118 protein-coding genes, 2 pseudogenes and 1 riboswitch (1 of these 121 only partly in view) are annotated in these 113,421 nt (G+C 50.6%); of the genes and pseudogenes, 62 read left to right on the forward strand and 58 right to left on the reverse strand.

What is annotated here, in order from left to right:
- Positions 1 to 400: pseudogene (locus tag WG68_RS19805) on the forward strand (hypothetical protein); the annotation flags it as partial.
- Between the two features lie 200 nt (positions 401 to 600).
- Here WG68_RS19805 and WG68_RS05370 read toward each other — a convergent pair.
- The 3 genes from WG68_RS05370 to WG68_RS19330 form a co-directional block, all read right to left on the reverse strand.
- Positions 601 to 1,023, reverse strand: a complete 423-nt coding sequence (locus tag WG68_RS05370; RefSeq protein ID WP_046556648.1) for a pilin — start codon at positions 1,021 to 1,023, stop codon at positions 601 to 603.
- A 449-nt stretch (positions 1,024 to 1,472) separates the two neighbouring features.
- The gene (locus WG68_RS05375; protein ID WP_046556649.1) at positions 1,473 to 1,751 is read right to left on the reverse strand and encodes a BrnA antitoxin family protein; all 279 of its coding nucleotides are present in this window, start codon (positions 1,749 to 1,751) and stop codon (positions 1,473 to 1,475) included.
- Positions 1,711 to 1,983, reverse strand: a complete 273-nt coding sequence (locus WG68_RS19330; RefSeq protein WP_083981804.1) for a BrnT family toxin — start codon at positions 1,981 to 1,983, stop codon at positions 1,711 to 1,713. The genes WG68_RS05375 and WG68_RS19330 overlap by 41 nt, the downstream gene beginning before the upstream one ends.
- A gap of 270 nt (positions 1,984 to 2,253) precedes the next feature.
- Between WG68_RS19330 and WG68_RS05380 the strand changes: the two genes are divergently transcribed.
- Together WG68_RS05380 and WG68_RS05385 are read left to right on the forward strand one after the other, a co-directional pair.
- Complete coding sequence (locus WG68_RS05380) at positions 2,254 to 2,664, forward strand: putative toxin-antitoxin system toxin component, PIN family (RefSeq protein WP_235357680.1); 411 nt, start codon at positions 2,254 to 2,256, stop codon at positions 2,662 to 2,664.
- A complete protein-coding gene (locus WG68_RS05385) occupies positions 2,661 to 2,900 on the forward strand; it encodes a YlcI/YnfO family protein (protein ID WP_046556651.1) in 240 nt (79 codons plus the stop codon). The genes WG68_RS05380 and WG68_RS05385 overlap by 4 nt, the downstream gene beginning before the upstream one ends.
- A 118-nt stretch (positions 2,901 to 3,018) precedes the next feature.
- Here the strand turns inward: WG68_RS05385 and WG68_RS05390 are convergent, their stop codons facing one another.
- Both WG68_RS05390 and WG68_RS05395 read right to left on the reverse strand, forming a co-directional pair.
- On the reverse strand, positions 3,019 to 3,294 hold the full coding sequence (locus WG68_RS05390) for a type II toxin-antitoxin system RelE/ParE family toxin (protein ID WP_046556652.1): 276 nt from the start codon (positions 3,292 to 3,294) through the stop codon (positions 3,019 to 3,021).
- A complete protein-coding gene (locus tag WG68_RS05395; protein WP_046556653.1) occupies positions 3,281 to 3,574 on the reverse strand; it encodes a type II toxin-antitoxin system RelB/DinJ family antitoxin in 294 nt (97 codons plus the stop codon). The genes WG68_RS05390 and WG68_RS05395 overlap by 14 nt, the downstream gene beginning before the upstream one ends.
- A 416-nt stretch (positions 3,575 to 3,990) precedes the next feature.
- Between WG68_RS05395 and WG68_RS20010 the strand changes: the two genes are divergently transcribed.
- Positions 3,991 to 4,326, forward strand: a complete 336-nt coding sequence (locus WG68_RS20010) for a Tse2 family ADP-ribosyltransferase toxin (RefSeq protein ID WP_161796353.1) — start codon at positions 3,991 to 3,993, stop codon at positions 4,324 to 4,326.
- Positions 4,323 to 4,550 (forward strand): hypothetical protein, encoded by a 228-nt coding sequence (locus WG68_RS05400; RefSeq protein WP_052748979.1) that lies wholly within the window; start codon positions 4,323 to 4,325, stop codon positions 4,548 to 4,550. The genes WG68_RS20010 and WG68_RS05400 overlap by 4 nt, the downstream gene beginning before the upstream one ends.
- Positions 4,551 to 4,721: 171 nt before the next feature.
- Here WG68_RS05400 and WG68_RS05405 read toward each other — a convergent pair whose 3' ends face one another.
- The 5 genes from WG68_RS05405 to WG68_RS05425 all read right to left on the reverse strand — a co-directional run bounded on the left by WG68_RS05405 (position 4,722) and on the right by WG68_RS05425 (position 8,967).
- On the reverse strand, positions 4,722 to 5,579 hold the full coding sequence (locus WG68_RS05405; protein ID WP_046556654.1) for an aminotransferase class IV: 858 nt from the start codon (positions 5,577 to 5,579) through the stop codon (positions 4,722 to 4,724).
- A 152-nt stretch (positions 5,580 to 5,731) separates the two neighbouring features.
- Entirely contained in the window at positions 5,732 to 6,583 is an 852-nt protein-coding gene (locus WG68_RS05410) for a glutamate cyclase domain-containing protein (protein ID WP_152663037.1), read from the reverse strand.
- Positions 6,570 to 7,544, reverse strand: a complete 975-nt coding sequence (locus WG68_RS05415) for a 5-oxoprolinase subunit C family protein (protein ID WP_046556656.1) — start codon at positions 7,542 to 7,544, stop codon at positions 6,570 to 6,572. Before WG68_RS05415 ends, WG68_RS05410 begins: the two co-directional genes overlap by 14 nt.
- Positions 7,541 to 8,233, reverse strand: coding sequence for a 5-oxoprolinase subunit PxpB (gene pxpB, locus WG68_RS05420; RefSeq protein WP_046556657.1), 693 nt, complete (start codon positions 8,231 to 8,233; stop codon positions 7,541 to 7,543). The genes WG68_RS05415 and pxpB overlap by 4 nt, the downstream gene beginning before the upstream one ends.
- The gene (locus WG68_RS05425; protein ID WP_046556658.1) at positions 8,230 to 8,967 is read right to left on the reverse strand and encodes a 5-oxoprolinase subunit PxpA; all 738 of its coding nucleotides are present in this window, start codon (positions 8,965 to 8,967) and stop codon (positions 8,230 to 8,232) included. The genes pxpB and WG68_RS05425 overlap by 4 nt, the downstream gene beginning before the upstream one ends.
- A gap of 159 nt (positions 8,968 to 9,126) precedes the next feature.
- Between WG68_RS05425 and WG68_RS05430 the strand changes: the two genes are divergently transcribed.
- Together WG68_RS05430 and WG68_RS05435 are read left to right on the forward strand one after the other, a co-directional pair.
- Positions 9,127 to 9,825: a transposase gene (locus tag WG68_RS05430; protein WP_046556659.1), complete on the forward strand. Its 699-nt coding sequence runs from the start codon at positions 9,127 to 9,129 to the stop codon at positions 9,823 to 9,825.
- Positions 9,826 to 9,934: 109 nt separating this feature from the next.
- Positions 9,935 to 10,126 (forward strand): hypothetical protein, encoded by a 192-nt coding sequence (locus tag WG68_RS05435; protein WP_152663038.1) that lies wholly within the window; start codon positions 9,935 to 9,937, stop codon positions 10,124 to 10,126.
- 57 nt (positions 10,127 to 10,183) lie between these two features.
- On the opposite strand, the gene WG68_RS05440 is transcribed toward WG68_RS05435, so the two are convergent.
- From WG68_RS05440 to WG68_RS05485, 10 genes are all read right to left on the reverse strand, one after another.
- Positions 10,184 to 10,678: a GNAT family N-acetyltransferase gene (locus WG68_RS05440; RefSeq protein ID WP_152663039.1), complete on the reverse strand. Its 495-nt coding sequence runs from the start codon at positions 10,676 to 10,678 to the stop codon at positions 10,184 to 10,186.
- Positions 10,679 to 10,680: 2 nt separating this feature from the next.
- Entirely contained in the window at positions 10,681 to 10,950 is a 270-nt protein-coding gene (locus WG68_RS05445; RefSeq protein ID WP_046556662.1) for a type II toxin-antitoxin system TacA family antitoxin, read from the reverse strand.
- 97 nt (positions 10,951 to 11,047) lie between these two features.
- A complete protein-coding gene (locus WG68_RS05450) occupies positions 11,048 to 11,842 on the reverse strand; it encodes a putative hydro-lyase (protein WP_235357681.1) in 795 nt (264 codons plus the stop codon).
- An 11-nt stretch (positions 11,843 to 11,853) separates the two neighbouring features.
- Entirely contained in the window at positions 11,854 to 13,935 is a 2,082-nt protein-coding gene (recG, locus tag WG68_RS05455) for an ATP-dependent DNA helicase RecG (RefSeq protein WP_046556663.1), read from the reverse strand.
- A 72-nt stretch (positions 13,936 to 14,007) separates the two neighbouring features.
- Positions 14,008 to 14,838, reverse strand: a complete 831-nt coding sequence (locus WG68_RS05460) for a substrate-binding periplasmic protein (RefSeq protein WP_046556664.1) — start codon at positions 14,836 to 14,838, stop codon at positions 14,008 to 14,010.
- Positions 14,838 to 15,230, reverse strand: coding sequence for a RidA family protein (locus WG68_RS05465; protein WP_046556665.1), 393 nt, complete (start codon positions 15,228 to 15,230; stop codon positions 14,838 to 14,840). The genes WG68_RS05460 and WG68_RS05465 overlap by 1 nt, the downstream gene beginning before the upstream one ends.
- A gap of 4 nt (positions 15,231 to 15,234) precedes the next feature.
- A complete protein-coding gene (gene spoT / locus WG68_RS05470; protein ID WP_046556666.1) occupies positions 15,235 to 17,355 on the reverse strand; it encodes a bifunctional GTP diphosphokinase/guanosine-3',5'-bis pyrophosphate 3'-pyrophosphohydrolase in 2,121 nt (706 codons plus the stop codon).
- A gap of 115 nt (positions 17,356 to 17,470) precedes the next feature.
- Entirely contained in the window at positions 17,471 to 17,746 is a 276-nt protein-coding gene (gene rpoZ / locus WG68_RS05475; protein WP_046556667.1) for a DNA-directed RNA polymerase subunit omega, read from the reverse strand.
- A 48-nt stretch (positions 17,747 to 17,794) separates the two neighbouring features.
- Positions 17,795 to 18,427, reverse strand: coding sequence for a guanylate kinase (gmk, locus tag WG68_RS05480; protein ID WP_046556668.1), 633 nt, complete (start codon positions 18,425 to 18,427; stop codon positions 17,795 to 17,797).
- A gap of 78 nt (positions 18,428 to 18,505) precedes the next feature.
- Positions 18,506 to 18,982, reverse strand: a complete 477-nt coding sequence (locus WG68_RS05485; protein WP_046556669.1) for a PaaI family thioesterase — start codon at positions 18,980 to 18,982, stop codon at positions 18,506 to 18,508.
- Positions 18,983 to 19,162: 180 nt separating this feature from the next.
- Between WG68_RS05485 and WG68_RS05490 the strand changes: the two genes are divergently transcribed.
- Positions 19,163 to 22,171 carry a ligand-binding sensor domain-containing diguanylate cyclase gene (locus WG68_RS05490; RefSeq protein WP_046556670.1) on the forward strand — a complete coding sequence of 1,003 codons (3,009 nt, stop codon included), beginning with the start codon at positions 19,163 to 19,165 and terminating at the stop codon, positions 22,169 to 22,171.
- A gap of 141 nt (positions 22,172 to 22,312) precedes the next feature.
- On the forward strand, positions 22,313 to 23,449 hold the full coding sequence (locus WG68_RS05495) for a Fic family protein (RefSeq protein WP_046556671.1): 1,137 nt from the start codon (positions 22,313 to 22,315) through the stop codon (positions 23,447 to 23,449).
- A gap of 46 nt (positions 23,450 to 23,495) precedes the next feature.
- Here the strand turns inward: WG68_RS05495 and WG68_RS05500 are convergent, their stop codons facing one another.
- Entirely contained in the window at positions 23,496 to 24,356 is an 861-nt protein-coding gene (locus WG68_RS05500; protein ID WP_046556672.1) for a YicC/YloC family endoribonuclease, read from the reverse strand.
- A gap of 126 nt (positions 24,357 to 24,482) precedes the next feature.
- Between WG68_RS05500 and rph the strand changes: the two genes are divergently transcribed.
- Together rph and pyrE are read left to right on the forward strand one after the other, a co-directional pair.
- On the forward strand, positions 24,483 to 25,196 hold the full coding sequence (gene rph, locus WG68_RS05505) for a ribonuclease PH (protein ID WP_046556673.1): 714 nt from the start codon (positions 24,483 to 24,485) through the stop codon (positions 25,194 to 25,196).
- A gap of 17 nt (positions 25,197 to 25,213) precedes the next feature.
- On the forward strand, positions 25,214 to 25,861 hold the full coding sequence (gene pyrE / locus WG68_RS05510; RefSeq protein WP_046556674.1) for an orotate phosphoribosyltransferase: 648 nt from the start codon (positions 25,214 to 25,216) through the stop codon (positions 25,859 to 25,861).
- A gap of 200 nt (positions 25,862 to 26,061) precedes the next feature.
- Here pyrE and slmA read toward each other — a convergent pair whose 3' ends face one another.
- From slmA to coaBC, 3 genes are read right to left on the reverse strand one after another with little or no spacing between them, the layout of a single operon-like run.
- Positions 26,062 to 26,652, reverse strand: coding sequence for a nucleoid occlusion factor SlmA (gene slmA / locus WG68_RS05515; RefSeq protein WP_046556675.1), 591 nt, complete (start codon positions 26,650 to 26,652; stop codon positions 26,062 to 26,064).
- 19 nt (positions 26,653 to 26,671) lie between these two features.
- Positions 26,672 to 27,130, reverse strand: a complete 459-nt coding sequence (gene dut / locus WG68_RS05520; RefSeq protein WP_046556676.1) for a dUTP diphosphatase — start codon at positions 27,128 to 27,130, stop codon at positions 26,672 to 26,674.
- On the reverse strand, positions 27,127 to 28,362 hold the full coding sequence (gene coaBC, locus WG68_RS05525; protein WP_046556677.1) for a bifunctional phosphopantothenoylcysteine decarboxylase/phosphopantothenate--cysteine ligase CoaBC: 1,236 nt from the start codon (positions 28,360 to 28,362) through the stop codon (positions 27,127 to 27,129). The genes dut and coaBC overlap by 4 nt, the downstream gene beginning before the upstream one ends.
- Positions 28,363 to 28,444: 82 nt before the next feature.
- On the opposite strand from coaBC, the gene radC reads away from it, so the two are divergent.
- From radC to mutM, 5 genes are all read left to right on the forward strand, one after another.
- The gene (radC, locus tag WG68_RS05530) at positions 28,445 to 29,119 is read left to right on the forward strand and encodes a RadC family protein (RefSeq protein ID WP_046556678.1); all 675 of its coding nucleotides are present in this window, start codon (positions 28,445 to 28,447) and stop codon (positions 29,117 to 29,119) included.
- 179 nt (positions 29,120 to 29,298) lie between these two features.
- Positions 29,299 to 29,535, forward strand: a complete 237-nt coding sequence (gene rpmB, locus WG68_RS05535) for a 50S ribosomal protein L28 (RefSeq protein ID WP_026349251.1) — start codon at positions 29,299 to 29,301, stop codon at positions 29,533 to 29,535.
- An 11-nt stretch (positions 29,536 to 29,546) separates the two neighbouring features.
- The gene (rpmG, locus tag WG68_RS05540) at positions 29,547 to 29,702 is read left to right on the forward strand and encodes a 50S ribosomal protein L33 (RefSeq protein WP_008219722.1); all 156 of its coding nucleotides are present in this window, start codon (positions 29,547 to 29,549) and stop codon (positions 29,700 to 29,702) included.
- A gap of 90 nt (positions 29,703 to 29,792) precedes the next feature.
- Positions 29,793 to 30,275 (forward strand): hypothetical protein, encoded by a 483-nt coding sequence (locus WG68_RS05545; protein WP_046556679.1) that lies wholly within the window; start codon positions 29,793 to 29,795, stop codon positions 30,273 to 30,275.
- Positions 30,276 to 30,296: 21 nt separating this feature from the next.
- Positions 30,297 to 31,106, forward strand: coding sequence for a bifunctional DNA-formamidopyrimidine glycosylase/DNA-(apurinic or apyrimidinic site) lyase (gene mutM / locus WG68_RS05550; protein WP_046556680.1), 810 nt, complete (start codon positions 30,297 to 30,299; stop codon positions 31,104 to 31,106).
- A gap of 8 nt (positions 31,107 to 31,114) precedes the next feature.
- Here the strand turns inward: mutM and WG68_RS05555 are convergent, their stop codons facing one another.
- From WG68_RS05555 to WG68_RS05565, 3 genes are read right to left on the reverse strand one after another with little or no spacing between them, the layout of a single operon-like run.
- A complete protein-coding gene (locus WG68_RS05555) occupies positions 31,115 to 32,755 on the reverse strand; it encodes a BamA/TamA family outer membrane protein (protein ID WP_052748980.1) in 1,641 nt (546 codons plus the stop codon).
- Positions 32,752 to 33,612, reverse strand: a complete 861-nt coding sequence (locus WG68_RS05560) for a mechanosensitive ion channel family protein (RefSeq protein WP_162836464.1) — start codon at positions 33,610 to 33,612, stop codon at positions 32,752 to 32,754. The genes WG68_RS05555 and WG68_RS05560 overlap by 4 nt, the downstream gene beginning before the upstream one ends.
- A gap of 15 nt (positions 33,613 to 33,627) precedes the next feature.
- Positions 33,628 to 34,443, reverse strand: a complete 816-nt coding sequence (locus WG68_RS05565; RefSeq protein ID WP_052748981.1) for a DUF432 domain-containing protein — start codon at positions 34,441 to 34,443, stop codon at positions 33,628 to 33,630.
- 320 nt (positions 34,444 to 34,763) lie between these two features.
- On the opposite strand from WG68_RS05565, the gene mgtE reads away from it, so the two are divergent.
- The 8 genes from mgtE (at position 34,764) to WG68_RS05605 (ending at position 44,289) form a co-directional block, all read left to right on the forward strand.
- Positions 34,764 to 36,107, forward strand: coding sequence for a magnesium transporter (gene mgtE, locus WG68_RS05570; protein ID WP_046556682.1), 1,344 nt, complete (start codon positions 34,764 to 34,766; stop codon positions 36,105 to 36,107).
- A gap of 116 nt (positions 36,108 to 36,223) precedes the next feature.
- Positions 36,224 to 36,646: a hypothetical protein gene (locus WG68_RS05575; protein WP_046556683.1), complete on the forward strand. Its 423-nt coding sequence runs from the start codon at positions 36,224 to 36,226 to the stop codon at positions 36,644 to 36,646.
- Complete coding sequence (locus WG68_RS05580) at positions 36,636 to 37,823, forward strand: hypothetical protein (protein ID WP_046556684.1); 1,188 nt, start codon at positions 36,636 to 36,638, stop codon at positions 37,821 to 37,823. Before WG68_RS05575 ends, WG68_RS05580 begins: the two co-directional genes overlap by 11 nt.
- Positions 37,793 to 40,222, forward strand: coding sequence for a putative bifunctional diguanylate cyclase/phosphodiesterase (locus tag WG68_RS05585; RefSeq protein ID WP_200897546.1), 2,430 nt, complete (start codon positions 37,793 to 37,795; stop codon positions 40,220 to 40,222). The genes WG68_RS05580 and WG68_RS05585 overlap by 31 nt, the downstream gene beginning before the upstream one ends.
- Before the next feature lie 60 nt (positions 40,223 to 40,282).
- Positions 40,283 to 40,395, forward strand: a riboswitch (TPP riboswitch).
- Entirely contained in the window at positions 40,378 to 42,540 is a 2,163-nt protein-coding gene (locus WG68_RS05590; RefSeq protein WP_235357682.1) for a TonB-dependent receptor, read from the forward strand. Its footprint overlaps the riboswitch before it by 18 nt.
- 20 nt (positions 42,541 to 42,560) lie before the next feature.
- Positions 42,561 to 42,809, forward strand: a complete 249-nt coding sequence (locus WG68_RS05595) for a YkoF family thiamine/hydroxymethylpyrimidine-binding protein (protein WP_046556687.1) — start codon at positions 42,561 to 42,563, stop codon at positions 42,807 to 42,809.
- Positions 42,806 to 43,435, forward strand: coding sequence for a nicotinamide riboside transporter PnuC (gene pnuC / locus WG68_RS05600; RefSeq protein ID WP_046556688.1), 630 nt, complete (start codon positions 42,806 to 42,808; stop codon positions 43,433 to 43,435). Before WG68_RS05595 ends, pnuC begins: the two co-directional genes overlap by 4 nt.
- Positions 43,384 to 44,289, forward strand: coding sequence for a phosphotransferase family protein (locus WG68_RS05605; protein ID WP_046556689.1), 906 nt, complete (start codon positions 43,384 to 43,386; stop codon positions 44,287 to 44,289). Before pnuC ends, WG68_RS05605 begins: the two co-directional genes overlap by 52 nt.
- On the opposite strand, the gene WG68_RS05610 is transcribed toward WG68_RS05605, so the two are convergent.
- Positions 44,263 to 44,445, reverse strand: coding sequence for a MerR family transcriptional regulator (locus WG68_RS05610; protein ID WP_046556690.1), 183 nt, complete (start codon positions 44,443 to 44,445; stop codon positions 44,263 to 44,265). The genes WG68_RS05605 and WG68_RS05610 overlap by 27 nt on opposite strands.
- A 346-nt stretch (positions 44,446 to 44,791) precedes the next feature.
- On the opposite strand from WG68_RS05610, the gene WG68_RS05615 reads away from it, so the two are divergent.
- From WG68_RS05615 to WG68_RS05640, 6 genes are read left to right on the forward strand one after another with little or no spacing between them, the layout of a single operon-like run.
- Entirely contained in the window at positions 44,792 to 47,587 is a 2,796-nt protein-coding gene (locus tag WG68_RS05615; protein WP_046556691.1) for a monovalent cation/H+ antiporter subunit A, read from the forward strand.
- A complete protein-coding gene (locus tag WG68_RS05620; RefSeq protein WP_046556692.1) occupies positions 47,587 to 47,943 on the forward strand; it encodes a Na+/H+ antiporter subunit C in 357 nt (118 codons plus the stop codon). Before WG68_RS05615 ends, WG68_RS05620 begins: the two co-directional genes overlap by 1 nt.
- Positions 47,940 to 49,454, forward strand: coding sequence for a monovalent cation/H+ antiporter subunit D (locus WG68_RS05625; RefSeq protein ID WP_046556693.1), 1,515 nt, complete (start codon positions 47,940 to 47,942; stop codon positions 49,452 to 49,454). The genes WG68_RS05620 and WG68_RS05625 overlap by 4 nt, the downstream gene beginning before the upstream one ends.
- Complete coding sequence (locus WG68_RS05630) at positions 49,451 to 49,987, forward strand: Na+/H+ antiporter subunit E (RefSeq protein ID WP_046556694.1); 537 nt, start codon at positions 49,451 to 49,453, stop codon at positions 49,985 to 49,987. Before WG68_RS05625 ends, WG68_RS05630 begins: the two co-directional genes overlap by 4 nt.
- Entirely contained in the window at positions 49,981 to 50,250 is a 270-nt protein-coding gene (locus tag WG68_RS05635; protein WP_046556695.1) for a K+/H+ antiporter subunit F, read from the forward strand. Before WG68_RS05630 ends, WG68_RS05635 begins: the two co-directional genes overlap by 7 nt.
- A gap of 9 nt (positions 50,251 to 50,259) precedes the next feature.
- The gene (locus tag WG68_RS05640; protein ID WP_046556696.1) at positions 50,260 to 50,646 is read left to right on the forward strand and encodes a Na+/H+ antiporter subunit G; all 387 of its coding nucleotides are present in this window, start codon (positions 50,260 to 50,262) and stop codon (positions 50,644 to 50,646) included.
- Here WG68_RS05640 and mnhG read toward each other — a convergent pair.
- The 18 genes and pseudogenes from mnhG to WG68_RS05730 form a co-directional block, all read right to left on the reverse strand.
- A complete protein-coding gene (gene mnhG / locus WG68_RS05645; protein ID WP_200897548.1) occupies positions 50,643 to 51,023 on the reverse strand; it encodes a monovalent cation/H(+) antiporter subunit G in 381 nt (126 codons plus the stop codon). The genes WG68_RS05640 and mnhG overlap by 4 nt on opposite strands.
- The gene (locus WG68_RS05650; RefSeq protein ID WP_046556698.1) at positions 51,016 to 51,300 is read right to left on the reverse strand and encodes a monovalent cation/H+ antiporter complex subunit F; all 285 of its coding nucleotides are present in this window, start codon (positions 51,298 to 51,300) and stop codon (positions 51,016 to 51,018) included. The genes mnhG and WG68_RS05650 overlap by 8 nt, the downstream gene beginning before the upstream one ends.
- On the reverse strand, positions 51,297 to 51,770 hold the full coding sequence (locus WG68_RS05655; protein ID WP_046556699.1) for a Na+/H+ antiporter subunit E: 474 nt from the start codon (positions 51,768 to 51,770) through the stop codon (positions 51,297 to 51,299). The genes WG68_RS05650 and WG68_RS05655 overlap by 4 nt, the downstream gene beginning before the upstream one ends.
- Positions 51,767 to 53,269: a Na+/H+ antiporter subunit D gene (locus WG68_RS05660; RefSeq protein ID WP_046556700.1), complete on the reverse strand. Its 1,503-nt coding sequence runs from the start codon at positions 53,267 to 53,269 to the stop codon at positions 51,767 to 51,769. Before WG68_RS05660 ends, WG68_RS05655 begins: the two co-directional genes overlap by 4 nt.
- Complete coding sequence (locus WG68_RS05665; protein ID WP_046556701.1) at positions 53,269 to 53,613, reverse strand: Na+/H+ antiporter subunit C; 345 nt, start codon at positions 53,611 to 53,613, stop codon at positions 53,269 to 53,271. The genes WG68_RS05660 and WG68_RS05665 overlap by 1 nt, the downstream gene beginning before the upstream one ends.
- Positions 53,610 to 54,050: a Na+/H+ antiporter subunit B gene (locus WG68_RS05670; RefSeq protein WP_046556702.1), complete on the reverse strand. Its 441-nt coding sequence runs from the start codon at positions 54,048 to 54,050 to the stop codon at positions 53,610 to 53,612. Before WG68_RS05670 ends, WG68_RS05665 begins: the two co-directional genes overlap by 4 nt.
- 86 nt (positions 54,051 to 54,136) lie before the next feature.
- Positions 54,137 to 56,416, reverse strand: a pseudogene (locus tag WG68_RS05675) (putative monovalent cation/H+ antiporter subunit A); the annotation flags it as partial.
- Positions 56,417 to 56,649: 233 nt separating this feature from the next.
- The gene (locus WG68_RS05680; protein WP_046556704.1) at positions 56,650 to 56,925 is read right to left on the reverse strand and encodes an HPr family phosphocarrier protein; all 276 of its coding nucleotides are present in this window, start codon (positions 56,923 to 56,925) and stop codon (positions 56,650 to 56,652) included.
- A complete protein-coding gene (rapZ, locus tag WG68_RS05685) occupies positions 56,915 to 57,772 on the reverse strand; it encodes an RNase adapter RapZ (protein ID WP_046556705.1) in 858 nt (285 codons plus the stop codon). Before rapZ ends, WG68_RS05680 begins: the two co-directional genes overlap by 11 nt.
- Positions 57,769 to 58,242 (reverse strand): PTS IIA-like nitrogen regulatory protein PtsN, encoded by a 474-nt coding sequence (gene ptsN, locus WG68_RS05690; RefSeq protein WP_046556706.1) that lies wholly within the window; start codon positions 58,240 to 58,242, stop codon positions 57,769 to 57,771. The genes rapZ and ptsN overlap by 4 nt, the downstream gene beginning before the upstream one ends.
- 7 nt (positions 58,243 to 58,249) lie before the next feature.
- The gene (gene hpf / locus WG68_RS05695) at positions 58,250 to 58,537 is read right to left on the reverse strand and encodes a ribosome hibernation promoting factor (RefSeq protein ID WP_046556707.1); all 288 of its coding nucleotides are present in this window, start codon (positions 58,535 to 58,537) and stop codon (positions 58,250 to 58,252) included.
- Positions 58,538 to 58,563: 26 nt separating this feature from the next.
- Complete coding sequence (locus WG68_RS05700; RefSeq protein ID WP_046556708.1) at positions 58,564 to 60,060, reverse strand: RNA polymerase factor sigma-54; 1,497 nt, start codon at positions 60,058 to 60,060, stop codon at positions 58,564 to 58,566.
- Between the two features lie 46 nt (positions 60,061 to 60,106).
- Entirely contained in the window at positions 60,107 to 60,829 is a 723-nt protein-coding gene (gene lptB, locus WG68_RS05705) for an LPS export ABC transporter ATP-binding protein (RefSeq protein ID WP_046556709.1), read from the reverse strand.
- A complete protein-coding gene (gene lptA / locus WG68_RS05710; RefSeq protein ID WP_046556710.1) occupies positions 60,826 to 61,320 on the reverse strand; it encodes a lipopolysaccharide transport periplasmic protein LptA in 495 nt (164 codons plus the stop codon). The genes lptB and lptA overlap by 4 nt, the downstream gene beginning before the upstream one ends.
- On the reverse strand, positions 61,307 to 61,864 hold the full coding sequence (lptC, locus tag WG68_RS05715) for an LPS export ABC transporter periplasmic protein LptC (protein WP_046556711.1): 558 nt from the start codon (positions 61,862 to 61,864) through the stop codon (positions 61,307 to 61,309). Before lptC ends, lptA begins: the two co-directional genes overlap by 14 nt.
- Positions 61,861 to 62,415 (reverse strand): 3-deoxy-manno-octulosonate-8-phosphatase KdsC, encoded by a 555-nt coding sequence (gene kdsC, locus WG68_RS05720; RefSeq protein WP_046556712.1) that lies wholly within the window; start codon positions 62,413 to 62,415, stop codon positions 61,861 to 61,863. The genes lptC and kdsC overlap by 4 nt, the downstream gene beginning before the upstream one ends.
- 1 nt (position 62,416) lies before the next feature.
- The gene (locus tag WG68_RS05725; protein ID WP_046556865.1) at positions 62,417 to 63,385 is read right to left on the reverse strand and encodes a KpsF/GutQ family sugar-phosphate isomerase; all 969 of its coding nucleotides are present in this window, start codon (positions 63,383 to 63,385) and stop codon (positions 62,417 to 62,419) included.
- A 24-nt stretch (positions 63,386 to 63,409) separates the two neighbouring features.
- Complete coding sequence (locus WG68_RS05730) at positions 63,410 to 64,387, reverse strand: calcium/sodium antiporter (RefSeq protein WP_046556713.1); 978 nt, start codon at positions 64,385 to 64,387, stop codon at positions 63,410 to 63,412.
- A gap of 286 nt (positions 64,388 to 64,673) precedes the next feature.
- Between WG68_RS05730 and mlaF the strand changes: the two genes are divergently transcribed.
- The 7 genes from mlaF to murA are packed head-to-tail and all read left to right on the forward strand — an operon-like array spanning position 64,674 to position 69,216.
- Positions 64,674 to 65,465: a phospholipid ABC transporter ATP-binding protein MlaF gene (mlaF, locus tag WG68_RS05735; protein WP_046556714.1), complete on the forward strand. Its 792-nt coding sequence runs from the start codon at positions 64,674 to 64,676 to the stop codon at positions 65,463 to 65,465.
- On the forward strand, positions 65,462 to 66,244 hold the full coding sequence (gene mlaE, locus WG68_RS05740; protein WP_046556715.1) for a lipid asymmetry maintenance ABC transporter permease subunit MlaE: 783 nt from the start codon (positions 65,462 to 65,464) through the stop codon (positions 66,242 to 66,244). The genes mlaF and mlaE overlap by 4 nt, the downstream gene beginning before the upstream one ends.
- A gap of 1 nt (position 66,245) precedes the next feature.
- Positions 66,246 to 66,710: an outer membrane lipid asymmetry maintenance protein MlaD gene (mlaD, locus tag WG68_RS05745; protein ID WP_046556716.1), complete on the forward strand. Its 465-nt coding sequence runs from the start codon at positions 66,246 to 66,248 to the stop codon at positions 66,708 to 66,710.
- A 2-nt stretch (positions 66,711 to 66,712) separates the two neighbouring features.
- Complete coding sequence (locus WG68_RS05750; RefSeq protein WP_052748982.1) at positions 66,713 to 67,384, forward strand: MlaC/ttg2D family ABC transporter substrate-binding protein; 672 nt, start codon at positions 66,713 to 66,715, stop codon at positions 67,382 to 67,384.
- 4 nt (positions 67,385 to 67,388) lie between these two features.
- The gene (locus WG68_RS05755) at positions 67,389 to 67,682 is read left to right on the forward strand and encodes an STAS domain-containing protein (protein ID WP_046556718.1); all 294 of its coding nucleotides are present in this window, start codon (positions 67,389 to 67,391) and stop codon (positions 67,680 to 67,682) included.
- Between the two features lie 8 nt (positions 67,683 to 67,690).
- Entirely contained in the window at positions 67,691 to 67,948 is a 258-nt protein-coding gene (locus tag WG68_RS05760; RefSeq protein WP_046556719.1) for a BolA family protein, read from the forward strand.
- A gap of 8 nt (positions 67,949 to 67,956) precedes the next feature.
- Positions 67,957 to 69,216 (forward strand): UDP-N-acetylglucosamine 1-carboxyvinyltransferase, encoded by a 1,260-nt coding sequence (gene murA / locus WG68_RS05765; RefSeq protein WP_046556720.1) that lies wholly within the window; start codon positions 67,957 to 67,959, stop codon positions 69,214 to 69,216.
- A gap of 7 nt (positions 69,217 to 69,223) precedes the next feature.
- Here murA and WG68_RS05770 read toward each other — a convergent pair whose 3' ends face one another.
- From WG68_RS05770 to WG68_RS05780, 3 genes are all read right to left on the reverse strand, one after another.
- Positions 69,224 to 70,309, reverse strand: a complete 1,086-nt coding sequence (locus tag WG68_RS05770; protein ID WP_046556866.1) for a trypsin-like peptidase domain-containing protein — start codon at positions 70,307 to 70,309, stop codon at positions 69,224 to 69,226.
- 92 nt (positions 70,310 to 70,401) lie between these two features.
- Positions 70,402 to 71,754 (reverse strand): Do family serine endopeptidase, encoded by a 1,353-nt coding sequence (locus WG68_RS05775; RefSeq protein WP_046556721.1) that lies wholly within the window; start codon positions 71,752 to 71,754, stop codon positions 70,402 to 70,404.
- Between the two features lie 91 nt (positions 71,755 to 71,845).
- Positions 71,846 to 72,292, reverse strand: coding sequence for a YhcB family protein (locus tag WG68_RS05780; protein ID WP_046556722.1), 447 nt, complete (start codon positions 72,290 to 72,292; stop codon positions 71,846 to 71,848).
- 123 nt (positions 72,293 to 72,415) lie between these two features.
- Here WG68_RS05780 and zapE point away from each other — a divergent pair, with 123 nt between their 5' ends.
- The 8 genes from zapE to WG68_RS05820 all read left to right on the forward strand — a co-directional run bounded on the left by zapE (position 72,416) and on the right by WG68_RS05820 (position 78,566).
- Entirely contained in the window at positions 72,416 to 73,507 is a 1,092-nt protein-coding gene (zapE, locus tag WG68_RS05785) for a cell division protein ZapE (protein ID WP_046556723.1), read from the forward strand.
- 216 nt (positions 73,508 to 73,723) lie between these two features.
- Positions 73,724 to 74,152 carry a 50S ribosomal protein L13 gene (gene rplM, locus WG68_RS05790; RefSeq protein WP_046556724.1) on the forward strand — a complete coding sequence of 143 codons (429 nt, stop codon included), beginning with the start codon at positions 73,724 to 73,726 and terminating at the stop codon, positions 74,150 to 74,152.
- A gap of 12 nt (positions 74,153 to 74,164) precedes the next feature.
- Positions 74,165 to 74,557, forward strand: coding sequence for a 30S ribosomal protein S9 (gene rpsI / locus WG68_RS05795; RefSeq protein WP_046556725.1), 393 nt, complete (start codon positions 74,165 to 74,167; stop codon positions 74,555 to 74,557).
- A 272-nt stretch (positions 74,558 to 74,829) separates the two neighbouring features.
- Positions 74,830 to 75,420: a ubiquinol-cytochrome c reductase iron-sulfur subunit gene (gene petA / locus WG68_RS05800; protein WP_046556726.1), complete on the forward strand. Its 591-nt coding sequence runs from the start codon at positions 74,830 to 74,832 to the stop codon at positions 75,418 to 75,420.
- Positions 75,420 to 76,694 carry a cytochrome b gene (locus WG68_RS05805; protein WP_046556727.1) on the forward strand — a complete coding sequence of 425 codons (1,275 nt, stop codon included), beginning with the start codon at positions 75,420 to 75,422 and terminating at the stop codon, positions 76,692 to 76,694. The genes petA and WG68_RS05805 overlap by 1 nt, the downstream gene beginning before the upstream one ends.
- On the forward strand, positions 76,694 to 77,431 hold the full coding sequence (locus WG68_RS05810; protein ID WP_083981805.1) for a cytochrome c1: 738 nt from the start codon (positions 76,694 to 76,696) through the stop codon (positions 77,429 to 77,431). Before WG68_RS05805 ends, WG68_RS05810 begins: the two co-directional genes overlap by 1 nt.
- Positions 77,432 to 77,508: 77 nt before the next feature.
- Positions 77,509 to 78,147 (forward strand): stringent starvation protein SspA, encoded by a 639-nt coding sequence (gene sspA, locus WG68_RS05815; RefSeq protein WP_046556729.1) that lies wholly within the window; start codon positions 77,509 to 77,511, stop codon positions 78,145 to 78,147.
- Positions 78,148 to 78,155: 8 nt separating this feature from the next.
- Positions 78,156 to 78,566: a ClpXP protease specificity-enhancing factor gene (locus tag WG68_RS05820; RefSeq protein ID WP_046556867.1), complete on the forward strand. Its 411-nt coding sequence runs from the start codon at positions 78,156 to 78,158 to the stop codon at positions 78,564 to 78,566.
- Positions 78,567 to 78,583: 17 nt separating this feature from the next.
- On the opposite strand, the gene ilvY is transcribed toward WG68_RS05820, so the two are convergent.
- Positions 78,584 to 79,492, reverse strand: a complete 909-nt coding sequence (gene ilvY / locus WG68_RS05825; protein WP_046556730.1) for an HTH-type transcriptional activator IlvY — start codon at positions 79,490 to 79,492, stop codon at positions 78,584 to 78,586.
- A gap of 207 nt (positions 79,493 to 79,699) precedes the next feature.
- Between ilvY and ilvC the strand changes: the two genes are divergently transcribed.
- Positions 79,700 to 81,181 (forward strand): ketol-acid reductoisomerase, encoded by a 1,482-nt coding sequence (gene ilvC / locus WG68_RS05830; protein ID WP_046556731.1) that lies wholly within the window; start codon positions 79,700 to 79,702, stop codon positions 81,179 to 81,181.
- A gap of 224 nt (positions 81,182 to 81,405) precedes the next feature.
- Here the strand turns inward: ilvC and WG68_RS05835 are convergent, their stop codons facing one another.
- Positions 81,406 to 82,122, reverse strand: coding sequence for a slipin family protein (locus WG68_RS05835; RefSeq protein WP_407637668.1), 717 nt, complete (start codon positions 82,120 to 82,122; stop codon positions 81,406 to 81,408).
- A gap of 64 nt (positions 82,123 to 82,186) precedes the next feature.
- On the reverse strand, positions 82,187 to 83,512 hold the full coding sequence (locus WG68_RS05840; protein ID WP_046556733.1) for an NfeD family protein: 1,326 nt from the start codon (positions 83,510 to 83,512) through the stop codon (positions 82,187 to 82,189).
- Between the two features lie 207 nt (positions 83,513 to 83,719).
- On the opposite strand from WG68_RS05840, the gene WG68_RS05845 reads away from it, so the two are divergent.
- From WG68_RS05845 to WG68_RS05865, 5 genes are all read left to right on the forward strand, one after another.
- Complete coding sequence (locus WG68_RS05845; protein WP_046556734.1) at positions 83,720 to 84,151, forward strand: methylglyoxal synthase; 432 nt, start codon at positions 83,720 to 83,722, stop codon at positions 84,149 to 84,151.
- Between the two features lie 105 nt (positions 84,152 to 84,256).
- A complete protein-coding gene (locus WG68_RS05850; RefSeq protein ID WP_046556735.1) occupies positions 84,257 to 85,069 on the forward strand; it encodes a TlpA family protein disulfide reductase in 813 nt (270 codons plus the stop codon).
- A gap of 97 nt (positions 85,070 to 85,166) precedes the next feature.
- Positions 85,167 to 86,186 carry a Fe(3+) ABC transporter substrate-binding protein gene (locus tag WG68_RS05855; protein ID WP_046556736.1) on the forward strand — a complete coding sequence of 340 codons (1,020 nt, stop codon included), beginning with the start codon at positions 85,167 to 85,169 and terminating at the stop codon, positions 86,184 to 86,186.
- Positions 86,187 to 86,219: 33 nt separating this feature from the next.
- Positions 86,220 to 87,854 (forward strand): ABC transporter permease, encoded by a 1,635-nt coding sequence (locus WG68_RS05860; protein WP_046556737.1) that lies wholly within the window; start codon positions 86,220 to 86,222, stop codon positions 87,852 to 87,854.
- Positions 87,855 to 87,856: 2 nt separating this feature from the next.
- Positions 87,857 to 88,894 carry an ABC transporter ATP-binding protein gene (locus WG68_RS05865; protein WP_046556738.1) on the forward strand — a complete coding sequence of 346 codons (1,038 nt, stop codon included), beginning with the start codon at positions 87,857 to 87,859 and terminating at the stop codon, positions 88,892 to 88,894.
- Positions 88,895 to 88,912: 18 nt separating this feature from the next.
- Here the strand turns inward: WG68_RS05865 and WG68_RS05870 are convergent, their stop codons facing one another.
- The 3 genes from WG68_RS05870 to WG68_RS05880 form a co-directional block, all read right to left on the reverse strand.
- A complete protein-coding gene (locus WG68_RS05870; RefSeq protein ID WP_046556739.1) occupies positions 88,913 to 89,653 on the reverse strand; it encodes a substrate-binding periplasmic protein in 741 nt (246 codons plus the stop codon).
- Between the two features lie 168 nt (positions 89,654 to 89,821).
- Complete coding sequence (locus tag WG68_RS05875; RefSeq protein ID WP_046556740.1) at positions 89,822 to 90,991, reverse strand: E22 family MetX-like putative esterase; 1,170 nt, start codon at positions 90,989 to 90,991, stop codon at positions 89,822 to 89,824.
- Positions 90,992 to 91,001: 10 nt separating this feature from the next.
- Entirely contained in the window at positions 91,002 to 92,303 is a 1,302-nt protein-coding gene (locus WG68_RS05880) for a GntP family permease (protein WP_046556868.1), read from the reverse strand.
- A 154-nt stretch (positions 92,304 to 92,457) separates the two neighbouring features.
- On the opposite strand from WG68_RS05880, the gene WG68_RS05885 reads away from it, so the two are divergent.
- From WG68_RS05885 to WG68_RS05910, 6 genes are all read left to right on the forward strand, one after another.
- The gene (locus WG68_RS05885) at positions 92,458 to 94,767 is read left to right on the forward strand and encodes a TonB-dependent receptor (protein ID WP_046556741.1); all 2,310 of its coding nucleotides are present in this window, start codon (positions 92,458 to 92,460) and stop codon (positions 94,765 to 94,767) included.
- Positions 94,768 to 94,839: 72 nt separating this feature from the next.
- Positions 94,840 to 95,481 carry a response regulator transcription factor gene (locus WG68_RS05890; RefSeq protein WP_046556742.1) on the forward strand — a complete coding sequence of 214 codons (642 nt, stop codon included), beginning with the start codon at positions 94,840 to 94,842 and terminating at the stop codon, positions 95,479 to 95,481.
- Between the two features lie 200 nt (positions 95,482 to 95,681).
- The gene (locus tag WG68_RS05895) at positions 95,682 to 96,038 is read left to right on the forward strand and encodes a hypothetical protein (protein WP_046556743.1); all 357 of its coding nucleotides are present in this window, start codon (positions 95,682 to 95,684) and stop codon (positions 96,036 to 96,038) included.
- 3 nt (positions 96,039 to 96,041) lie between these two features.
- On the forward strand, positions 96,042 to 97,127 hold the full coding sequence (locus tag WG68_RS05900) for a TolB family protein (protein WP_046556744.1): 1,086 nt from the start codon (positions 96,042 to 96,044) through the stop codon (positions 97,125 to 97,127).
- Between the two features lies 1 nt (position 97,128).
- Entirely contained in the window at positions 97,129 to 98,961 is a 1,833-nt protein-coding gene (locus WG68_RS05905) for a hypothetical protein (RefSeq protein WP_052748983.1), read from the forward strand.
- Between the two features lie 33 nt (positions 98,962 to 98,994).
- Complete coding sequence (locus WG68_RS05910) at positions 98,995 to 99,621, forward strand: hypothetical protein (RefSeq protein ID WP_046556745.1); 627 nt, start codon at positions 98,995 to 98,997, stop codon at positions 99,619 to 99,621.
- Between the two features lie 6 nt (positions 99,622 to 99,627).
- On the opposite strand, the gene WG68_RS05915 is transcribed toward WG68_RS05910, so the two are convergent.
- Positions 99,628 to 103,110, reverse strand: a complete 3,483-nt coding sequence (locus WG68_RS05915) for a PAS domain-containing hybrid sensor histidine kinase/response regulator (RefSeq protein ID WP_046556746.1) — start codon at positions 103,108 to 103,110, stop codon at positions 99,628 to 99,630.
- 43 nt (positions 103,111 to 103,153) lie between these two features.
- Positions 103,154 to 103,903: a 3-hydroxybutyrate dehydrogenase gene (locus tag WG68_RS05920; protein ID WP_046556747.1), complete on the reverse strand. Its 750-nt coding sequence runs from the start codon at positions 103,901 to 103,903 to the stop codon at positions 103,154 to 103,156.
- 367 nt (positions 103,904 to 104,270) lie between these two features.
- Between WG68_RS05920 and WG68_RS05930 the strand changes: the two genes are divergently transcribed.
- Entirely contained in the window at positions 104,271 to 105,872 is a 1,602-nt protein-coding gene (locus WG68_RS05930; RefSeq protein WP_046556749.1) for an AbgT family transporter, read from the forward strand.
- Between the two features lie 52 nt (positions 105,873 to 105,924).
- On the opposite strand, the gene WG68_RS05935 is transcribed toward WG68_RS05930, so the two are convergent.
- On the reverse strand, positions 105,925 to 106,950 hold the full coding sequence (locus WG68_RS05935) for a LacI family DNA-binding transcriptional regulator (RefSeq protein ID WP_046556750.1): 1,026 nt from the start codon (positions 106,948 to 106,950) through the stop codon (positions 105,925 to 105,927).
- A 442-nt stretch (positions 106,951 to 107,392) separates the two neighbouring features.
- On the opposite strand from WG68_RS05935, the gene WG68_RS05940 reads away from it, so the two are divergent.
- The 4 genes from WG68_RS05940 to WG68_RS05955 form a co-directional block, all read left to right on the forward strand.
- Positions 107,393 to 109,978, forward strand: a complete 2,586-nt coding sequence (locus tag WG68_RS05940) for a TonB-dependent receptor (RefSeq protein WP_046556751.1) — start codon at positions 107,393 to 107,395, stop codon at positions 109,976 to 109,978.
- Positions 109,979 to 110,064: 86 nt separating this feature from the next.
- Positions 110,065 to 110,772, forward strand: coding sequence for a SapC family protein (locus WG68_RS05945; RefSeq protein ID WP_046556752.1), 708 nt, complete (start codon positions 110,065 to 110,067; stop codon positions 110,770 to 110,772).
- Between the two features lie 27 nt (positions 110,773 to 110,799).
- Positions 110,800 to 112,353: a tryptophan halogenase family protein gene (locus WG68_RS05950; protein WP_046556753.1), complete on the forward strand. Its 1,554-nt coding sequence runs from the start codon at positions 110,800 to 110,802 to the stop codon at positions 112,351 to 112,353.
- Positions 112,354 to 112,363: 10 nt separating this feature from the next.
- Positions 112,364 to 113,421: the 5' portion of a tryptophan halogenase family protein gene (locus tag WG68_RS05955; RefSeq protein WP_046556754.1), read on the forward strand. The gene runs 460 nt beyond the window's last position; 1,058 of the gene's 1,518 nt are visible here — the first part of the coding sequence; its start codon is at positions 112,364 to 112,366; its stop codon lies off the right edge, out of view.

Here is a 113,421-nt window from a genome sequence, read left to right on the forward strand (position 1 = left end):
AAAGATACGCGCACTTAATAGTGCGCGCGAGTTTGGTTACGCTGTTGACTCCGAGAGGCTAATGGGTGACCCTAATTTTATGACCCTAATTTTACTAATTTTACAGTTTGGCTTAGGGTTCGAACAAAATTACACGACAAAGCTTAATCGACTCAGTATTTTACTGCTGTTAGCCAACTTAGCATCCCTGACACTCATATTACTCGGCGTCGGAGTAACGGTTGCCAAAAAGCATTGGCAGTTTCAGGCGAATACCGAGCGGAAAAAACGAGTGTTATCGTTTCATACACTGGGGTTACGGGCTATCGCAAAGCGTGTGAAGCTGGCGATAAAGCAATGGCGCAACACATTGAAACATTGCATGGATTTACTCGATACCACGAGTTACAGCATTATATGAGAACAAGATTTCGTGGGGATCCCTCAGGTTCTGACCCCAATTTTCCGCTATTGACTTCGAGAGGCTAATGGGTGACCCCAATTTGCCAATTTGCACTGATTACAATTGGTGCTAAACAAGAGCGTTATTTGTTGAATAAAAAAGCCAGCTTATAAAGCTGGCTTCGATATGAAATTTATGTCAAAACATAGCTAAATAAATTAACGACAAATAGCTGGTAAATATTTAGGTTGAATAGTCGTTCCTGTAGTACAACCCCAACTTAACGAGTTGCCAGCAACAGTAGGCGTGTATACTAAAGCACCAGTTGCTTTGCCATCAACATCAACAGTGTAAGTAATAACACCATTTGCTACAACGATTGCTGTGATGTAGCTAGAAGTAATATCTGCAAGTGTAGTTTCGATACCGGCAGCATCAGCGTCAGCTGGTAGGGCGTTTTGCGATTGGTAGTACTCTGTTACTGAACCTCTGTGAGCTCCAGCTTGAGTGATTACTTCAGCTAATTTAGCTCGAACAGTGTAGTCCTGGTAAGCTGGCAGTGCTACTGCAGCCAGAATACCGATAATCGCTACCACGATCATTAATTCAATTAAGGTAAAACCTTGTTGTACGCGTTTCATAATTTACTTCTCCTGAGGATTTAATTAGCCTTTCAGCTTTGTCTATTTTGGTTATTTTTCAGCGCGGCGCAAGCTAAATGTTAAATATTGGTCGAGTAAATTCTAACTAATTATATTTACTGGAAAAATAATTGCTTTGCCGGCGCAGTGCGGTGTTAAAAATATAGTACAAAGGTATTAGTTGTTTTGCGGTTTTATGCCTGATTCCCGCTTTTAAACCCAAAAAAATGTAGTTTGGTCTTAGTAAATAGCAACAGGTTGAGGTTAGAAATTAGGGTCAGGGTAAAATTAAAGAAATTAGGGTCAGGGTAAAATTAATAGATCCAATCCCCCTGTAGTCCCCCTTTGTTAAAGTAGGACGGTTTTGCCCCCCTCTTTGGCAAAGAGGGGGCTGGGCGAGATTCGGTGGTTGGATAGATTTGGTTTGTAGTAGTTGTGTCTGTAAACCGTTATTTATAATCGTGCGGCGAATGTGTTTTTAGCCAATCTTTTAAAGCCAGATTCATGCGGGTTTGCCAACCACGGCCTGTTACCTTAAATGCTGCAATAACATCACTATCATAGCGCACCGTTAATGCTTGTTTAGGACAATCTGCTTTGGGGCGGCCACGACGGATAAGTTGCGCGCCCTGAAACTCATCAGCGCGATCAAAAAAGTCATCAGTTAATTCTGGCGCATCATCTGGATCAGACCAGTCGCCTGGCGTAATGGGCTTGTTCCCGTTCATTAGCTTTCCTCATACTGATTATTCGCCGTGACTTATCGCGTAATGTCCACACCATGACAACCATTCGGCCATCCAATAAACCAACAGTGATATAGCGTTGTTCCTGATAGTCTTGTCGATCATCAGTAGCGGTAAAATGTTTACCATTAAAAATCTCTGCTGCTCGCGCAAAATCTAAGCCACGTTCCCGCAGAGTTCTTTGTTGTTTGTCTGGATCGAAAATTATCAACATATTTATTGTAGTTACATTAAATGTGGCGGTCAAGATATCAGCTAAAGAGTTATTATGGATCTTAAAATTAATTTAAGTAACAAATTAGCAAAATAATTCGGCGAAAATCCCCCTGTAGTCCCCCTTTACTAAAGTGGGACGGTTTTGCCCCCCTCTTTGGCAAAGAGGGGGCTGGGGGAGATTCGGTGGTGGTAGCTATGTATTTGCATGTTATTTGGTATCGTCTATAATACCAGTAAACGTAAAACGCCCTGAACTATGCATAAAATTGTGATTGATACCAATATTCTTGTGGCGGCACTTCGTTCAAAGCAAGGGGCCTCTTATAAACTGATATCGGAGCTAACCAAGAGCTGGTTTAAGCCCGCCGTATCAGTACCTTTGTTTTTAGAATATGAAGCCGTGTTAAAACGACCTGGTGTGATCCCGAACCTTACGGCAGTAGATATTGATAACATACTAAATTATATGCTGAGTAGGGCAAGCTTATGCCAGATTTATTATTTATGGCGCCCTTGCTTGAAAGATCCGCAAGACGATATGGTGTTGGAGCTCGCGGTACAATCGCAAAGCCGGTTTATTATTACGTTTAATATAAAAGACTTCAGAAAAAGTGAGCTGTTTGGCATTACAGCGATAACGCCGCAACAGTTTTTAGCCCTTAACAGGAGCGAAATATGAGTACGCTTAGCTTACGCTTGCCTGACTCCTTGCATCAACAGGTGAAGGCGCTGGCCAAAAAAGACGGTGTTTCTATTAATCAGTTTGTCTCTTCTGCTGTGGCAGAGAAAATGACCGCACTATTAACGGAGGAATATTTGTTAGCGCGGCAGCAGCAAGGCAGCGAGCAGGCATTTTTACAGGCTATGGATAAGGTAGCCGAGGCCGAGCCTGCAAAATATGACAGAGAAAAATAGCAAATCCCCTGTGGTTCAAATCCCCCTGTGGTGGCCCTTTGCTAAAGTGGGACGGTTTTGCTCCCCCTCTTTGGCAAAGAGGGGGCTGGGGGAGATTTGGTATATTTGCCAGCTGACTCTAAGGCCACTGTTGAGCCGCGTGCAACACTCTTAAAATTAAAACTTCAGTATCTGATGCGGTATAAACAACAATATAGTTTGGATGAACTACCATTTCCCGGGTGCCTGCAACTCTGCCGCTACGATAAAGTTCTGGATGTGTTACCAGCATAAGTGTTTTGGTTTCAATCAGGTCTTTAAGCTGCTGAGCGGCGGAAATATTGTCGTCTGCAATAAATTCCACAATAGTAAAGAAGTCTGCTTTTGCTGCCTGTTTCCAGTTAAGCTCCCGCATTACGTTTGCGATCTATCAGTGCCTGAATATCACTCATTACGTCTGCATGCGATAAGGCCGGCGCTGGGTCATCCAACGCTTCATGCACTTTTGCTTTAAACCAGGCGTCATAGGCACTGGCATCAGCAATCAGGCCAGCAGGTAAGCCGCCTTCTTTTGAGATACGGGTGAGTAAAATACGGACTGCATCGGACACCGTTAAACCCACATCTGCCAGTTTTGCTGCGGCATCCGCTTTTAGTTCATTATCTACCCGAACATGTAACATAGACGTCGCCATTGTATCCACCTGTTTATTGGCTATTAAACTACGTGCTAAGTTTGTATCTCAATTGAGACTTTGTCAAATCAGAGTATAAATTAGTAAATTAGGGTATTAGTTAGGGCCAGAACAAAATTAATTGGTCTTATGACGGTCGGTTTAGGGGTTTAGTTAGCCCCGCTATTTATAATCCTGGGACGAATGGGTTTTTAGCCAGTCACGTAGTGCATGAGTCAGAATTAATTTAGCGCGGCAAGTACTTACTTTCTTTACCAATGACTCTTACCAAAAATTGTAAACGCAGGGTGTTGTCGTTTGTCATAGCGTAATACCCTGAGCGTTATGGGTAACTATCCTGCTGCACGGAAATTGTGTTAGCCACCGCTAGTTAAACGTTGCCAGCGCGTGTTCTGGATCGCGGTCTGTAGTGCCTGGTGGAAGACGATAAGGTATTATCCAATGGCCAGTTGCGGCCAGCTGATATAAAAATATCAGAGAAAGACGGGGTGAAGTGGGTTTCGTGTCGGCCTTCGCCAAGAGGAATAAGTACTTTTGACAAGCCAAACACCTTTAAAGGAAACTCCTGGGAATATTACAAAATACCAGAAGGAACAACGTTGCCATCAGGACTTGCAATAGTGAAAGACAAGTTCAACTCCCGCATTTCGGCGACGCACTACACGATTGCGCCAGCATATGATATGCCACTGTCACTTTTTAGAAGCCTACTTAATGATCTGGCCACTAGTGTGGTAAGGGAAGCTATATGAAACTGGAAATATCTGAACAGCACCTGATGCTGTTAACATCAGCGTTAAATGATGCCATTAAATACAACGAGAAGTTTTTGCATAGTGAAACGATCCGTGACGTAGCTGATTATGAAGAACATTTGTTGTGCCTGGAAAATTGTCAGGCTTGGCTTGAAGATGAATACAAAAGAATAGCCCAAGGAAATGCACAGCTACTGCCTTACGAAAAGATAGTGAGATAACGCCGCAGCAGTTTTTAGCGGAGAATACAACGTTAAGAAATCAGGGGCGGAGCACTATTAATTTTGAGCAACTCCTCCTGCTGCCCCCCTTTACGAAAGTGGCACGGGTTAGTTCCCCCTCTTTGGCAAAGAGGGGGGGGGAGATTCGGTGGTTGGGGATTCCGTTACCGCTTACTCATCATACTTATGCCGGCTAAACAGCTTTTGCGCGGCCAGCCAGACATCACCTACTTCACCTGTGCCTACGGTATGTTCGTTAACTTTAAGTACCGGCGCAATTTCTTTGCTGGAGCTGGTTAGCCATATTTCGTCGGCGGCGAACACGTCCTGTTCGGAAATGTCACGTTCTTCTATGGTTATGCTGCTGTGCTTACGCAGAATAGTCAGTAGCAACAGCCGGGTAATGCCGGGCAGCAGTTTGTTACTGAGCGGCGGGGTGGCGATAACGCCGTTTTTTACCACAAATACGTTTACTGCCGCGCCTTCGGTAAGGTTGCCGTTGCTGTCGAACAGCAGTATTTCCTGGGCGCCGCTGGCATAGCCTTGCTGGTAGTGCAACACATTGCCCAGTAAGGAGGTAGATTTTATATGGCAGCGCTGCCAGCGTAAGTCTTGCCCGGTTACCACGTTATAGGTGGTGGCTTTGCTTTTATCAGCGACTGGCTCGGGGGCGATGGCAAAGGCGTAGGCAAACACGGTGGCTTTAATATTGGCTGGAAAGGCATGGTTGCGTTTGCTGTCGGTACCGCGGCTTACCTGAATATACACCGCCAGGTTATCGCCGGCGTTGTCGGCCAGTAACTGCTTACAAATGGCCTGCCAGTCGGCCAGATTAAGCGCCGGGTCAATCGACAGTTGCGCCAGGCCGTCTTGCAGGCGGGCGATATGCGGCGCAAAGCCAACAAAACGGCCGTTATAGCTGGGTATAACTTCGTAAATGCCGTCGCCAAATAAAAAACCGCGGTCCATAGGCGATATTTTGGCCTGTTCGGCCGGCATAAAGTCGCCATTTAAATACACTATGCTCATATTATTCTCGCTATATAAAACTGTGGTGCAAAAAGTACAAAGTGGCGCTGAAACCGAACCGACTTACCCACACCAACACGCCGTGAATACATCCCTGTAGGCTCGTTTCCGCCCGTCCAGGGCTTCAACGGTTGGCTTAGGGTAAGTCGATTCTATTTCTGGTAAGTCTTCAACAGCTCTCGCAGATCTGTAATCAGCTGCTCACCTTCGGTATAGGCCAGGCCATCTTCGGTTAAGGTATTTAAGCGGGTAACGCCATCGACACTGCCATGGCTGGACAAAAACTGCAAAATGGCCAGTGGATCGGCAGCCGTTAGTAAATTGCGGCCTTGCAACACCGACACCATGGCAATAATACCCCAGGCGGCCCAGTTAGAAACGTCGGCCACTATCAACTCGTCGCACTGCGTAACGGCCGGGGTAATATTCAGCTGGCCCAGAAAAGCCGCCATATTACCCATGCCTATTTCATTGCCGCCATCGCCAATGCCTATGGTAGGGCAGGCGGCCTGGCTTAAAAAATAGTCGAAGCTGGCGCAGCGCCCGGTAATGTCTTCACCGCGCATATTGGCGTAGCGGCCAGCGGCGGTAAAGCCTGGGCGTTCAATTGAAATAATCAGTTGCGGTTGCAGTTCGGCCAATGCCCGGGCGGCAACTGCCGGCAGGTTTTGTTGCTGGTTTACGCTAATTTGGTAGGTTCGGTACTGGCTGGCCAGCACCTGGCATAGCGGGTTGCCACTTACCAGCACCGGCCTGGCGCCCAGTTGCGTTAATAGCTGATACAGGGCAATAGCGCCTACCGGGCCATCGGTTTCAAAGGTGTCGAGTACCGGAAAACCGGTGCCAATTAACACGGTGCCACGGCATTGGTTAAGCAACCTGGCGGCGCGCAGGATGTAACCGGGCCGCAGCTGTTGCTGCAGCAGTTGCATGCCGCGTAAATTGCGCGCCACCAGCAGTTGTTCAATTTGCTGGCTAAGCTGTAGCAAGTCAGGGGTGGTCATCGGCTGCTCCTGCGGCATTGATTGTGGCTAACAGCCGCTGATAGCGGGCCTGGTGCAGCAACAGCGCATTATGGGCTTGTTGCGGATCGATTTTAACAAACTGCAGCAGGGTACCGGCCGGCGCCTGCGCCAGTTGCCAGCAGTCGAGTGATAGTACGCTGCCGATTTTCGGGTAGCCGCCCAGCGTCTGGCGATCATTGAGCAGCACTATCGGCTGGCCGTCGGGCGGAATTTGCACCGCGCCATAGCAAATGCCCTCTGATAACAGGCTGTGGCTGGCGCACTGAATAGCCGGGCCGCTAAGTTTTACTCCCATTCGATCGGCCTGCGGCGTAACGGTATAGCGGTTGAGGTAAAAGCGCTGGCGCTGCACGCTACTAAACAGTTGCTGTTGATAGCCTTCAACAATACGCAGGCTAAGGCCGTTGCTGTAATTGAAGCCGGGCTGCAAGGCGGGCGCCAGCTGCCGGCCGGGCAGCGGGGCGCTGACGGTTATGGGCAGTATATCGCCGGCCTGCAGCTTGCCGCCGTTTTGCTGCAGGCCACCAATGCCTTCGCGCATAACGGTAGCGGTGCTGCCAAAGTGTGGCGTTAGCCCAAAGCCGCCGGCTACCGCCAGATAAGCCCGCAGCCCCTGGCTTACCATGCCAAGTTCAATAATATCGCCGGCTTGCACGCTATGGCTGCGCCACATGGCGGTGGGTTTACCATTAACGGTAAGGCTAAGGCTGGCACCGGTAACACAAAAGCTGCTGGCGCCATGCGCTTTAAGTTGCAGGCCGCCAATGCTGCACTCAATAACACTGGCGTTGGCGTTATTGCCCAGCAGGGCGTTGGCCCAATTAGCTGAGCCTGCATCAAGCGGGCCACCGTTGGTCAGGCCGAGCTGGCTGTAGCCAAAGCGGCCCTGATCCTGAATAAGGCTAAGTACGCCAGGGTTTACTACGCTAAAGTGGCTCATAGCTGGCCGCCCAAAGCTAAAAACTGCTGCTTGCTGATGGCGACAAACTGCACTTCGTCGCCTACTGCCAGCGGCATGGCCGGTTCGCTGTGCGGCTGAAACATCGGCGTGGGGCAAAGGCCTATCAGATTCCAGCCACCGGGCGATACCGCCGGATACACCGCCGTTTGCCTGTCGGCAATAGCCACCGCACCGCGCGGCACTTTGGCCCTTGGCGTGGCAAGGCGCGGCATAGCCAGTTGCTCGGCTACTGCGCCAAGGTAGGCAAAACCGGGGGCAAAACCAATGGCATATACCTGATACCGCTGTTGCTGGTGCAGGGTAATCACTTCATCAATACTAAGCTGTTTGGTTTTGGCAATCAGGGCCAAATCGGGCCCGCTTTGCTCGCTGTAATAGACCGGTAGTTCGATACACCGCCCTGGCTGGTTATTGCCGGCGGTGAGGCTGCTTAATGCCTGAGTAAGCAGCTGTTGCACCTGAAAATGATCACAACTAAAGGGGTTAAATACCACCATCACCGAGGCGTAAGAGGGCAGCAGTTCCAGCAAATGCGGGCCCAGGGCCTGGCGAATAAGCGGTGCCGCCTGGCGAACCAGGCCGGCAATATCGGCAGCCATTTTCTGCTCGAAATACACCATCACCGCGCTTTCGCCGGCAATGGTTAACTGATACAGCGCCTTGTTCATACCGCGTTGCTGCTTAGCAACTGACGAATTTGCACTACCTGCGCCACTGCGCCGGGGTTGTCGCCATGCACACACAGGGTATCGGCGCGCAGTGCCAGCCGCTGGCCACTGGCCGTAGTAACGCTGCCATCGTTCAGCAGTTGGCTTACCTGTGCCAGCACGTCGTGGCCATGCAGCACAGCGCCGCTTTCGCTGCGTGCCGTTAGTTTGCCCTCGTCGGTATAGCGCCGGTCGGCAAAGGCTTCAAACAGCAGGGCCACACCCAGGGTAGCGGCCTGTTGCTGATGATTATGGCTGTTGCTGTCGGCCAGTAGCATCAGCTTTAATGGCTTATGGTAGCTGGCCATGGCCTGCAACACCGCTTGCCAGACTGCCGGTTTGCTCATCATGTCGTTATACAGGGCGCCGTGGGGTTTAACGTAACTGAGGCTTAAGCCCTGACACTGCGCCATGCCATCCAGCGCGGCAATTTGATAATGCAGCAGGTTAATAATTTCATTGTGCGAGCATTGCATGCTGCGCCGGCCAAAGCCGGTTAAGTCGGGGTAGGCCGGGTGAGCGCCAATGGCCACGCCATGCTGTTTGGCCAGTTGCAGGGTACGCTGCATGACATCGGGGTCGCCGGCATGAAAGCCGCAGGCAATATTAGCCTGGTCGATATACGGCATCACCTGGCTGTCGAGGCCCATGGTCCAGCTGCCATAGCTTTCGCCTAAATCACAATTGAGTTGCATGCTGCCTCCTGTGGCGATGGGCCATCGCGCCGTGGAATAAATTATTCATGTTGTTTGGCTAATAAGCAATAGCCAGGCATAACCTATTAATAATGGGGTCAGAGTAAAATTAAATAAACCGGCTATACTTTTACTATCCATTAACAAGGAGGTGCGGACATGGCGAGACTACCGAGAGTGCATCTGGCCGGGGTGCCGGAACATATAATTCAACGCGGCAATAACCGACAGCTATGTTTTAGTAATGATGACGATTTCGCTGCTTATACACACTGGCTAGCGCAATATGCAGACACTTATCAGGTTGCTATTCATGCCTGGGTACTGATGACTAACCATGTGCATTTGTTATGTACTGCGGCAGACAACCAAGGAATAAGTTTGATGATGCAGAGTTTAGGCAGGCAGTACGTGCGTTATTTTAACCAGCGCTATCAGCGTAGCGGTACTTTGTGGGAAGGGCGGTTTAAGTCCTGCTTGGTGCAGGAGGTGTATTATCTGCTGGCGGTGTATCGATATATTGAACTTAATCCGGTTCGGGCGGCGATGGTGCAAGCGCCGGCAGATTATCACTGGTCGAGCTATGGCAGTAATGCCTTAGGCCTGCCATCACGGCTATGTCAGCCACATCCGTGTTATCTGGCATTGGCAGACTCACTAAGTGAGCGGCACACCGTATACCAAAGTTTGTTTAGCCATGCCCTGGGCCCGGCGCTTCTAACAAGTATTCGTAGTAACGTAAACAAAGGTTTGGCTTTGGGTAATGATAAGTTCAGGCAGGAAATAGAGCAGTTAACGGGCAGGCGACAGCATGCCCGGCAAAGAGGGCGGCCAGCGGGCTGGCGGAAAAAAATTTAATTTTACTCTGACCCCATTTATGTAATTTTACTCTGACCCCATTTATGATGTTACGCGGCTGGCAATACCGCTTAGCCGTTATGCATACGGGGTGGGCGAGCAGGTAAGTTTGCTGACACTGGAAGTAACCAGCAATGGCACTATGGATAAAATCGGCGAGCTGATTGCTGAATCCAGTGGCTATGTTACTGCCTGGGATGCCCGTACTGTGCTGGTAAACGATGATATCTACTTTGTGGTAGGTGACAGGGTGTTTCATAGCAACTGGCAGTTGCCAGAGCAGCTTATTACCCAGTATTAGCAGCGAGAACAGAGCGCTGGCCGGCTGGTCAGTGCGCTTTAGCAGTAATGGGGCTTATCAGGTAAAGCTAGCGCGGATATTGGCGATAGTGATAAACAGTTTATTTGGGCTATCGGCAAAAGACGTAAAACCGTACTTTTGGTAAAACAGCCCTGCACCGTCTTTGGCGTCAACAACCACTAACGGGAAGCCTACACTATCACTGGCCTGCAACAATTTTTGCATGGCATCCACTAACAACCATTCACCCAGGCGCTGGCCCTGATAACGTTGATCTACCGCCAGTCGGGCAATCAGGCCGGCAGAAGTACTCGTTTGATGTTTTTTCTGTAATGTCGCTGGCATGGCCGCAAGATCTACCGGCGTCATGGTTAAGGTGTAAAATCCGGCAATATGGGCTGGCTGGGTTCTATCTTCCAGCACAAAGGTGCGGCTATTATCTTTTCTGGCTTGCTGGCCAGCCAGTAGCCTAAGATAGTTGTTCAACGGCGCTACGCCACAATCAAAGCGACTGAGGTTGTGTTGAACCTTATCCAATAGTACCGATTGCATCACTAATCTTGGGTGCCATAACGATTATAGGCAGCTTTTAATTTTGTGTTGGCGGTAACGGGTTTATCCAGTTCATGCATCAGCAGCATGGCATCCCGCGCCGATAGTTTTAGGGTTTGTTCACGCTCAATAATCATTTTGGCTTTTTCCACTGCAGCACTTAACACGAAAGCGTTAATACTGGGTATACCCGCTATAGCAGCCGCTTGCGACAGTAGGTCTTGAGTAGTACTGTCAACCCTGGCGGTAATTCTTGGCGATGCGCTTGTCATCGGTTAGCTCCTAAGTGCCAAATTGTCACATGGCTGCATGTTGCACGTTATTGCTGGAAATATCAAGCTGCGTGCCAAATTGGCACGCAGCCAGGCGCTACAATATTGCCAGTTTGCTATTTGGTAAGTCTAACACCAGCATATGGCCGGGGCTGTGGGTAATGCAAAAGTCTAGCTTGGCATTGGCGATGGCCACTTGCGGGGTAACGCCGCAGGCCCAGAATACCGGTACTTCGCCTGGCTTAATGCTTACGGCATCACCAAAGTCGGGTTGATCAATATGGTTAATACCGATAGCCGCCGGATCGCCGAAATGCACCGGCGCACCGTGCACTTGCGGAAAACGTGAGCATATCTGAATGGCCCGGATGGCATCGGCCGGTTTCATCGGCCGCATACTGACTACCATACCACCGTGAAATACGCCGGCCGGGGTGCAGGCGAGGTTGGTGCGATACATTGGCACATTAACTTTTTCTGTGATGTTGCGAATTTCCAGGCCATCGGCCAGCAGCGATTCTTCAAACGAAAACGAGCAGCCAATTAAAAAGGTCACCAGATCATCACGCCAGACGTGGCGCACGTCGGCTACCTCGTCGGTTAGTTGACCCTGTTGAAAAATGCGATATTTGGGTAAGTCGCTACGAATGTCCAGCTGCTGTGCCAGCGCCGGCATGTCGGTTGCGCCCGGCGTGGCCGCCATACCCAGCAATGGGCAGGGCTTGGGATTAAAATGGCAAAACTGCAGAAAATCGGCCGCATAGTGTTTAGGCAGAATGGCCATATTGGCCTGCACAAAACCTGGCGCTAAACCCGAGGTGGTGCCGCTAAACTGGCCGCTGCGGCAACGTTGCCGTAATTGCAGCGGGCTTAGGTGTTGCATATTTTGCATTGGTTGCTCCTTCAGGCGTTGCCATAAATGTCTTTGTTGGCCAGCCAGCGTCGGATCAGTTGCAGGCTGGCCGCCTGATCCTGCTGCCACAAGGTTGCCGCCAGCTGACGGGCATGCGGAATAAGCTCCGCGTCGCGGCTGATATCGGCAATTTTAAACTGCAGTAAGCCGGTCTGGCGGGTGCCGAGTAGCTCACCAGGGCCGCGAATTTCCAAATCGCGCTGGGCAATGACAAAGCCGTCGTTGGAGTCGCGCAGTACGCTAAGCCTGGCCTGAGCCGTTTTAGATAAAGGCGCATGATACAACAAGACGCAATGCGATACCGCGCTGCCACGGCCCACCCGGCCGCGTAACTGGTGTAACTGAGCCAGGCCGAGGCGCTCGGGATTTTCAATAATCATTAAACTGGCATTGGGCACATCTACCCCCACTTCTATCACCGTGGTGGCCACCAGTAAATCCAGTTCTCCCCGACTAAAGCGGGCCATAATATCTTGTTTTTCTGTGCTTTTCAGCCGGCCATGCACCAGGGCGATGTTCAGCTCTGGCAAGGCGACGGCCAGGCTGGCGGCGGTGTCTTCGGCGGCCTGACATTGCAGTACTTCGGATTCTTCAATTAAGGTGCATACCCAGTACACCTGGCGTTTATGCTGTACCACGCCATTGCGTACCCGCTCGATAACGTCGCTGCGCCGGCTGTCGGGTATGGCCACGGTAGTAACCGGGGTGCGACCGGGTGGCAGCTCGTCGATAACAGAGGTATCCAGATCCGCATAGGCTGTCATGGCCAGGGTGCGCGGAATGGGGGTGGCGGTCATTACCAGCTGGTGCGGGTATACCCCGGCCATACCGCCTTTTTCCCGCAGCGCCAAACGCTGGTGTACGCCAAAGCGGTGCTGCTCGTCAATAATAATCAGCGCCAGCCTGGCAAAGCTGACACTTTGCTGAAATAAGGCGTGGGTGCCCAGCACCATCTGGGCGCTACCATCGGCCAGTTGGCTAAGTACCTGCTCACGCGCCTTACCCTTGGTTTTGCCGCCCAGCCAGGCCACAGTGATGCCAAGGGGGCTGAACCAGTTATTGAAATTAGTGGCATGTTGTTCGGCCAACAGCTCAGTAGGGGCCATTAACGCCACCTGATACCCCTGGCTAATCGCGGTTAAGGCTGCCAGTGCCGCTACCAGCGTTTTACCCGAGCCGACATCACCCTGCACCAGCCGTAGCATGGGTAAGGGGTTGGCCAGATCAGTGCGCAGTTCGGCCACGACCCGTTGCTGGGCAGCGGTTAACTGAAACGGCAAGCTGGCTAAAAATGTCTGCTCAGGCCCGGGATTATGGGGCAGGGCAATGGCGCGTTGTTGCTGGCTTTGGCTGCGCAGCTGGTACATGCTGAGCTGCTGCGCCACCAGTTCTTCCAAAATCAGCCGTTGCTGCGCCGGGTGGCGGCCCAGCTCCAGCAGGCTGAGCTGAGCATCCGGCGGTGGCCGGTGAATATAAAGCAGTGCCTCGGCCAATGACCAGGGCGAGCTGAGTAAGGTGGCGGGTAAGTATTCTGCCGGTGCATAGCGCTGCAGGTATTCCAGGGCGGTGTCGGTAAGTTTGCGCCAGCTGGCTTGTTTTATGCCCTCGGTAGTGGGGTACACCGGGGTGAGGGTTTCGGCCACCGGCGTGAGTTGTTCATCTTGTTGCAGCCGGTATTCCGGGTGCAGCATTTCAACCCCGCGCATGCCGCGTTTTACTTCACCAAATAGCCGCAATATAACGCCCGGTGTCACTGCATTTTTTTGGGCGGCACTAAAATGAAAAAAACGGCAGGTTAAGGTGCCGCTGCCATCGGCTACTTTTATCAGCCAGCTGCGTCTTTTGCCAAACTGAATATCGCTGCTGAGCACTTGTGCCTGCACTGTGGCATGCATGGCGGGCATTAAATCGGCGATAGGATAAATGCGGGTGCGGTCTTCGTAGCGCAGCGGTAAGTGAAACAGTAAATCCTGAATACTGGCAATACCCAATTTTTCCAGACGCTGCGCCACTTTGGCGCCGACACCTTTAATCAGGTTAATGCTAAGGTTATCCAGTTTGGTTTGCGACAAAGCGAGCTCGAACCCTGTTTGATGGTGTTTTAGTGTAAACCGGTAAATAGCTCAGGCAAAGTATTAATCTGCTTACTGTTTCAGCTGGTTTACTTCAGGCCGGTTTTCAGAGGGGCGGATTAAGCGTGCTATGGTGCCGTCGGCAATCATGGCTTGCAGATGCTGGCGCAGCAATGGCTCAAGCGCGGCGTGCCGGCTATTTCTGGCCAGTGCCAGATGAATGTTGTTTGGCGTGTTAGCGCTAAAATCGAGCGGTGCAATTTTAAAACGTTGCTGGTAGCTACTGATGGCGTTTATGGCTTTAGCGGTGCTGACAGTGGGCGCCACCACGCCGTCTACCCGGTTACGCAATAGCATTTCAAGAGCGACTTCTATGCTGTCTACTTCAGCGATATGGCGGGATTGTTCGGCGATCAGGGTCATGGTGGCAGGGTTATACAGATAATGGCGTAATGTGGCCAGGGTTAAGCCCCGCAGCTGGGTGTTGCTGTCGATTAAGCGTTGATCATTGACCCGCATAAATAAACTTTCAGCGACATTAGTTCGGTACGGCAACATATACATGAATTGGTCGCGCTGTTCGCTGAATTTAAGATTACTCATCAGATCAACCTTGCCTTGTTCCATTAACTTTAAACAGCGGGCCAGCGGCGTGCGGGGGGTAAAGTTAAGGATAAAACCAGCCCGATGCGCCAGCTCTTGCATCAGCTCAACCGATGGGCCGGTTGGCGTAGCGCTGTTGTCGTATTCATGAAAATAGGGGAAATGGTCGAGACACCAGGTAAGCTGTAGTGGCTCTGCGGCAGTGCTAAGCGGCACCGGATCGGGCATACCTGCAGCCAGCGGCGCCGTCAGCCAGAGGCTGCACAGTGCGCTGATGAGTATGGCGGCAGGTTGTTTCATTACTGGGTAGACGGCACTTCCATCACGCCGTCTATCTCAATTTGCGCGCCGCGGGGCAGGGCACTAACCTGCACGGCCGCTCTGGCTGGGTAGGGTTCGGCAAAGTACTGGCTCATAATTTGGTTAACGGTAGCGAACTGGCCCAGATCAATGAGGAAAATATTCACCTTCACCATGTTATTTAAAGTGCCGCCGGCGGCGTCACATACCGCTGCCAGGTTTTTGAACACCTGATGAGTTTGTTCAGCAAAGTCTTCTGACACCATTTGCATAGTGGCAGGTACCAGTGGGATTTGGCCGGATAAGTACACGGTGGTACCAATTTTTACCGCCTGGCTGTAAGTACCAATAGCAGCAGGGGCTGCTTCAGTGCGGATAATCACTCTGGACATAGTTTTATTTCCTTCTGTAAACTTTTTGGACGTCTGGCATGACGCGGATTTTACGCATAACGTTGGCCAGATGCACCCGGTCTTGCACTGACAGGGTAATTTTAATTACGTATTCGCCGGTATCGCGATCATCGGTGACCAGATCCTGAATGTTTGAGTTCTGGCTGGCGATAAGGGTGGTGAGTTTCGCCAACACCCCCTGGCGGTTAATGATAAATACCCTGATATCACATAGAAATTGCTTGTCGCTGGTGTTGTCCCAGCGAATAGGGAAAAATTTGGCTGGATCGCGCTCCCAGCCTTTAATATTGCGACAATCGCTGCGATGCACATTTAAGCCTTTACCCGGGGTGGCATTGGCGACAATTTCATCGCCGGGGATGGGCCGGCAACATTTAGCAAAGGTGACCAGCATGCCTTCGGAGCCAACAATAAAGGCGTTGCTTTTAGGCAGCGGTGAGCTGTTTTTGCCGCTGGTGTCATCGGCTTCAAATTCGCCCAGCAGGCGGCGCGCTATGGCAACCGGTAACTGGTTACCTAAACCAATTTCACTGCACAGCGCATCAAAGGATTGCTGATGGACGTTTTTCAGCACCTGCTCTATTCGCTCAGGGGCAATATCTTCCAGTTTCACTTCACCCAGCGCCGAGGTTAACAAGCGCCTGCCCAGGCTGATGGCTTCGTTTTGCTGCTGGCGTTTTAAATAATTGCGCACACCGAGAATTGCCCGGCTGGTGACCACATAGTTCAGCCAGTTGGCATTGGGTTTGCCGCCCGGGCTGGTGACAATTTCGACCGTTTGGCCGGTTTCCAGCGGTTTGCTCAGTGAGTACGGCCGCCGGTCAACTTTAGCGCCAACACAACGGTTGCCGACATCGGTATGCACGGCATAGGCAAAGTCTACTGCGGTGGCACCGATAGGCAATTCAACAATTTTGCCTTTGGGGGTAAATACATAAAGCTCTTCCGGGTAGAGCTCTGATTTGACGTTTTCGACAAATTCGTAGCTGGTGCCGGCACTTTGCTGTAGTTCGAGCAGGCTTTGCATCCAGCGATGGGCGCGGATTTGCGCGGTAGTGTCTTTGTGCTCACCGTTAGATTTATACATCCAGTGTGCGGCAATACCTTTGTCGGCCATTTCGTCCATTTCGCGGGTGCGCATTTGAATTTCAACCGGAATGCCATGCGGGCCGATCAAAGAAGTATGCAATGACTGGTAGCCGTTTTGTTTCGGAATGGCGATATAGTCTTTAAAGCGGATTTCTATTGGCTTATACAGGTTGTGTACCAGACCCAGTACCCGGTAGCAGTTATCTACCGAATTTACCACCACCCGAAAGGCATAGATGTCCATCACGTCATTGAACATCAGCTCTTTGTTTTTCATTTTGCGGTAAATGCTGTACAGGTGCTTTTCGCGACCACTGACTTCGGCTTCAATAGTGGCGTCGCTGATGCGGCCGCGAATTTCATTCTGGACTTTTTCCAACAGCTCGCGCCGGTTGCCCCTGGCCAGTTTTACGGCACTGCCCAGCGCACGGTAGCGCATAGGATATAACGCCTGAAAGCCTAAATCTTCCAGTTCGTTTTTAATATTATGAATACCAAGCCGGTTGGCGATTGGCGCGTACAGTTCCAGGGTTTCTTTGGCAATACGCCGGCGTTTATCAGGCCGCAGGGCGCCTAAAGTGCGCATATTGTGAGTGCGGTCGGCCAGCTTGATTAAAATAACCCGGATGTCCTGGGTCATGGCCATAAACATTTTTTGCAGGTTGGTGGCTTCGAATTCCTGGTAATCTTTAAATTTTACTTTATCGAGTTTACTGACCCCTTGCACCAGCTCGGCGACGGTATCGCCAAACAGCCTTGCTAAATCTTCTTTACTGTATTCGGTGTCTTCAATGACGTCGTGCAGCAGGGCGGCCATCAGGGTTTCATGATCCAGCCGCATCTCGGCCAGAATGCTGGTAACGGCTACGGGGTGGGTAATGTAGGGCTCGCCACTGGAACGGGTTTGCGGAGCATGCGCATCACGCGCAACCACATAGGCCTGCTGCACCAGACTGACCTGCTCGGCAGGCAGGTAGGCGGAAACTTGATTTTTCAGGCCTTCAAATAAATACACAAACGCTCCCAAACTGCGACAGCTTAATTAATTATGCTGGTGAGCTAAGAATATACGTCTAAAACACGCAGTTGCCAACGGCTAAAGCACCGTTGGCAGGGTTTGGCAGGCGTTTTTACTGATCAGAACCGATTATTGCGGCAACCGCTGCCATTTCAGTGGCTTCTTGCTGCATCTGGTCGCGTTTTTCCTGTTCATTAAGAATGCTGTTGGTAATAAAACCTTGTTCAATTTCGCGTAGTGCCACCACGGTAGGTTTGTCGTTTTCACGGTCTACCATCGGCTCTTTGCCTTCAACTGCCAGTTGCCGGGCACGGCGTGCCGCAACCAGAATTAAATCGAAACGGTTACCAATTTTATCTACTGCATCTTCAACTGTTACGCGAGCCATTCGCCACTCCGGAGTGTTCAGGTATATTACAAGACCGCATAGTTTACGCTATTTTGCTGGTTTCGCCAACAGTTGTTGCATTAACGTCTGGTGCCGGCTTTGCTGTGACTGCAGGCTGTTGCGCTGGCTTAATACTATGTGTGCCAATTCACTTAATGCCTGATTAAAATCATCGTTGATGATCAGGTACTCGTATTCGTCGGCATGTTGCATTTCACTTTGCGCCTGCGCCATCCGTTTGGCAATAACTTGCTCGCTGTCCTGGCCACGTTGCAGCAGACGTTGCTCTAACGCTGCCATACTGGGTGGCAGAATAAAAATACCGAGGGTGCCAGGCGCCTGCTGACGAATTTGCCGGGCGCCTTGCCAGTCAATATCCAGAAAGACATCGATGCCCTGGCGCAGGTTATTGATAATGGCGCTGCGCGAGGTGCCGTAATAATTGCCAAATACTTCGGCCCATTCCAGAAATTCGTTGTCAGCTATCAGCTTTTTAAACTGCTCTACACTGATAAAGTGGTAGTGTACACCATCTACTTCACCAGGCCGGGGCGCACGGGTAGTGTGCGATACGCTCACTTGCATATCGGCGTGGGTTTTCAGTAAGGCATTAATAAGGGATGATTTTCCGGCGCCACTGGGCGCAGATACAATAAATAAATTACCACTGTGTTGTTGCATTGTAATGCTCTGCTAAGGCCGCAGCCAAACAAGTAAAAAGCAATTTTAGACTGTCCGCTGCGCCGGTGCAAACGCTGCTTAGCGTTTGGCTTTCGCTTTAATGGATAAGGTGAGCGCAAAGGTGGCCATCGGCTCGCTACCATGCAGGCTGGGGCAGGTGACAACTACCGTAACGGTTCTATTGATCCTCTCGCCAGTGCTGAGTGATTCATCGAGCATCTGATCGATTATCGCGCCATCGTTACTGGTAAAGTGTACTTTTGCCTCAGGCCGTTTTAAAAACTGCCCCTGCACATCTTTAAAGGCAAAGTTAGCATTAATGCCACGTGCTTTGGCTTTGGAAAATACCAGAAAGGCACCGGCCAGGTCGGCGCCGATAGCCAGTGCACCAAAATAGACACTGCCCAGATGGTTTTTAGTGCGCCAGGTATGCGGCATGGTAACTTCCAGCGTGTCGTTGCTCATGCGGACAATTTTCGGCGAGCAAAAGCCAATCAATGGAATGTAGCGCCAGGCAAAAAATTTAAGACCCCAATTCGCTTTAAACAATGACATGATAACGATGTTCCTGTTTGGATGGTGGGGCCGAGCTTAGCACTGGTAAGACCAATAGCGCAAGAATACCGCCCGTAAGCCAATACCTGCCACTCGTCAGCTTTTGCTAAAAATTCAGGCGGGCATTTTAGTAAAGTAACCACTATTATCAATGGACAGAACGAACAAGGAGCCAGCTTAGTGTTCAGGTTTATAGCTGTAACCACGCTGTGGTGGGTGTTGTACTGCCCTGGCGCCAGTGCTTTTGCGTTACCGGGTGCGCATGACAGTGCATCGCTGTTGTACCGCAGCTGGTCAGTTGAGGCCGGGCTGCCGCAAGTGTCTGTTACGGCAATGGCTCAGGATGAACAAGGTTATCTCTGGCTGGGCACTCAGGGTGGGCTGGCCCGGTTTGATGGCCATCAGTTTACGGTGTTTAACACCGCCAATACCCCGGCATTGTTATCTAATTTAATTACCGCTTTGTATATTGATAGCCAGCAACAGCTTTGGATTGGTACCGTCAATGGCTTAAGTTATTATGTTGATGGCACTTTTTATTCGGTAGATATGGCAACCGCCACCGGCAGCCTGGACAATCAGGCTACGCCTGGCGCGGTGACCAGCTTTGCGCAACTGCCGGATGGCCGGTTTTTTATTGGCGCCAGCCAGTTATTTCAGTGGCATCAGCAGCAACTGCAGCCGGTATCGTTGCATACCGGCCCGGTGTTTCAGCTGTATCAGCAAGACAACACGTTGTGGATTGGCGGCCAGCATGGTTTTGCGGTTTATGATGCTGGCGCCGGTGATAAGGCTGCTGAATACCGTTGGTACGACGCGCCGGCGGCGGCAGAGGCCCTGCATATTACGGAACTGGTTGCGCTGGGCGATACCCTTTATCTGGGAACCAATAAGGGCTTATATCGTTGGCAGCAGGAGCATTGGCGCAAGCTGGATTTACCCGGCGGGGCACCGAACAGCCGGATTGAGTTATTGTATCTTGATACGCAAAAGCAACTGTGGGTGTCTACGTTTGACGGCGTGTATCAGATAAAACCGGGGCAAATCACTCAGGTTGGACAACTGGGTAGCGGTGAGAGGCCTTTTAGCTGGATTGAGAGTATGCTGGAAGACAAGCATCAGAATCTGTGGCTGGGTAGTCGTGCTCATGGTGTGATGCGCATACGCCAGGCCGCTACTGAACGCTACAGCCACGCTGCTGGCATTCCCGATCCCTATAGCTGGGCAGTGATGCCCTGGCAGCGGCATTTGATGGTAGGCACCAGCCAGGGCATGGCGCTGCTAAAAGATGGCCAGTTTCAGCCGCTACTGGCTAATAGCCAACTTCCCAATCCTTTTGTTTACAGTTTGCTGCAGCAGCAACGCGATTTATGGGTAGGTACCCGTGCTGGTTTAAGTTTACTGGATAGTGAAACGCTGGCCTGGCGGCAAAACTTTCCGCAAACGGCGCATTTACTGATCACCACCCTGGCAGCCGAGCAGGCGCGAATTTGGGTGGGCAGCAACGGTGGTTTGTACTTTATTGAAAATGGTGTGTTGTCACAGCAGGGGATCAGCGCCCCGCTGACTGAGCTCAGTATCCGGGCGTTACAAACAGACAGCCTAGGCCGGCTGTGGGTAGGAACGGAATCTGGCTTGTATCTGCGGGGTAATGACGGCTTTGAACCGGTGTTGGATATGCCGCTGGCTGGCCGCTTTATCAGCGCCGTAGCGGAGTTTAGTGACGGTAACATTTTTGTCGGCAGTTTTGACCAGGGGTTTGTTATTGGTCAACCCGGCAACTGGCAACATTTTAGTCAGCAAAACGGCTTGCCGGGTAATGGCGTGATGCATGCGGCGCAGGTTAATGACAAATTGGTTATCAGCAATTTCCAAGGTTTTTACCGGCTGGATTATGCGGCTTTGCTGCAGGGCGATGTAAGCCGGCTGTATATGCTGGTTGACGACCGTCAGCCAGAAGCTGCCACTGATTCGCACCGCTGTTGCAATGGCGCCGGCAGCAATAAGGGCCTGGTGCATCAGGGCCGGCTGTGGTTCCCTACGCTGGACGGCATTATCGCCTTGCGCCTGGACCGGCTGAACAACTACGCACCAGCGCCTGCCGCGGTAATAGAAAGTTTAACTGTTCTTAATCAACAGCTTACTGATAGCAAGGCTCGCCTGTCACCCGTGCAGCGCGACTGGCACTTTCGTTTCAGCGCACCTTATTATTATCAGGCATCGTCGATTGAAACCCGTTACCAGCTTACTGGCTATGAGGATGGCTGGGTGCAAGCCGGTAGCCGGCGCGAAGCGTTTTATACCAATTTGCCACCGGGTTCTTATCAGTTTCATGTTCAGGTGAAAATTGCTGGCGATTATCGCTGGAGTGATGCCGCCGTGATGGAGATTGAGCTTACCCCTTACTGGCATGAAACCCTGATTGCGCGCTTGTTATTGTTAGCGACGCTGTTTTTGCTGCTGTGGATGGTTTACCGTCTGCGGCTGGCGTCACTGGCTAACGCCCGGGAAGAGTTAAAACGACAAGTTGCCGAACGTACGCAGGAGTTGTATCAGGCGAATCTGAAACTGCAGCAAATGAGCATGCAGGATGCGCTGACCGAGTTGCATAACAGGCATTATCTGGATGTGAATATTGATGCCATGCTGGCCCGTGCTCAGCGTAATAACCAGCCCTTGGCCTGGGTACTGTTGGATTTGGATTTCTTTAAACGAATTAATGATGTGCATGGCCACCAGGTGGGTGACAATGTACTAAAACATTTTGCCGGAATTTTACAGCAACATAGCCGCAGCAACGACCATCTGATCCGCTGGGGCGGTGAAGAGTTTTTGCTGGTGTTGGAGCAAAGCAGCGAAGTACAGCACTATATTGAACGCTTGCAACAGCTGATCCACAACTACCCCTGGCAGCAAAAACTGGACCTGCCAATTAATGTTACCTGTTCTATTGGTGCCATGATCCAGCCACCAGCATGGGATTGGGAGTACAGCTTATATTTAGCTGACGCCGCTCTTTATAAGGTAAAAAATGCAGGCCGGGCCGACTATATGTTATTACAGCCGGGACCTGAGGCCCCAGCTAAATTGACGGCTGCCGATATAAAATCTGAACTGGATGAGTTGCTTGCCAGGCATTGGTTAGTGGCTATCCACGGCAAGCAGCTGGCTGAGGTCTACAAGGCCTGATCTTTAAATCAAGCATGAACGCTACTGCAGTTAATCCAAATGAGGTTCTAATTTTGTTTTTGAGGTGAATAGCCTTGCTATTCACCTCATTAATTGAGTAGATTATGGGTGTATTCACCTCAAGCAGCAGGAGTTTCACCTATGTGGATCTGGCAACAACCGGACTGGCCCAGCCGTCAACTAGATGCATCGCAGGTGTTTCGTTATGATCATGCGGTATTAGCTCCATTTTTACGTGAGCTGCATTTTTTGCAGGGGGTGCTGCTGGGCAAAATGGGCGTACAGAATAACCAGCAGGCGGCACTGGATACCATGCTAGCCAACATCCTCACCTCTAGCGCCATTGAGGGTGAGCGGTTGAATCATAGTGTGGTGCGTTCATCATTAGCCCGTAAGCTGGGTATTGATGAGCCACAAAGCGTTGCAACGACAGCACAGTCTGATGGCCTCGCTGCGATGGTAACTGACGCCATTGGTAACTGGCAGCAGCCGTTAACTTTAGCGCGACTGCTGCAGTGGCATGCCTGGCTGTTTCCGACTGATAGCTCACTAATGCAGAGAGAGCAAATAGCGCAAAGGGTGCTCGGAGGGCAGCTTCGCGGTAACGAGCCAATGCAGGTTGTCTCGGGTAGAATCGACCGACCTAAAGTGCATTTTGAAGCGCCGCCGCGCGATGTTTTGGAAAGCGAGCTTGATTGCTTTATCGACTGGTTTAACCGCTCGCGGGAAGACGCCAATTTAGACCCGCTGCTACGCGCTGGTATTGCGCATTTCTGGTTTATCACTATCCATCCGCTGGAGGATGGCAATGGCCGCTTGGCGCGGCTGCTGACCGACTTGGCACTGGCGCAGGCGGAACATCAGTCAATCCGCTTTTATGCCATGTCGGTTGCTATCCTGGAGCGACGTAGCAGCTATTACGATATCCTGGAGCAAAGCCAAAAAGGCGATATTGATATTACCGGCTGGTTGCTCTGGTTTCTTGACACGCTAGCCGCTAGCCTAAAGCAGGTACTGGCCGATATCGATCAAACGCTGCAAAAAACGCGATTTTGGCAACGGGTAGACCAAACGCAACTGAGCAAAGAGCAAGTCAAAGTACTCAACCGGTTGCTGGATGGCGACTTCAGCGAAGGCATCAGCAACAGCCAATACGGCAAAGTGGCTAAGGTCAGTCCGGCAACGGCCAGCCGGCATTTGGCGCAGTTGGTAGAAATGGGGTGCTTGGTGAAAACCGCTGCGGGGGGCAGAAGTACCAGGTATGTGATATCGAAATAGCAAGTTACTGATTAAACCTGCTATTTAATTGGGTGATAGCGGAACGCTATTCGATGTTTTGAATTTGCTCGCGCATCTGCTCGATTAGCACCTTAAGCTCTACCGCAGCATTGGTAATTTCGGTGCTGATCGCCTTAGAAGATAAGGTATTCGCTTCGCGGTTAAATTCCTGCATCATAAAATCTAAGCGCCTGCCGCAGGCGCCACCTTTTTTCAGGGCGTGGCGGGTTTCTTTAATATGAGCATCGAGCCGGTCGAGCTCTTCGGCGACGTCAGATTTCGAGGCTAAAAACGCCATCTCCTGCTCTAAACGGCCTTGCTCAATATCGGCTTTAATGTCGTTTAAGCGGTTTATAATGCGGTCGCGCTGCCATTGCATAGCTTGTGGCAGATGAGTGCGCACGAAGGCCACTTGCTCGCCGATGGCGGTTAAACGCTGTTGGATCATCTGTTCGATGGCATCACCTTCGCGGCCGCGGCCTGCCAGAAAATCCTGCAACGCCGCGTCAAAGCCGGCCAGCAGTTCGCCTTGCATGGCGTCTAAGTCTTCGGTGGGGGTTTCCATTACACCCGGCCAGCGCAGAATGTCGGCAATATTAAGCTGTGCCTGCGGCGCCTTTTGCAGTAACTGCTGGGCTTTTTGCAGCAGTTGTTCGGCAAATTCTTCGTTTAATGTTAGCTCGCCGCCTGCCTGATTAGCATGATAGCGTAGATTCACTTCAATTTTACCACGTTGCAGGGCGTTACGTAGTTTGTCGCGCAGCAGACTTTCTAAACCCCGAAACTGCTCTGGCAGGCGAAAGTAGGACTCCAGGTAACGTTGATTTACCGAGCGGATCTCCCACTGGGCAGTGCCCCAGCTGGCTTTGGTTTCGTGGCGGGCGAAGGCGGTCATGCTGTGGATCATAAAAAGGCTCTCTGGCGGCAAATAAAAGCAGAGTATACCGCAGGATAATGGAATTTGGCGAATTGCTCGCCCTGCGTTGCTTAAACACCTATAATAGCCGCCATTGTTAATTTCAGGAGTGCAGCTATGCGTCCAAGTGGCAGAACAGCCAGTCAGATCCGTCCCCTTACTTTTACCCGTCAATTTACCGCCCATGCTGAAGGTTCAGTGCTGGTTGAGTTTGGTAATACCAAGGTCATTTGTACCGCCAGTGTGGTAGAAGGCGTGCCGCGTTTTATGAAAGGCCAGGGCAAAGGTTGGGTAACCGCTGAATACGGTATGCTGCCGCGCGCTACCCATACCCGCAATGACCGCGAAGCGGCACGGGGTAAGCAGGGTGGCCGCACTATGGAAATTCAGCGCCTTATTGGCCGGGCACTGCGTACAGCGGTAGATTTGAAGCTGCTGGGTGAAAATACCATTACTATCGACTGTGATGTGATTCAGGCCGATGGTGGCACCCGCACGGCGTCTATTACTGGTGCCTGTGTGGCGCTGGTTGATGCCCTGAATTTTATGCGCGCCAAAGGCACGATTAAAACCAACCCATTAAAATATATGGTGGCGGCGGTTTCCGTGGGTGTTTACAAAGGCACGCCGGTAGCGGATTTAGATTATGCGGAAGATTCTAACGCTGAAACGGATATGAATATCGTAATGACCGAAACCGGCAAAATTATTGAAGTGCAGGGCACGGCAGAAACTGAGCCATTCAGCTTTGATGAAATGCAGCAGATGATGGATTTGGGCCGCCATGCTATTCGCGAAATTGTTGAAGAGCAAAAACGGGTACTGGCTTAAGCAGAGGGCAGCAAGCAATGAAACAGTTTCAACGTGATTTTATTGAATTTGCCCTGGCCCGTCAGGTACTGAAGTTTGGCAGTTTTACACTGAAATCGGGCCGCACCAGCCCGTACTTCTTTAATGCCGGTTTGTTTAACACCGGTAGTGACCTGGCAAAACTGGGCCGCTTTTATGCCGCGGCGTTGCAGGATGCGGCGATTGAGTTCGACGTATTGTTTGGCCCGGCTTATAAAGGGATCCCTATCGCTACCACCACGGCGGTGGCGCTGGCGGATCACTATAACCGTGATGTGCCGTACTGTTTTAACCGCAAAGAGGCCAAAGCCCATGGTGAGGGCGGTAATGTCGTTGGCTCGCCGCTGCAAGGCCGGATTATGCTGGTAGATGATGTGATTACTGCCGGTACCGCAATTCGTGAGTCGATGCAGCTTATTCAGGCGCAAGGCGCAGAGCTTAGCGGTGTGCTGGTGGCACTGGACAGGCAAGAGCGCGGCCAGGGCGAGTTGTCGGCTATACAGGAAGTGGAGCGCGATTTTAATACCAGGGTTGTTGCTATTGTCAGCCTGCCGGATCTCATCAGCTATTTAGCGGATAAACCTGAAATGGCGGAGCATCTGGATGCGGTAAAAGCTTACCGGGCGCAATATGGTGTGAAAGCATAGGGACTGACAACCGGAACGCAAGGTATCAGGTAACGCTTACTCCACCGGCTTCAAGGATCACATCCCTGTGCCCCTTCAGCCTGCGCGGCATCCATGCCGCTGTTTCATAAGCATTACCTGACACCTTGCTCTGCTGTTACATTTCACTACCTTTTCTGACCTGACGTTTTATGTCAGATCGAAAGCGCGGAGTACCCTTGTTAGTTAAATAAAGCCTGCTGCAGTAACGCCCACTGGTTTTGCCAGGCAGCGGTTGGCAGGCGTTTAAAGCCGGAGCGCACAAACTGGCTTATTTTACCCTCTACTGTCGCCAGCAACAGGTTGGCCAGCTCACCTTCGTCAATACTGAAACTTTTGCCTTCACGCAGCTTGCGCTCACGCAGGGTTTGCTTAAACTGGGTTTCCAGTTTTTCAAACAGGGCTGCTACCCGCTCCAGTAACCGCTCTTGCTCGCCCTGTAAGGCATCGCCGCTAAGAATGCGGCAAAAGCCCGGGTTGCGCTCGGCAAATACCAGGATTAGCTGTAGCATCAGCTCTATGCGGCTTTGGGTATCTTTATGCTCATCTGAAATACTGTTTATTCTGGATAACAGGGTGTCTTCAATAAACTCAATTAAGCCTTCAAACATACGGGCTTTACTGGGGAAATGGCGATAAAGTGCCGCTTCTGATACGCCAACCTTGCCTGCTAAAGCGGCCGTGGTAATGCGCTGGCCATTATTGCTTTGCAGCATGGCGGCTAACGCCTGCAAAATATCTTCTTTTCTGTTGCCGCGGCGCGGTGTTGACATAGCTGTTCCTGAATTCAAACTAACTTTTACCCGAGTGGCCAAAACCACCTTCACCGCGCTCTGAGGCGTCAAAACTCTCGACCAGCTTAAACTCAGCCTGCACTACCGGCATAAACACTAGCTGAGCAATGCGGTCACCCGGTTCAATGCTGAATGTTTGTTGGCCACGGTTCCACATCGATACCATTAACGGCCCCTGATAGTCCGAATCAATTAAGCCCACCAGATTTCCCAGTACAATGCCGTGCTTATGGCCAAGACCGGAGCGCGGCAAAATGGTGGCGCATAAGTTAGCGTCGCCAATAAAAATAGCCATGCCGGTTGGAATTAATACCGTTTGCCCTGGCTCCAGGGTTAACGTCTCGTCCAGACAGGCACGTAAATCGAGGCCGGCCGAGCCCGGTGTGGCATAAGCGGGCAGCGGGAATTCGTTACCAATACGGGGGTCGAGGATCTTCAGCTCAATCGCTTTATTCATTTGTTCGCTTCACTTGTGGTCTGTTGTTGAGAGAAATGTTGATAAATCAGGGTTATCAGGCTTGCCGCCAGCGCGGCTTTAGTTTGCAGACCCAGCACCTGCTCGCCACCGTGCCAAAGTGCGGTAAGCGCATTTTGCTCGCTGTTAAAACCGGCATCCGGCTGCGATACATCGTTAGCACAAATCATGTCGAGCTTTTTATTAAGCAGTTTTTGCCTGGCATAGCTCAGCACATTCTGGGTTTCAGCGGCAAAACCTACGGTAAAGGGGCGCTGTTTTGCCAGGCCAGCGACTGCGGCGATAATATCGGGGTTCTTTACCAGGGTAAGTTGCAGCTGCTCGCTGGCACCTTTTTTCAGCTTGTTGGTTGCCACATCAGCCGCCCGGTAGTCGGCCACCGCGGCGCAGCCAATAAAAATATCGCTTTGCACTGCCACCTTTAAAGCGGCCTGGTGCATTTGTTCAGCGCTTACCACATCTATTCGCTTCACACCCGCTGGGGTAGCCAGTTGCACCGGGCCACTGATTAGCGTGACATCCGCCCCCATTGCCGCAGCAGCGGCCGCCAGGGCAAAGCCCATTTTGCCGGAGCTGTGGTTAGATAAATAGCGCACCGGGTCCAGCGCTTCGCGGGTAGGGCCTGCAGTAATTGTAAAGCGCAGGCCGGCCAGTGGAGTTGCTGGCATCAAGGTTTGTTCAATTAGCGCAACCAGTTCTAATGGTTCCAGCATGCGGCCATAGCCAACATCACCACAGGCCTGTTCACCAGCGCCCGGACCATATATGTGAAATTTATGTTTTTTTAGTGTTGCTAAGTTTTGCTGGGTAGCTATATTGTTATACATCTGCTGGTTCATGGCCGGCGCTACCGCTACCGGTGCCGCGGTTGCCAGTACGCAGGTAGTGAGTAAGTCGTTGGCCATACCATGCGCCAGTTTAGCGATAACATCGGCTGAGGCCGGGGCAACAACGATAAGGTTGGCCCATTTAGCCAGCTCAATATGGCCCATTGCGGCTTCTGCTGCAGGGTCAAGCATGCTGGTGCTAACCGGGTTGCCGGATACTGCCTGCAGGGTAAGCGGGGTAATAAATTGCTGGGCGGCGTTGGTCAGGATCACTCGTACCTCAGCGCCCCGCTCTTTTAAGCGGCGGACTAAATCGGCACTTTTGTAGGCGGCAATGCCACCACTAATGCCCAGTAAAATACGTTTTGCTGCCAGGGTCTGCTGCATAAATACCTAAAGCTGGTCCGAAAATCATCGGCATAAGATAACACGGAACGTAAAAATCGGCATCAATTCAGGGAGGATTCAGATGGCTATTTCTGACTGGCCAGTAAGCGAGCGACCACGGGAAAAACTGTTGCAGCTGGGGCCTAAGGCATTATCTGATGCAGAGCTGTTGGCGATATTTTTGCGCACTGGGGTTAGTGGCTGCGATGCCGTTACCCTGGCCCGCCAGCTGCTGAGCCATTTTGGCTCGTTGCGAAGGTTAATGGGCGCCAGCCAGCATGAATTTTGCCTGGCAAAGGGCTTAGGCGAAGCGAAATTTGTGCAGTTACAAGCAGTGCTGGAGCTAAGTAAGCGTTATATGCAGCAGCAATTACAACGCGAGACGGTGTTTACCGAGCCGGCACTGGTGAAAAAATATTTAACCCATACCATTGGCCATGAGCAACGCGAAGTGTTTCTGCTTCTTTATCTTGATAATCAGCATCGTTTAATTGCCAGCGAACCCTTGTTCATGGGCACTATTGATGCCTCGCCAGTGTATCCGCGTATTGTAGTTCAGCGCGCTTTAGCGCATAATGCCGCCGCCGTTATATTGGCTCATAATCATCCTTCCGGGGTGGCCGAGCCAAGCCGCGCCGACAGGGCGATAACGGAGCGCCTGACCCAGGCCATGGCCTTAGTAGATATCAAAATACTGGACCATTTTGTGGTGGGCGATGCAGAAGTTGTGTCTTTTGCAGAACGCGGCTGGCTGTAATAATACTGCAACGATTATGGCAGACTGGCGACAGATCTGCCTCGAGTGCCATTTAAATTCTCTTGAGTTTAATGGGGCTTTCGTGTATAAAGTGCGCCCTCATCCATTTTCGGGGCAACCTTCAAGGCCAGAAGGGTGAATGATAGCTCGAGCTGACGTAATTTTGGAGAAATATAGACATGTCTAGAGTATGCCAAGTAACTGGCAAAGGTCCGATGGTAGGTAACCGTCGTTCGCACGCCAACAACGCGACAAAGCGCCGTTTCCTGCCTAACCTGCAAACGCACCGTTTCTGGGTTGAAAGCGAAAACCGTTTTGTTACTTTACGTACTACCACCCGTGGTATGCGTATTATTGACAAGAAAGGTATCGACGCCGTTTTAGTAGACGTTCGTGCCAACGGTCACAAGGTTTAAGGAATTAACTTATGCGCGATAAAATCCGTTTAGTTTCTTCTGCTGGTACTGGTTTCTTCTACACTACTACGAAGAACAAGCGTACCATGCCAGAAAAAATGGAAATTAAAAAGTTCGATCCTAAAGTGCGTAAGCACGTGATTTTCAAAGAAGCGAAAATCAAGTAATCGACCTGAAAACCCGGCTAACGCCGGGTTTTTGCTTTTTACACCCTGCCTAAGTTACTATGCCGCTGCCCCGTGCAGAAAGGTATCGTTATGTTAAAACTCTCGCGCCGCAACTGGAACAACGTACTGATTTTTGCCGTACTGATTTTAATGTTTGTGCTGTACGGCATTCCGCAGCGTTTACAACAAAAAATGGCCCCTGAACATCGGCTGATCCCAGCAGATTCGCAGCTGCTAATGGTGGGGTTTGCCAGCGCGCGTCTGGTGAAAGCTGGCCCGCAGTGGCAGTTACAACCGGCGACCCACAATGTTGATGCCGCGCAGCTAGCCCTGGCCTGGCAATACAGCCAGCTTATTCCTGCAGATGCGGTACCTATGCAAAGCCGGGTGCCGGTAGCGCAGGCCAGTGTCCAACTGGTTGGTGAGACCAGCCCCATTATCTGGTTATTGTATCCTGGCGACGATCCGGCCAATGCTGCTGCGCAAGCCCGGTATCTGTTACAGCAGGCGGGACAAAGCCAGTTTTATCAGCTGAGTAAGCAACAGGCCGCCCAGTTATTTATGCTGGAGTAAGCTTTTTTTGGAGTAAGCGTCGTGCCAGAATTACCCGAAGTTGAAGTATCCCGTTTAGGCATTAGCCCGCATTTGGCAGGTCAGCAACTGCTGAGTGTGGTTGCCCGCCAGCGCCAGCTGCGTTGGTGGATCCCGGATGAGGTGGTTCAGCTAACCCATCAGCCAATTCTGGCGGTAAACCGCCGGGCTAAGTATTTACTGATCAGCCTGCCAGCCGGTGATATTATTTTGCATTTAGGCATGTCGGGCCATTTAAAAGTGGTGGCCAGCAGCACCCTGCCAGCTAAGCATGACCATCTGGATTTAGTATTATCGAACAATAAAGTGCTGCGCTTAAACGACACCCGCCGCTTTGGAGCCGTGCTGTGGCAGGCTAAAGGTCAGGTGCATCCGCTATTGGCTGCCTTGGGACCGGAACCGCTGACCGATGCGTTTAGCAGCCAAACCCTGATTAACGCCTGTGCTAAGCGCTCGGCAGCCATTAAGCTGGTATTGATGGATAATAAAGTGGTAGTTGGGGTAGGTAATATTTATGCCAATGAAGCGCTGTTTAAAGCGGGTATTTTGCCATCAGCGCCAGCTAATAGCGTAACCGCAGCTAAATTGACGTTGCTAAGTACTGTTGTAAAAGAAACGCTGGCAGCGGCGATAGTGCAGGGGGGCACCACCTTAAAAGATTTCAGCCAGGCTGATGGTAAGCCTGGCTACTTTAAGCAGCAGTTACTGGTATATGGCCGCGGTGCTAAACCCTGCGTGCAGTGCCAGCAGCCATTAACTGAGATAAAACTGGGCCAGCGCAGTACGGTATACTGCACTTTATGCCAGAATTGATGGCACCGTTAAAAGCGCCGCTTGGCGGTGACTCGCCACTGCCAGTTGCCCAGTTCCGGGTTGTCGCTAACCGGGCGGGTTAAGTCGATATGCACCATAGTGCCGCGACTGGAGTGGGTAGACAGCAAGCGTATCCCTACCCCTACGCCATATAAAATACTATCGTCTATTTCGTTTTCACCGCGCTGTTCGGCGCCCCAGCTGCGGCCGGCATCGGCAAAACCGGCAAAGCCAACATCGAAAATATGCAGAATGTTCCAATCGGTGTAATAACGATACTCTGCGGTGGCCACCATGCGGTTGTCACCGCGCTGATAAAATAATGGAAAGGCCCGTAAACCGGTGTCTCCGCCCAGATACAGCGCCTCATCGTCAAACAAGTCATGGCCCCGCTGTAAATCGAGAACACCGACCACGCTACTTTGCCGGTTTAACTGATACACCAGCTGCCAATGGGTACTGAGTAATTGCTGGCGTAAATCAGCCATTTTCAGGCCATGGTAATTCAGGCTGGCCAGCAGCCATAAATCACTTTGCAGCGACCAGGCCTTTTCAATAGCGGCGTCCAGTTGCCAGCCACGGGCATCGGCGCCTAACGCTGTTTGTAACTGACCTACTCTGACATAGGCTTGCCAGCCAAGATTGATATCTTCTACCCGGTTGAACTGGTTGATATTGTATAGTTTGCGGTACTGGTCTTCCAGCAGCTGATATTCCAGCCATACCCGGGATAAATTGCGCTCGGCTGGCAGCTCAAATAAGGTGTCGCTGTTTGCCGTAAAGCTGACGTCGTCCAGGGTAACGCCGCCATTAAGACGGTGAATACGTTTGCTGGTGCCCGCAAGGCGCAAGCCCAGATAGCTGGTAAACCCCTGCTGGGTGCGGTCGTACTGGTTTACGGTTTCCCCCAACACATAATCGCTGATTTGTAGCTTTTCTTTGCTGACGTCAACGCTGACTGCCCAGGGGGAGCTTAAACGATAAAATGGTCGTTGCACGTTAAACTGATAACTCTCGCCATCGGAGTTATTAGCGTAGCGGGTTAGCGCCTGCCAGTGGCTGCCCATAATATTCGGGCTGGCAAAGCTGAACATGTAACCGGTACGTTCGGCATCTTTGGCATAATCAAGTTGTAGCTGATTACCGGTACCCAACAGGTTGTCTTCGGCAATACCAATGGAATATTCGGTGGCACCGCCCTCGCTGGAAAAGTCTATTTTCGGCAGCAGCGACCAGTTATCCCAGGTTTTTACCAGCACTTCAACAGAGTTGGTGTCGGGACAATACTGGCTGACTTTAATATCTGCATCCCGAATGTAGCTGCGGTTACGCAACAAGCGTTCGGTTTCAGCCAGTTCAGCCAGGTCCAGCGGGTCTTCAGGGCTGAACAGCAGTTCGTTGGCAATGGTTTGCTGTTTAGAGATGATATGGCTGTAGTTAGCAAACCGGTGCAGCCAGAAAGTGCCTGATTCGGTTAAATCAAAGACGTTCTCTTGTTCAAAATGAACGGCGCTAATGGTAAGCCCGGCTTGCTTAATATCTGCTTCATCGAATAAGCGGGTACAACTGCGTTTATCCTCTGCTTTGGCAGTGTTAAGCAAAGTGCTGGCAAGCAGCAGCAACAAAACCGGCGCGATGCGGCTGTTCATCCTTGCGAGTCCTTCTTATCGGGTGCAACGTCCGGTGTTGCCGGATTAATACTGATTGGGGCTGAACCATTGCCAAAAATAATGGTGCGCTGTGGGAAGGGGATTTCAATGCCTGCTTTATCAAATGCCATTTTTACTTCTTCTTGCAGGCTGTTGCGTAAATCGCGGAAATTTTCCCGTTTAGTCCAGACACTAAACTGAATACTTAGCGAGGAATCGGCAAAACCGTTAAATACAAATAGTGGCGCCGGCTCATCCAGACTTAGCGGATTATTGTCAGCAACGTCCATTAATACTTTGCGCACCTGGCTGATATTTTCTTTGTAGGCAACGCCAACCTGTAAGTCGAAACGCCGGATTGGGAAACGGGTCAGATTGGTCATTTCAGTTTTAATCAGGCTTTCGTTGGGAATGCGCACGTACAAGTTATCAAAGGTACGTAGTTTTACCGACAATAAATCTATCGATAGTACTTCACCGGTGGTATTGCCCACTCTTATCACGTCGCCCAGCTGAAAGGGTTTTTCACCAATTAAGAATAAACCGCTAATCAGGTTTGATGCTGAGGTTTGGGAAGCAAAGCCAATGGCTACCGACAGCACCCCGGCGGCGCCCAGCAGCACGCCTAATGAGAACCCTAGCTGGCGTAGGGCTGAGGCAAAGAACAGTGCCAGCACCAGCCAGTATACCAGCCGCTTAAACAGCACTGCGTGGTGCTGCGAAAAATTACGGCTAACTAACTTTTGCACTGCGCGGCTGGCGAGGCTGGCCAGTAACAAACCCGCAGCCAGTAAAATGGCCGCCTGCAATATAGCGACCACCTGTTCAGATCTTAGATAGGCGATAAACTGTTCCATTATGGCCAGCTCCTGTTAATCGTTGAAGATGCCGGTAAAGGCGCGGATAAGCCCCTGTTTTTCAATATGCTGGCGTGGCTCTGCTATCCGGTCTGTCATTGCTACCCCGGCGGGTAAATGTTTACTTATTTTAAAGCGGGTGAGGGCAAGATTACCGTCGTGCTGCAGGGTTATCGGATCGGTCCACAGGCTGCCATCCGCTAAACCATACACCGCCAGGTAAGGCACCGGGATACTGAGTTTAGATAACACCAGCATGCTATCGGCATTATTTTCAATGGTAATAGCGGTAATGGCCCGGTGTGGTCTTAGCGGCAGGTCGGTGCGGCTGTGCCTGGCCTGGGTTTTATCGGCATAACATAATTCGCCGTGCAGGGTTGAGGGGCCAAACCAGGTGTCGGATAAACGCTGGCTGGTAATTTCAGCCAGCTTGCAATCGGGTTGCTGTACTGTTACCTCAACCACTACCGGTGAGCTGATATAAAACACCGCTTGTTCACCTGCTGGTATGCTGACCTGTTTACGGGTTTTGACTACCACTGAGCGATCGAGCAGCTTTGGCTTTAAACAAAAGTGGCCAGGCGATTCGCGAAATATAAAGCGCTGCACGTTTTCCAGTTCAGGCAGCTGCGATATACTGCGACTGCGCAGCAGATAACGATCGTCCTGATCATGTAAAATGGCATGGCCCAGCAGCCATTCAGAACGTAACCGCTGCAGATAAAGCGTGAGTGGGCCTAAGGTATATTGCCAGCTTTGGCCGCTGTCCACGGCGACGGGCAGCCACCAGGGACTCAGTGCCGGAGTATTATTGCTGTGTTGTGATTGCATATGCTGTCCGGTAAGTTGGCTATGGCACTGGCATATTACCAGAGCAACGGTACGAGTATCGGTAATTCTTTACGTGTGCTGGTTGTTATTCCTGCTGTCAGAACCTAAAATAATGGTTAATTTTTGCTTAATAAGCAATATGTTATTTTAATTGAACAACTGTAACTACTGATAGTACGCATGTTGCCAGCGCGCTATCATGTCACCAGCCAATTAAGGCCTTCGTACACAGTGTGCCAAAGGTTTTATGAAAATAAGCTTAATACGTTAAGCCTGTCATTGCCGGCATTTGAATGCCAGACCAGAATTAAGAGGTTGTGATGGAATTACCTGTACTGATAAACCGACTGCGTGCGGCGTTGGAAAACGATACGGTGCAGTTACTGCAGGATCAGCTTGAGGATGTGCATCCGGCCGATTACGCTGCCGCTATCACAGAGTTTTCGCTGGATCATTTGTGGATGTTGCTGGCCGCACTGCGCCGGGCAGAGCAAGCGGAAGTGTTTGGTTATTTGCCGGCAGAAGTACAGGTGGCATTAGCTGTCCGGGTAAGCCGTCGCAAGCTGGCACCGATAATCCGCCAGATGTCATCTGATGAGCGTGCTGATTTATTCAACCGCTTAACGGCCGATCAGCGGGAAACCCTGTTACCGGCGCTGGCCCAGGCCGAGCGCGAAGATTTACTGCGGTTGTCCAGTCATCAGGAAGGCACTGCCGGTGCCATTATGACCTCTGATTATGCCATTCTGGCGCCAGACATTAATGTGCGGGATGCGCTGGATGTACTGCGCCGCGAAGCGCCGGATAAAGAAACCATTTATTCCGCTTATGTGGTTAACGACGTGCGCAAGTTAATCGGCGTGGTGTCGTTAAGAGAGCTGATCCTGGCACCAGCGACCATGTTGGTGGATGAGTTGATGAATCATGACCCCATTTTCGCTACTATTGATATGGAGCAAGAGCAAGTGGCAGCCATGATTGCCCGGTATGACTTGCTCGCCTTGCCTATTATCAACCAACAGCAGCAAATGGTTGGTATTGTTACTTACGATGATGCAATGGATGTGGCGGCAGAGGAAGCGACTGAGGATTTCCATAAAACCGCTACTATCGGTAAGCTGGAAGGCAATGTTAAAGATGCCAGTATTAGTCTGCTATACCGCAAAAGGGTGTTCTGGCTGGTGGTGCTGGTGTTTGGCAATATTTTCTCGGGTGCCGGCATTGCTTATTATGAAGACACTATTGCCAGCTATCTGGCACTGCTATTTTTTCTGCCGTTACTGATCGCCAGCAGCGGTAATGCCGGAGCACAGTCGGGTACCCTGATGGTAAGGGCGCTGGCCACCGGCGACATTAAATTGCGTGACTGGGGCTCATTAATGATCAAAGAATGCCTGGTCGCAGGTCTGCTGGGGTTAACTATGTCGCTTGCTGTGGTGGGGCTGGGCTGGTGGCGTGGCGGTTATGATATTGCGATAGTAGTAGCGGTAACCATGATGCTGGTGGTGATGGTCGGCAGCCTGGTGGGGTTGTCGTTACCCTTTTTACTTAGCCGCTTAAACCTGGACCCGGCCACCGCCAGTGGCCCGTTAATCACCTCTATTGCTGACGTAGCCGGGGTAGTACTGTATTTCGCTATTGCTACCTGGTATCTGGGGTTGTAAATATTCTGCATATTTCTGCCAGAACGTGATCAACTTGCTAAATTGAAAGTTATGTTTACGCTTATAGCATTTGATAACAGCATTTTTCATGTTGCAGGCGGGGTTTACAGCCATCAATGAAATTTTTGCAAAAGCTGTGTTGGTGCCTGTTACTGCCATTGTCGATGTCATTGTCGGCGGCAGAAGTGGTGGTTCATGCAGCGGTAACAGAGCAGCAACTTAGCCGGGCGCAACTGCGGGCTATTTTTAGCATGCGGCAAAGTCGTTGGCCAGATGGCACCGTTATTCGGGTTTTTGTGCTGGCTTCGGATCACCCCACTCATATTAACTTTAGCCGGCAACAGCTGCAGATGTTCCCCTATCAGCTGGACACTATCTGGAACCGGCAGCGGTTTTCCGGTATCGGCAGTTTCCCAACCCAGCTGCTTAGCGAGGAGGAGATGCAGTTAGCCTTGCAGCAAACGCCAGGTGCCATTGGCTATCTTAGTGTTGGTACTATTCCAAATACCCTACAGGTGATAACACCCTATGAAAACTAACCCTGTAACATGGCGACGCAAAGTGGTTGCTGCAGTGATGTTGGCAATGTGCGGCCATGGCTTGCAGGCCGCAGAAATAGCCAGCTGGCATGGTTTTATTGCCCAGGGGGTGACCAGGGCAAAAGACAGTAATGCCATCAATAACGACGGCAAACTGTCGATAGCGCTAACTGAGCTGGGACTAAATGGCCAGTGGTCGTTGCAGGACAACTGGCGTGTCGCCGGACAGGTGGTATACCTCAATGGCGGCAACCGTTACCCGGAAGGGGCGCGGCTGGACTATTTGTTTGTCGATTGGACCTTACTGGATAACTTTGATCATCAGTTAAATCTGTTTATTGGTCGTTATAAAAATCAGCACTGGCTGTATTCCAGCACCCGGGATGTGCCCTTTACCCGTCCAGCTATTATTTTACCGCAATCTGTTTATTATGATGTGTTTCGCGATATTGCCGTATCCAGTGATGGTCTGGCGCTTAAGGGCTATCTTCAACTTAGCGCCGGTGAACTGGAATATAACTGGAGCCTTGGTGCCACCCCCATTTCCAGAGCGCAGGGCCGGCTATTACTTAGCCCGTTAGTCAATGGCAAAACCAGGCAGAAATATGTGCAGCAGGCGAGTGTGTTCTGGCAGGCAGCTGGCAGTCAAAGTACCTGGGGGCTGTCGCTGCTGGACTCCGATTTTAGCTATCGTGCCGCTGAGTCTGATTTTTTTGCTGATGCTGAGGTTACCGTGCAGCGGGTGATGTTGAACTGGCAATATCAGCAGGAAAAATGGCAATTAGCGGCTGAGCTGGTGCAGGAGCGGGTGCAACTGAACGGTTTTTTTGCGCCGGTGTTCAGCAGTGATCAGTTTGGCTGGGGCGGCTATATCATGGGGCGTTACCGTTTGACAGAGCAGCTAAATGTGCTGACGGTGCTCGACTACAGTACTAACAGTAAAGACGATAAGCGAGGCCGGCGGTTGCCCGCACAGGGTATTCCTGAGCATTTTGGCTATCAGCAAAGCATTATGCTCGGCGCCAGTTATGAACTGGCAACGCGCTGGCGTTTACAGGGTGAACATCACTGGGTAGATGGTACGGGCCGTTTATCACCCAGCGTTATTCCTGACCTGCTTAATAATCAGCAACGCTACTGGCAATTATGGGCGGTGCAATTGATGTATTGGTTTTAATGCGTTTTATCAGCCTGCCAAAGAAAATCCTGTTGCTGACATTGTTACTGATGTTGGTATTGCTAACCTTGCTAACCAGTATGTCATTGCAGCGGCTGAACGAGAATTTTTTCCTGCAACAGCAGCAAAAGCAGCAGCAGGTGCAGCAACACTTCAACCAGTACCAGCAGCTGTTACAGCAGCAGCAACAAGTGTGGGTAGAAGCCTTTGCTGAAGTCAGTGGCCTGCTGCGCCAGGATAGTTTTCAGCCTTTTCTGGCTGAGCTGGAGCGGCAGCTGGATGCTATCAGTATTCATTTAAACATTGAAAACCTTTGGTTTTTTGGCCCCGATGGCCAGCAACATGTGCTGCATGCTACGGTATTCCCGGCGCAGCTGGAGCCTATGGTGCAATATAGTTTTAGTCAGCAACGGCCAGGGTATCAGCTGCATTGCGGGCAAAGTTGCAGCAGTATGCTAAGTATGCCGCTGGCCAATGGCGGCGCAGAGGTGGCTGTGATAGTGATTAGCCGTACTTTGGCCGATGTGGTACTGGCAATTGGGCAGTCGATGCAGGGCGAAGTGGCTATTGTTGAACTCGGCAGTGATACTGGCGTGACCTTGTTATCCAGCAGTGGCAAGGTAGCACTACCCGTTTTGAATACGCAAAGGGCAGCGTTAACTCATGCGCTGCACAATAGTGAAGGTTTGCGCTTTACTGATAATGGTAAGCAGTACTTTGCGCATGTGCTGCCATTAGTGGTTCAACCCGGGCAGCAGTATGCATTGCTATTGCTGGAAGATATCAGTCGTTACCTGGCAGCAAACCGGCGTTTTCAATGGCAGCTGATTGGGCTGGCGCTGTTGTGTTTTATGACGTTTGGCATCCTGATTTACGCGTTAACTCAGCGGCTTAGTCAGCGTTTGCTGGGGGTGTCCAGAGCTTTGCCAATGTTAGCACAAAGCCGCTTTCAGCGGTTTCGGCAGTTGCTGCCTAAACCTTCACGCTGGCTGGCCGATGAAGTCGACAATTTGCATAACGCCAGCCTGACCCTCAGCCAGCAACTGGAACAATTACAGGACAATGTGGCGCAACAAACCCGAGAGCTGGAAAATATGGCAATGTTTGATTTGCTGACTGGTCTGGCGAATCGCAATATGCTGCAGTTTCAACTTAAGAAGCGCCTGGCTGCCCTTGCCGCAGAACGTGATTATCTGGGGTTGTTGTTTTTAGACGTGGACCAGTTCAAACGGGTGAATGATATTCGTGGCCATGAGCAGGGTGATCTGGTGCTACTTGAAGCGGCGCAACGTTTGCGCAATGGCATCAATAAAGCAGACCTGGCCTGTCGTTTTGGCGGCGATGAATTTGTGGTGGCCTGTCAGGTTAGCAATCCGGATCAGCTGGAAGCACTGGCAATCAAGCTGATTACTGCCTTTGCTGAACCTATGCGGCTGCAGGGGGATGTTTATCAATTGGGTGTCAGTATTGGTATCAGTTATACCCGTGACAACAATTTACAACCAGATGATTTGGTGCGGCAGGCAGATTTAGCCATGTATCAGGCCAAGGCCAGAGGCGGCAATTGCCTGCACTTTTACAGCCAGCAAATGTTTGACCATTTTCAGAACAGGCTGGCGTTGGAAAATGAGCTGAAACATGCATTGGCGCAGCAACAGTTTGCGATTCATTTGCAACCTAAAATCATGCTTGATACCCAGCGCTTACAGGGGTTCGAAGTGTTATTGCGCTGGCAGAGTCCGTCGCGGGGTATGGTACCTCCGGATGAATTCATCAGTATTCTGGAGTATGCCAGGTTAATGATTCCTGTGGGATATTGGGTGATTGAGCAAAGTTTTTTGGCGATGCAGCAGTTGCAGCATGCTGGCTACGCTGATATTACCATTGCCATTAATCTGTCGGCCGAGCAACTGATGGATAAGGGGCTGCCTTCATACTTAGATACGTTGCTGCAACAATATCATTTGCAGGCCAGCAACTTTGAACTGGAACTTACCGAAAGTTTACTGGCGCAAAATATTCAGGACACGATTACAACCATGCATCAGCTGAAGGCAATGGGTTTTTTGTTTGCGATTGATGATTTTGGCACGGGGTATTCTTCGCTGAGTTACCTGCGGCAAATGCCGGTTGACACCATTAAAATTGATAAGAGTTTTGTGTTCGGTATGCTGGATAATCAGGCTGATTTTGACATTATTACGTCCACTATCGCTATGGTCAAAAAACTGGGGTTAGCGGTGGTGGCGGAAGGCGTCGAAACGCAGGCGCAATGCCGCATGCTAAAAGCTCATCAGTGCGATATCGCCCAGGGCTACCTCTTTTCAAAACCTGTCGCCGCCAGCCAGTTATTGGCCCATTTACAGGCAAATCTGGATGAGCGGCGCTGCTGGCGCTGAATGAACTGTGCTGGCAAACATCAGGCATTGCTAAGCAGGTTAAAAGTATATACACTTTGCCGCGCAACCAAGGGGTGCATCTGTACAATAGTGCAGACGCTGAGATGCTTTCGGGCAAACCCTTAGAACCTGATCCGGATTATGCCGGCGGAGGGATGGTGCTAACTCCTCAAGCTGGTGTGATCTCTGTACTAATGGAGCATCATACGATAATGCGTTTTTCCCTGTCTTTAGTTACTGCTGCGGTATTTACCGCCCTTGTTACCCCTGTTGTTGCGCACGCTGAAAATGCCGCGGCAGTTACCGCTATTGAACGCATTACGGTGCAAGGCGATTTACGCCAGCAAAGCGCCGGCCAGCTGGCGGGCAGTTTGTCTGTTGCCACCGAGCAGGATTTACAGCGCCAGTCGGTACAACACCTTGATGAATTACTGAACCAGTTTGCCAACGTTAACTTTAGCGCCGGCGCGTCGCGTGGTCGCTTTATTCAGGTACGGGGTATTGGTGAGCGTAGCGAATTTGTCGATACCATTAACCCGTCGGTTGGCATGCTGATTGATGGCATTGATTATTCCGGATTGGGTATTACCGGCATTAGCGATATTGCCCAGTTTGAAGTGTTTCGCGGCCCGGAAGCAACCCGTTTTGGCGCCAATGCTCTGGCTGGCATGTTAAACCTGACGACCAAAGGGCCGACTGACACCCCTGAGGGCAAAGTGACTGTGACCCTGGCCGATTACGATAGCTATCAGCTGGCGGGTCAGTTTAGCAATGCCATTACTCCGCAGTGGGGCTACAGCCTGGCACTGGAACAGCAGGTTTCTGACGGTTTTATTAAAAATACCCACCTTAAGCGGGACGATACCAATAATATCGACGAATTTAATGCCCGGTTTAAATTGGCTTTTCAGCCAAACAGTGATCTTACATTGCAACTGATTAGCCACTTTGTCGATCAGGATAACGGTTATGATGCCTTTTCACTGGACCGCAACCGCACGACCTTGTCAGACGAGCCAGGCCAGGACAAGTTGCGCAGCAAAGCGCTGGCCTTGCAAACCGACTACCGTGGCTTACCCTTTGCCCGATTACAGGGCCAGCTGAGCTGGTTAGATGCCGCCATGGATTATGGCTTCGATGAAGACTGGAGCCACGTAGGCCTGCACCCGGATGAATACTCGACCACTGACCGCTACTTACGCAATCGTGAGCAGCTAACCCTGGATTACCGGCTTGTTTCCACCGATGCCGGTCGGCTGGGCGACAGTGACTGGGTACTGGGCATCTATGCGGCCAGTAAAGAATTTGAGTTAACGCGCCAGTTCTGGAACTGGAGTTTATGGCAGGCCGATAGCTTTGCCAGTGCCCTGACCCGCACCAACCTTGCGGTATATACCGAGCTGAGCACGCCAGTTAGCGACAAGTTGACGCTGATTTCCGGCGTACGGCTGGAACGCTACGAGGATGATTATGCCGATAGCAGCGGTAACCAGATTGGTAATACCGATACCATGTGGGGCGCCAAACTGAGCCTGAATTATCAGCCAAACCCACAGGCACTGATTTATCTGCTGGGGTCACGCGGCTATAAGGTGGGTGGGGTAAATGGTGATGCGCTGGCCAAGGCCGCGGATGACAGCCTGAGCGAGCTGATGAGCAAAGCCAGCTTTGCCCCGGAAACCTTGTATAACGCCGAGTTTGGTGTGAAAGGCACGGCGCTGGACCAAAGCCTGGTTACCCGGGTGGCAGCGTTTTATATGTGGCGTAAAGATATGCAGGTAAAAGGCTGGCTGAACCCGGACAGCGGGCCGCAGTTTGCCGGCTTTATCGACAACGCGGGTAGCGGTCGCAACTACGGTATCGAAATAGAAAACCGCCTGCAGCTGCATCCGCAACTGGCAGTGATGCTCAGTGCCAGCTGGCTGAAAACCAAACTGGGTAATTATATCACCATTGACGGTGACGATTTCAGTGGCCGGGAGCAGGCGCAGGCACCGCGGTTTGGTTACAGTGTGGCGGCAGACTGGTACTTAAGCGACGCAATGACCTTTAACATAGGCCTGCAGGGTAAAGACGCCTTTTACTATTCTGATGGCCATGAGCAACGCTCAAGCCGGTATGAGTTGTTAAATTTGCGTTTAAGCTATCAGTTACAACACTGGCAGCTGGCAGTGTGGAGTCGTAATGCGCTTGATAAAGACATCGGCGTGCGCGGTTTTTACTTTGGCAACGACCCAAGGGACGGCTATGCACCGCATCTGTATGAGCAGTTTGCAGAGCCACGCCGGGTAGGGGTAAGTGCCAGTTATCAGTTCTAGTGTAAACAGCAGGAGTTGAGATGAAGTTATCAGTAGAAATTAGTAAGTACCCGCTGGCAGAAGATTATATCGGGCCGATTAAAGGCTTTATTGAACAGCTGAACCAGTATCCGGAGCTGCGGGTGATCACCAATACCATGAGTACCCAGGTATTTGGTGATTATGATCAGGTAATGCAGGCGCTGCAAAGCTGTATTAAGGCGTCTTTTGCCCAATACGGCAAGGTGGTGTTTGTCTGTAAGTTTATTCATGGTGACTTACAGCCATGATGCCCTGGTTTAGCCAGGCGCTCGCCGACTGGCAGCTAATGCACAGCCTGGAGTTGCTGGCTACCTTGCTGGCGCTGGCTTATGTGGTGTTAGCACTGCGCCAGAGCTTGTGGTGCTGGCCCGCCGCCTTGCTAAGCACTATGTTGTTTACCCATATTATGTGGCAGTCGGCTTTACTTTCTGATGCGCTGCTGCAACTGTACTACGCGGCTATGGCGCTGTATGGCTGGTGGCGCTGGCAACAGCTGAAGCGGCAACATCACGGCGCCAATAAAGTATCTGAATGGCCTTGGCGCCGACACCTGCAGCTGATTGCCATTACCGGCTTGCTGGGTTTGCTGCTGGGTTATGTTATGGCCAATTATACCCGGGCCGATTTTGCTTATCTGGATGCGCAAACTACTGCGTTCAGCGTGATGGCGACCTGGCTGGTAGCACGGAAGTTAGTATCAAACTGGTTGTATTGGGTGGTGATTGATGCTGTGTCCATTTATGTTTATGCGCAAAAACATCTGTATTTTCTGACCTTGTTGTTTATGCTGTATACCATTATCGCAGTAGCAGGATATTTTATATGGCGGGCGACTTATCAGCAGCAACCGCAACTGGCAATGCCCGGCAGATAGCGGCATTGTGCCGCCATCTGGAATTTTTTGCTGAGCACCCACCCTTGGCTATCACGCCGTTGGCCAACGGCGAGCTGAACTTTAACTTTCTGGTGGAAACACGGCGTGGGCGCTATGTGGTGCGTCGTTACCCTGTGCAGGTGAGTGGGGTGTGCCGGCAGCAGGAGCTACGTTGTCAGCACGCTGCAGCAATAGCCGGTATCGCACCGGCGCCGCTGTGTTTAAATAATCATCAGCAAGTATTGATCAGCGAATTTATTGACGCAGGCCAGCCTTTTGTTTGCAGCGCGAACAGTATTCCACTGCTGGCCGGCACACTGGCCCAGCTGCACCGGCTATCAGCACAAACCGCTGTGTTACAGCCGCTGCGCTATTTACAACAGCAGGCCAGCATTGCCGGCGCAGAGGCCGCTGCCGGGCCTTTACTTGCACGCGTGTTAGCGGTTGCAAAGCAGTATCAGGAACTGCCGCAAGACCCGGTACTTTGTCATTTGGACTTGCATGCAGGTAATGTGCTTTGGGCCGGGCGCAAAGTATGGTTACTGGATTTTGAATTCGCGCAGCGGGCTGACAGTTACCTGGATTTGGCGGCAGTAGCGTTGTATTTTCAGCTGTCTGAAGCGGCAGAGCAACTGCTGCTCAGCGCGTACACACAACACCGCAAAGCATTTGCAGGGCCGCCACCCCAGCTAAAAGTAAAATGGCTGTTGGCAAAAATTGTATTTAGTGGCTTTTGCTGGTTATGGTATCTGAGCTTGCCCCAGCACACGCCAGACCGTTTAACACAACTTAACTGCTGGCAGGCAAAGCTGGAGCAGTTATTGGCGTTACAAGCCGCCCAGACGCTCTGCTAACACCTTATAGCGTTTAACGTCATCTTCGTTAAACATGGGCTTACCACTATCGTCCGTTTCCGCAGCAACCAGCAGGTTTTCTCTGGCTAGGCGTTCGACCCTGATATCCGGGATCCCAAGATACTCCGCAACCTGTTGTACCGACATAAGTGACATATGATAATCCTAATGAAAATTGTGCTGATAGTAATACCCTATTCAAGCACTTTTTTGAATTAATAAAAGGGCTATTTTGAAAAAAATATTGGTTTGGTTGCGGGGCCAGGCCAAACTGACTTTAATAGACATTCCGGTAACTTATCGGTATAAATATCGCTGTAATTTTCAAAACAGCCTTTTTGAACCAACCCATAATATAAGTACGACACATCTTCTATGTTGTAAGTTATCTGTTTATCGATAATAAGCTGCAGGTTGTTCGTACAAGCAAGTAGGGTGGGTTCAGGCCAGAAAAACCAGCAAATATGAATGACGGCGTTTTTGTGAAGGAAGCAGCACTACTATGATTTTGGCATGGATCCTATTACTTCCGCTGCTGGGCACCCTGGTGCCGCTATTAGCGGCTAACTGGCGGCGCAGCGCCTGCGCGTTAGCGACGGCTATCCCGCCGGCTATAGCCTTAATGTTGCTGCTGTATCACGGCAGTGCGGTGTTTGCCGGTGAAACGTTGCGATATACCCTGGGCTGGATCCCGTTACTGGGGCTGGACATCAGCATCCGGTTGGACGGCCTGGCGTTTTTGTTCAGTTTATTGATCCTGGGCATTGGCTTACTGATTATTTTGTATGCCCGCTATTATTTGTCTGAACAGGATTCGATGCCCCGTTTCTATGCTTATCTGATGCTGTTTATGACAGCCATGATGGGCATAGTGTTATCGAATAACGTGTTACAGCTGTGGATGTTCTGGGAGCTGACCAGTATCAGCTCGTTTTTACTGATCAGTTTCTGGTGGCATAAATCTGAAGCCCGGCGTGGCGCCCGCATGGCGCTGGCCATTACCGGCGCGGGCGGCTTATGTTTGCTGGCGGCCTTGTTACTATTGGGACAAATTACCGGCAGCTATGATTTAGACGTGATTTTGGCCAGTGGCGCAGTGATCCGTGAGCATGGCTGGTATCCGCTGGTGTTGGTGTTGTTTTTGCTGGGCTGTTTTACCAAATCGGCCCAGTTTCCGTTCCATTTCTGGTTGCCTAATGCCATGGCAGCACCAACCCCGGTAAGTGCTTACTTACACTCTGCGACTATGGTTAAAGCGGGTATATTTTTACTGGCGCGGTTTTATCCGGCCATGGCCGGTACCGATTTATGGTTTTTACTGGTCAGTATCACCGGCCTGACGACCTTGTTGGTTGGCGCTTATCTGGCATTGTTTAAACACGATTTAAAAGGCTTACTGGCATACTCGACTATCAGCCATTTAGGGTTAATCACCCTGCTGTTTGGTATGGGGACCGATTTAGCTGCCGTGGCAGGGGTGTTTCATATTATTAATCATGCGACGTTTAAAGCCTCGCTGTTTATGGCCGCCGGCATTATTGACCATGAGTCGGGCTCCCGTGATATGCGAAAGCTTAATGGCTTGTGGCATTTTATGCCGATTACCGCCACCCTCGCTATGGTGGCAGCGGCAGCCATGGCTGGCGTACCCTTACTCAATGGCTTTTTGTCGAAAGAAATGTTTTTCGCCGAAACCCTGCATCAGCATTTACTGGGCTCGTTATCCTGGATTATTCCGGTGCTGGCAACCATAGCAGCGATTTTTTCCGTGGCCTATTCTATGCGTTTTATTCACGACGTGTTTTTTAATGGTAAACCCAAAGGCTTAACCAAAACACCGCATGAACCACCACGCTATATGCGAATGCCGGTAGAGGTACTGGTGGTGCTATGCATTCTGGTTGGGGTCGCGCCGGGTTATGTTATCGGCGATTTGCTGCAGGCAGCATCGTTCTCGGTATTGGGTGGCACGGTACCTGAATATAGCCTGGCCATCTGGCATGGCTTTAACCTGCCCTTGCTCATGAGTGTAGTGGCGCTGGCTGCCGGCAGTTTAATTTATATTAACCGCAAGCATTTATTCGATTTTCAAAATACCTTGCCCGGGGTGGATGCATTAACGGCCTTTGAGCAGTTGATGGCGGCACTGGCCAAACGCTGCCAGCAGTTTTACAACTGGTTAGACAATGGGTCATTGCAGCGCTATATGGTGTTTGTGCTGTTAGCCATTATTGTGCTGGCGGGTGCGCCCTTGCTGGAGCTGGATACCTTATTTGGCGGCCGGCCTGAACTGCCGGTAGATGCGGTAAATGCCACAGGCGCAGCAATGCTGTTGATCAGTGCCTTCGCAACAGTGGTATTCCACCGCCAGCGGGTGGTGGCCTTGTTGATGATATCGGTAGTAGGCTTAATGGTCTCTATTGCCTTTACCCGTTTTTCCGCCCCCGATTTGGCGCTGACCCAGCTGTCGGTAGAAGTGGTGACCATTATCTTGTTAATGCTGGCGCTGTTCTTTTTACCCCATAAAACACCTAAACAGTCGAGCCCGACCCGGGTACTCAGAGATATTGGCCTGGCCAGTATGGTAGGCGTTGTCATCGGCAGTATCAGTTATGCCATTATGACCCGCCCTTTCAACACTATTTCAGATTATTTTCTGGCGAATGCCAAAACCGGTGGTGGCGGCACCAATGTGGTGAATGTGATCCTGGTTGACTTCCGCGGCTTTGATACCATGGGTGAAATCGCCGTGCTGGGAATAGCGGCTCTGGGCATATTTAAACTGTTAACCCGCATTCCGGTGTTTAAACCCAGCAGTGATGGCGAAGGGCGGCCCTGGGCCCGCGAGCGCCATCCGTTATTACTGGCGACAGTGGCGCAAAGTATTTTACCGATGGCATTGATGGTGTCGGTGTTTATTTTCTTTCGTGGCCATAACTTACCGGGTGGTGGCTTTATTGCAGGCCTGATCACTGCGGTGGCCATTATCCTGTTGTATATCTCGCAGGGGGTCGATTGGGTTAAAGCCAGAATGAATATCGAATATCAGCGGGTAGTGGCTATCGGCTTGCTGATTGCATTGCTGACCGGGCTGGCCAGCTTGCTATTTAACCGGCCGTTCCTGACATCCTGGTTTGATTATTTCAAATTACCATTGTTTGGCGAGATAGAGCTGGCCAGCGCCATTGCTTTTGATCTGGGTGTTTATATTACCGTGGTTGGCGCAACCCTGCTGATCCTGGCCAGCTTAGGTAAAATGACGACCTCGCACCGACCAACACACCAGGAGCCGACCTGATGGAAACTTTATTTGCCTGCTGTATTGGCTTTTTAACGGCCTGTGGGGTGTTTTTAATGTTGCGTGGCCGCACCTTCCCGGTGGTGGTAGGGCTAACCATGTTGTCGTATGCCGTTAACCTGTTTATCTTTGCCTCTGGCCGGCTAAACTTGCGCGGCGCTGTGGTGCTGGGAACGTCAGATAATTATGCTGATCCCTTGCCACAGGCGTTGGTACTAACGGCAATCGTTATCGGTTTTGCCATGACGGCCTTTCTGGTGATTCTGGCCATTCGGGCCCGCGCGGATTTAGGCAGTGATCATGTTGATGGCAAACTGCCGGGCCAGAAACATGCCAAGCGGGAGCCTCGTCAATGAGCCATTTAATTCTGTTGCCGATATTGCTGCCAATGTTAACGGCACTGCTGATTATGCTGCCGCCGGTTCATCACTCGCCAGACCGTCGCCGCTGGTTAAGTATGGCGTCTACCTTACTGCTACTGGTGATGTCGGTGTGGTTGCTAAGCCAGACCCTGACCGATGGCGTAACTTTCTATGCCCTGGGTAACTGGCAACCTCCCTTTGGTATTATTCTGCTGGCCGATACGGTCAGTGTACTGATGGTTTGCCTGACGTCGTTTCTGGCGCTGGGGGCAATTTGCTATGGCAGTGCCGGTGAAGATGAAAGAGGCAGCTTTTTTCATCCGTTATTCCAGTTTCAGTTAATGGGCATTAATGGTGCTTTTTTAACCGGCGATTTATTTAACCTGTTTGTGTTTTTTGAAGTACTGCTGATTGCGTCTTATGCGCTGCTGATCCATGGCGGTGGCAAAAATAAAACCAAGGCCGCCGTGCATTATGTGGTGTTAAACCTGGCCGGCTCTGCGGTGTTTTTGTTTGCGCTGGCGATTTTGTACGGCACTCTGGGGACACTGAATATTGCTGACATGGCACAGAAAATCAGTGCAGTACCGGCTGAAGATATTATGCTGGTTAAAGCCGGTGGCTTGTTGTTACTGATAGTTTTTGCTCTGAAAGCTGCTATTTTGCCGCTGCAATTCTGGTTACCTGCAACCTATGCGTCGGCGTCGCCGCCGGTAGCGGCATTGTTTGCGGTGATGACTAAAATCGGCGTTTATGCCTTATTGCGGGTGTACACCACTATTTTTGGCGAACATGCCGGGCCGTTAGCCGGGATGGCGTCGGCCTGGCTATGGCCACTGGGGCTGGCGACCATTGTACTGGGTGCTATTGGCGTGCTGGCCAGCCTGGATTTCAGAAAATTAGTCGCAAATTTAGTGCTGGTATCGGTCGGTAGTCTGGTGTGTCTGGTGGCCATTGGTAATACTGCCGCAAACTCAGCTGTATTGTTTTATACCCTGCACTCTACTTTAGTGACTGCGGCGTTGTTTTTAGTGGCAGATATGATAGCGCTGCAACGCGGTAAGGCCGCTGACCGATTAGTATCGGCGCGGCGGGTGGCACAACCGGTGTTACTGGGTAGCGTGTTTATGGTCGCGGCGGTATCGGTAGCGGGGCTGCCGCCACTATCCGGCTTTGTCGGTAAGCTGATGATCCTGCAAGCTGTTGATAGCGGGCCAGCGCAGATTGGTCTGTGGAGTGTGATTCTGGTTTCCAGCTTACTGGTGTTAATTGGCTTGTCGCGCGCGGGCAGCACCTTGTTCTGGCGGGTCAGTGGCCAGCCAGCCAATGAAGACAAAGCAAAACCGCTGCAAGTGTTTGCGGTGTGCTGGCTACTTAGCGCCAGTGTCGCCCTGGTGGCGTTTGCCGGGCCAATAACGGCACTGACTCAGCAAGGCGCGGTGCAGTTGGCAGATATCCCTGCGACCTTGTCTATTATTTTACCTGCAGCAGGAGCTACGCCATGAGAATGACACCGCGTTTTAGTTGGCTGCCAACGCCCTATCGTAGCTTATTGTTGTTTGTGATCTGGCTATTGTTGAACCAGAGCCTTGCGCCCATTCACCTGCTTTTCGGGGTAGTGCTGGCGCTGTTTATTCCGTATATCTGTTACCGCTTTCGCGATCCGCAGCCATTGGTGGAAAGGCCACTACTGGCACTACGCTATATTTTGCGGGTTTTTGCCGACATCGTTACCGCCAATGCGCAGGTAGCGGTGCTGATCCTGGGGCCGGTGCATAAACTGCATCCCGCCTTTGTCAGGGTACCGTTAGATTTACAGCATAACTTACCTATTACGATTCTGGCCGGTACCGTATCGATGACGCCGGGTACGGTCAGTGCCGATATTTACCCCTGTACCGAGCATCTTGCGCCAGACGAACCCTTACCGCAGCGCTGGTTGCTGGTGCATGTATTAAATCTGGAAGACGAAGCTGAATTAATCGCCACGATTAAACAGCGTTATGAAGCCCCGTTAAAGGAGATCTTTAAATGCTAGCCAAGGTTATATTTCTGGTATTTGGCATGATCAGCCTGGCGTTGTTGCTAAACCTGTGGTCACTGCTGCGCGGCCCCAGTTTGCCGGACCGGATCCTGGCACTGGATACCATGTACATCAATAGTATCGCCTTAATTATTTTATATGGACTACTGATGGGCTCTCCCTTGTATTTTGAGGCCGCATTACTGATAGCCATGATAGGGTTTATCAGTACTGTCGCCGTATGTAAGTTTTTCTTACGTGGCGATATCATCGAATAGGAGCTTAGTATGCAACACTGGATGGAGTGGGCAGTTGCCTTCTTTTTATTGCTGGGTGGCAGCTTTGTGCTGATTGGCTCTATTGGTTTAGTGCGGATGCCTGACTTTTTTATGCGGTTGCACGGCCCGACCAAGGCCACCACTTTAGGTATGGGCGGCATTTTGCTTGGCTCGATTTTCTATTTCAGCTTGTCGCCTGACTCGATCAGCGTGCATGAATTATTGATCACGTTGTTTCTGTTAATTACCGCGCCGGTCAGTGCCCATATGCTGATTAAAACCGCCTTACATCACCGCTTACAGGCGATAGAGCGTACCCAGGGCGAGCAGGAACTAAAGCGAGGCCAGGCCCATGCCAGTAAAGAAGGCAATCGCAGCGGCAACACCGATAATTAGCTTTTTTTATCGTCAGCCTCGGGGTCCGGGCTTTTCAGCACATGTGTTTCGGCATCGTAACGGCCTTTTAGTGCATCCTTTACGGTGTGCTTCCATAGTGGTACGCCGATAAAGTAGCCGGCACGACCAATTGCATGAGCGGCAATAGGCGAGGTCAGGGTGGTAAAAGCCATAACCGCTAAGGCTTTTAAGGTGACACTGCTTTCAGTAAAAAACAGCATTACGGCGCACATAATCAGGCCAGCACCCAGCACCCCTGACTTAGTGGTGGCATGCATCCGGGTTAATAAGTCTGGCATCCGGAACACCCCAAGCGAAGCAACCAGCATAAAGAAACAGCCTGCCAGTAAAAACATGCTAGCCAGTAGTTCAATTATCATCGCGGTAACTCCCTTTTTCCAGATAACGGGCAAAACCAATAGCGGCCAGAAACGCAGTCAGCGCCAGTACCATAGTCACATCGATATAGGCGTCTTTGCCACTGCGAATAGCATACAGCCCAATTACGCCAACGGTAATAGAGGCGATGAGTTCCAGTGCCACAACCCGGTCGGGCAGGGTTGGGCCCTTTAACAAGCGCCACAACGCCAGTAGCAGGGCCAAACTGAGGATGGCAAAACCCATTAACAAAGCGATGTTCATAATATTGTTCATCTCATCACCCGTAGTATTTTCGTTTCAAGCCGTTTTAATTCACTCAATACATCGTGCTCATTGTAAAGGTACATTACGTGTACATAGAGCACCCGGCGATCGGTTGAAACGTCAAGACTCAGCGAGCCGGGCGTTAACGAGATGGCATTCGCCAGCATGGTAATTTCCATATCGGTCTCGGCGCGCAGTGGCATGGCGATAACCCCGGGTTTCATCAGGTGCGTTGGGGTCAGTACATCGTAGGCTACTTTTAAATTTGCCATAATCAGCTCTTTGGTAAAAAATACCACAAAACTAATAAAACGTGGCACTTGCTGCCGGTATTTACGGACATCAGGATGATGTCGAAACACAAAAACCAGTACCAGATAAGACAGGATAAAGCCTGCCAGCAAGCCGCCACCACTAAAAGTATCAGTCAGGGCAGCCCAGATCATGGCCAGAACCAGGTTAGATAGCAGCAAGTTCATAATGAGTCAGCCCCCAGCACTGCATTGATATAAAGTTGTGGGTTCAGTAACTGGGCAGCGGCTTGTTGTGCCAGCTGATAGATAGGTTCAGCAAAAATACCAATGGCGATAGTCATGGCTGCCAGGCTGCCGGTTATCCAGTATAGCAGGCCGTTGCGTCCCGGCGCCGGAATGGCTGGTGCGGGCTCGGGCACGGCTTTCCAGAACGCTTCGTTCCAGATTTTTATCATGGAGTACAGCGTTAACAGGCCAACCAGCAAAGCTATCCCTACCGCCCACCAGGCGTGCACTTCCACACCGGCTTTTATCAGAATAAACTTAGCAAAAAAGCCCGATAATGGTGGCACGCCGGCCAGTGACAATGCCGGGATTAAAAATAACACAGCCAGACCAGGATGATCTTTGTATAAGCCGCCCAAGCGTTTTAATTCAAAGCTGCCTCGCAAACGGTAGATAAGGCCCGCCACCAGAAACAGGTTCGCCTTCACAATAATATGGTGCATGATATAAAACACACCGCCAATCAGCGCCAGCGGCGTATAGAGCGCCAGCCCCAACATCATGTAGCCAATCTGGCTGATAATATGGAAACTTAAGATACGCCGCACTTCAAATTGTGCTGCCGCACCCAGCACCCCGGTTAGCATGGTGAGCACGGCCATCCACAACAGGATATTGTGGGTAAATTCGACTTCAGCATTAAAGATTAACGTAAATACCCGGTACAAGGCATAAACGCCGACCTTGGTCAGCAAGCCGGCAAAAATAGCTGATACCGCTACCTGCGGTGTATGGTAAGAGGCAGGTAGCCAGAAAAACAACGGAAAAGCAGCGGCTTTAATAGAAAAAGCAATCAGGAACAACATGGCCACTACCGTAACCATTCCCTGATCTTCCACCTGAGTCAGGCGCTGGGCAATATCTGCCATATTCAGCGAACCCACCAGACCATACAACAAGCCAATGGCTGTTAAGAATAAGGCTGAAGACAGCAGGTTAAGGGTGACATATTTGATGGCCCCTTCCATTTGCGCGCGCTCACCACCCTGAATCAACAGGGCAAAGGAAGCGACCAGCAATACTTCAAACCAGACATAAAGGTTAAAGATATCACCAGTTAGAAAAGCACCATTAACCCCGGCCAGCAGCAAATGCAGTAACGGGTAGTAACCAAAACGTTCAAAGCGTTTGCGTACTGTTTTCAAACTGTACAGCGCGGTAGCAAAGCCGGTAATCGCAGCCAGCAACACCATAATAGCAGCCAGCAAATCGGCAACCAGGACAATACCAAAAGGCGCCGGCCAGGAACCGACCTCCAGCACCAGTATGCCCTGCTCGCGACATTGCCACAGCAATGCGCATGCGGCAATTAAAATACTGGCGGTGCCTATGGCTCCAAGCCAACGTTGCACATTGTGGTTATTGAGCATGACCAGAGAGACGGCGCCGAACAGTAATGGCAGGATAACGGGTAAAGCAACCAATAACGTTAAATCCATCAATCGGTTCCTTTCATTTCGTTCATGTCATCAGTTTGCACGACTTCACAGGCGCGATGAATTAACACTACGGCAAACGCCAGCACACCAAAGCCGATAACAATGGCGGTGAGAATTAAGGCTTGTGCTAGCGGATCAGCAGCGGTGCCGGCAATGACTTGCTGGCCCTCCTCGATTAATGGTGGCACACCACGCTCGAGTCCGGCGGCAGTAAAAATAAGTAAGTTAGCCGCATTGGACAGCAAGATCAGGCCAATGACCAGTTTGACGACAGAGCGACGTAGCATCATATAAATCGCTGCGGCATACAGGCAGCCGATCAGAATAGCCAGTAAAGATGTCATGAGTGTTCTGCCTCCGCCAGGGTAAAGACCACTGTTAGCACAGTGCCTATTACCCCTAAATACACGCCAATATCAAAAATAAGTGGCGTGCTAAGCTTTAAACTGCCAAAAATGGGCAGGTCCAGCGTCCACCACTGGGCGGTGAAAAAGTTCTCGCCAACCAGAATGGCCGGTAACGAGGCCCCCGCTGCCAGCACCAGACCGACTCCGACCAACTGCAACGGATGCACGCGTAAAATTGTGCGCGCTGCCCGGTAGTCTTCAGCAAATAATTTCAGAGCGATGGCTGCTGCCGCAACCAGCCCGCCAATAAAGCCCCCACCGGGTTCATCATGTCCCCGCAACAATAAAAATAGTGAAAACAAAATTAATAACGGCAGTAACAAGGTGGCCCCGGTATTAAGGATTAATGAGCGCATATTAAAACGGGGTGTCATGATTCACCTCCTGTTTTGGCTGACGATTTACGTTGCTTCTGGCCGGCATAGCGTTTATCGGCGTTAGTTACCGGTAACGCGCCGGTGCGCAGGTGCATCATGGCATAAACTCCGATAGCTACCAGGGCTAACACGAATATTTCTCCTAAGGTATCCAGGGCCCTGAAATCGACCAGAATTACATTTACCACGTTGCGGCCAAAGCCTTCACTCACACTTTTCTCCAGGAAAAAACCGGAGATCCCTTCCATTGAGCGGGCATTGGTGACTAATAAAATAAGTACGGTGATTAAGCCACCAGACAGCAGGGCAATGGTGGCATCGCGCGCCCGGTTAACCCCGGACGACAACTTCCTGAACTCCGGCAGGCGGTACAATACCAATACTAATAACAGCACTGTAATGGTTTCTACCAGCACCTGAGTAATACCGACATCCACCGCACTGAAAAACACATAAATTAACGCCACGCCAAAGCCTAAAGCACCAAGCAGGGCAACGGCAGCTAAAAACGACTTTACGGTCACCGCGGCCAGCGTGGTGACCAGTAGTAGCAGTACTACAGTAATTTCCTGCAGCCGCAGGCCACTGAAATCGACATTAAGTGCAATGGTATCTAATCGCAACACTGCCCAACCGACTAGCAATACCACGGTTGCCAGAGTCGTGATCAGGTAGTGCCGCAGATAACCATTTTGCAGGGTTTTGGTTTGCCAGGCTGAGAAGCTGACCAGGCCTTGCATTAACCGGTTGTAGCCGTTCTCAGGGCCATATGGGCTGAGCCGTTCCAGCAAAACGGTATGTTCACGCCAGCCTTGCCAGAATCGGTAGAGCAGCAGGCCAAGCGCTAAACTGCCTAAGCTGAGCATTAAGGGCAGGTTGATGCCGTGCCATAGCACCAGGCTATAACTGACTGGCTGGCCATAGACCGCACTGGCAGCCGCCTGCAACAGGTATTGATCGGGTAAAAAGGGCAACACACCACAGAGCAAACCCAGACTGGCCAGTACTACAGGGCCAGCCAGCAGTGCCGGTCCGGGATCATGAGCCGCTTTAGGGGTGGCAAGGGTTTTGCCAAACCAGGGTTTTAAAGCCAGTAATGCCGCGACCAGTACTACAAAAATATTGGCGGTGACGGTAGCGATAGTCAGGCCTACTTGCCAGCGCGAGCCACTTAATACCGCCTCCAGCAGCAATTCTTTGCCAACAAAACCGAACAACGGGATCACCCCTGCCAGCGATAATGCTGCAACCACAGCGGCGATAGTGGTTTTGGGCATTAAACGACGCAGCCCCGCCACATCCCGGAAATCTTTAACGCCCGCTTCGTGGTCCAGAATGCCGGCAATCATAAACAAGGCGCCTTTGTATAACGCATGAGCCAGTAAAAAAGTGACCGCAGCCAGCGCGGCCTTTTCGGTACCCAGGCCTAGCAGCATGGTCAGGGTACCCAGCGCCATCACAGTGGAATAGGCCAGGACTTTCTTAATGCCGGTGGCCCTGCTGGCCAGAATTATGCCTGTTAGCATGGTCAGCGCACCAATGAAAGTGAGCGTGAGCAACCAGCTGCTGCTGCCACCCAGAGTAGGATTTAACCGCGCCAGCAAGTAAATGCCGGCTTTTACCATGGTGGCAGAGTGCAGGTAGGCTGAAACCGGCGTCGGCGCTGCCATCGCATTGGGTAGCCAGAAATGAAAGGGGGTTTGTGCGGATTTGGTAAAGGCGCCTAATAAAATTAAACTGAGCATTGGCAGATACAGGCTGTGCTCTGTAAGGCTTGGCCCTGCCAGAATTTCACTGAGTTCAAAACTGCCGGCAGCCATACCTAACATAATAAAGCCTGTCATTAATGCCAGGCCTCCAAACACCGTAACCATTAACCCCTGATGCGCCTTTTTGCGTGAGTCAGCATCTTCATGGTTAAAACCGATCAGCATAAAAGAGCTGACGGTGGTCAACTCCCAGAAAACAAACAACGAAATGAGGTTATCAGACAGCACCAGACCGAGCATGGAGCCCATAAAACCAAGTAAAAACAGAAAGAACCGTCCCAATGCCGGGTGCCCTTCCAGATAACGGCCAGCATAAGCCAGGATAAAGAAGCCGATACCGCTGATTAACAACGCAAATAACAATGACAGGCCATCGACCAGAAAGCTAAATTGTATGGCCATACCAGGAAACCATTGATAAGCATGGCGAAGGGTTTCGCCGCTACTGATTTGCGGAATGAGACTGGCAAAATAGACAAATATAGTGGCAGGTAACAACGCCAGCAACCAACCGGTTTGGCGACCGATAAGTCGATGCAGCCATGGGGCGAAACCAGCAACAACAAAACATGACAGCACCGCTATCATTACCATGAGCGTCTCCTAACGATGACAAGCTAACGTTTAATGATTTAACCCACCTGCTGGCAAAGTGGTGCACTAAGGAGCATTGCAGTTCTCAGTTGTGCTGAGCAATGCAAACCTCTAATTCTCCGACAAAAAATAGTTGTGAACAGCGTGTACACTAGCAGATTATAGCTGAAAAATAAACTTAATCACGGCGGGTTGCCGGCTTATTGCGCACAGTAATACCGGGGAAGGGGGGGTTAGCTTTCATCAAAACCATTATTGATAAGGGTAGTCACTGCGGCCAGTGCAGCGGCGGCATCAGGTCCCTGAGCCGTAACTTCCAACGTTTTTCCTTTGCTGCTGGCCAGCATTAACAACGCCAGTACACTGGACGCATCAGCGGCTTTGCCCTCTTGTACCAATTCAATTTGTGCCGAAAACTGCTGGCATAGCACCGCCAGCTTAGTGGCGGCCCGGGCATGGAGTCCCAACGGGTTGACAATGGTAACGGTATTGCTGAGTTTAGTGGCCATGGTGACGCACCAGCTCGCGGTGACGAATTTGCACATCTTCCCGTTGGCTGCGATAGCTTTCAGCCAGGCTCTCGGTAATATACACCGAACGATGCTGGCCACCGGTACAACCAATAGCAATAGTAAGATAACTGCGGCTGTTGCGCTCCAGATGCGGTAACCAGCTGCTGATAAAACTGTTAATTTGCCAGATATACTTAGCAACCACAGCTTGTGAGGCCAGATAATCTTTTACCGGTTGATCGAGCCCGGTCAGGGGTTTTAACTCTGGCTCCCAGTGCGGATTAGGTAAAAAACGGGCATCAAACACAAAATCTGCATCTTTGGGTATACCATATTTAAAACCGAACGACTCAAACAGTATGACCAACCGGCCGGTCTTCTGGCCAAGGATCCGCTCGCGCAACTGCTCTGCTAACTGATGAACATTGAGCTCTGTGGTATCGATGTATAAGTCAGCGCGACTGGAAATCGGATCGAGCAGCTGTTGCTCGCGGGAAATGGCCTCATCCAGTGACATGGCCTGATGCGATAACGGGTGTAGCCGGCGGGTTTCACTAAAGCGCTTAATTAAGCTGGCATGATCGGCATCAAGGTATAAAATAGTTAAATCAAGCTTGCGTGGCAAATAGGACAAAATATCAGCCAGTTCGTCGGGGTCTTGTGGCAGGTTGCGCACATCGATGCTGACGGCGACCCTTTCATATTGGCCCATCACCGTCGTTGCCAGCGTCGGTAGCAGGTTCACCGGAATATTATCGACACAGTAATAGCCTAAATCTTCCAATACTCTCAGGGCTACTGATTTACCCGAACCGGAACGTCCACTGACCACCAGAAGTTTCATGATACGTTCGTCGCCTCACTGGCATTAATAATTAGCTCATAGAGTTGCTGATCTGACTCGGCATGGCGTATTTTGCGGGTAAGGTCTTTCTGACTAAGTAAACGTGCGATACCCGCTAGTGTGGTTAAATGCGCCTGGCACTGCTCTTCAGGGATAAGGATTGCACAAAAAATGTCTACCGCCTGATTATCGATGGCATCAAAAGCGATGGCATTTTGGGTAACCACAAACACTAAGATTGGCTGGGTAACCGTTTTCAGTTTGCCATGCGGGATGGCAATGCCGCCGCCAATGCCGGTGGAACCGAGCTTTTCCCGGGCCATCAATGCTTCCAGAATGGTATACTCACTCATTTCAGGTAAGCGCTGATGAGCCAGCTCGGCAATATATTCCAGAACGCGTTTCTTACTGTTAAAAAGAACTGCACTCTTGGTGCAGTTCTCGGCCAGCATAGTGCTTAAAGTAATCATAATTAAGTTAGTGTCGGGCTATTTTTTCTTTATGTTTAATAACTTGCCTATCGAGCTTATCAATTAACTGATCGATGGCCGCATACATATTTTCATCTTCTGACGCCGCAAATACCTCGCCACCGTTTAAATGCAGCTTGGCTTCAGCAATCTGCTTTAATTTTTCCACGTTTAGGATGACATGTACATTGTTAATATGATCAAAGTGACGCTCCAGCTTGGCGAATTTATTGTCTACGTATTCTTTTAATGCAGTGGTGATTTCTACATGACGACCAGTTAAGTTGATTTGCATAGACGTTTTCCTTCTGTTTTGCTGACCTAAACCAAGGTCTTGCGTTGATTCGATGGTGGAATGAACAAGGCCTCGCGGTATTTGGCGATGGTGCGCCGTGCAACGTTAATTCCTTGCTCTGATAAAATATCTGCCATCTTGCTGTCACTTAGTGGTTTAGCTGGGTTTTCAGCCGCCACCAGTTTTTTAATAAAGGCGCGAATCGCTGTTGATGAACATTCACCTCCACTCTCTGTACTGACATGACTGGAAAAAAAGAATTTCAGCTCAAATATGCCCCTTGGGGAATGCATAAATTTCTGGGTGGTTACCCTGGAAATGGTAGATTCGTGCATGCCTACCATTTCTGCTACGTCATTCAGTACCATTGGTTTCATCGCTTCTTCACCATGTTCAAAAAAAGCTTGTTGCTGCTGTACTATACAGTTAGCAACCTTGAGTAAGGTGTCGTTGCGGCTTTCCAGGCTTTTTAAAAACCATTTTGCCTCCTGCAGGTGTGACCGAATAAACTGAGTATCAGCGGTATTTTTAGCGGTACGGGACATGGCCGCATATTGCTGATTAATTCTTACTTTGGGCATGGCATCCGGGTTTAGTTCAACCTGCCAGCGGCCTTTTACTTTATTTACTGACACATCCGGGATGACGTACTGCTGTTCCTGTCTAATCACATCAGCACCCGGTCTGGGGTTTAAACTGAGGATCAGCCGCATCACTTCCCGCAGTTCATCCTCTTTCAGTCTAGTCACCCGCATTAAAGAACGAAAGTCCCGATTGGCTAAAAAGTCGGTATGTTCTTTAATAACATATTGCGCCTGCTGCAAAAACGGCGTTTTTGGGTCAAATTGGCGTAACTGCACTAATAAACATTCTGAGATAGTGCGGGCACCTACGCCGACCGGGTCAAATAACTGAACTCGTTTAATAACGGCTTCAACTTCATCTGCTTCCACGTCTGGCAGACCAAGTGACTCGAGGATCTCTGGCACGTCTATGGTTAACAAACCGCTTTCATCAATCGCTTCAATAATAATTTCGGCAATGGCTAAATCAGTTTCCGAAAAGGGGGTTAACTGCATTTGCCAGCGCAGATAGTCTTGCAGGGTTTCGCTGGTTTCACCCTGAAACGCCATATCTTCATCAGGTGGGGAGCCAGCGCTAACCGGTGCGGCGCTAATCAGGTCGTCCCAGTTATTATCCAGCGGCAAGTCGTCCTGCAGGTTTTGTTCGGCCATCGACTCGCTGGTGTCGCGTTCGGCGATTTCAGTCAGGTTATCCTGAGCAACGTCGTTACTCTCGTCGGTAGCAGAACGGGTATCGTTGTCATTGACGTCGCTGCTATCCGGGTCGGCAGAGAAGCTTTCAAATTCGTCTTCACTTTCTAACAGCGGGTTGGCATCCAGTGCCTCCTGAATTTCCTGCTGCAATTCAATGGTAGACAATTGCAGCAAGCGGATGGCTTGCTGCAATTGGGGTGTCATTGTAAGTTGCTGACCAAGCCGAAGTTGTAAAGAGGGTTTCATTTACGTCTTTTTCTCTCCTGAAGCAGGCGTTTATGGTTTCTGTTAACTATAGCCTGAATTGCTCGCCAAGGTATACATCCCGAACCTGCTGATTCACTAATACTTCCTGCGGTGGACCTGCAGCAATTAACTCACCATGGCTGACTATGTAAGCCATTTCACAAACATCCAGCGTTTCCCTGACATTATGGTCGGTGATCAGTACACCAATACCACGCTGGCCTAAGTGTTGAATGATCTTTTTTATATCCAGCACTGAAATGGGGTCGACCCCGGCGAACGGCTCGTCCAGCAGAATAAACGCCGGGTTAGCCGCTAACGCCCGGGCAATTTCCACCCGCCGGCGTTCACCCCCTGACAAGCTCATACCAAGGCTGTTTTTGATATGGCCAATGTGAAACTCTTCCAGCAAATCGTCTGCTAACTCTTCCCGTTTAGCGCGGCTTAGCTCTTTACGGGTCTGTAAGATGGCCAGCAGGTTGTCGTAAACGGTCAGTTTGCGGAATATGGAGCTTTCCTGTGGCAAATAGCCAATACCTGCACGGGCACGGGCGTGAATGGGATCAAAGGTAATATCCTGTTCGTTCAGGGTAATTTGACCCTTATCAGAGGGCACCAGGCCCACTATCATATAAAATGTCGTGGTTTTGCCAGCCCCGTTTGGGCCGAGCAGGCCGACTATCTGGCCGGCATTGACTTCCAGGCTGACATCTTTAACTACCTGCCGGCCTTTGTAGCTTTTGGCCAGATGCGCTACCACTAACTTCATGGGTTTTCCTTGTTCTCCGGGGTGAAAATGGTGGTTACCCGTTTTTGCTGTTCACCACTTTCAGCGCTGATTTGCTGGCTCTCGAGATTATATCTGATCACAGCGGCCTGTACCTGACTACCACTTTGGCTCAGTTGTGCATTGCCACTTAAGGTTAGGGTGCGGCTGGCCAGATCATAACGAATTTCGGCGGCATTGGCGGTTACCGGTATGTCGCCATCCAGTAGCTGGCTGTAGCGAACGGGATTACCTGTGGTGATAAATACCTCGTTGCCTTTACCTGCAGTAGCATTAATTTCTAAACGATCGGCTTTGATAGTTAAGCTGCCCTGGCGAATTTCAACATTCTGAGTGTACACCGAGATATTTTCTTTGATCGAGGTTTCATTATTGTCTGAGGTAATCGCAATAGGCTGGCTGTAATCCGGATTGCTTGCATAACTGTTTGCCGATAGCAGAGCGGTCAGTAAAAAAAATTTAATTCTGTTCATTGGCGTATACCGTCTCCAGGTGCTTGATGATGCGCAGATTCTGTTCAGTTAAATCTGCCTGCAAGCCTATACCATTAATATAAAAACCCTTACCAATTATTTGCACCGCGGCAGAGGTTTGTAGCATTTTACTTGGCAGCAACAGCTCCAGATTGTCTGTTTCAATCCTGTCTACCAGCTCATTGCCGCTGACGTTATTAATTCGAACTTGCTGCTCCAGAATAATTTTGTCATCAGGCAGCCAGATGCCAAACTGGCTGGTAACCTCCCAGGCTGGCAGGTGGTTGTCATCAAACAAGATGTATTTGGGTTGTTCGAACTGGGTGAACCCTAAACGTTCAAAAAATTCCAGCCGCATTGCCTGAATATGATCTGCTACATAGCCTTGTTCATCGTACAGGGTGCGGGTTACCTGTTCGGCAATGTAATCAGGTAACAGTTCGCGATCTGCATATTGAGTATCAGCCTGCTCTGTTGGATTAAACCACAGATACGTTGCGGTCAGCACCAAGGCTAATACCAGCAGAATGAGGGCTTTTTTCATGTGCTGCTGCCATCAAACTGCTGAAACTTCTGCTGGCTGACCAGCAGTAAATCGGCCAGTTCCCGCACGGCACCATAGCCTCCGGCTAAAGACGTCACATAGTTGGCATGTAAGCGCAGATAAGGATGCGCATCCTTCACCGCCACAGCAAAGCCACAGTGTTGCATGACCTGCCAGTCGGCTAAATCATCGCCAATATAAGCAATTTGTTCGGTACTTAATGCCAGCTGTTGTTGCAAGCTGATAAAGGCTGGCAGTTTATTTTCCTGGCCCTGATAAATGTAAGGCACAGTTAACGAGCGCATTCGCTGCTCAACAATAGTGGACGTACGGCCGGTAATTACCGCTACTTCAATACCGGCGTGGCGCAGTGCTTTGATGCCATAGCCGTCGCGGGTATGAAATGCTTTGAGTTCTTCACCATCGTTACCCAGATAAATCCGGCCATCGGAAAATACGCCGTCAATATCGCAGATCAGTAGTTTTATCTTGCTGGCCCGCGCCATAATGTCAGCGTTGACCGCCTGATAGAGGGTGTCGAAAAGTGACATGCTAAAGTACCCCTGCGCGCAGTAAATCGTGCATATTCATTGCGCCTACCGGAATATTACCGGCATCGACAATCAACAAACCATTGATTTTCTTCTGTTGCATAATTTTCAGTGCTTCGCCCGCCAGCATGTCTGCCGTGGCCGTGGTGCAGGGGGTTGTCATGACTTGTTCAATGGAAGTACTGTGAATATCCAGTCGTAAATCAAGGATGCGACGTAAATCACCGTCAGTGAAAATACCGGCAAGACTGCGATCAGGATTAACTATTGCGGTCATGCCCAGACCTTTTTCTGAGATTTCCAATAACGCCTCTTTAATGGTGGCCTGACGCTGCACCACAGGCACTTGTGCGTTTTTATGCATGACATCACTGAGGCGCAGCAACAATTTACGACCCAGACTGCCACCGGGGTGCGACAGGGCAAAATCGTTTGCCGTAAAGCCGCGGGCATCAAGCAGCGCTACCGCCAGTGCATCTCCCATGGCTAAGGTTGCAGTAGTACTGGCTGTTGGCGCCAGGCCTAATGGGCAGGCCTCTTGTTCAACCCTGACACACAAATGGACATCTGATAGCTTGGCCAGGGTAGAGTCAGGATTGCCCGTCATGCTAATCAGGGTGATACCCAGACGCTTAATGACCGGTAGAATGGTTAGAATTTCTGCGGTTTCACCCGAGTTTGAAATGGCCAGCACAATGTCGCCAGAGGTTAACATGCCCAAATCACCATGGCTGGCTTCTGCAGGATGAACAAAAAAAGCCGGTGTGCCGGTAGACGCTAAGGTCGCCGAAATTTTGTTAGCGATATGCCCTGACTTGCCCATCCCCATGACGATCACTTTACCTGTGCTGTGAAACAACAGCTGACAGGCCCGTTCAAAGTCGGCGTTGATATATTGTGCCAGCTGGCGCACAGCTTCCGCTTCAATCTGTAAAACCTCCAGTGCTCTGGAGCAAAAAGTATTAGTCATGGTAGTTATCATCGTTTGAACACATTATGCAATATAAGAGAACAGCAGGTACTGATAGCCTACAAAACTTGCCAGCAGTATAGCACCCTCTACCCGGTTAATTCGTTGCATTCGGGTAAAACGTACTGACATCAACAGCATTGCTACTGTGGCTGCTATCATTACATAGCTGTCACGACTGCCGGCATTAGCGTCAATAACCCCGGGGCCAATTACCGCGCCTAATCCCAGTACCGCCAGGATGTTAAAAATATTAGAGCCTATGATATTACCAAGGGCTAAATCGTCCTCGCCCTTTAAAATGCCAATGATACTGGCCGCCAGTTCAGGTAAGCTGGTGCCAATGGCAATGATGGTCAGGCCAATTACTAAATCACTAATGCCAGCGTAACGGGCAATGGTGACTGCACCCTGAACCAACAATTGCGAACTGGCCAGCAACAGCAATAACCCTATTACTACCCACACTATGGCCTTAACGGTAGAAATTTTTACCACGGGCATTTCTGTGTCTATTTCAGCGATCAGCGGGTCGTCCGGGCTGGCATGTTTACCCCAGTACACCAGCAATACCAGAAAACTGACAAAAGCCAGCAGCAGCAAAATGCCCTCAGTGCGGGTTAATAAGTCATCAGACAACAAGTAGTATCCAAACAAGGTGCAAATCAGCAGCAGTGGGAATTCGCGGCGCAGGGTCAGGGATGAAACCGCTATCGGCTTCAACAACGCTGCCACACCAATTACCAGCAAAATATTGGTGATATTAGAGCCAATGGCATTACCAACCGAGGTATCTAGCTTACCTTGCCAGGCCGCTGTAGCGGATACCAGCATTTCTGGTGCTGACGAACCCATTGCCACAATGGTCAGACCGATGACCATAGGTGAAATACCGCTGTTTCGGGCGATAGAAGAGGCGCCGAACACAAAACGATCTGCACTCCAGATCAGCAGCACCAGGCCAACAACAACGAAGAAAATAGCGACAAGGAGTGGTGACACGCAAGAGTCCTGTAATTGACTGATAGAGATTGAGGTATTTTCCGTGTTATTGCCGGCAATTGCAAAAAAACCTGCGGGCTCAGCGGTGTTCGATTTTATCGCACACTTTGTTACGATTTTTTGTAACGACTTTGCACGGCAATAGCTTTACAATAAACCAACGTTTAACAGGATGGTATTGGATTGCAAACATACACACTTGTATGTATATTGACAAGCCTTATACCAGCGCCGGTAATACCGCAATGGCGGTTACCTTCAGGTGGAGTCTGATTTGTCCGATATTATGGTAGATATCCAGCATTTAAGTTTTTCCCGCGGCGAGCGGCTGATCTACGACGATATGTGTATGCAGGTTCGCCGGGGTAAAGTGACCGCGATTATGGGGCCGAGCGGTATAGGTAAGACAACCTTGCTGCGCCTGATCGGTGGCCAGTTAAAACCAGACTCTGGCCAGATATTGTTTGATGGCCAGAATATACCGACCTTATCTCGCGCCGAACTGTATCAGGCACGAAAAAAAATGAGCATGTTGTTTCAAAGCGGTGCTTTATTTACTGAAATGTCGGTTTTTGACAATGTTGCTTTTCCTATTCGGGAGCATACCCGTCTGCCGGAGTCTTTAATAAAACTCATTGTGTTAATGAAGCTGGAGTCGGTAGGTTTGCGTGGCGCCCGTGATTTAATGCCCGCAGAACTGTCGGGAGGCATGGCACGCCGTGCTGCTTTGGCCAGAGCGATTGCGCTGGACCCGGAATTAATTTTGTATGACGAGCCTTTTGCAGGCCAGGACCCGATATCGATGGGGGTGATTGTTCGCTTAATTAAAGAGCTGAATAATGCGTTGGGTTTAACGTCGGTTGTGGTTTCACATGATGTGACAGAAGTGATGAGTATTGCCGATTACGTTTATCTGGTAGCAGAGAAAAAGGTTATCGGCCATGGCACGCCTGAACAGCTACGCCAGCACAAATCGGAACTGGTACAGCAATTTTTATTGGGCGAAGCAGATGGCGCTGTGCCTTTTCATTTCAAGGCTGAGCCATATGAGGATGAATTGATGGAGCCTGCCAGGTGATTACAACTAAACTGCAAAACCTGGGTCGAGCGACCATTGATACCATTGCTGGTTTTGGCCGCTCCGGTGTAATGTTATTTGGCGCTTTGGTGGGGAAACCGGATTTTCGCAAAGGCTTTCCGCTACTGATTAAGCAGCTTTATGTGATAGGGGTATTGTCGTTACTGATTATCCTGGTGTCTGGCCTGTTTATCGGCATGGTGTTGGCATTACAAGGTTATACGGTGCTGTCGAAATTTGGCGCCGAAGGGATGCTGGGGCCATTGGTCGCATTGAGTTTATTGCGGGAATTAGGCCCGGTGGTAACCGCGTTGTTATTTGCTGGCCGGGCCGGCAGTGCGTTAACGGCAGAAATTGGCCTGATGAAAGCCACCGAGCAACTGTCCGGAATGGAGATGATGGCAGTGGACCCGCTCAGACGGATTATTGCGCCACGTTTCTGGGCCGGAGTGATCAGCATGCCGTTGCTGGCATTAGTGTTTACGGCGGTGGGGATCCTTGGCGGTCATCTGATCGGCGTCGACTGGCTTGGTGTAGATAGTGGTAGTTATTGGTCAGCAATGCAGGCCAATGTCGATTTATATCAGGATGTGGTAAATGGCGTGATTAAAAGTATGGTTTTTGCTGTCATCGTTATCTGGATAGCGCTGCACAAAGGTTATGACGCTGTGCCAACCTCAGAAGGGATCAGCCGGGCAACAACTCAAACAGTGGTGACTGCGTCACTAACTGTATTGGGCTTTGACTTTATATTAACTGCATTAATGTTTGGTGGATAAAATGACCACACGGAAAATTGAAATTTTAGTAGGTGCCTTTATTGTATTGGCAATAGCCGCATTTTTGATGCTGGCGTTAAAAGTGGCGAATGCCGGGGTTACGGGTTCAGGCCAGAGTTATGTACTGTATGCTAAATTCGACAACATTGGTGGCCTTAAGGTGCGTTCGCCGATTAAAGTCGGTGGTGTGGTGATTGGTCGGGTCGCTTCAATTGATCTGGATACGGTGTATTACACGCCTGTGGTAAAAATGGAAATCAATGAAAAATACAGTAATTTTCCAGAGACCAGCTCAGTCGCTATCTTAACCTCAGGTCTGCTGGGTGAGCAGTATCTGGGTTTGCAACCTGGTTTTATTGATGAAACCGTCGAAATTCTGGCCAATGGCGATTCTATTCAGGACACCCGCTCCGCGATAGTACTGGAAGAGCTGATTGGTCAATTCTTATTTAACCGGGGGAACTAACCGTGAGAAATATATCCAGCAGCGCCTTGCTGCTAGCCATGTTAACCATAGCGGTGCCGGTTACCGCTTTAAGCAGTGAAACAGCAACCGATAGCCAGGCGGTGCAGCAATACACAGATCCATTTAAGATGATGGAAGTGGTTGCCGATAAAACGTTCCAGCGTATTGCTAACGATCAAAAGCTTATCGCCGACAATAAAGAGCACTTGCGGCTTATCGTTAACGAAGAGCTCGTGCCCTATATCGACAGTCGTTATGCCGCACTAACCGTTATTGGCCGTACCGTCAACTTACGAGATTTGCCACGGGAAGAGTTTGATAATTTTGTGGTGGCGTTTCAGGATTACATGGTGGCATCTTATGCTGGTGCGCTGACTTACTACACTGATCAGAAAGTGATTATTCAGCCAGCGCGGCCACCGGAAAATGAAAGTATTATTACTATTAAAACCCGGGTGATTGACCCCGGCAAGCCAGACATCACTATAGATTTCAAGCTGCGGCGCAACCGCGGCTCTGAACACTGGCTGGTGTTTGATATGGTCGCCGAAGGCATTTCTTTATTAGACAGTAAGCGGGCTGAACTCAGTAACCTGATCCGCCAGCAAGGGGTAGCAAGGGTGACCGAGTTATTAGTGGAAAAATCCAAAGAACCTATTAAAGTGCCGGAGTAGCGCTGTGTCGCTTGAAATAACCTGTCAGGACAACAAAATCCGGTTGAGTGGTGAGCTGAACCGGGATACGTTAATGCGCTATTCACCTTTTAAACTGTTAAATAGCCTAAGTGGTAAGGTAATCTTTGATTTCTCTGCCCTAAGCAATGTAGACTCAGCTGGACTCGCCTGGTTAATTCAGCAACTCGGCCAGGCCCGGAAACAACAGCTGCAGGTAGAATTTAGCAAAGTACCCACGCAATTGCTGGCCTTGGCCAAAGTGAGTGCAGTGACAGCTTTGTTACCTTTAACAGATTAAGGTGTAGTGTGCAGATAGAACAAATTAAACAACTGTTAAGCGACCAGCTGCAGTTGACCGAGGTTTATGTCACGGCCGAAGGGTCACATTATGCAGTCACTGCGGTTGGCAGCTGTTTTGCTGATGTGAGTCGGGTAAAGCAGCAACAGCTGGTTTATGCCCCACTAATGAATGCAATTGCCGATGGCACTATTCATGCCGTTAGCATCAAGGCCTTTACGCCGGAACAATGGCGCAGAGAAAAACTTTTAAACCCACCTATGTAAGACATAATATGCAACAATTCCGCGTTACTGCCAGTGGTCCTTTGCAAGGTGAGGTGATAATCTCAGGTGCAAAAAACGCCGCTTTACCCATTTTATTCGCCAGTATCTTGTCTGAAAAGCCCAGCACTATCACCAATGTGCCGAAATTAAAAGATATTGAAACCACATACCAACTGTTACAGCTGTTTGGCGCCAGGCTGACTACCGATACTAACAGTGTCACGGTGGATGCCAGCCAGATAACCAATCAATTTGCGCCTTATGAATTAGTGAAGACAATGCGCGCCTCTATATTAGCGCTTGGCCCTTTGTTAAGCCGCTTTGGCCAAGCCGAAGTGTCGTTGCCTGGGGGCTGTGCAATTGGAGCCCGTCCGGTCAATTTACATATCGATGGCCTGCGCAAAATGGGCGCGGAAATTCAGGTTGAAAATGGCTATATCAAAGCCCGTGCCAGCCGCCTGAAAGGTGCCCATATCATTATGGAAATGGTCAGTGTCACCGGCACCGAAAATCTGTTAATGGCAGCGGTGCTGGCCGATGGCATAACCACCATTGAAAACGCAGCCCGCGAGCCGGAAGTGGTTGATTTAGCGGCTTATCTTAATACGATGGGCGCTAAAATAAGCGGTGCTGGTACCGATACTATTCAGATTGAAGGTGTGCGTGCATTACACGGCGGCAGCCATAGGGTGTTGCCGGATCGGATAGAAACCGGCACTTTTCTGGTCGCGGCTGCCGTGACCGGTGGTGATGTCACTTGTGTCAGTGCTGATCCGTCAGAACTGGAAGTGGTGCTGGAGAAGTTACGTGAAGCCGGTGCTGAAGTGACTACCGGTAAAGACTGGATCCGTCTTAACATGACAGGTCGCAAGCTGAGTTCTGTCGATGTGAAAACGGTGCCGCATCCGGGCTTCCCCACAGATATGCAAGCACAGTTTACCGTGCTGAATGTGGTGGCCGAGGGTGTTGGTCTGGTAACCGAAACGATTTTTGAGAATCGCTTTATGCATGTGCCTGAGCTGCAACGCATGGGCGCTAAGATCCGGCTTGAAGGTAATACGGCCGTATGTCAGCACAGTCCGAAGCTGATGGCTGCGCAGGTGATGGCTACCGATTTGCGAGCCTCTGCCAGCCTGGTGATTGCCGGCTTAGTGGCTGAAGGTGAAACCCTGGTTGAACGTATTTACCATATTGATCGGGGCTATGAGAAAATTGAGCATAAGCTGCAAGGGCTGGGCGCGAAAATTGAACGGATAGATGCCGTTTAAGTGGCGGTTAGCCGCGGCGTAACTCGCGGACAATCGTTGGTACTTCAATAATCTGACCATTGCGATCAATGGTCAGCACCAACTCAGTGTCAGGCGCCGTTTCGGCAATCAGGTTAAGTGCCTGGCGCGTGTCATCAAACTGCTCGCCTGCGATCTTCAGAATAACATCGCCAACCTGTAAGTCGGCCTCATCAGCCGGGCCGCCAGGGTTAATCGCTGTCAGGGCCAGACCATACATTTTCTGCCCGGTGGACACTAATCTGTCTCCGGCAGCGTTAACCACTGCATCGCCCGACACACCCAGATGGCTGCGGGTTACCCGGCCATGTTTAATCAGCTTTTGCATAATATTCTGGGCCAGTTGGTAGGGTACGGCAAAGAAAATGCCCTGAATTTCCTGGTTTTGCAGCTGAAAGGCGGCGGCGTTAATGCCTACCAGGGTGCCATTGGTATTAACCAGCGCGCCGCCGGAATTACCTTTATTAATGGCGGCATCCATTCGCATAAAATCGATATAACCGCGCGAACTAAGGCCATTATTGCCATTGGCACTGATAATGCCCTGGGTAATGGTTTGCCCTAAATTTAATGGGTTGCCAATAGCCAGTACCACGTCACCCACCTGCGGTTCCAGCTCGGTATTCTGCGGGATCACCGGTAAATTGTCTGCCTGTACATAAAGTACTGCCAGGTCAGAGATAACATCCTGGCCAATTAATACCGCTTCCAGCCAGCGACCATCCTGCAAAGCAACTTCAATATGATCAGCGCCGGATACCACATGATGGTTGGTCAGAATGTAGCCATTGGCACTCATAATGACGCCGGAACCCAGCTCCTGCCGCTCAATAGAACGGGGGCGTAAGCCGCGCGGATCTATTACCCGGCTGCGGGTATAAACATTAACGACGGCGGGGGCGGCCTTGCGTACAGCTCTGGCATAAGACAGCGGGGCAGGTTCAGACTGCTCGGCCACATGCTGCCATGCTGGCAGACTAATGCCGGTTAGCTTAGGAAAAAACAGTAAAATCACCAGTGCCAGTGCCAGGCCATAAGCAATACTTTTAATGATAAATAGAAGAATTTTTAACACGGCAGTCAGGTAACCTGGCAATAAGTGCTGCTAGCATAGCACTTATTATGCTTAAGCAGTAGCCACTTAGCTACTGCTTAAGCGTAAAGGGATTAACGTAGCAAGATGTAAAGATCATCATTGCCGCGGCGGATATACAGCGCTGCGACACCTTGCCGATTGTCAAGAATACGTCTTAGTTCGGCCAGGTTCGCCACGCGCTGGCGGTTAACACCGGTAATGATATCACCCTGGCGTAAACCGACCTGTTCGGCTACAGAGCCGCTGGCAATCTCGCTGATTTCAACTCCTTTGCTGCTATTATTCAGCGTTGCCCCCTGTAGCATCGGATGCAACTGGTTGGCCGCAACCTGGCTACTGGCCAGCTCTTGTAGCGTTACCGTTACTTTCCGTTCTTTGCCATCCCGTAAAATACCCAGTTCAGCCTTGCGCCCGGCACCCAGGGTGGCAATTCTGGCTCTTAGCTCATTAAAACTGTGAACGCGGTTGCCATTCATGCTGATAATGACATCACCGGCTTTTAAGCCGGCTTTTGCCGCGGCAGTGTCTGGCAGTACTTCATTAATAAAAGCACCGCGGCTGACGTTTAAGTTTAATGCTTCAGTCAGTTCTGAATTAACATCATTACCACGCACGCCCAGGCTGCCACGGCGAATTTCACCATGCTCAATGATTTGATCAACCAGATTTTTCATCATGTTGGACGGGATGGAAAAGCCGATGCCGACATTGCCGCCATTAGGGCCAAGGATGGCGGTATTGATACCAATCAATTCACCGCGCAGATTGACCAGGGCACCGCCGGAGTTACCGCTGTTGATGGCGGCATCGGTTTGAATAAAGTCTTCAAAACCATCCATATTCAGGCCGCTGCGCCCAAGCGAGCTGACAATGCCTGAGGTGACAGTTTGTTCCAGGCCAAAAGGATTACCGATGGCGATAGCGTAATCGCCAACCCGCAGCTTGTCGGAGTCGGCCAGTGGAATTTGCACCAGATTTTTTGCTTCAATCTGCAGCAGGGCAATATCGCTTTGCGGATCTGCGCCCAGTTTCTTGGCACTAAAGCTGCGGCCGTCTTTCAGTTTTATCTGAATTTTATCGGCGTCCTGGATCACATGGTTGTTGGTGACGACGTAGCCTTTAGCGGCATCAATAATCACCCCGGAGCCCAGGCCGCTGAACGGCCGTTCCTGACGCAGTTCGCCCTGGCCGCGCTGGCCGAAAAAGTGGCGGAACGCATCCGGTACCCGCTGGCGCACTTCGCGGCTGCCTTCTACCGAAATATGCACTACCGCAGGCGTGGCTTTTTCCAGCATAGGTGCCAGCGTGGGCATTTCCTGGTTATCGGCAGTTAAAAAAGGTAAGGCGGCCTGCACGGAGCCGGCCGGAACTGCCAAAGTTGCTGCCAGCACAGCAGCATGTAACACAGACAATTTCATCTTCATCGCGTAATAGTCTCCTCTACAAACATGCGACTAAGAACGTTATGGCAGAGAAAAAGTTCAGCGTTTAATATAAGCGTTGTGTAACGAAGTATTACTCCGGGTTGCTGACTTTTCGCTCTTTAATCAGACCGCTTGCTTCGCCTGAGTAGTCACGTGGTTGCTCATCAACCGCTGAATATACCCGGCGTTTTTCATCAATCTGATGTAACGATTGTTTAATATGGGCTGCCGTGTCGGTTGACAAGTAATTTAAATCAGAATTTTTTGCAGTAGGAGGTTGCTCTACCAGCTGCATTTTGGATTGCTGTACATGGCGGGCAATACGCGCATAATTATCCTGCAATTGGGTCATAAGTTGATTAGTGACATCCAGATGCTGTGATACATCCTGTCGATATTGGCTTAGCTGCTGCCGGCTGGCATCCAGCTCTTGCTGCAGTTTATGGCTGTTAAACTGTTTTAAACTGTATAATCTGGCCAGAATTGCGCCCACGATTAAACCAACTGCCAGGCCCGCCAGGGCGAACGTGAGATCCATATCAACTCCTCAATAGTAAATTCTGCTACCAGTGTACCTTAACTTCTTAGCTTGAGTGGTAAGGCATGTTATTATTATTGCCTGTTTTGTCAGCTAAACCAACAAAGTTTCCAGCCAGAGCCCATGACGCCAGCAGAAAAATATCAGCAAGACCTAACCCGGACCGATTTTCACCACGATACGGCCCAGGAACATGCCGTTAATCAATTACAACGGCTTTACGACGATGTTGTGTTGCAGTTGCCTCAGCGCCAGTCGTGGTGGCAGAAACTTATCGCTGGCCCCAGGCCGGTTAAGCCGGTTACCGGCTTGTATTTTTGGGGCGGCGTAGGCCGGGGCAAAACCTATCTGGTTGATACCTTTTATGAGTGTTTGCCAACGACACGCAAACTGCGCATTCATTTTCACCGCTTTATGCACCGGGTGCATGAAGATCTGCAACAGCTGCAAGGCGTTAAAAACCCGTTGCAGCAGGTGGCGGATAATTTTAAGCAACAAACGGATATTCTGTGTTTTGATGAGTTCTTTGTGTCGGACATTACCGACGCGATGATTCTGGGCACGCTGATGCAAGAATTATTTGCCCGGGGTATTACCCTGGTCGCTACCTCGAACATTGAACCTGATGGTTTATATCGCAATGGTTTGCAGCGGGCCCGCTTTTTACCGGCGATCAGCCTGATTAAACAACATTGTCAGATTATTAATGTCGACAGCGGTATTGACTACCGTTTGCGTACCTTAGAGCAGGCTGAAATTTATCATTACCCGTTAGACCAGCAAGCTGAGCAAAATTTGCAACAGTATTTTACTGCGCTGTCGGTAGAGCCTCGGCAGGCGCAGTGTGAAATTGAAGTGGCGAATCGTAAACTAACTGCGGAGGCAGAAGCTGACGGTATTGTCTGGTTTACATTTAATACCCTTTGCGAAAGTGCCCGCAGTCAATATGACTATATGGAACTGAGCCGTTGTTACCATACGGTGCTGCTGGCTGGGGTCAAGCCGATGGGACGGCATAATGATGACGTTAGCCGGCGCTTTATTGCCTTAGTGGATGAGTTTTATGAGCGTCAGGTCAAGTTGATTATGTCAGCAGAAGTGGCTTTGGAGCAGCTGTATACCGGGGGATTGCTCGATTTTGAGTTTAAACGTTGCATTAGCCGGCTGCAGGAAATGCAGTCACGTGATTACCTGGCCTCGCCCCATTTACCCTAGCTAGTGGTGGCTAACGGCAACATTTATGATATTTTTTTACTATCAGGGCTGATCTTTGTAATTGTTTAATATATAATCCGCGCCCGGCCTACGTTACAGCCTCATACTGCCGTTAGCCCGGTAGTTTTTGTACTCGAAGGGGTACGATTACGACATTGTTAGCAACAGCCCTGCGCAATGTTAGGTGTAACTTAAGTTTATTTGGAATAGGTTTAGATGAAAACTTTTACTGCAAAGCCAGAAAGCGTAGAACGCGACTGGTACGTTGTTGATGCAAACGGTAAAACACTGGGTCGTATCGCAACACAAATCGCTGCTCGCTTACGTGGCAAGCATAAGCCAGAGTACACTCCTCATGTTGACACCGGTGATTACATCATCGTGATTAATGCTGAGAAAGTCACTGTTACTGGTAACAAAGCGAAAAATAAAATGTACTACTCGCATACTGGTTTCCCAGGCGGTATCAAGGAAATCAGCTTCGAGAAGCTGATCGCGAAAAAACCTGAAATGGTTCTGGAAACTGCCATTAAAGGTATGTTGCCAAAAGGCCCATTAGGCCGCGCTATGTTCCGTAAGTTAAAAGTTTACGCTGGTGCAGAGCATCAACATACTGCTCAGCAACCGCAAATTTTAGATATTTAATCGGAGCATAACATGGCACAGAATCAATACTACGGAACTGGTCGTCGTAAAAGCTCAACGGCCCGCGTCTTCTTAAAAGCAGGTTCAGGTAACATCGTTATCAATCAGCGCGCTCTGACCGAGTACTTCGGCCGCGAAACTGCCTGTATGATAGTGAAGCAGCCTTTAGAGCTGGTTGATATGGTTGAGAAGTTCGACCTGTACATCACTGTTAAAGGTGGTGGTATCAGCGGCCAGGCCGGCGCTATCCGTCACGGTATTACCCGTGCACTGATGGAGTTTGACGAGTCACTGCGTCCGGCACTGCGTAAAGCAGGCTTTGTAACGCGTGATGCACGTAAAGTTGAACGTAAGAAAGTGGGTCTGCGTAAAGCACGTAAACGTCCACAGTACTCAAAGCGTTAATTCGCTTCTGGTACCAAAAACCCGGCTTATATGCCGGGTTTTTTTATAACGACAGTTTTTAGAATAGCATAAGCCTGCAAGCCCTGAACTGTAACGCTTTGTTGCTGTTTAAAGGGGTTAGATCCCGATATATTAGCTATTCAGCTAACCTTAAACCTTGTGTAAAGCAGGGGTTTTCATTATGATCGGCGTTATTTTTTAAATTTATAATAATTGCTGGAATTCAGCCGCTTAAATTTGTTTTAGTTAAGCGTTAATGTGGAGATGAGTGGATGAGCAATGCGCCTGTAGATCATGGTCGCCGCCGCTTCCTTACCATTGCTACCTCAGTAGTGGGAGGCGTGGGTGCTGTTGGAGTGGCTGTGCCCTTTATTGCCTCCTGGAATCCGAGTGAGCGGGCTAAGCAAGCCGGTGCTGCAGTTACTGCGGACATAAGCAAACTCGAACCAGGGCAGTTAATCCGGGTAGAGTGGCGGGGAAAACCGGTATGGATAGTAAAACGCACCGCTGAAACCCTGCAGCAACTGGAGCTGGTGGAGCAAAATTTGCGCGATCCGGCGTCAGATGTGCCACAACAGCCGGCTTATGCCCAGAACCGGCATCGCTCTATCAAGCCTGAGATTTTTATTGCGGTGGGTATTTGTACTCACCTGGGCTGTTCGCCAACTTATCTGCCTAATGATTTCTCTGCTCAGGTAGAAGGCATCCGTGCAGGTTTCTTCTGTCCATGTCATGGTTCTAAATTCGATATGGCTGGCCGGGTATTTCAAGCCGTGCCGGCACCAACTAACCTGGTGGTGCCACCACATATGTTCATCGACGACAACACCATAATAATTGGTGAAGATGAGGGGGTTGTCTGATGTTTAAAAATCTGATGAGCTGGATTGAATACCGCTTACCCTTTATGGATAAGATGAACCTGCATGTGATGCAGTATCCGGCGCCTAAAAACTTTAACTTCTGGTACTTTTTTGGTTCGCTGGCCATGTTGGTCCTGGTAAACCAGATTGTCACTGGTATCTGGTTAACCATGAATTACGAGCCGTCTGCTGAAGGCGCTTTTGCTTCTATTGAATACATTATGCGTGACGTTGATTATGGCTGGTTGTTGCGTTATATGCACTCTACCGGCGCGTCGGCGTTCTTTGTGGTGGTGTATTTGCATATGCTGCGCGGCATGATGTACGGCTCTTACCAGAAACCACGCGAATTGCTGTGGATTTTTGGCATGTTGATCTTCCTGGTGCTGATGGCTGAAGCCTTTATGGGGTATTTATTGCCCTGGGGCCAGATGTCATTCTGGGGCGCGCAGGTTATTATCGGTATCTTCGGCACTATTCCGTTTATCGGCGAAGACTTAACCCTGTGGATCCGTGGTGACTACGTCATTTCCGGTGCCACCCTGAACCGGTTCTTTGCTTTGCATGTTATTGCCTTGCCATTAGTGCTGGTTATTCTGGTGTTCTTACACATTATGGCACTGCATGAAGTGGGCTCAAATAACCCGGACGGTATCGACATTAAAAAAGATAATGACGGCACTGTTGAGCTGACTGAAGCCGATAAGAAATTTACCTTTCACCAGTATTTCACCCGTGGTGGCAAGAAAGTGATTGTGGATGCTATTCCATTCCACCCTTATTACACCGTGAAAGACTTAGTGGGTGTGGCAGGCTTCCTGCTAATTTTTGCCTGGGTTATTTTCTTCTTCCCAGAAGGCGGTGGTTACTTCCTGGAGCCACCAAACTTTGAAGCAGCGAACCCGTTGAAAACGCCTGATCACATTGCACCGGTTTGGTACTTTACCCCGTTTTACGCGATTTTGCGGGCCATTCCACACCCGTTTATGGGGGCGGTAGCCATGTTTGCAGCTATTGTGGCGTTGGCGTTACTGCCTTGGCTAGATCGCGGCAAAGTACGTTCAGTGCGCTATCGCAGCGGCATACACAGAGTGAACCTGATTAACTTTTGTGTCAGCTTTGTGGCACTGGGTGTGTTAGGGGTGCTGCCTGCTGAAGGCCTGTACACCTTATTGGCCCAGATCTTCTCGTTTACTTACTTTGGTTTCTTCGTGCTGTTGTTTTTCTACAGTAAAAATGAAAATACCAAGCCATTACCAGTGAGGGTTACCTAATGATGAAAACGTTATTGTCTGCTGTTGCATTATTAGCTTCTTCACTGGCCATGGCAGCGGGCTCAAATATTCCATTGGATAAAGCACCGATTGACTTAACGGATAAGGCATCGTTGCAAAATGGTGCCCGGCTGTTCCAGAACTATTGTCTGGGATGTCACCAGATGCAGTATCAGCGCTATTCCCGTACTTTTGCTGATCTGGATATTCCGGAAGAGCTGGGGATGGAGCATCTGATGTTCACCGGTGAGAAAGTGGGTGACCATATTACCAATAATATGTCGGCAAAAGACGGTGAAAAATGGTTTGGTGCCACCCCTCCTGATTTAACTAACGTAGCACGGGTGCGTGGTGCGAACTGGTTGTATACCTATTTGCGCGCATTTTATGCTGACGACAGCCGGCCATTTGGTGTGAATAATGACGTATTCCCACTGGTAGGTATGCCCCACGTATTGCAAGAATTACAGGGTGTACCTTACAAGGCCTACGAAACTCGTCTGGTCGATGGTCAGCCAAAGCAGGTGTACGTTGGTTTTAAAACCGATGGCAGTGGCGAGTTAAGTGCAGAAGAATATGATCGTGCTGTGCTAGATCTGGTAAACTACATGGTATATGTGGGTGAGCCAACCAGGCTGGAAGCCCGCGCTCTGGGCTACAAGGTCATGATATTCCTGTTAATCTTCTTTGTGCTGGCTTATTTTCTGAAGAAAGAATACTGGAAAGATGTTCACTAATTAGTTGATTTAACTAGTATTGAGATACCAGGGGCCTTAGCGCCCCTTTGCTGTTTTTTATTTTACCGGAGGAATAAATGGCGATCATTGCCAATAAACGCCCTGTGATGACCCTGTTCACAGCCATTGATGATATGTACAGCCACCAGGTGCGTATTGTCCTTGCCGAAAAAGGCGTAACTGTGGATATCCTTCAGGTAGCTCAGGATAATCTGCCAGAAGACTTGTACGAAGTTAACCCGTACGGCAGCTTACCGACCTTACTTGACCGTGAACTGGCCCTATATCAGGCCGATATCATTATGGAATATCTGGATGAGCGTTTTCCGCATCCGCCCTTAATGCCGGTGTACCCGGTAGCCCGTGGCCAGGCCAGGTTAATGATGTACCGGATTAAAAACGACTGGTATAGCCTGGCGGAAAAGGTGCTTAACAATGCCGATGATGCTGACAATGCCCGGCAGGAGTTAAAAGAAGGCTTGGTATCACTGGCACCATTGTTTAATGAAACGCCGTTTTTTATGAGCGAAGAATTTGGCCTGGTTGATTGTTATATGGCGGCACTGATGTGGCGTCTACCTGCCCTGGGCATTGAATTTCAAGGCGCTGGCAGCAAGGAACTGAAAAACTATATGGCCCGTATTTTCGAACGCGATGCATTTCAGGCATCACTGACTGAAGCCGAGCGGGAAATCCGGCGCGGGATGCGCTTGTAATGGCGGCAATGTCACCAAATCGCCCGTATTTAGTGCGGGCGTTTTACGAATGGATAGTTGATAACGACTGTACACCGTATTTGGTGGTAGATGCCAGCTATCCGCAGGTAAAAGTGCCGCAGCAGTTTGTGCAAAATGGCCAGATAGTGTTGAATGTGCTGCCTTCTGCGGTGGGTAATATGCAGTTAGGTAATGACGCCATTACTTTTAGTGCGCGTTTTGGTGGGCAGCCGTTTGCATTGTACATTCCGGTGAAAGCCGTGTTAGCCATTTATGCCAAAGAAAATGGTGCAGGTACGGTGTTTACTCTGGAAGAAGAAGAGGACGATGCCGAGTTATTTGCAGAACCCTTTGACGATGACGATACGCCAGAGCCACCAAAACCGAAAAAAGGCAGCCATTTAAAGGTTGTTAAATAAACCGGTAAAGTCAGATGTTAAATAGAGCTGCCATTGGCAGCTTTATTTTTGTTTGCTGCCAACTGCCAGAAAGCTTGTAGCAACGGTTGTTCTAATTTTTTGCTCAGCATGCAAACCCCCAGCTCAAATGGCTGAAACTGATAGCTGATATCGAGAATACGTACCCTGTCGCGCACCGGACTGTGGGCAATAACCGGTTCAGGCACTACTGCCACTCCGCTGCCCAACGCTACCATTGATACCATGGCCTCGTGGCCATCTACTTTAACCGCCACCTTGGGGGTAATGTTACTATCAGCCAGCCATTGATCTGAGCGGGAGCGGGCCGGGCCATGGTCAGATTGTACCAGCGGAATGTTATGCCAGTTTATCGGCACCGAGCTCAGCAAATCGTTCACTTTACAAGGGATCACCGGCGCAATCAGCCATACTGGCAGTTGAGCAATACGTTGAAAAATCATGTTGGCGGGTAACTGTGCCGGGTAGGCTGCCAGCGCAATATCCACTTCACCGGCTTTAATTTTCTCAAAGGCCATGGCGGCATCGCCAGTGGTCAGCTTGATCTCTGCTTTTGGGCATTGCAACCGGAACTTATCCAGTATTGCTGGTAAATGGCTGTAGCTGGCGGTAACAGTACAAAACAAACGGATTTCGCCGGCTAGCTCGACGCTGGCCAATTGCAGATCAAGCTGTAGCTGATGCCATTCATCTAACCACAAGCGCACAAAGCGCTGTACCCGTTCACCGGCTTTGGTTAAGCGTACCGATCTTTTATCCCGCTCAAACAGCATAGTGCCTAATTCGTCTTCCAGCCGCTGGATCACCCGGGTCAGAGTAGAAGGGCTGACATACATTTGCTCACTGGTTTTGGCAAAATTTAAACTGGAGGCTAAATGTAAGAACAATTGTGCACTACGAATGTCCATGGCCTGCCTTGATTGCATAATATGAAATACAGAGTTGTAAATATATCACTTCACGCAATGAATTGCAGCGGCTACCATTAGCTTATTAACGCACTCTGCTGACCCGATACTGTCATTATACAGTCATCGCACCCGACTATCATGGGTAAGCTAGGGATGCGTAAGGTAAGCCAGGCTTATCCGTTAAACTGAATTTTGAGAAATAGTATGAGCAATTATTTTAATACCTTAAGTTTACGCCAGCAGTTAAAACAGCTGGGTCAGTGTCGCTTTATGAACAAAAGCGAATTCAGCGACGGCTGTAATTTTATTAAAGACTGGAACATTGTAATCGTTGGCTGCGGCGCCCAGGGTTTAAACCAGGGCCTGAATATGCGCGACTCGGGCTTAAATATCAGTTATGCCTTGCGTGAAGAAGCTATCAGTGAACAGCGGGCTTCTTACCAGAAAGCCAGCAGCAATGGTTTTACCGTTGGTACTTACCAGCAGTTAATTCCACAGGCTGATTTGGTGTTAAACCTGACCCCGGATAAACAGCATAGCAGCGTGGTTGACGCAGTAATGCCCTTGATGAAGCAAGGTGCCACCTTAGCCTATTCGCATGGTTTTAATATAGTCGAAGAAGGTAAACAGATCCGGTCGGATATCACGGTAGTGATGGTGGCACCGAAGTGCCCCGGTACCGAGGTGCGGGAAGAATATAAACGCGGCTTTGGCGTGCCAACATTAATTGCCGTGCACCCGGAAAATGACCCTAAGGGCCAGGGCTTAGCAATTGCCAAAGCTTATGCCGCGGCGACCGGCGGCGACCGGGCCGGGGTATTACAGTCGTCTTTTATTGCTGAAGTAAAATCAGATCTAATGGGCGAGCAAACCATCCTGTGCGGTATGTTGCAAACCGGCGCTATGCTGGCGTTTGACAAGCTGGTAGCTGAGGGCGCTGAAGCTGGCTATGCCGCCAAGTTAATTCAGTATGGCTGGGAAACGGTAACCGAAGCGCTGAAGCACGGTGGCATTACTAATATGATGGACCGCCTGAGTAATCCGGCCAAGCTGAAAGCCTATGATTTAGCAGAAGAATTGAAAGTGACGCTGCGGCCATTATTTGAAAAGCATATGGACGATATTATCAGTGGTGAGTTCTCGCGTACCATGATGGCCGACTGGGCTAATGATGATAAAAACCTGCTGAGCTGGCGTGAGCAAACTCGCGACAGTGGCTTTGAACAAGCGCCGGTGTCGGCTGAAAAAATTGCCGAGCAGGAATATTTCGACCGCGGCATTTTGCTGGTGGCGATGGTAAAAGCCGGGGTAGAGCTGGCGTTTGAAACCATGGTTGATGCCGGCATTATTGCCGAGTCGGCGTACTATGAGTCGTTACATGAAACACCGCTGATTGCCAATACTATCGCCCGCAAGCGCTTGTATGAGATGAACGTGGTCATTTCCGACACCGCTGAATACGGTAACTACCTTTTCGCCCATGCTGCAGTGCCGCTGCTACGCGACAAGGTTAACAGCTTAAGCAGTGAGTATATCGGTAAAGGCGTAAACCCAGGCCAGAGTAGTGTGGATAACTTAAAACTGATTGCAGTAAATGAGGCTATTCGTCAGCACCCGGTTGAAGTGGTGGGTAAAAAGTTACGTGGTTACATGACTGCAATGAAACGAATTGTTGAGGCGAACTAACGCCTTTAAAGAATGATGTGGTTTATGGTGATTAACGGTGTGCAGTGCTCCGGTTAATGCCAGACCAATAATGATGTTATACGTGGACCTTGGTTGTTTTGCCCCGCTTGTCGGGGCTTTTTTTTAGCTGATAAATGGTGAACTTGCGCCAGCATACTTTGCTCGTTCAGGAACGGATTGTTAAGTTTCGTTCCCGGGGAATCCAGCAATAGTAGTCAACAGGCTTAGCCCTCCGGTTTTGCTTTGGCTATACCAGAGCGCTCGCTCAGCCCGCTCAGCAATTCCAGCGGCAGCGGGAAAACAATGGTTGAGCTTTTCTCGCCTGCGACTTCAGTCAGGGTTTGCAGGTAACGCAGCAGTATGGCGTTAGATTCCTGGCCCAGGATTTGCGCCGCTTCCACCAGCTTGGTAGCTGCCTCCATCTCGCCCTGAGCGTGGATCACCTTGGCCCGGCGTTCACGTTCCGCCTCTGCCTGGCGGGCAATGGCGCGGATCATGCTTTCGTTGATATCTACGTGCTTGATTTCCACATTGGCCACCTTAATTCCCCAGCTGTCGGTATGGGCATCCAAAATACGCTGAATATCGGCATTGAGCATATCCCGCTGTGCCAGCATCTCGTCCAGTTCGTGCTGCCCCAGCACGGAACGCAGCGTGGTCTGAGCCAACTGGCTGGTAGCCGCGAGATAATCTTCCACATTGATAATGGCTTTCTGCGGATCGATCACCCGGAAATAAAGCACCGCATTCACTCGTACCGAGACGTTGTCCCGGCTGATCACATCCTGTGACGGCACGTCCATCACCACGGTGCGTAAATCCACTTTTACCATCTGCTGGAGCACCGGGATCACGATGATAAGGCCTGGCCCCTTTACCTTGTAGAAGCGGCCGAGCAGAAAGATCACCCCACGTTCGTACTCGCGCAAAATGCGAAACATGCTAATCAGTAAGGCGAACAGCAGCAGTAGCAGGGCGCTTAGCGACAGATTCAATTGCATTAATTCATTCATCAGTTTGTTCCTTCTCACTAGCCAATTGCAGTACCAGGCCGTCCAGCGCCGTCACCCTGGCCGTTTGCCCCGGCTGCAGCGGCATTGCGCATCTGGCTTGCCAGCATTCGCCCTGTAGCAGCACCCGGCCGGTGCCGGGAAAGCCATCCAGCACCTCGGCCTGGGCGCCAATTATTGCCTCGATGCCAGATACTGTTGCCATTTTTCGCTTGCGCCAGATATAGCCTAGCATCAGCACCAAAAAGGCGCTGGAAAACAGCGTGACAGACAGTAGTACCGGCCAGGCAATTTGAAATGCTTCCAGATCGCTGTCGAGTAAAAATATTGAGCCGAGTACAAAAGCCACCAGCCCACCGAAGCCGAGAATACCGAAGCTGGGCAGCAGGGACTCTGCCAGTAACAGGCCAATACCGAGCAACAGCAAGCCGAACCCGGCGTAGTTAACCGGCAGCAGCTGAAAAGCAAACAGCGCCAGCAGCAGGCAAATGGCTCCCACTACTCCAGCAACCCCGATACCAGGGCTGTAGAACTCCAGTAACAGGCCGTAAATGCCCAGCAGCATCAGGATATAGGCGACGTTGGGGTCGGTTATTGTGGTGATAAAACGGGTGCGCCAATCCGGGCTCTGGTCTACCAGCTGTGCATTTTCCAGTACCAGCGGTCCTTGACCAGGGGCAAAGGGCAATACATAGCCATCCAGCCGGGCTACTAAGGCATGGGGCGTATCGGCGATAAAATCGATCACTTGTTGCGCCAGTGCTTCGCTGGCAGTCAGGGTGGCGGCCTCCCGCACTGCTTGCTCTGCCCACTCGGCGTTGCGATGCCTGAGTTGTGCCAGGCTGCGGATATAGGCCACAGAATCATTTAATACCTTTTTTTCCATGGCAGCTGGCCCTTGTGGTTTGTCAGCATCGCTAGGCGCTTGCGCTGGCCCGGCTATTGGCACCGGCGTAGCGGCCCCCAGGCTGGTAGCGCTGGCCATGGCAGCGATATGGCAGGCATAGAGCAGGTAAGTGCCTGCGCTGGCTGCCCGTGCGCCCTGAGGATAAACCAGGCAGGCCACCGGAATGGGCGAGGCCAGTATCGCCTGATTAATATCCCTGACACTGGCGGCCAGGCCGCCTGGGGTATCCAGCGTGATCAGAATAAGGCTTGGTTGTGGTTGTTGGGCGTTGCTACTGTCGATCGCCCGTGTCAGGTAGTCGCTGATCCCCGGACCGATAGCGCCTTCCACCCTGAGCACGTTAACCACGGAAGACGCCGAGGCCGGAGCTGGCATCAGCATGATGAAGAGCATTATCAGGGCGAGACGCAACATTATTTTATTGCCTTAACTGTTCATAATTTAAGCATAGCTTGCCGGGCGGATTTCGCCTGTATTGAGCAAAGGCGATATTGTGCCAGAGCAGTCGATGGCAAGAATTACATCATGTCCCCCGGGTGGTAACATAAAAGGACTGGTATTCTATGCTGGCTTCAAATATCTTTTTCCAGAGAAACACACTTACAGATAAAGAGACCGATTATGAAAACGATTGCCTTGGTGGCCCACGATGGCAAAAAAGCCACCTTGTTAGAATGGATTGGCAAGCATAAACAATTTTTTGCCGACAAGAACCTCATTGCGACCGGCACCACCGGTAAACTGATTAGCGATGCCTTGCAGCAGCCGGTGCAGTGTATGGCCAGCGGCCCGCTGGGGGGCGATCAGCAAATTGGTGCCTTAATCGCCGAGCAAAAAATAGACTGGCTGATTTTTTTCTGGGACCCGCTATCATCCCAGCCGCATGACCCTGATGTTAAAGCGCTAATCCGCTTAGCCGTGGTGTGGAATATTCCGGTGGCCTGTAATCGCGCCACGGCGGACTTTATTATTCACTCCAGTTTATATCAGCAGGATTATCAGCGTGAAATTCCGGATTTTTCAGTGCACAATCAAAGACTAACAGTAGAGTAATTCGCTAAGCTACCAGTAGCTGCTGCTGTTTGCCAGCCAACTGATGTTGGCAATGACAACGGCAATCAATGCATAATGCTGGCTGGATAAAATATTGGAATTACTATGACTGCTGTAACTGTTGGCCCGCTTGCATTACCAATCACACCGTTATTACTGCTGATCAGTGTGTTAATGGGGTTGCTGGTGGCGGCCTTGGTGGGGCGTAAATACAAAGTATCGGTTACTGATCCACTGTTAAGTATATTACTGGGTAGCCTGCTGTTTGGCCGGTTGGTATTTGTGGCGCGCTTTGCCGGCAGTTATGATTCGCTCTGGCAGATGCTGGATATTCGGGATCGTGGTTTTGATCTTAGCGCCAGCCTGCTGGCGGCAGTATGCATTTTATGCTGGTTACTGTGGCGCCGCCGCCAGCAACGCCAGGCACTGCTGGCTGGAGTATTAACAGTAACCATGTTGTTTGGCGCTTTTAGTTCTGTGATTTATGTCGGCCGCCAACAAGCTATGTTGCCTGAGTTGACACTTCAGCAGCTCAATGGCGACAGTGTTAATCTGGCCGAGTTGGGCCGTGGCCAGTTAACAGTGGTAAATTTATGGGCTACCTGGTGCCCGCCTTGCCGGCGCGAAATGCCAGTATTGCAGCAAGCTGAGCAGCAATACCCTGCTGTGCGCTTTGTGTTGCTGAATCAGCGTGAACATCCGGAGCTGGTACAGCAGTATTTACAGCAAGCCGGTTTGGCGTTCCAGCATGTGTTGCTGGACAGGCAAGGCCAGCTGGCTACCCAGCTTGGCGCACATGGTTTACCGGTAACCCTGTATTTTGGCGCCGATGGTCAGTTGCTGCAAAGCCATATGGGCGAATTGTCTGCTGCCAGTCTGGCGCAAAGCCTGCAGCAACTGGGGGCAGGGGCTGAGTAATTTTTTCAAATATAGATCGCAAACGTATTGAGAATAATTCGCGTTTGTGGTTAGATAGCAGCCCTGCATGTTACCCCTGAAGCTGGAGTAGGTTCTGATGCGAATTAAACCAATCTTATTAGTGATAGCCGCCCTGAGCAGTGCCTTATTAAGCGCTGGCGCAGTGTTTGCCAGTGAAGTTAATATTTACTCTGCCCGCCAGGAAGAATTGATAAAGCCGTTGCTGGATAACTTTAGCCGTGATACCGGTATTAAAGTTAATCTGATCACCGGTAAACCCGATGAGCTGATCAGCCGCTTGGTCAGCGAAGGGCGCAACAGCCCGGCAGACTTATTAATCAGCACCGATGTTGGCCGCCTCTACCGGGCAAAAACCCAGGGCGTATTACAAAGTATTTCATCTGACGCGTTAAGCAGTGCCATTCCGGCTGCGCTGCGCGACCCTGCCGGCCACTGGTATGGTTTAACCATGCGCGCCAGGCCCATTATGTATGTGCCGGGAAAAGTGAACCCGGCTGAGTTATCCAGCTATGCTGATTTAACCAATCCCAAATGGCGTGGCCGCATTTGCGTGCGCTCGTCCGACAATATTTATAACCAGTCGATGGTGGCGGCGATGATTGCTCAGCAGGGTGTGGCGGTTACGGAGCAATGGGTGAGGGGCTTTGTGGCTAACTTTGCCAGGCCGCCACGTGGTGGCGACCGGGATCAGATTAGTGCTGCGGCGGCCGGGGTGTGTGACATTGCTATTGCTAACACCTATTACTTAGGTGGCATGCTGGCTGATCCGGCACTGCGGGCCACGGCAGAAAAAGTGAAGGTATTTTGGCCTGATCAAGCGGGTAATGGTGTACATATTAATATTTCCGGCGCCGGGGTTGCGACGCATGCGCCCAATAAAGCCAATGCCGTGCGTTTGCTGGAGTATATGGTAACAGCGCAGGCTCAGGCCTGGTACGCTGAAGCTAATCATGAATATCCGGTGCGGGCCGGTGTCGCGGCCAGTGAGTTGCTGCAGGGGTTAGGTGAGTTTAGTGCCGATAAGTTGGCTCTTGATAAACTGGGCGAGCTTAACGGTGAGGCGATCCGGCTGATGGACCGCGCGGGTTGGCGCTAGTCGACCGCCAGCTGGTATCAGCAACGAGGTAGTATGCTGTCATTAAAAGCAGATATCTGGCGTTGGTCAGTGTTAATACCGGCATTGCTGCTAGCGATGCCGGTATTGGTCGTTTTTGGCAGTGTGCTCAGCCCTGATATTGAGGTCTGGCGCCACCTGCGCCAAACCGTGTTGGCCGATTATATTACCAATTCACTATTGCTGGCCTTTGGCACCGGAGCCGGCGCTTTACTGATAGGTACCGGCACCGCCTGGCTGGTGAGCCAGTATCAGTTCATCGGCCGGCGAGTGCTGCAATGGTTGTTGTTGCTGCCGCTCGCCATGCCGGCTTACATTATTGCCTATACCTACACCGGCATGTTCGATTTTGCCGGGCCGCTGCAAAGTGCGTTGCGCAACTATTTTGGCTGGCGCTATGGTGATTACTGGTTCCCGGAAATTCGCTCGTTAACGGGCGCCATTCTGATGCTATCGCTGGTACTGTATCCCTATGTGTATATGCTGGCGCGTACCGCGTTTCGCGAACAATCCAGCAGTATGCTTGAAGCCAGCCGTACCCTGGGTTTCAGCCCACGCCAGCATTTCTGGAAAGTGGCATTGCCGCTGGCCCGGCCGGCCTTACTCACCGGGGTGGCGCTGGCGATGATGGAAGCCTTTGCCGATTATGGCACAGTGCAGTATTTTGGTATTGCCACCTTTACCACCGGCATTTTTCGTACCTGGTTTGGTATGGGTAGTCAGGGTGGCGCTGCGCAGCTGGCGGCACTGTTAAGCAGTTTTGTGTTGGTCTTACTGGTGCTGGAGCAATGGTCAAGGCGAAAAATCCGATACTTTTATCAGGGGCAACGCCAGCAAGTCAGCGCTCTGCGCAGCTTACCGGTTGCCCGTCAGTTATTAGTGGCGTTGCTATGCTTGTTACCGGTATTACTGGGTTTTGTTATTCCGGCCAGCCAACTGGCCAGCTGGGCATTGCCAAACTGGCAGCAATTATTTGCAGCCGATTTTGTCCGCTTGATCTGGAATAGCTTTAGTCTGGCTGCGATGGCGGCCATTCTGTCGGTTATGCTGGCACTTTTATTTGCGTATGCCAGTCGCTTGCGGCGTGACCCTTTTGTAAGGTTGCCGGTGAGAATGGCGGCACTGGGCTATGCCATTCCGGGCACTGTGATTGCCATTGGCGTGATGATCCCGCTGGCCTGGCTGGATAGAAATATCGATCTGTTGGCCGAGCAATGGTTTGATATCCGCACCGGCTTGCTGTTGTCGGGTACTTTGTTTGCACTGTTGCTGGCTTATAGTACGCGTTTTCTGGCGGTGTCGTTGCATAGCGTGGAAGCCGGGTTGGAACGGATTAAACCCAGTATGGATAATGCGGCGCGATCCTTAGGTGCCAGCCCGTTACAAGTATTGCGCCGGGTACATATACCACTATTGCGTGGCAGTGTATTAACCGCGCTGATGCTGGTGTTTGTTGATGTGTTAAAAGAACTGCCGGCCACGCTTATTTTGCGGCCCTTTAACTTTAATACGCTGGCGGTACGCACCTATGAGCTGGCTTCCGATGAGCGGTTGGCCGATGCCGCTTTGCCTGCGTTAGCCATTGTGTGTGTGAGTATTATTCCGGTTATTTTGTTGTCACGGACGCTGGACGCCAGCAGAGGATCTTAAGCATGTTAGTTCTGGATAAGCTGGCAGTGGCCTATGGCCCGCATGTGGTGGTGAAAGATGTCAGCCTGGCCCTGGCCGAAGGCCAGATTGGTTGCCTGGTTGGCCCATCGGGTTGTGGTAAAACCACCTTACTGCGTGCGATCGCCGGCTTTGAGCCAGCTGCCAGTGGCAGTATCAGCCTGCAACAGCAGGTAGTCAGTGATCAGCATACGCAGCTGGCCACCGAGCAGCGCCGGGTAGGTATGGTATTTCAGGATTTCGCGTTATTTCCGCATTTGTCCGTGGCCGATAATATCAGCTTTGGTTTACAGGGCCAGAGCCAGACATTTAAGCAAGACAAGGTAAAGCAATTGCTGCACCTGGTGGGGTTGCCTGATTTAGCCAGCCGCTATCCGCATCAGTTGTCCGGCGGTCAGCAACAACGGGTGGCGCTGGCCCGCGCCTTAGCGCCAGAGCCACAGGTATTATTGCTGGATGAACCTTTCTCCAGCCTGGACGCCGAATTGCGCGAGGCGTTAGCCCGCGACATTCGTCATATATTGCAGCAGCTGCGTATTACCGCCGTTATGGTGACTCATGATCAGTTTGAAGCCTTTACCATGGCCGATATGGTAGGGGTAATGCAGCACGGTAAATTACAACAATGGGCCACGCCTTACGAGTTGTACCACAAGCCTGCCAGCCGTTTTGTTGCTGATTTTGTTGGCCGTGGCGTACTGTTACCCGGTGAAATGCTGGATGCCGGGCGGGTAAAAACCTGTTTAGGTATTTTTAACCAGCGTTATCTGCAAAATGCCAGCAGTGGTGACAAGGTTGATGTGTTAATTCGCCCGGACGACGTAGTACATGATGATGCCAGTGGTATTACGGCCAAAGTGCTGGAGAAATCGTTTCGCGGCTCTCACATCTTGTACACGTTGGCGCTGGGCGGTGGTGAGCAGGTATATTGTCTGGCGCTTAGCCACCATAACCATGCTATTGACGAGCAAATTGGCATCCGGCTCGATTTAGATCACCTGGTGCTATTTCCGCGTATCTAATTACCACAATGGCATTGGCTATGATTGTGGCAGTAAGGCATCAATAATTTGCTGATACTGACCAGATGTCCTGAGCTGTTGTAAGCCCAGATTAAAGCGTTCTATCCGCTGCTGATTGGCCGGGTCTTTCTTTGATAAAATTAAGTACATTGGTCGCTGCTCCAGTGCCGGCATTAACCAGTCCAGCTGCTGTTGATGCTGCGGTAAGGTATTTTCCAGTAAATACAGGCCGTTCAGTAAATCTGCAGGTACCAAATCTACCCGTTGCCGCGCCAGCATTGCCAGTGCCTGCTCATCGGTGGCAACCTGAATTGTTTGCATTCCGCTTTCCAGTAAACCCGCGGGCTGCTCATAACCCTGCACCAAGCCAAGCCGCCGATGCTGACTGGCAAGATCCTGAAAATTGCGATACGTGATGGTGTCTGCTTTTCGTTTAAACAATACGATTTGGTTAGCATAAAGCGGTTGAGAATAATAAAAATGGGCTGCGCGTTGTTCGCTGTACCAGGCCGCGACCAGACCAGTGTAGTTGCCTTGCTGGCTTTCATGCAGGGCACGGGCAAAGGGCAGAAACTCGATTTCTACCTTAACTCTTTGCAAGGCAAAAGCCTGCCGGATAATTTCAATAGTGGCACCTTGCTGGGCCAGTTGCTCGCCATAATGCGGATAATAATTGCTGCTGGCCAGCCGGATATCTTCGGCGCGTGCTGTGCTGCAAAAAAGCAGCATTAATATCAGTAAGCTGAATAGTTTTACCATTATATCGCGAAGCCTGAGTTACACCCTTATGAATTCAGTGTTGCATATTCGGTGGCTAAATCGAGTGGCAGACTGAACAAATCAGCTAAATATCAGATTTTTATCAGAGAATAAAAAGGGACACCCTATCGAAGCGGCATCCCGTCCAGGAACGATAACCTTGTTGCTTTATTCTTTTGCTAAAAAAGTTTGAATGGTATCGGCTACGGCTGTGATGCCTACTACGCCATCCAGGTGTCCCCAAATACCCGGTATTTCGGCGTATTCAACCTGCTTGCCTGCCGCACGCATGGCTTCCACACTGGCTTTTGCCATTTCTGGCAACAGCAACTGGTCACCGCTGGCGGGTAAAAACAGGGTTTTGGCCTGCACCCGGCTCAGGGCCTGCTGCCAGTTGTCACCCATGCCGGCGCGATACAGCTGCGATGCGCGCACCAGGTACAAAATATGGTTGGCGTCCTGCAATTCTGCACGCAGTTTGGCGTGGGCCATTAGCTGGTCCCAGGCAGAAAAGCTGGCCAGAATATCGCGATGCGCCGCTTTATCGGTGTTGGGTGCCGGGTAGCGCATATTAAAGCCGGTGGGGTACACCGCATCCTGAATAATATAGGCCAGGGCGGTGGTTAAACCTTGCTCTGGCTGGCCATGCTGATAATAGTCACCGCCGCGCCAGGCGGGGTCTTGTTTAATCGGGTAGGCCCAACGCTCTAAGCGCACTGCAGCCCAGGCATCGATATAGGCGCTGCCAATCACTGGTATTAACCGTTCAACCCGCTCAGGATAGCGAGTAGCCCATTCAATCGCTTGAAACGAACCCATCGAGCCGCCAATAACCGCGTGCAGTTTATTAATACCCAGGCTGTCAAGCAGGGCTTTTTGCACTTCAACAAAATCGCCGATGGTCACCACCGGAAAGCTTAAACCATAAGGCTTGCCGGTAGCCGGGTTAACCGTCGCCGGACCGGTGGTAATGACATTAGGGTCAAACACATTAGCATTAACCAGAGTATCGACACTGATGACATAAAATTTAGTGGTATCAATGGCTTTGCCAGGGCCAATAATGGCATCCCAGTAACCGGGAGCCGTGTCTGTTTCGCTATACTTACCAGCAGCATGGGAAGTGCCAGAGAAAAAGTGGGTAATCAGTATCACATTCGACTTATCGGCATTAAGCTCACCGTAGGCTTCCCAGCCCACTTTAACCGGGCTGATAACTGCGCCATTTTCTGTTTTAAAGCTTTTAATCTCAAAGGCCTGCTTGTCAACCAGCATGGCCTGGCTGTTGCAGCCAGCCAGTAGCAACCCCAGTAGTAATAACGTGCTTAACAGTCTCATTTAATCTTCCTTAAAACCATTGAAATAATATGATAGCCAATACCACACCCAGCACCGGCATCAGCACACTGACCACCGCCATCGGCCAGTAGGCATTCTGGTGCGTTTCGCCACAGATAGCACGAATAGTGGTGACCACGTAGCCGTTATGCGGCAGTGAGTCGAGCGCACCCGATGAAATAGCCACTACCCGGTGTAGCTGCTCGGCATCGACGCCGCGGTCTAAATAAGTGGGCGCAATTTCCGGCAGGGCGATGGCCTGGCCACCGGAGGCTGAGCCGGTTAAACCGGCAATAGCACTGACGGCTACTGCCGCGCCGACCAGTTCCGGGCCTGGCAGGTGCGTCATATAGTCCACTACACTGCTAAAGGCGGGTGTTAGTTTGGCCACACTGCCAAAACCGACTACCGCTGCCGTGTTACCAATAGCCAGTAAGGCGCCCAGCACTCCTTCGTTGGTGGCAGCAGCCGGGTTGGCCAGAAAGCGAAAGTTCAGCAGGTATAAACTCACTACCCCACCGGCCAGGGCAATAATTAACGCTGCTTGCTGCAGGCTGTCGTGCAGTAAAAAAGAGGTAATCAGCACCACCAACAACGGAATTAAACCCGTTACCCAGTGCGGCAGCGGTTTATCGGTGAGCGTTGGATCGCTGGCGCGCTGAATAAACTGCTCACCCTTTTTTACGGCATTTTTAATCATCCACATCAGGCTGAAATAGCCGCCGACTGCCATAAAGATGGCGACGACGATGCTGACTTGCCAGCCGGCGTAAGGGGTGGTGCCAAGATAGGCTATCGGGATCCAGTTCTGAATTTCCGGCGAGCCGGCCGAGGTCATGGTAAAGGTAACGGAGCCCAGCGCCAGCGCAGCCGGGATAAAGCGCCTGGGTAAGTTAGCGCCTTTAAATAAACTCACTGCCATCGGGTAGGCTGAAAACGCCACCACAAACAAACTAACCCCACCGTAAGTTAACACCGCACAGGCCAGCACTATGGCCAATACCGCTCGGGTATGACCGAGCCGTTTAACAATGGCCAGCGCCACCGCATCGGCCGCGCCGGTGTGCTCCATTAATTTACCAAAGATAGAACCTAGCAAAAACATCAGAAACCAGGCCGCGACAAAGGCGGCAAAGCCATTCATGTAACCATGAACAAAATCAATTTTATCAGTAACTTGCCAAAATGGGATACCATTAGTGGCGGCGACCAGCAAGGCGCATAGCGGTGCAGTAATAAATAAATTAAAACCCCGCATGGTAAACACTATAAGCAGGCCTAAACCCAGCAGTAAGCCAAAGATACTTAACATCGGCAAATCCTTGTTATCATTTTCAGCTAGTCTGATACAGCTTGGCGATTGCCACCATAGTACTAAGGTACAGGTTAAAAAATCTGCGTTTAGGCCTACAGTATCCAAACTGGTTAGTACCACATTTTGCAATCAATCAGCAGGAGAGCCAAAGATGGCCAAGAACTATAATAACGATGCACAGCACAAGTTTACCCGCTCAGCCTTTAAACCCAGCCTGTTAGCTCTGGCAATTAGTAGCTGTCTGGTCGCTCCGGTGATGGCGCAGGAGCAGCCGCGCACTGAATCCGAATTAAAACTGGAACGAATTGAAGTTACCGCAAGGCGCACGGTGGAAAGCCTGCAGGAAGTGCCGGTAGCGGTGACCTCTATAGGCGCTGATGATATCGCGGAGCGCGGGCTGGGTTCGGTGGTGGAAATTCAGCAATTTTCACCCAATACCACCTTGCAGGCCAGCCGCGGTACTAACTCGACGCTAACTGCTTTTATCCGTGGCGTGGGCCAGGAAGACCCACTATGGGGTTATGAACCAGGCGTTGGCATTTATATTGATGACGTTTATGTGGCGCGGCCACAAGGTGCGGTACTGGATATCTTAAATGTTGAGCGAATTGAAGTGCTACGCGGCCCTCAGGGTACCTTGTACGGCAAAAACACCATTGGCGGTGCGCTGAAATATGTTACCCGGGAGATGACCGGCGACTCCGAGTTTGCAATAAGTGGTACTGTCGGCAGCTATAACCAACGTGATGTTAAAGTTACCGGCCAGATCCCTCTGATCGCTAATACCCTTTATTTAGGTGTGGGCTATGCCAACTTGCAGCGCGATGGCTATGGTGAGTTTTTAACCTCTGCCTTGCCAAATCAGGATACCGAAAACTACAACAAAGATTTACAGGCGTTCCGGCTGACCCTGGAATTCCGGCCGCAAGATAACTTATTTTTCCGGCTGAACTATGACAAAACTGACGACAAGTCGAATGCCAAAGGCGGCTTCCGTTTACTACCCAGTTTGTTAACTGATGCGCCGGTGCCGGATAGCGTGTACGACTCTTACACCAGCATGCCAACCAAGAACAGGGTTGAAACCGAAGGCCTGAGCTTGACAGCAGCCTGGGATATTAATGATAACTTTACCTTGAAGTCTATCACCTCAGATCGGAAGAGCTATTCACCGACTAACATCGACTTTGATAACACTTCTATTCAGATTTTTGATGTACCAGCAATCTATGACGATAAGAGCTTTACTCAGGAGTTCCAGTTAAATTACCAGAACGACGGCTTTAAAATGGTGTCAGGTGTGTATTATTACACTGCTGAGTCTTGCGGTGTGTTTGATGCCATCCTTACTGTACTGGGCCAGTCATTAGGTGCGCCTGGGTTAACCCGTGAAGTTGGCGGTTGCAGTAACAGTGATAGCATGGCAGCGTTTGCCCAGGGCAGCTATCAACTGGATGACAAATGGTCAGTGACTGCAGGCTTGCGTTATACCCGTGATGAGAAAGAAGCGATAGTACGTAACGGTCTGATTTTTGATGTGGTCTATCCGGAAACCGGTTGGGTGCCAGGTTATGTGCGGCCGGATGGCTTAACCACACCTGTGGTACTGGATGACAAAGCCAGTTGGACCAAGCTGACGCCAAAACTTGGCGTAGAATATAAACACAGCCGTGACACCATGTATTACGCCAGCTTTAGCCAGGGTTTTAAGTCAGGTACCTTTAACCCGCGGGCAACCGTTGCTGAACCGGCGGCCAACCCGGAAACAGTCAATTCATATGAGATTGGCGTGAAAAGCGATATCACCGATACCCTCCGTTTAAATGCCACGTTGTTCCAGCTCGATCATAAAGATCGTCAGTATATTTCGGTTATTCCGGATCCGAATGACGCGTCTGCGCTGAACCAGCGTTTAGGTAATATTGGCCGCTCAGAAGCGACCGGTGCTGAACTGGAGATGCTCTGGTTAGCCAGCCGCAACCTGAATATCTATGCCAATGTTGGGGTGATTGATGCCAAATTTAAAGAGGCGGTAACTTTTACCCCAACTGGCCCGATAGATATTTCTGACCGTTTTACTATTACCAATACCCCGAAAACTACGGCTACTATTGGTTTTAGCTACGATATGGTCACCGACTTTGGTGATGTTATTTTTAACGGTAATTACGCCTATCGTAGCGCCTATGATCTGGTAGAGCTGGATAACCTGTTAACCCAGGATAGCTATGGCTTATTAAACCTGGGTGTGACCTGGCTCAGTAAGAGTGGCCAGTGGCGGGTTGGGTTACATGGCAAGAACCTGACTGACGAGCAATACCTGATAGGTAACTACGCCTTTATTGCACCAGATCCAGCTAATCCAGGTGGCTTTATCCCAGGCCTGGGTGGTGACAACACCTTAATTGGCTATTATGGGGCGCCACGTGAAGTGAGCTTAACGGTAGCTTACCGCTTCTGATCCATTAAAAACCTTGCCGGGGCGTAAGCCCCGGTTCATTATAGTGAGCCCACGTGCTCAGAAGTAAACGTTATGATTGCCATCATCGCCGATGATCACCCGTTATTCCGGGTTGCCTTAGCCCAGGCATCAAGCGCCATTTTAGGCAGCGATGCCTTGTTGCTGCAGGCGCAAACCATGGAGCAAGTCTGGCCCTTATTGCGCCAGCACCCCGATACCCATTTTATTTTCCTTGATTTAAAAATGCCCGGCTCCGATGGCTTTACCGGCTTAAGTGCGCTACGCACCGAATACCCGGATGTGCCGGTTATTATGGTGTCTGCAGAAGAAGACCCGGTGATTATCAAGCAGGCGCTGGCCTTAGGGGCGGCGGCTTATATTCCCAAGTCGGTGCCGCTGGAGCTATTAGCTGATGCCATTAGCGCGGTACTGAAGGGTGACAGTTGGTTACCGCCTGGCCTGGAGGATGATGTTAAAAACGCCAAGCCGCTGATCGACAATGATTTTTCCGAGCGTTTAGGGCAGCTTACTCCGCAGCAATTCCGGGTATTAAAAATGATTGCCGATGGCCTGCTTAACAAGCAAATTGCCTATGAAATGAATGTACAGGAAACCACCATTAAGCAGCATGTGTCGGCTATTTTACGCAAACTGAATGTCAATAACCGCACCCTGGCGGGCATTATGTTTGAAAAACTCAAGCTGGCGACCTAAGCTGGTTCGCCAGGCCACTTTTTGCTGCGTCAGCTAGTTTTACATAGCTTGCCATCTGAAGATCTCGTCGAACCATAAATGTGTTGTAAAACAGAATGTTCTAATTCTGGCTTGCACTATGCATTACCCTGGCTGTTGTATTCTTCCTGCATATTTAGGTGTGATGTGGGTTTCTGCTTTAATTAAAGGAGAAGCTGGCAATGGAAACTCCTCTGTCAAATAAGCGCGTAAGCGCAATGATACTTTGTTTTATCTTGTCGTTATGTAGTGCAGCGTTAGCGGCTACCCCCAAAGCAGTGCTGTCAGGGCCATCGCAGGCCAGTGCCGGTGATGTGGTGATGCTGACGGGTATGCACTTCACTGCTGGCGATACCTATACTGTAAAAACTGTAGTGGGTAAGCGTAGTAGTCAGGAACTGGTTGTGGCAGACAGTGACGGCGGTTTGTCTTATCAATTGGTTACTTCGGTTGCGGGTACTTATCAGTTACAGATACGCGATAATCGCAACAGGTTAATCACTACATCATTAGTGTCGGTAAACCGGGCCGGGGGTTAGGCGATGGCCTTGTTTAAATGCACCCACCTGGCTGCCGGGGTACTTGCTCTGTGTGGCAGCTTAGCAGTTGCCGCTGGTTTGCAGCATGATCTGGCTTTCGTGTCGATCCGTGATGGTAACGCACATATTTATGTCAGTCGTGGTGATGGTACGCAAGTCGCACTAACCAGTGGTAGCTCGGTTAATACGCAGCCGGCCTGGTCTGCCGATGGCACTATGCTGGCATTCAGCTCAGTGCGGGATGGCCAGTCAGCTATTTATATTATAGGCGCTGACGGTCAGGACCTGAGGCGACTGAACCAAAGCACGCTGTGGCAAACGGCGCCATCCTGGTCACCAGATGGAAAGGCTATTGCCTTTTTTGCGCGCGACAACAGTAAGCCCGGGGTCGCGTTGCACCTGATGGATTTGACCGACCGCACGGCGCTAATCATTGACGCTGATGGTATGGAAAAAGGACCTGATGCCCCTGTCTGGTCTGCTGACGGTAAGCAGTTAGCCTTTCTGGGAAGCCATGCCGGGCAGAAAAACGATGTCTGGGTGGTGCAACGTGATGGTAGTGGCTTACAGAACATCAGCCAGCAGGTATCAACCCGGCATAAAGCGCATCCGGCCATGTCACCTGATGGTCGCTATGTGGTTTATGTTGCGGATATGCGCGGCTATTTAGCATTGTTCCGCACCGATCTGCAAACTGGGGAATCGGTTAATTTAACGGCTGACAAACCTGCCGCCTATGAAACGCCCCGTTGGTCAGCGGATGGCAGGCGGTTAGTTTTTGCCAGTAGCCGTGACGATCCAGAGTTAACCCGGATGGATATTTTTATGATGAACGCTGATGGTTCAGGGGTGACGAACCTGAGCCAGCACCCGCATGAAGATTTTAACCCGCATTGGTCGGCAGATGAACAACGTATTATTTTTACCAGTTTGCGCAGTGGTACCGCGCAAATTTTTGCTTACGATTTAGTATCAAAACAATTGATGCGGATTACTGATAATCAATCTCATGATATGGACCAGGTACCACAGCCTGTAGCTGTTCGCTTTTTACAAACTGCGGTGTCGCTAACAAAGGGAGACCTGTAGTATGAAAACTAAGCCTATTTATTCCTTTAACAGGAAATTTTTTGGCCCGCTGTTAATGGTTGCTGCGGGCTGTTGTGCCAGCACCGCCGTGGCCGCAGGCAAAACCTACACACTGGATGCTGATTTTGCATTAGGAGTGCTGGATGGTGTTAACTACGATGCGCCAAACAGTGATCAGCTGCAACTTAACGCTATAGGTACCACCTTTCCGGTAGCTTGGATAGCTAACGCCGGAGAAGATACTGTATCTAAGTTTGATACTATTCTTAACAAAGAAATTGCCCGTTACCGCACCTGGTTTGGGCCGGCGGGGCAGCCTGGTCACTTTGGTCATTTAGGTAATGCCTATAGCGGTGCGGCGCCCTCCCGCACCGCAGTGGATATTAACGGTAATGCTTATGTATTAAACCGGCATTTCAGCCAGGGCAGCAATAGCGCTGGGGTGGTGCTGAAAATTCTGGCTGAGGGGTTTATTGATCGCAACGGCAATGGCGTGATGGACACCTCTTTTGATGCGAACGACGATGGCATTATTGATGTCAGTGAAATGCTGCCAATGGCCGATACTAATGGCAATGGTATTATCGATGATGACGAAATTCAGGATGAGCGAATTGCCTGGGTAAAACGGGTGCCGGATGGCATAGGCGCGCCGCTAAGGCCAACGGGAACTCTGGGTCGGGCCATGTGTATAGGCACTGACGGTAATCTCTGGGTGGGGCTATTCAATGACAGAACCTACTATAAAATTAGTTCAGCTGATGGTTCGACCATTGCAGGCCCGGTGTCTACCCAGCCCACTGTTGGTGAGCCGAATGCCGGTTCCTGGACGCCCTATGGCTGTCTGATTGACGCCAGCGGTACCTTATGGAGCGCCTCCCTTGGCAGTACATTAGGTAAAATTACCAATACTCAAAGTAACACCGGCCCTTATACGGTGGCATCCTTTGGTGGCATGTCTAATTATGGTATTGCTCTTGGCAACGGTAAAGTTTACCTGGGCAGTGGTAATCGTCAGTTTGACCCGGCAACCAATACCCATAGTGCCATTCCAAACATGACGGTGGGCAGTTCAGGCATAGTGGTAGATGGTGGCGGTAATATTATTGCGGGTAGTTCCACTGTGCGCAAAGTTGCGCCGGACGGTGCCCTGTTGTGGCAGGCATCCTTGCAAGCCGGTGGCAGCAGCTCGGTAGGTATTCAGGTAGATGCCAATAACGATGTGTTGCAAATAGGCTTTACCAGTGCCGGCCGTATTCAGAAATACCGTGGCACAGACGGTGCACCGCTAGGTGTATTTCCGGTTGGGAATATGCCTTATACCTACAGCGATGCGACTGGTCTGGTTGCGCGTAATGTTACCAACCCTACCGGTACCTGGACTGTGGTCTATGACAGTGGCAGTGGTGGTACTGCCTGGGACAACATTAACTGGAATGACCTGACCCCACCTGATACTGCTGTACAGGTATCGTACCGAACTGCTGAAACGGAAGCCGGATTGGCATTAATGAACTACCAGCTTACCGGTAAAGGCGACACTTTGGCCAGTAGTGGCCGTTTTATTCAGGTGCAAAGCCGGCTTAACGGTAATGAGCAGGGCAACACTCCGATCCTGTTTGACCTGACGATTGCTGCGGTGGATGCGGGCTGTGATGTAAATGATGATGGCGCGACAGATTCAACTGATGTTGCGTTGGTGCGAGCAGCTGTTGGCCAAACTGTACAGGCAGGTGATGTCAGAGATCAGGACGCCAATGGTGTCATCACAGTGAATGATGCGCGTTTATGTGCGTTAAAATGCAGCTTACCCCGCTGCGCCATTGCCCCTTAGACCAGGGTTTAAGATGAATAGAAGGATACTATTATGAAGACGTTTCTGGTGAGTACGCTGTTGATGCTGACAATGATGTTTATGCCAGCCAGAGCCGCGTTGATTTATGTTACTCCGGCACAGCAACACGTTGATGTTGGTGATACAGTATGGGTTGATATTTTAGTGTCAGATTTGGCCGGTAATATCGTCTCGGGCTGGGATCTGAATCTGTTTTATAACAGCGCTATTCTGCAGGCAACAGATGTGTTCTTTGACCTGGCAAATTTTACCGAAGATCCGGATTGGGACGCGTTTTATGACTTCGAATTAAACAGCGGCGATGTTGGCAGTTTTTTAGTGTCATTCCTGTTTGATCACGAGCTGGCGTTATTACAAACAGAACCTGTACGGTTGTTTTCGGTGAGCTTTCTGGCCTTAACCGACGGCGTTAGTCTTTTGAACTTCGGACTCGATCCGCTGTTTCAGCTGAACGTCGTTGGGCGTGATGGGGCCAGTTTGCCACTTGTTGCCCGTGGCGCCTGTGTTGGCGTAGGGCAGGGCCGCTGCGCAGTGGATGTGCCGGCACCGGCGACCTTATGGTTGTTCGCTATGGCGGTATTGCTGCCGTTCAGCCGGCGGTTAAGGGGCACTGTCAATGCTACTGGTGAGCAACCCTAGGTTGCGTTAGCGCAACAGGCGCTGGAATAACTTTTTCAGCGCCATGGGTTTTAACGGTTTAAGTAAAAAGTAGTAACCGGCGTTTAATGCGCTTTCGCGGATATCTTCGTTGTGATCTGCCGAGTGAATAATAACAGGGACATTAACTGCAAAATGGCTGGCCAGTTGCCCGGCAACGGCCACGCCGGTAGCAGCATTATCCAGGTGGTAGTCGAACAGACATAAATCGGGTTTCAGACCCTGGCGAATGGCTGTTAGCGCCTCGCCAGGCTGACTGACAGCGGTAACCTGGCATTGCCAGCTGCTAAGCAGTGCACTAACGGCACTAAGCAGATGTGCTTCGTTATCCAGTAACAGTATTTTTTTGCCAGCAAAACTGGCACGGATATCGTTGCTGCCTGTGGTCGCTATGCCAGGTAAAACAGATGCCTGTGCCACCGGCAGTGTTAAGCAAAAGCAGCTGCCTTTACCGGGTTCAGATTGCACACTAAGCTGATGGCCTAAAATAGTACTGATCCGATGGGCGATGGCCAGCCCCAGGCCCAGCCCCTTTTGGTCTGGCTGGCTACCTTGCTGAAACTCTTCAAAAATTCGCTGCTGATCGGCAGCGGCAATACCCACGCCGGTATCCAGCACTTTAATCTGCAACTGTGGTCCGGCGCGCTTAACGCCTAATACCACTTTGCCACTGCTGGTATAGCGTACCGCATTAGCCAGCAGGTTCTGAATAACCCGCTTGACCAGCTTACGATCAGTGGTGACACTTAATTTACTGCGGTGCATGCAAAATTGCAGGCCTTTTTCAGCCGCCAGCACGGCCGCGTCACGGCCAATATCGTCCAGCAGCTGGCTGAGTGCGACTGTCTGTGGTTGCGCTTTAATCACGCCGGAATCCAGTTTGGTTAAATCCAGAATCGAGGTTAGCAGCTCTTCGGCTGAATTGAGCGAATTACTCAGATTGGCGCTAAGCTGGCGCAGCTCGGGGGTGTTGCTTTGCTGGCGCAACAAGCCGGCAAACAGTGCTGCCGCATTAAAAGGCTGCATTAAATCGTGGCTGGCTGCGGCAAAAAAGCGGGTTTTGGCCGCGGTACTGGTTTCCAGTTGCTGCTGGGTCAGCTGCAATTGCTGGTTTAACTGTTGTAGCTCACAAGTGCGTTCGCTTACCCGTTGTTCTAATAAGGCATTGCTCTGTTCTAATTGGGTTTGCACCGCAATAAAAGAGCTGACATCGGTATAGGTGGTAACAAAGCCACCGCCGGGTAAGGGGTTGCCCTGCATTTCCAGCACACGGCCATCCTGCTGCTCGCGCTGGAATTTGTAACTGCTGCCCTGGCGTAAAAAGCTCAGACGCTTGCTTACTTCAGCGTCGATATTTTCACTGTCTATAAGGCCCCGCTGCAGGTTAAAGCGAATAACGTCGGCGACAGGTTTACCCACTTCCACCATACCAGGCGGATAGCTGAACATATCAATATAGCGCTGGTTCCAGGCAATCAGCCGCAAGTCAGCATCAACCACACTAATGCCCTGGCTAATGTTATCAATAGTCGACAGCAGCAGCCCCTGGTTAAACTGAAATACCTGGCTGGCCTCATCGACAAAGCGTTCTATAGTTTCCATCGGTAGCTGGGCATGGCGGCCGGCAGCATCCATAATCAGCCGCATCGATGCCCCGCCCACTACTGCTGCCAGGCTGCGCTCTGCCGCCTGCACCAGATTGACTGGTGCCAGTTGGTTCAGATTTGGCTCTGCGTCTTTAAAGTTACGTTGCAGCAGACGCTGGGCTTCTTTTTCACCAGCAAAGCGTTTAACCAGTAAGACGCAATCCTGCACACTCAGCTGCAGGCTGCGCCGGTTATCATTTGGTAGTTGTGCCCTTAAAAAACGGCCGCTTTCCAGCCATTCACTTACCCGGGTGCTGCTAAACTGGCTTACCAGCAACAGCATCAGGCAGTTAACCGACAAACTTAACAGTACGCCTAAGCTCAGCGGATCGGCCTGCCAGCCAAAGAGCTGTTGTGGTGCCAGCCATTGCAAACCTAACGGTCCCTGACTGAGCCAGTTTGAGCCCATTAAGCCAGCCCGGCTGATTTCCGGCAGCAATAGAATATAGGCCCAGACCACAGCACCGCTTAGCACCGCAGCAATCGCCCCTTGCCGGTTAACTTTGCGCGAAAATAAGCCAATAATCAGCGCCGGTGCCAACTGAGCTACCAGGGCAAAAGCCATTAAACCCAGTTGGGCCAGGCCGGTTTCGGTACCGATAAAGCGATAATAGACAAAGCCCAGCGCCATCACAGTTAACATAGCCGAGCGACGCAAGGTGGCAACCTTTACCTTATTTTGCTGTTCCGGCTGCAACGGGCTGCCGCGATAAATAAGCGGCGCCAGTAATTCGTTGGTGATCATAATGCCCAGCACTACTGTGGCGACCACCACCATACTGGTAGCCGCTGAAAACCCGCCCAGGTAAGCCAGCAGCGCAATATCTGTGCGATTGGCGGCCAGCGGCAGCTGCAATACCACTAAATCGATATTGACATCATCACCCAGCAGCATAACGCCAGCGAGTGCCAATGGCAGGGTAAAAATACTCATTAACAACATATACAACGGGAAAATCCAGCGGGCACTGCGCAGGTGGCTTAACTTCTGATTTTCCACAAAGCTGACATGAAACTGCCTGGGCAAACATAGGGTCGCAAAAAAGCCCAATAGTACATGCAGCCAGTAGGCATGCATCGGCAGTGCGTGCTGCCGCAATTTAGTAATCGCCGGGTCGGTTGCGGCATTATCAAAAATACTGGCGAAACCATCAAACATGCCAAATACCACAAAACAACCAATGGCCAGCAGTGCCAGCAGTTTAATCAGCGATTCAAAAGCGATAGCGGTCATTAAGCCGGGGTTTGGCTGATGGGCGCGGGCACTTTTACTGACAAAAAGCAGTGCAAAAACAGCCATCCACAGACTGACATAAAAGCCGGTATCGGTGTACCAGTGCTGTCCTACCTCAGCCTGAACCAGAGTGTTGATGCTGGTAGAAACCGCATGCAGTTGCAGCGCAATATAGGGGATCACTGCCATCAGCAGAATTAGGGTAATAATGACCGCCAAAGAGCGGGAGTGGCCAAAGCGGGTGGCGATAAAATCGGCTACAGAGGTAATGCGATAACGGCGGCAGGCAATGGCGATGCGGGCAATTAGCTTAAAGCCGAACCAGAATAAGATAAAAGAGCCAATATAGGTGGGGGGGATCCACCAGCCGTTGACGGCAGCCTGAGCGGTAACACCGTAAAAAGCCCATGACGTGCAATAAATAGATAAAGCGAAGCTGAATACCCAGGGGGCCAAAGGGTGGCGGGCATTGATCCGTCGGCCAAAGCGGCCAACGCTGAATAAAATCAGTAGGTATAGCAGCGAGATGGCGGCTATGGTACCTAAACCAATGCCGCTGCCATTTTCGATCATCTGTTGGGCTGAGGTCATTTAATACTCGTTGCTCGATTGTGCCTCAGTTCTCTGCTTTGTGCTAGCGGGCTGTCCAGCCACCGTCCAGAATTAACGTTTGTGCTGTCATATGACGGGCACCATGCTGGCAAAGGAACGCCGCCATCTCAGCAATTTCGCTGACGTCAATAAAGGCTTTTTGCGGCATCGGCGCCAGCATAATCTGTTCAATAACCTGTTGCTCGGTCAGGTTATGTTCTTTGGCCTGGGCGGCAATTTGTTGCTCTACCAATGGGGTTTTCACATAAGCCGGGCAAATAGTATTAATGGTAAAGTTTTTATCGGCATTCTCCAGCGCCACCACTTTGCTAAAGCCCAACAGACCATGTTTGGCCGCCACGTAAGCTGATTTAAACGGCGAGGCAATAACAGCGTGAATAGAGCCGATATTAATTACCCGGCCAAAGTTATTACTACGCATGTACGGCAGCATGGCGCGGGTCAGCATGGCTGGCCCGGTAAGCATCACGCTGATTAACAGGGCCCATTTTTCCGGCGGAAAATCTTCTAAGCGCGCAACATGCTGAATGCCGGCATTATTCACCAGAATATCGGCCGGGAAGCGCCCGGCACACTCTTCGATGGCTTGCTGATTAGTCACATCCAGCACGCAATAGTCTGCATTTATGCCCTGGCTATGCAGTTCTGCCACTTTTTGTTGTAACAGGTTCTGGTTTAAATCGGCCAATACCACCTGGTAGCCCGCCTGGCCAAAATGGCTGGCAATGGCAAAGCCGATGCCACCGGTACCGCCGGTAATTACTGCGCGCATAACATACTCCTGATAGCTGCTGATGGTTTAATTTAGGCAGATCAGCCATCGGCAGCAACGGTACTTTAGTGCTATAAGCGACAAACCGCTGTGGCTAATCGCTTTTTTGCCGTGTTCGGCGACCGTTTGCCGCGTTCACGGGTGTCATCATGGCCTCGTGCTTTGCCGACAGCCTTTCCTGTGATAGATTTGGCCAATAAAAATAAAGAAAAGTTGGCTTTGGGCCGTATTCTGGCCAGGTTAAGTTGGTTTTTATCAGGCTCTTGCATCAATTTTCTGCTATGAGCCTTAAAATAACTAGAAAACTGTTAATTAATTCCAGGTGATGTCTCACATCATCTGTGTCTGGACCAAGAGGAATTCACTTATGACAAACGCTGGTAAAACACCTGCCCCGGCAGTACCTAAGCGTGGCTGGTTTACCCGTTTTCTTGATACGGTAGAATGGTTGGGAAATTTATTGCCTCATCCGGTTACCTTATTTGCGTTGTTTGCGTTACTGGTTGTCGTGGGCAGTGGTGTTGCGGCTTACTTCGATTTCAGCGCTATTGACCCACGGCCTGAAGGCGCAGCTGGGCGTTCGGCAGATGGCATTATCCGGGTGGTCAGTCTGTTTAGTGTCGATGGCTTACAACGGATTATTGCTAATCTGGTGACCAACTTTACTAATTTCCCACCGCTGGGTGTGGTACTGGTCGCGCTACTTGGCGTCAGCATTGCTGAGCACTCTGGCTTAATTTCGGCAGCAATGCGCGGGCTGGTAATGAATGCCTCGCCGCGCATGGTGACGGTTACCGTAGTGTTTGCCGGTATTGTATCTAATACGGCGTCAGAGCTGGGCTATGTGGTACTGATCCCGATGGCTGCAGTGATCTTCCATTCGCTGGGCCGTCACCCGTTAGCGGGGTTAGCAGCGGCTTTTGCCGGTGTTTCAGGGGGCTACAGCGCCAATTTATTTATCGGTACTGTCGACCCTTTGCTGGCCGGTTTCACCACGTCAGCCGCTAACCTGATTGACCCTAATTATACTGTAGGCCCTGAGGCAAACTGGTATTTTATGATTGCCAGTACTTTTGTGATTGCCACCTTAGGTGCCATTGTAACTGAGAAAATTGTTGAACCTAAGTTAGGAAAGTATAATTCGGATGAGGCTTCCATTGATTTGGGGGCTCAACAGCTGGATAAATTGACCGCCCGGGAAAAATTAGGTTTAAAAGGCGCGGGTCTGGCGTTTTTACTGTTAGTCGTTTTATTGGCATTAAGCGTGGTGCCGGAATGGGGTATTTTGCGTAATCCGGAAACCGGCGGGGTACCTGATTCACCCTTTCTGAAGGGGATAGTAGTTTTTATCTTTGTAACCTTTGCAATACCTGGGTTTGTTTACGGTAAAATTGTCGGCACCATGCAAACGGATCGCGACGTTATTAATGCGATGTCCAAAAGTATTGGCGCCATGGGGCTTTATATCGTATTGGTGTTTTTTGCCGCACAGTTTGTGGCCTTTTTTGGTTGGTCAAATATGGGGGCCATTTTTGCAGTTAAGGGTGCCACAGCATTACAGGAATTAGGCTTAACCGGGCCACTATTGTTCGTGTTTTTTATTGCCATGTGCGGTTTTGTTAATCTGATGCTGGGTTCTGCTTCTGCGCAGTGGGCCATTACGGCACCGATTTTTGTGCCGATGCTGATGATAGTGGGTTACTCACCCGAGGTGATTCAGGCCGCGTACCGGATTGGTGATTCGGTTACCAACGTGATTACGCCGATGATGAGTTACTTTGGGCTTATTCTGGCGGTGGCCGCCCGCTACAAAAAAGATATGGGGCTGGGTACCTTAATTGCCACTATGTTGCCTTATTCAATTATCTTCTTTATTGGCTGGACCGTATTGTTTATTTTGTGGGTGTTTGTCGGTGGGTTTCCGGTTGGGCCTAATGCGCCAACCTATTATCAGTTTGGTACGGGTTAAACCCTACACAGTCAAAAAAACCGCTGAAATCAGCGGTTTTTTTGTTTTAACGTCAGCTGCCTGCCGAGGTGGATTCGCGCACCACCAGCTCCGGTATAAACACCGTTTGTTGTCTGACATCGGCTTTTTTAATGGTTTTTTTGCTGCACTTAAATAATAGCTCAGCAGCATGCTGGGCTATGGTGCTGTTAGGTTGGTGTGCAGTGGTCAGCGGCGGCCAGGTTTGGCGCGAAAACGGGCTGTTTTCAAAGCCGGCAATGGCGAGTTCGCCGGGAATGGCAATATTCATCAGGCGGGCGCTAAACAGTGCGCCGGCGGCAATTTCATCATTACAGGCAAAGATGGCGCTGGGTTTATGTTTACTGCTAAGCAGCGCTTTTGCCCTCGCTACGCCGGATTCAAAGGAATAACTGCCGGCAACCACCCATTCTGGCCTGGGCTGCAGGCCGCGTTTCACCAGTGCGGCTGCAAATCCCGCCTGGCGCTCGCCGCTGGAGCTATGCTCTTCATCACCGCCCAAAAAGGCGATGTCGGTATGACCCAGCTCCAGCAAATGATTGGTAATTTTAAAGGCAGCGGTAAAGTCATCAACCAGTACGCAGTTGCTCAGTTTGGGCGATGGTGTTGAGCCGGAGATAATCCTGACAAAGGCGATGTCTTTTGCGGTTAATGCCTCTGCCAGATGCGGCATTTCTGAAAACGGTGGCGTTAACACCAGGCCGGCTAAACGAGAGCGCTCTACCAGCTCAATCACTTCCTGCACAATATCCGGCGATTTAGCGTTAGTGGGGTGAATAATCAGTTCGTAACCGTGTTTACGACAGGCATCGAGCATGCCGCGTTGCATTTCAATCACATAGTAAGCATTCGGATTATCATAAACATAGCCAATGCTGAAAGAGCGACTACTGGCCAGATTGCGGGCGGCAGCATTGGGTTGGTATTGCAGCTGTTTCATGGCGGCTGTGACTTTGTCAAAGGTATCCTTACGCACTGAAGGCTCGTTATTCATCACCCTCGACACTGTTTTTATCGATACATCTGCCAGCTTTGCTACATCGTTTATGGTTATTTTCATCGCTCGTTCTCTGGTCATTACAGCTGTTACGCTGCTTATATTAGCATAGCCATTGCCTCAGCGGACATTGCTGTAGAATGTTTATGACAGCGCTAGCCATTTTTTAGAGGAAATGGATCTAAGAAATATCAGCTGTGATTGAAAGTAGCAATGAGCTAATTAACGCCTGGCTAAAGACTTAGCCGGCTTTTACGGTTAAATATTTAATAAATTATATATTTAACAATTGCCTACGTATTTCATGAAGTGGCGAGGCAGCCCGTCGGCACAGAGAGCGGTGCAGATAACTAAAGTAGCGCCACAGATATTGCTGCTGAAAAAATCAGCTAAAACCCTTTGCAAAGCTAAATTATTTTGTGTATGTTTAATTCCAATGACAGCGTTGTCATTATAAAATAAGACTAAACGCGATACATAACAAGTACAGGAACGGGAGAAGCACATGCGGCAAAACAATATTAAGCGCTGCGCACTGGCGGTGAGAATGGCGCTGGTAGCGACGGTCGCGGCAGCGGCAGCACCTGCATTAGCAGCGGACGGCGAGGTTGCCAAAGTTGGTGACGTTGAAGTGATTCAGATCAGGGGCATACGTGCCTCGCAGGAAGCTAACCTGAATGCCAAACGGTATAGCGACGGCACCGTCGATATGATCACTGCTGAGGATATCGGTAAGTTCCCAGATAAGAACGTGGCAGAGTCATTGCAACGTATCCCGGGGGTAACTATTCAACGGCAATTTGGCGAAGGTGCAGCGGTATCTATTCGTGGTGCCGGTGAAGACCTCACCCTGACTACCCTCAATGGCCAGAATGTTGCTTCGACCGGATGGTTTGTACTGGAGCCGGCGAAACGCAGTTTTAACTATGAGCTGCTCCCCTCTGAGCTGGTGGGAGATTTAGAAGTCTATAAAAGCTCGCAGGCCGATTTAACCGAGGGAGGGGTGGGCGGTACTGTAATTGTGAATACCCGCCGGCCCTTAAATTTGGACGCCAATACTTATTTTGCTTCAGTGGAAGGGTCTTATCAGTCCGATTCCGGTAGTACCGATCCGCAGTTCTCTGGCTTAGGCAGCTGGAAAAATGATGATGAAACGGTAGGTTTTTTGTTGGCGGCTGTTGCGCAGCAGCGCAGTTTGCAGCGCCAGGGAAACGAAGCATTCTGGCAGTGGGGCGCTGGCCCGGTAGCCTTTGAACAGGATCGCAAACGCAGTGCTATTGCGGCGACCTTGCAATACCGGCCAACAGAGGCGTTAAACGTGGTGCTGAATGTGCTCGACATGAAAATGGCGGCAGACAACACCAACTACGCTCTGTGGCTAACCCAGGCGGACACGACCTGGGGTGATACTTCAGCCACCGAAGCCTGGATTGGTGATCCGGCACTGGGACAAGGCACACCTGTTAAAGGCCCACTCAATGTCGCTTATTATCAGGCACGGCCGCGGGAAGCGACCATGAAATCTCAGGTGTTTGATTTGAAGCTGGAATACCAGGGTGATAATTATCTGGCCAGCCTGCATTTCGGTGATACCAGCTCGACAGGTGGTACCGACTTTGAAATGGTGGTTGACGATGGTACGGGTGGCACTCCGGTCAATGGCAGTTACGATTTTACCGGCGGTGGTCAACGCTGGAACACACCAGGCTTTAACCTGGCAACCTATGATCCGGGTTCATTGGTGATGGGTACAGGCCCGAATTTTAACCGCACGCCGAAAAGTGATGATGAAAGCTATATTCAGGGAGATATTGCTTTTGAAGTCGACTACGGCATTATCAACGAGCTGAAATTTGGCGCCCGCTATGCGCAGCACAATACCCGCAGCCGCCGCTTTGAGTATATTCAGGCTGCTGGCTTTAACCCGCAAATTTCCACCTCAGGCTTAGCTGACGGCTTAATTGATGTGGGTGCGGGTAATTATCAGATTATTCGCTTTAATAGTGATGCGCTGAAAGCCTGGGCTAAGGCCAGTATTATTGGCGAAACCGAAGATTTAGGCGCCTACAGCGAAATTGATGAAAATAACGCTGCCTTGTATGCGATGGCCCGCTTTGGTACTGATGGCGTGCGTGGTAATTTCGGTCTGCGTTATGTTAGTACTGATGCAAAATCTACTTATTATCTGGACGGTGACAGAGCCAGCAGTAAAGCCAGCTATGCCGAGTTTTTACCCAGCTTTAATATTGTATTCGATTTAGCCGACGATCTGCTGTTGCGTGCATCTGCCGCCCGGGTGATGGCGCGGCCGCAATATGTTGATATGTATGTTAATCCTAATGTGATGGGTACCAACGACGATTTACCGAATAATCAACGCTGGATTGTTGGCAACGTCGGCCTGCAACCTTTTGTGGGTAACCAGTTCGATATTGGGATTGAGTGGTATTTTGATGCCAGTTCAATGCTGTCAGCCGCATTATTTGCCAAAGATGTGAAAAATTTTGTCACGGTAACCCGCAGTAATGTCAGTGCGGCAGAGATCCCATTTGAACTGACTGATCCGGATGAACGGGCCTTTGGCTGGATTGTAGAGCAAAAAGGCAATGGTAAAGATGCCACTATTCAGGGCCTGGAACTGCAATACCAGCAAGACTTTGGCAATGGCTTTGGCAGTATCGTTAACTATACCTATACTGACGCGAAAACAGACAGAGATACCTTTGGCGATCGTAACCGGGTGCTGAGTGACAGTTCACGCCACTCTTACAACCTGACCGGTTACTATGAAGGTGATGCAATACAACTGCGTCTGGCCTATAACTGGCGCAGTGAGTACATGATTCGTGAGGCCGGTTCCTATGGCAACCGCTTGCATGACGATTTTGGTAGTCTGGATTTAAGTGTCATCTGGTCTGTTACTGATAATGTCGATTTGAAACTGGATGTGAACAACCTGCTGGAAGCAAGCTCCAAACAGTTTGGTAATAATCAGGACCCGGTGTTCTACAGTGGCTTTGCGCAGGGCTTCCCGCTGTATGAGTTTGAAATGGCGCGCCGGATCACCCTTGGTGCCAGCTTCCGCTTCTGATGGCGGGGGCGCAATACTAACGGTTTAACGCTAAAGGACAACAAGGGAAGGGTAACCTTCCCTTTTGCAATAGCATAAGAGGTGTTATGACAGCGATCAGACCATTAACCAAAGAAGCGCACGGCCATTTACGGCTGAGCAGCGACCCCGATGTTTCGCATGTTGCCGCTCAGCAATTATTGCAGCTGCAGGCCACTGAGTTTGTCAGTGCCGCCGGCGAGTATCCTATAGTCTTTGTAAAAAATAGCCACAACGGCCAGTTTCAGGCGGTGTTGTTGTTGGCCCTGACTGAAGGTTGCAACGAATTTGTCAGGGATAAGAGCTGGCAGGGCAGGTATCTGCCGCAGGTACTGCGTTATTATCCGTTATGTCTGGCGCCGGATCCGGATAATACGAGCCAGTTACTGGTGGCCGTACATGAAAGTTCTGCCCGCTTAAACAGCCAGCAGGGGCAGCCACTTTTTAATCCGGATGGCACTGAAAGCGCTGTGCTGGCGGATTATAAACAAGGGCTGGCGGGGTATTTTCAGGCTCAGCAACTGACCGAGGTCTTTGTGGCCAGGCTGGCTGAGCTGGCGTTGTTAGTTCCACAACAACTTAGCGTGCAGCTGCATGGTCAGCAACAGCAGCTTAATGGCTTGTACGTGGTAGATGAAGCAAAGTTAAACACGCTGGCCAGCGAAGACTTTGCTGAACTGCGGCAGCGGGGGTTCTTGCCTGCTATTTATGCCCAGCTGTTATCGTTGCAACGGTTGCGTCATCTGGTCAGCCGGGCCGCTAGCGCGGTTGATTAGGAACGCCACGCTATCAAAGGAGTCGCTATGGCACCAGCAAGTGCGATTAAACAGATTCTGGTGGTCGGTGGCGGCAGTGCCGGCTGGTTGACTGCTTGTCATCTGGCGCGGCAGTTGCAGTGCCAGCAGCCCGGCAGTGTGCAGGTTACGTTACTGGAGTCATCCGATATTCCGACTATCGGGGTGGGTGAGGGTACCGTACCCGCTATCCGGCAAAGTTTGCAATATCTTGGGATCAGCGAAACCGACTTTATCAGAGAGTGTGATGCCACCTTTAAACAAGGGATTAAATTTGTTGGCTGGCGCCAGGCAGTGAGTGGCCTGCCGCACCACTATTACCACCCATTCGATTACCCTGAGCAGCAGAGCGTGGCGCTGACCCCTTACTACTTACTTAACCCTGGCACCGACAGCTTTGCCAACCGCTTAACCATTCAGGGGCGGGTTTGCGATGCTGGCCTGGCGCCGAAAACCATCAGCCACTGTGAGTATGATGGCCTGTGCAACTATGCTTACCATCTGGATGCCGCCAAATTTGCGGCGTTTCTAACCCGCCACGCTACTGAGAAGCTGGGGGTTAAACATGTCAAAGCCAATGTGCGCGCCGTGCGCCAGCATGCAGATGGCAGCCTGGCCAGTGTGCTGACCGATACGGCCGGTGACATCAGCGCCGATTTCTTTGTTGATTGCACAGGCTTTCGCAGTCTGTTGTTAGGCGAGACGCTGCAAGTGCCCTTTATCAGTAAAAACGATATTTTACTGGCAGACCAGGCGGTGGCGATGCAGATACCTTATGCCGAGCCAGATAGCCCGATCCCCAGCTATACCCTTGCTACGGCGCAAGCCGCCGGCTGGATATGGGATATTGGCCTGAGTAAGCGCCGTGGCACCGGTTATGTGTATAGCAGCCAGTTTGCGGATGCGGACACGGCGGAGCGCACCCTGCGCCAGTATCTGGGCCCGGCTGCGGCTGCGTTACCCTGCCGGCATATTCCGATGCAGGTCGGTTACCGCCAGTCATTCTGGCAGAAAAACTGTGTCGCTATTGGCTTATCGCAGGGCTTTGTTGAGCCGTTGGAGGCCACAGGGTTACTGGTTTACGATGCCGCCGCCCGTTATCTGGCTGAACTGTTGCCATTGGATACGCGTTTGTTGCCCGCTGCGGCTGCCCAGTTTGATCAGCATGTGCATTACGCCTGGGATCGGGTCATCGATTTTATTAAGCTGCACTATGTGTTGTCAGATCGTCGCGATAGCCTGTTCTGGCAAGCTAACCGGCTGCCAGAAACAATACCGGCCAGCCTGCAAGCCAAGCTTAGCCGCTGGCAACAGCAGCTGCCCAGCCAGTACGATTTTGCCAGCCGGTTTGAAATTTTTAATCTGGATAACTACCTGTACGTGTTGTATGGCATGGATTTTACGACCGATTTAACGCTGCGCCGTAGCTGTTACCCTGAACACGCTGTCGCTGAGCGCCACTTTAGCCAGATAAGGCAGCAGGCCTGTCAGGCAGTACAACAACTTCCGGCACATCGCCAGCTGCTGGCACAAATTCAGCAATACCGGCTGCAAACAATTTAGGTAAGGCAACATGAGCGTAGAAAACATAAAAAAGCTGACCATTGTCGGTGGTGGCGCAGCTGGCTGGATGACCGCTATATACTTAAATAAAGTGTTTAACAGTCAGCAGCCAAACTTTCAGATCACTGTAATCGAAAGCCCGGATATCGGCATTATTGGCGTTGGCGAAGCGACGGTGCACAGTATTCGCTTTTTTTTCGCCGCCATGGGGCTGGATGAAAATGCGCTGCTGCGGGCTACACATGCCACCCTGAAAACCGGCATTATGTTTCGGAACTGGATGCAACCGGTGGCGGGGCAAATGCATCAGTATTTTCATCCATTTGAACAGCAGCAACTGGGCAAGGATATCGATATGTCCAGTAGTTGGTTGTTAAGCGCCCGCTATCAGCAAGAACGGTATGATGAAGGTGTCAGTTTAAGCGCTCATCTGATTAAGCAGGGCCATGGCCCTAAAGCCAGGCAATCTGCCCCTTATCAGGGGGTGGTGCCTTACGGTTATCATTTAGATGCGGTATTGCTGGCACGGTTTTTACGGGAACATGCCGTGGCGGCCGGCGTGGTTTATCTGGAAGATACCATAGTGGATGTCAGCGTCACCGACGGTAATATCAGTAGCGTGTCTTCGGCAACTAGCTGCTATCAGGCAGATATTTTTATTGATGCGACCGGTTTTAAAGGCCTGTTAATTGAAGCGTTACAACAAAGGAACTGGCAGTCGTTTGCCGATGCGTTACCCTGTAACAAAGCGGTGGCTATTCAGCGACCACACCTTGCTGGTTATCAGCCCAAGCCTTACACGGTCGCCACTGCCCTGAGTCATGGCTGGGCCTGGCAAATAGACTTAAGCAGCCGGCAGGGCACGGGCTACGTCTACGATGGCAACCGTTTAACGGCCGATCAGGCAGAGCAGGAACTGCGTGCCTGGCTGGGGCCAGAGGCCTGCGCCCTGCCGGCACGCCACCTGCAAATGAAAGTAGGCTGCAGGCAACAGTTCTGGCTGGGCAACTGTATTGCGATTGGCCTGGCCGGTGGCTTTATTGAGCCACTGGAATCAACCGGTTTGCA

Source organism: Arsukibacterium ikkense (assembly GCF_000987775.1).
Classification (GTDB): Bacteria; Pseudomonadota; Gammaproteobacteria; order Enterobacterales; family Alteromonadaceae; genus Alishewanella; species Alishewanella ikkense.

Bases quoted from the DNA above. Each gene is read 5' to 3' on its own strand.
- WG68_RS05450 (WP_235357681.1), bottom strand. From the start codon at position 11,842: ATGCAAAATATGCAACACCTAAGCCCGCTGCAATTACGGCAACGTTGC.
- WG68_RS05845 (WP_046556734.1), top strand. From the start codon at position 83,720: ATGAAAACGATTGCCTTGGTGGCCCACGATGGCAAAAAAGCCACCTTG.
- WG68_RS05775 (WP_046556721.1), bottom strand. From the start codon at position 71,754: ATGAAGATGAAATTGTCTGTGTTACATGCTGCTGTGCTGGCAGCAACT.
- ptsN (WP_046556706.1), bottom strand. From the start codon at position 58,242: ATGATTACTTTAAGCACTATGCTGGCCGAGAACTGCACCAAGAGTGCA.
- WG68_RS05945 (WP_046556752.1), top strand. From the start codon at position 110,065: ATGACAGCGATCAGACCATTAACCAAAGAAGCGCACGGCCATTTACGG.
- WG68_RS05370 (WP_046556648.1), bottom strand. From the start codon at position 1,023: ATGAAACGCGTACAACAAGGTTTTACCTTAATTGAATTAATGATCGTG.
- WG68_RS05425 (WP_046556658.1), bottom strand. From the start codon at position 8,967: ATGCAACTCAATTGTGATTTAGGCGAAAGCTATGGCAGCTGGACCATG.
- WG68_RS05905 (WP_052748983.1), top strand. From the start codon at position 97,129: ATGAAAACTAAGCCTATTTATTCCTTTAACAGGAAATTTTTTGGCCCG.
- zapE (WP_046556723.1), top strand. From the start codon at position 72,416: ATGACGCCAGCAGAAAAATATCAGCAAGACCTAACCCGGACCGATTTT.
- WG68_RS05655 (WP_046556699.1), bottom strand. From the start codon at position 51,770: ATGAACTTGCTGCTATCTAACCTGGTTCTGGCCATGATCTGGGCTGCC.
- WG68_RS05915 (WP_046556746.1), bottom strand. From the start codon at position 103,110: ATGACCTCAGCCCAACAGATGATCGAAAATGGCAGCGGCATTGGTTTA.
- sspA (WP_046556729.1), top strand. From the start codon at position 77,509: ATGGCGATCATTGCCAATAAACGCCCTGTGATGACCCTGTTCACAGCC.
- WG68_RS05670 (WP_046556702.1), bottom strand. From the start codon at position 54,050: ATGACACCCCGTTTTAATATGCGCTCATTAATCCTTAATACCGGGGCC.
- WG68_RS05415 (WP_046556656.1), bottom strand. From the start codon at position 7,544: ATGAGCCACTTTAGCGTAGTAAACCCTGGCGTACTTAGCCTTATTCAG.
- WG68_RS05860 (WP_046556737.1), top strand. From the start codon at position 86,220: ATGCTGTCATTAAAAGCAGATATCTGGCGTTGGTCAGTGTTAATACCG.
- WG68_RS05495 (WP_046556671.1), top strand. From the start codon at position 22,313: ATGTGGATCTGGCAACAACCGGACTGGCCCAGCCGTCAACTAGATGCA.
- mgtE (WP_046556682.1), top strand. From the start codon at position 34,764: ATGGAATTACCTGTACTGATAAACCGACTGCGTGCGGCGTTGGAAAAC.
- WG68_RS05725 (WP_046556865.1), bottom strand. From the start codon at position 63,385: ATGACTAATACTTTTTGCTCCAGAGCACTGGAGGTTTTACAGATTGAA.
- kdsC (WP_046556712.1), bottom strand. From the start codon at position 62,415: ATGTCACTTTTCGACACCCTCTATCAGGCGGTCAACGCTGACATTATG.
- WG68_RS05650 (WP_046556698.1), bottom strand. From the start codon at position 51,300: ATGAACAATATTATGAACATCGCTTTGTTAATGGGTTTTGCCATCCTC.
- WG68_RS05940 (WP_046556751.1), top strand. From the start codon at position 107,393: ATGCGGCAAAACAATATTAAGCGCTGCGCACTGGCGGTGAGAATGGCG.
- WG68_RS05430 (WP_046556659.1), top strand. From the start codon at position 9,127: ATGGCGAGACTACCGAGAGTGCATCTGGCCGGGGTGCCGGAACATATA.
- WG68_RS05405 (WP_046556654.1), bottom strand. From the start codon at position 5,579: ATGAGCATAGTGTATTTAAATGGCGACTTTATGCCGGCCGAACAGGCC.
- WG68_RS05805 (WP_046556727.1), top strand. From the start codon at position 75,420: ATGTTTAAAAATCTGATGAGCTGGATTGAATACCGCTTACCCTTTATG.
- dut (WP_046556676.1), bottom strand. From the start codon at position 27,130: ATGAATAAAGCGATTGAGCTGAAGATCCTCGACCCCCGTATTGGTAAC.
- rph (WP_046556673.1), top strand. From the start codon at position 24,483: ATGCGTCCAAGTGGCAGAACAGCCAGTCAGATCCGTCCCCTTACTTTT.
- ilvC (WP_046556731.1), top strand. From the start codon at position 79,700: ATGAGCAATTATTTTAATACCTTAAGTTTACGCCAGCAGTTAAAACAG.
- hpf (WP_046556707.1), bottom strand. From the start codon at position 58,537: ATGCAAATCAACTTAACTGGTCGTCATGTAGAAATCACCACTGCATTA.
- WG68_RS05890 (WP_046556742.1), top strand. From the start codon at position 94,840: ATGATTGCCATCATCGCCGATGATCACCCGTTATTCCGGGTTGCCTTA.
- WG68_RS19330 (WP_083981804.1), bottom strand. From the start codon at position 1,983: ATGTTGATAATTTTCGATCCAGACAAACAACAAAGAACTCTGCGGGAA.
- petA (WP_046556726.1), top strand. From the start codon at position 74,830: ATGAGCAATGCGCCTGTAGATCATGGTCGCCGCCGCTTCCTTACCATT.
- WG68_RS05880 (WP_046556868.1), bottom strand. From the start codon at position 92,303: ATGTTAAGTATCTTTGGCTTACTGCTGGGTTTAGGCCTGCTTATAGTG.
- mlaD (WP_046556716.1), top strand. From the start codon at position 66,246: ATGACCACACGGAAAATTGAAATTTTAGTAGGTGCCTTTATTGTATTG.
- WG68_RS05485 (WP_046556669.1), bottom strand. From the start codon at position 18,982: ATGTCATTGTTTAAAGCGAATTGGGGTCTTAAATTTTTTGCCTGGCGC.
- rapZ (WP_046556705.1), bottom strand. From the start codon at position 57,772: ATGAAACTTCTGGTGGTCAGTGGACGTTCCGGTTCGGGTAAATCAGTA.
- WG68_RS05590 (WP_235357682.1), top strand. From the start codon at position 40,378: ATGGTGCTAACTCCTCAAGCTGGTGTGATCTCTGTACTAATGGAGCAT.
- pyrE (WP_046556674.1), top strand. From the start codon at position 25,214: ATGAAACAGTTTCAACGTGATTTTATTGAATTTGCCCTGGCCCGTCAG.
- WG68_RS05780 (WP_046556722.1), bottom strand. From the start codon at position 72,292: ATGGATCTCACGTTCGCCCTGGCGGGCCTGGCAGTTGGTTTAATCGTG.
- WG68_RS05895 (WP_046556743.1), top strand. From the start codon at position 95,682: ATGGAAACTCCTCTGTCAAATAAGCGCGTAAGCGCAATGATACTTTGT.
- WG68_RS05870 (WP_046556739.1), bottom strand. From the start codon at position 89,653: ATGGTAAAACTATTCAGCTTACTGATATTAATGCTGCTTTTTTGCAGC.
- WG68_RS05855 (WP_046556736.1), top strand. From the start codon at position 85,167: ATGCGAATTAAACCAATCTTATTAGTGATAGCCGCCCTGAGCAGTGCC.
- WG68_RS05640 (WP_046556696.1), top strand. From the start codon at position 50,260: ATGCAACACTGGATGGAGTGGGCAGTTGCCTTCTTTTTATTGCTGGGT.
- WG68_RS05850 (WP_046556735.1), top strand. From the start codon at position 84,257: ATGACTGCTGTAACTGTTGGCCCGCTTGCATTACCAATCACACCGTTA.
- WG68_RS05595 (WP_046556687.1), top strand. From the start codon at position 42,561: ATGAAGTTATCAGTAGAAATTAGTAAGTACCCGCTGGCAGAAGATTAT.
- WG68_RS05390 (WP_046556652.1), bottom strand. From the start codon at position 3,294: ATGCGGGAGCTTAACTGGAAACAGGCAGCAAAAGCAGACTTCTTTACT.
- WG68_RS05440 (WP_152663039.1), bottom strand. From the start codon at position 10,678: ATGCAATCGGTACTATTGGATAAGGTTCAACACAACCTCAGTCGCTTT.
- lptA (WP_046556710.1), bottom strand. From the start codon at position 61,320: ATGAACAGAATTAAATTTTTTTTACTGACCGCTCTGCTATCGGCAAAC.
- WG68_RS05465 (WP_046556665.1), bottom strand. From the start codon at position 15,230: ATGTCCAGAGTGATTATCCGCACTGAAGCAGCCCCTGCTGCTATTGGT.
- radC (WP_046556678.1), top strand. From the start codon at position 28,445: ATGGCTATTTCTGACTGGCCAGTAAGCGAGCGACCACGGGAAAAACTG.
- WG68_RS05385 (WP_046556651.1), top strand. From the start codon at position 2,661: ATGAGTACGCTTAGCTTACGCTTGCCTGACTCCTTGCATCAACAGGTG.
- WG68_RS05665 (WP_046556701.1), bottom strand. From the start codon at position 53,613: ATGACATCTTTACTGGCTATTCTGATCGGCTGCCTGTATGCCGCAGCG.
- WG68_RS05865 (WP_046556738.1), top strand. From the start codon at position 87,857: ATGTTAGTTCTGGATAAGCTGGCAGTGGCCTATGGCCCGCATGTGGTG.
- WG68_RS05445 (WP_046556662.1), bottom strand. From the start codon at position 10,950: ATGACAAGCGCATCGCCAAGAATTACCGCCAGGGTTGACAGTACTACT.
- WG68_RS05410 (WP_152663037.1), bottom strand. From the start codon at position 6,583: ATGACCACCCCTGACTTGCTACAGCTTAGCCAGCAAATTGAACAACTG.
- WG68_RS05900 (WP_046556744.1), top strand. From the start codon at position 96,042: ATGGCCTTGTTTAAATGCACCCACCTGGCTGCCGGGGTACTTGCTCTG.
- WG68_RS05500 (WP_046556672.1), bottom strand. From the start codon at position 24,356: ATGATCCACAGCATGACCGCCTTCGCCCGCCACGAAACCAAAGCCAGC.
- lptB (WP_046556709.1), bottom strand. From the start codon at position 60,829: ATGAAGTTAGTGGTAGCGCATCTGGCCAAAAGCTACAAAGGCCGGCAG.
- WG68_RS05580 (WP_046556684.1), top strand. From the start codon at position 36,636: ATGAAAACTAACCCTGTAACATGGCGACGCAAAGTGGTTGCTGCAGTG.
- WG68_RS05560 (WP_162836464.1), bottom strand. From the start codon at position 33,612: ATGGAACAGTTTATCGCCTATCTAAGATCTGAACAGGTGGTCGCTATA.
- WG68_RS05885 (WP_046556741.1), top strand. From the start codon at position 92,458: ATGGCCAAGAACTATAATAACGATGCACAGCACAAGTTTACCCGCTCA.
- WG68_RS05545 (WP_046556679.1), top strand. From the start codon at position 29,793: ATGTTAAAACTCTCGCGCCGCAACTGGAACAACGTACTGATTTTTGCC.
- WG68_RS05660 (WP_046556700.1), bottom strand. From the start codon at position 53,269: ATGGATTTAACGTTATTGGTTGCTTTACCCGTTATCCTGCCATTACTG.
- WG68_RS05630 (WP_046556694.1), top strand. From the start codon at position 49,451: ATGAGAATGACACCGCGTTTTAGTTGGCTGCCAACGCCCTATCGTAGC.
- mlaF (WP_046556714.1), top strand. From the start codon at position 64,674: ATGGTAGATATCCAGCATTTAAGTTTTTCCCGCGGCGAGCGGCTGATC.
- WG68_RS05700 (WP_046556708.1), bottom strand. From the start codon at position 60,060: ATGAAACCCTCTTTACAACTTCGGCTTGGTCAGCAACTTACAATGACA.
- WG68_RS05565 (WP_052748981.1), bottom strand. From the start codon at position 34,443: ATGCAATCACAACACAGCAATAATACTCCGGCACTGAGTCCCTGGTGG.
- rpmG (WP_008219722.1), top strand. From the start codon at position 29,547: ATGCGCGATAAAATCCGTTTAGTTTCTTCTGCTGGTACTGGTTTCTTC.
- WG68_RS05875 (WP_046556740.1), bottom strand. From the start codon at position 90,991: ATGAGACTGTTAAGCACGTTATTACTACTGGGGTTGCTACTGGCTGGC.
- slmA (WP_046556675.1), bottom strand. From the start codon at position 26,652: ATGTCAACACCGCGCCGCGGCAACAGAAAAGAAGATATTTTGCAGGCG.
- rpsI (WP_046556725.1), top strand. From the start codon at position 74,165: ATGGCACAGAATCAATACTACGGAACTGGTCGTCGTAAAAGCTCAACG.
- WG68_RS05840 (WP_046556733.1), bottom strand. From the start codon at position 83,512: ATGTTGCGTCTCGCCCTGATAATGCTCTTCATCATGCTGATGCCAGCT.
- WG68_RS05810 (WP_083981805.1), top strand. From the start codon at position 76,694: ATGATGAAAACGTTATTGTCTGCTGTTGCATTATTAGCTTCTTCACTG.
- rpoZ (WP_046556667.1), bottom strand. From the start codon at position 17,746: ATGGCTCGCGTAACAGTTGAAGATGCAGTAGATAAAATTGGTAACCGT.
- WG68_RS05375 (WP_046556649.1), bottom strand. From the start codon at position 1,751: ATGAACGGGAACAAGCCCATTACGCCAGGCGACTGGTCTGATCCAGAT.
- WG68_RS05610 (WP_046556690.1), bottom strand. From the start codon at position 44,445: ATGTCACTTATGTCGGTACAACAGGTTGCGGAGTATCTTGGGATCCCG.
- ilvY (WP_046556730.1), bottom strand. From the start codon at position 79,492: ATGGACATTCGTAGTGCACAATTGTTCTTACATTTAGCCTCCAGTTTA.
- pxpB (WP_046556657.1), bottom strand. From the start codon at position 8,233: ATGAACAAGGCGCTGTATCAGTTAACCATTGCCGGCGAAAGCGCGGTG.
- WG68_RS05820 (WP_046556867.1), top strand. From the start codon at position 78,156: ATGTCACCAAATCGCCCGTATTTAGTGCGGGCGTTTTACGAATGGATA.
- gmk (WP_046556668.1), bottom strand. From the start codon at position 18,427: ATGCAACAACACAGTGGTAATTTATTTATTGTATCTGCGCCCAGTGGC.
- WG68_RS05460 (WP_046556664.1), bottom strand. From the start codon at position 14,838: ATGAAACAACCTGCCGCCATACTCATCAGCGCACTGTGCAGCCTCTGG.
- coaBC (WP_046556677.1), bottom strand. From the start codon at position 28,362: ATGCAGCAGACCCTGGCAGCAAAACGTATTTTACTGGGCATTAGTGGT.
- WG68_RS05635 (WP_046556695.1), top strand. From the start codon at position 49,981: ATGCTAGCCAAGGTTATATTTCTGGTATTTGGCATGATCAGCCTGGCG.
- WG68_RS05625 (WP_046556693.1), top strand. From the start codon at position 47,940: ATGAGCCATTTAATTCTGTTGCCGATATTGCTGCCAATGTTAACGGCA.
- lptC (WP_046556711.1), bottom strand. From the start codon at position 61,864: ATGAAAAAAGCCCTCATTCTGCTGGTATTAGCCTTGGTGCTGACCGCA.
- WG68_RS05585 (WP_200897546.1), top strand. From the start codon at position 37,793: ATGGGCGGTGCAATTGATGTATTGGTTTTAATGCGTTTTATCAGCCTG.
- WG68_RS05400 (WP_052748979.1), top strand. From the start codon at position 4,323: ATGAAACTGGAAATATCTGAACAGCACCTGATGCTGTTAACATCAGCG.
- WG68_RS05575 (WP_046556683.1), top strand. From the start codon at position 36,224: ATGAAATTTTTGCAAAAGCTGTGTTGGTGCCTGTTACTGCCATTGTCG.
- rplM (WP_046556724.1), top strand. From the start codon at position 73,724: ATGAAAACTTTTACTGCAAAGCCAGAAAGCGTAGAACGCGACTGGTAC.
- WG68_RS05615 (WP_046556691.1), top strand. From the start codon at position 44,792: ATGATTTTGGCATGGATCCTATTACTTCCGCTGCTGGGCACCCTGGTG.
- rpmB (WP_026349251.1), top strand. From the start codon at position 29,299: ATGTCTAGAGTATGCCAAGTAACTGGCAAAGGTCCGATGGTAGGTAAC.
- WG68_RS05680 (WP_046556704.1), bottom strand. From the start codon at position 56,925: ATGGCCACTAAACTCAGCAATACCGTTACCATTGTCAACCCGTTGGGA.
- WG68_RS05555 (WP_052748980.1), bottom strand. From the start codon at position 32,755: ATGAACAGCCGCATCGCGCCGGTTTTGTTGCTGCTGCTTGCCAGCACT.
- WG68_RS05395 (WP_046556653.1), bottom strand. From the start codon at position 3,574: ATGGCGACGTCTATGTTACATGTTCGGGTAGATAATGAACTAAAAGCG.
- pnuC (WP_046556688.1), top strand. From the start codon at position 42,806: ATGATGCCCTGGTTTAGCCAGGCGCTCGCCGACTGGCAGCTAATGCAC.
- WG68_RS05930 (WP_046556749.1), top strand. From the start codon at position 104,271: ATGACAAACGCTGGTAAAACACCTGCCCCGGCAGTACCTAAGCGTGGC.
- WG68_RS05605 (WP_046556689.1), top strand. From the start codon at position 43,384: ATGGCGGGCGACTTATCAGCAGCAACCGCAACTGGCAATGCCCGGCAG.
- WG68_RS05835 (WP_407637668.1), bottom strand. From the start codon at position 82,122: ATGTTTCGCATTTTGCGCGAGTACGAACGTGGGGTGATCTTTCTGCTC.
- WG68_RS05950 (WP_046556753.1), top strand. From the start codon at position 110,800: ATGGCACCAGCAAGTGCGATTAAACAGATTCTGGTGGTCGGTGGCGGC.
- murA (WP_046556720.1), top strand. From the start codon at position 67,957: ATGCAACAATTCCGCGTTACTGCCAGTGGTCCTTTGCAAGGTGAGGTG.
- WG68_RS05935 (WP_046556750.1), bottom strand. From the start codon at position 106,950: ATGAAAATAACCATAAACGATGTAGCAAAGCTGGCAGATGTATCGATA.
- WG68_RS05920 (WP_046556747.1), bottom strand. From the start codon at position 103,903: ATGCGCGCAGTAATTACCGGCGGTACCGGTGGCATCGGCTTTGCCATT.
- WG68_RS05910 (WP_046556745.1), top strand. From the start codon at position 98,995: ATGAAGACGTTTCTGGTGAGTACGCTGTTGATGCTGACAATGATGTTT.
- WG68_RS05620 (WP_046556692.1), top strand. From the start codon at position 47,587: ATGGAAACTTTATTTGCCTGCTGTATTGGCTTTTTAACGGCCTGTGGG.